The 115,343-nt window shown below is 46.6% G+C and carries 115 protein-coding genes and 4 tRNA genes (1 of these 119 only partly in view); 27 read left to right on the top strand and 92 right to left on the bottom strand.

Annotation, left to right across the window (positions count from 1 at the left end; all coding sequences use genetic code 11):
* Positions 1-1,071: 1,071 nt before the first annotated feature.
* Together ACJJJB_RS11360 and ACJJJB_RS11365 are read right to left on the bottom strand one after the other, a co-directional pair.
* A complete protein-coding gene (locus ACJJJB_RS11360; RefSeq protein WP_444946494.1) occupies positions 1,072-1,290 on the bottom strand; it encodes a GDCCVxC domain-containing (seleno)protein in 219 nt (72 codons plus the stop codon).
* 141 nt (positions 1,291-1,431) lie between these two features.
* Positions 1,432-2,331, bottom strand: a complete 900-nt coding sequence (locus ACJJJB_RS11365; RefSeq protein ID WP_020413285.1) for an NmrA family NAD(P)-binding protein — start codon at positions 2,329-2,331, stop codon at positions 1,432-1,434.
* A gap of 467 nt (positions 2,332-2,798) precedes the next feature.
* Between ACJJJB_RS11365 and ACJJJB_RS11370 the strand changes: the two genes are divergently transcribed.
* Positions 2,799-3,311 carry a hypothetical protein gene (locus ACJJJB_RS11370; protein ID WP_445364929.1) on the top strand — a complete coding sequence of 171 codons (513 nt, stop codon included), beginning with the start codon at positions 2,799-2,801 and terminating at the stop codon, positions 3,309-3,311.
* A 350-nt stretch (positions 3,312-3,661) separates the two neighbouring features.
* On the top strand, positions 3,662-5,239 hold the full coding sequence (locus ACJJJB_RS11375) for a phytoene desaturase family protein (RefSeq protein WP_020413287.1): 1,578 nt from the start codon (positions 3,662-3,664) through the stop codon (positions 5,237-5,239).
* A gap of 322 nt (positions 5,240-5,561) precedes the next feature.
* Here the strand turns inward: ACJJJB_RS11375 and ACJJJB_RS11380 are convergent, their stop codons facing one another.
* On the bottom strand, positions 5,562-12,107 hold the full coding sequence (locus ACJJJB_RS11380; RefSeq protein ID WP_445364930.1) for a BamB-related PQQ repeat family beta-propellar protein: 6,546 nt from the start codon (positions 12,105-12,107) through the stop codon (positions 5,562-5,564).
* Between the two features lie 276 nt (positions 12,108-12,383).
* Between ACJJJB_RS11380 and ACJJJB_RS11385 the strand changes: the two genes are divergently transcribed.
* Complete coding sequence (locus ACJJJB_RS11385) at positions 12,384-12,578, top strand: hypothetical protein (protein WP_445364931.1); 195 nt, start codon at positions 12,384-12,386, stop codon at positions 12,576-12,578.
* Positions 12,579-12,806: 228 nt separating this feature from the next.
* Positions 12,807-13,244, top strand: a complete 438-nt coding sequence (locus ACJJJB_RS11390) for a phytoene desaturase family protein (protein WP_445364932.1) — start codon at positions 12,807-12,809, stop codon at positions 13,242-13,244.
* 322 nt (positions 13,245-13,566) lie between these two features.
* Here the strand turns inward: ACJJJB_RS11390 and ACJJJB_RS11395 are convergent, their stop codons facing one another.
* Positions 13,567-15,393 carry a DUF885 domain-containing protein gene (locus ACJJJB_RS11395; RefSeq protein ID WP_445364933.1) on the bottom strand — a complete coding sequence of 609 codons (1,827 nt, stop codon included), beginning with the start codon at positions 15,391-15,393 and terminating at the stop codon, positions 13,567-13,569.
* A 1,448-nt stretch (positions 15,394-16,841) separates the two neighbouring features.
* On the opposite strand from ACJJJB_RS11395, the gene ACJJJB_RS11400 reads away from it, so the two are divergent.
* Together ACJJJB_RS11400 and ACJJJB_RS11405 are read left to right on the top strand one after the other, a co-directional pair.
* Positions 16,842-17,819 (top strand): trypsin-like serine peptidase, encoded by a 978-nt coding sequence (locus ACJJJB_RS11400; RefSeq protein WP_444946490.1) that lies wholly within the window; start codon positions 16,842-16,844, stop codon positions 17,817-17,819.
* Between the two features lie 107 nt (positions 17,820-17,926).
* Complete coding sequence (locus tag ACJJJB_RS11405; protein WP_445364934.1) at positions 17,927-18,145, top strand: hypothetical protein; 219 nt, start codon at positions 17,927-17,929, stop codon at positions 18,143-18,145.
* A gap of 439 nt (positions 18,146-18,584) precedes the next feature.
* Here ACJJJB_RS11405 and ACJJJB_RS11410 read toward each other — a convergent pair whose 3' ends face one another.
* The 10 genes from ACJJJB_RS11410 to ACJJJB_RS11455 all read right to left on the bottom strand — a co-directional run bounded on the left by ACJJJB_RS11410 (position 18,585) and on the right by ACJJJB_RS11455 (position 26,107).
* On the bottom strand, positions 18,585-18,818 hold the full coding sequence (locus ACJJJB_RS11410) for a hypothetical protein (protein ID WP_282953037.1): 234 nt from the start codon (positions 18,816-18,818) through the stop codon (positions 18,585-18,587).
* 589 nt (positions 18,819-19,407) lie between these two features.
* Positions 19,408-19,902, bottom strand: a complete 495-nt coding sequence (locus tag ACJJJB_RS11415) for a hypothetical protein (RefSeq protein WP_445364935.1) — start codon at positions 19,900-19,902, stop codon at positions 19,408-19,410.
* 22 nt (positions 19,903-19,924) lie between these two features.
* Positions 19,925-20,179, bottom strand: a complete 255-nt coding sequence (locus ACJJJB_RS11420) for a hypothetical protein (protein ID WP_445364936.1) — start codon at positions 20,177-20,179, stop codon at positions 19,925-19,927.
* 262 nt (positions 20,180-20,441) lie between these two features.
* Positions 20,442-21,239 (bottom strand): nucleotidyltransferase domain-containing protein, encoded by a 798-nt coding sequence (locus ACJJJB_RS11425; RefSeq protein WP_445364937.1) that lies wholly within the window; start codon positions 21,237-21,239, stop codon positions 20,442-20,444.
* An 815-nt stretch (positions 21,240-22,054) separates the two neighbouring features.
* The gene (locus tag ACJJJB_RS11430) at positions 22,055-22,540 is read right to left on the bottom strand and encodes a hypothetical protein (RefSeq protein ID WP_445364938.1); all 486 of its coding nucleotides are present in this window, start codon (positions 22,538-22,540) and stop codon (positions 22,055-22,057) included.
* A gap of 287 nt (positions 22,541-22,827) precedes the next feature.
* Positions 22,828-23,553, bottom strand: a complete 726-nt coding sequence (locus ACJJJB_RS11435; protein ID WP_353376648.1) for an SIMPL domain-containing protein — start codon at positions 23,551-23,553, stop codon at positions 22,828-22,830.
* A gap of 83 nt (positions 23,554-23,636) precedes the next feature.
* A complete protein-coding gene (locus tag ACJJJB_RS11440) occupies positions 23,637-24,641 on the bottom strand; it encodes a hypothetical protein (protein WP_353376647.1) in 1,005 nt (334 codons plus the stop codon).
* Between the two features lie 154 nt (positions 24,642-24,795).
* Complete coding sequence (locus tag ACJJJB_RS11445) at positions 24,796-25,149, bottom strand: hypothetical protein (RefSeq protein WP_353376646.1); 354 nt, start codon at positions 25,147-25,149, stop codon at positions 24,796-24,798.
* A gap of 89 nt (positions 25,150-25,238) precedes the next feature.
* Positions 25,239-25,673: a hypothetical protein gene (locus ACJJJB_RS11450; protein WP_282953028.1), complete on the bottom strand. Its 435-nt coding sequence runs from the start codon at positions 25,671-25,673 to the stop codon at positions 25,239-25,241.
* Positions 25,670-26,107, bottom strand: a complete 438-nt coding sequence (locus ACJJJB_RS11455) for a hypothetical protein (protein WP_282953027.1) — start codon at positions 26,105-26,107, stop codon at positions 25,670-25,672. The genes ACJJJB_RS11450 and ACJJJB_RS11455 overlap by 4 nt, the downstream gene beginning before the upstream one ends.
* A 1,160-nt stretch (positions 26,108-27,267) precedes the next feature.
* Between ACJJJB_RS11455 and ACJJJB_RS11460 the strand changes: the two genes are divergently transcribed.
* Complete coding sequence (locus tag ACJJJB_RS11460) at positions 27,268-27,483, top strand: hypothetical protein (protein ID WP_445364939.1); 216 nt, start codon at positions 27,268-27,270, stop codon at positions 27,481-27,483.
* 1,162 nt (positions 27,484-28,645) lie between these two features.
* Here the strand turns inward: ACJJJB_RS11460 and ACJJJB_RS11465 are convergent.
* The 3 genes from ACJJJB_RS11465 to ACJJJB_RS11475 form a co-directional block, all read right to left on the bottom strand.
* The gene (locus tag ACJJJB_RS11465; protein ID WP_445364940.1) at positions 28,646-29,173 is read right to left on the bottom strand and encodes a CbrC family protein; all 528 of its coding nucleotides are present in this window, start codon (positions 29,171-29,173) and stop codon (positions 28,646-28,648) included.
* An 82-nt stretch (positions 29,174-29,255) separates the two neighbouring features.
* Entirely contained in the window at positions 29,256-29,837 is a 582-nt protein-coding gene (locus tag ACJJJB_RS11470) for a hypothetical protein (protein ID WP_353376643.1), read from the bottom strand.
* A gap of 1,372 nt (positions 29,838-31,209) precedes the next feature.
* Positions 31,210-31,782 (bottom strand): LexA family protein, encoded by a 573-nt coding sequence (locus ACJJJB_RS11475; protein WP_445364941.1) that lies wholly within the window; start codon positions 31,780-31,782, stop codon positions 31,210-31,212.
* Positions 31,783-32,901: 1,119 nt separating this feature from the next.
* On the opposite strand from ACJJJB_RS11475, the gene ACJJJB_RS11480 reads away from it, so the two are divergent.
* The 3 genes from ACJJJB_RS11480 to ACJJJB_RS11490 all read left to right on the top strand — a co-directional run bounded on the left by ACJJJB_RS11480 (position 32,902) and on the right by ACJJJB_RS11490 (position 36,620).
* A complete protein-coding gene (locus ACJJJB_RS11480; protein WP_282953020.1) occupies positions 32,902-34,125 on the top strand; it encodes a polymorphic toxin type 44 domain-containing protein in 1,224 nt (407 codons plus the stop codon).
* Between the two features lie 55 nt (positions 34,126-34,180).
* Positions 34,181-34,699 (top strand): hypothetical protein, encoded by a 519-nt coding sequence (locus tag ACJJJB_RS11485; RefSeq protein WP_353376639.1) that lies wholly within the window; start codon positions 34,181-34,183, stop codon positions 34,697-34,699.
* A 1,093-nt stretch (positions 34,700-35,792) separates the two neighbouring features.
* Positions 35,793-36,620: a hypothetical protein gene (locus ACJJJB_RS11490; protein ID WP_445364942.1), complete on the top strand. Its 828-nt coding sequence runs from the start codon at positions 35,793-35,795 to the stop codon at positions 36,618-36,620.
* Positions 36,621-36,747: 127 nt separating this feature from the next.
* On the opposite strand, the gene ACJJJB_RS11495 is transcribed toward ACJJJB_RS11490, so the two are convergent.
* The 19 genes from ACJJJB_RS11495 to ACJJJB_RS11585 all read right to left on the bottom strand — a co-directional run bounded on the left by ACJJJB_RS11495 (position 36,748) and on the right by ACJJJB_RS11585 (position 47,461).
* Positions 36,748-37,104, bottom strand: coding sequence for a GmrSD restriction endonuclease domain-containing protein (locus tag ACJJJB_RS11495; protein ID WP_445364943.1), 357 nt, complete (start codon positions 37,102-37,104; stop codon positions 36,748-36,750).
* 180 nt (positions 37,105-37,284) lie between these two features.
* Positions 37,285-37,608, bottom strand: a complete 324-nt coding sequence (locus ACJJJB_RS11500; RefSeq protein WP_020413309.1) for a hypothetical protein — start codon at positions 37,606-37,608, stop codon at positions 37,285-37,287.
* Between the two features lie 269 nt (positions 37,609-37,877).
* Positions 37,878-38,531 (bottom strand): IS3 family transposase, encoded by a 654-nt coding sequence (locus ACJJJB_RS11505; RefSeq protein ID WP_445366284.1) that lies wholly within the window; start codon positions 38,529-38,531, stop codon positions 37,878-37,880.
* A complete protein-coding gene (locus ACJJJB_RS11510; protein WP_445364944.1) occupies positions 38,486-38,794 on the bottom strand; it encodes a transposase in 309 nt (102 codons plus the stop codon). Before ACJJJB_RS11510 ends, ACJJJB_RS11505 begins: the two co-directional genes overlap by 46 nt.
* A gap of 206 nt (positions 38,795-39,000) precedes the next feature.
* Positions 39,001-39,480, bottom strand: a complete 480-nt coding sequence (locus ACJJJB_RS11515) for a hypothetical protein (protein ID WP_445364945.1) — start codon at positions 39,478-39,480, stop codon at positions 39,001-39,003.
* 883 nt (positions 39,481-40,363) lie between these two features.
* Positions 40,364-40,663 carry a hypothetical protein gene (locus tag ACJJJB_RS11520; RefSeq protein WP_445364946.1) on the bottom strand — a complete coding sequence of 100 codons (300 nt, stop codon included), beginning with the start codon at positions 40,661-40,663 and terminating at the stop codon, positions 40,364-40,366.
* A 78-nt stretch (positions 40,664-40,741) separates the two neighbouring features.
* Complete coding sequence (locus tag ACJJJB_RS11525) at positions 40,742-41,026, bottom strand: hypothetical protein (protein WP_445364947.1); 285 nt, start codon at positions 41,024-41,026, stop codon at positions 40,742-40,744.
* A 136-nt stretch (positions 41,027-41,162) separates the two neighbouring features.
* Positions 41,163-41,411 carry a hypothetical protein gene (locus tag ACJJJB_RS11530; protein ID WP_445364948.1) on the bottom strand — a complete coding sequence of 83 codons (249 nt, stop codon included), beginning with the start codon at positions 41,409-41,411 and terminating at the stop codon, positions 41,163-41,165.
* A gap of 133 nt (positions 41,412-41,544) precedes the next feature.
* Entirely contained in the window at positions 41,545-41,922 is a 378-nt protein-coding gene (locus ACJJJB_RS11535) for a hypothetical protein (protein ID WP_445364949.1), read from the bottom strand.
* 67 nt (positions 41,923-41,989) lie between these two features.
* Entirely contained in the window at positions 41,990-42,307 is a 318-nt protein-coding gene (locus ACJJJB_RS11540) for a hypothetical protein (RefSeq protein ID WP_445364950.1), read from the bottom strand.
* Complete coding sequence (locus ACJJJB_RS11545) at positions 42,300-43,163, bottom strand: hypothetical protein (protein ID WP_444946469.1); 864 nt, start codon at positions 43,161-43,163, stop codon at positions 42,300-42,302. The genes ACJJJB_RS11540 and ACJJJB_RS11545 overlap by 8 nt, the downstream gene beginning before the upstream one ends.
* 22 nt (positions 43,164-43,185) lie before the next feature.
* Positions 43,186-43,590, bottom strand: a complete 405-nt coding sequence (locus ACJJJB_RS11550) for a hypothetical protein (protein ID WP_445364951.1) — start codon at positions 43,588-43,590, stop codon at positions 43,186-43,188.
* 86 nt (positions 43,591-43,676) lie between these two features.
* A complete protein-coding gene (locus tag ACJJJB_RS11555; RefSeq protein WP_282953005.1) occupies positions 43,677-44,042 on the bottom strand; it encodes a hypothetical protein in 366 nt (121 codons plus the stop codon).
* Positions 44,043-44,199: 157 nt separating this feature from the next.
* The gene (locus ACJJJB_RS11560; protein ID WP_282953004.1) at positions 44,200-44,487 is read right to left on the bottom strand and encodes a hypothetical protein; all 288 of its coding nucleotides are present in this window, start codon (positions 44,485-44,487) and stop codon (positions 44,200-44,202) included.
* Between the two features lie 75 nt (positions 44,488-44,562).
* Positions 44,563-45,306 carry a lysozyme inhibitor LprI family protein gene (locus tag ACJJJB_RS11565; RefSeq protein ID WP_445364952.1) on the bottom strand — a complete coding sequence of 248 codons (744 nt, stop codon included), beginning with the start codon at positions 45,304-45,306 and terminating at the stop codon, positions 44,563-44,565.
* A 90-nt stretch (positions 45,307-45,396) separates the two neighbouring features.
* A complete protein-coding gene (locus ACJJJB_RS11570) occupies positions 45,397-45,906 on the bottom strand; it encodes a hypothetical protein (RefSeq protein WP_444946466.1) in 510 nt (169 codons plus the stop codon).
* Positions 45,907-46,057: 151 nt separating this feature from the next.
* The gene (locus ACJJJB_RS11575; RefSeq protein ID WP_282953001.1) at positions 46,058-46,351 is read right to left on the bottom strand and encodes a hypothetical protein; all 294 of its coding nucleotides are present in this window, start codon (positions 46,349-46,351) and stop codon (positions 46,058-46,060) included.
* Positions 46,352-46,666: 315 nt separating this feature from the next.
* On the bottom strand, positions 46,667-47,050 hold the full coding sequence (locus ACJJJB_RS11580; RefSeq protein ID WP_444946465.1) for a hypothetical protein: 384 nt from the start codon (positions 47,048-47,050) through the stop codon (positions 46,667-46,669).
* A 78-nt stretch (positions 47,051-47,128) separates the two neighbouring features.
* Entirely contained in the window at positions 47,129-47,461 is a 333-nt protein-coding gene (locus ACJJJB_RS11585) for a hypothetical protein (protein WP_444946464.1), read from the bottom strand.
* A 1,174-nt stretch (positions 47,462-48,635) separates the two neighbouring features.
* Between ACJJJB_RS11585 and ACJJJB_RS11590 the strand changes: the two genes are divergently transcribed.
* Positions 48,636-48,908, top strand: coding sequence for a site-specific integrase (locus ACJJJB_RS11590; protein ID WP_444946463.1), 273 nt, complete (start codon positions 48,636-48,638; stop codon positions 48,906-48,908).
* A 644-nt stretch (positions 48,909-49,552) separates the two neighbouring features.
* Here the strand turns inward: ACJJJB_RS11590 and ACJJJB_RS11595 are convergent.
* From ACJJJB_RS11595 to ACJJJB_RS11725, 27 genes are all read right to left on the bottom strand, one after another.
* On the bottom strand, positions 49,553-50,584 hold the full coding sequence (locus tag ACJJJB_RS11595; RefSeq protein WP_282952996.1) for a hypothetical protein: 1,032 nt from the start codon (positions 50,582-50,584) through the stop codon (positions 49,553-49,555).
* Positions 50,585-51,522: 938 nt separating this feature from the next.
* Positions 51,523-52,503: a right-handed parallel beta-helix repeat-containing protein gene (locus tag ACJJJB_RS11600; RefSeq protein ID WP_444901259.1), complete on the bottom strand. Its 981-nt coding sequence runs from the start codon at positions 52,501-52,503 to the stop codon at positions 51,523-51,525.
* A gap of 373 nt (positions 52,504-52,876) precedes the next feature.
* Positions 52,877-53,794 (bottom strand): hypothetical protein, encoded by a 918-nt coding sequence (locus ACJJJB_RS11605; protein ID WP_445364953.1) that lies wholly within the window; start codon positions 53,792-53,794, stop codon positions 52,877-52,879.
* A 202-nt stretch (positions 53,795-53,996) separates the two neighbouring features.
* Entirely contained in the window at positions 53,997-54,209 is a 213-nt protein-coding gene (locus ACJJJB_RS11610) for a hypothetical protein (RefSeq protein ID WP_445364954.1), read from the bottom strand.
* Between the two features lie 165 nt (positions 54,210-54,374).
* Positions 54,375-54,443, bottom strand: coding sequence for a DUF2971 domain-containing protein (locus ACJJJB_RS11615; protein ID WP_445366285.1), 69 nt, complete (start codon positions 54,441-54,443; stop codon positions 54,375-54,377).
* Positions 54,444-54,614: 171 nt separating this feature from the next.
* Entirely contained in the window at positions 54,615-54,998 is a 384-nt protein-coding gene (locus ACJJJB_RS11620) for a hypothetical protein (protein ID WP_445364955.1), read from the bottom strand.
* Positions 54,999-55,013: 15 nt separating this feature from the next.
* The gene (locus ACJJJB_RS11625; protein WP_445364956.1) at positions 55,014-60,101 is read right to left on the bottom strand and encodes a hypothetical protein; all 5,088 of its coding nucleotides are present in this window, start codon (positions 60,099-60,101) and stop codon (positions 55,014-55,016) included.
* A gap of 2 nt (positions 60,102-60,103) precedes the next feature.
* Complete coding sequence (locus ACJJJB_RS11630) at positions 60,104-60,484, bottom strand: hypothetical protein (RefSeq protein WP_444946450.1); 381 nt, start codon at positions 60,482-60,484, stop codon at positions 60,104-60,106.
* A 14-nt stretch (positions 60,485-60,498) separates the two neighbouring features.
* Positions 60,499-63,114, bottom strand: a complete 2,616-nt coding sequence (locus ACJJJB_RS11635; RefSeq protein WP_445364957.1) for a tape measure protein — start codon at positions 63,112-63,114, stop codon at positions 60,499-60,501.
* On the bottom strand, positions 63,104-63,412 hold the full coding sequence (locus ACJJJB_RS11640) for a phage tail assembly chaperone (protein WP_445366286.1): 309 nt from the start codon (positions 63,410-63,412) through the stop codon (positions 63,104-63,106). Before ACJJJB_RS11640 ends, ACJJJB_RS11635 begins: the two co-directional genes overlap by 11 nt.
* A complete protein-coding gene (locus ACJJJB_RS11645) occupies positions 63,310-63,792 on the bottom strand; it encodes a phage tail assembly chaperone (RefSeq protein WP_445364958.1) in 483 nt (160 codons plus the stop codon). Before ACJJJB_RS11645 ends, ACJJJB_RS11640 begins: the two co-directional genes overlap by 103 nt.
* The gene (locus ACJJJB_RS11650) at positions 63,792-64,703 is read right to left on the bottom strand and encodes a phage tail tube protein (protein ID WP_445364959.1); all 912 of its coding nucleotides are present in this window, start codon (positions 64,701-64,703) and stop codon (positions 63,792-63,794) included. Before ACJJJB_RS11650 ends, ACJJJB_RS11645 begins: the two co-directional genes overlap by 1 nt.
* 10 nt (positions 64,704-64,713) lie before the next feature.
* Positions 64,714-65,118, bottom strand: a complete 405-nt coding sequence (locus ACJJJB_RS11655) for a phage tail terminator-like protein (RefSeq protein ID WP_444901246.1) — start codon at positions 65,116-65,118, stop codon at positions 64,714-64,716.
* A 3-nt stretch (positions 65,119-65,121) separates the two neighbouring features.
* Positions 65,122-65,502, bottom strand: a complete 381-nt coding sequence (locus ACJJJB_RS11660; protein WP_445364960.1) for a hypothetical protein — start codon at positions 65,500-65,502, stop codon at positions 65,122-65,124.
* Positions 65,499-65,879: a hypothetical protein gene (locus ACJJJB_RS11665; protein WP_445364961.1), complete on the bottom strand. Its 381-nt coding sequence runs from the start codon at positions 65,877-65,879 to the stop codon at positions 65,499-65,501. Before ACJJJB_RS11665 ends, ACJJJB_RS11660 begins: the two co-directional genes overlap by 4 nt.
* Before the next feature lie 3 nt (positions 65,880-65,882).
* Positions 65,883-66,401: a DnaT-like ssDNA-binding protein gene (locus ACJJJB_RS11670; protein ID WP_445364962.1), complete on the bottom strand. Its 519-nt coding sequence runs from the start codon at positions 66,399-66,401 to the stop codon at positions 65,883-65,885.
* Positions 66,402-66,404: 3 nt separating this feature from the next.
* Complete coding sequence (locus tag ACJJJB_RS11675; RefSeq protein ID WP_445364963.1) at positions 66,405-66,686, bottom strand: hypothetical protein; 282 nt, start codon at positions 66,684-66,686, stop codon at positions 66,405-66,407.
* Between the two features lie 40 nt (positions 66,687-66,726).
* The gene (locus ACJJJB_RS11680) at positions 66,727-67,737 is read right to left on the bottom strand and encodes a major capsid protein (protein WP_444946444.1); all 1,011 of its coding nucleotides are present in this window, start codon (positions 67,735-67,737) and stop codon (positions 66,727-66,729) included.
* Between the two features lie 24 nt (positions 67,738-67,761).
* A complete protein-coding gene (locus ACJJJB_RS11685; protein WP_444946443.1) occupies positions 67,762-68,475 on the bottom strand; it encodes a hypothetical protein in 714 nt (237 codons plus the stop codon).
* A 105-nt stretch (positions 68,476-68,580) separates the two neighbouring features.
* Positions 68,581-69,645, bottom strand: coding sequence for a minor capsid protein (locus ACJJJB_RS11690; protein WP_445364964.1), 1,065 nt, complete (start codon positions 69,643-69,645; stop codon positions 68,581-68,583).
* Entirely contained in the window at positions 69,638-71,059 is a 1,422-nt protein-coding gene (locus ACJJJB_RS11695) for a DUF4055 domain-containing protein (protein WP_445364965.1), read from the bottom strand. Before ACJJJB_RS11695 ends, ACJJJB_RS11690 begins: the two co-directional genes overlap by 8 nt.
* A complete protein-coding gene (locus ACJJJB_RS11700) occupies positions 71,059-72,360 on the bottom strand; it encodes a terminase large subunit domain-containing protein (RefSeq protein ID WP_444946440.1) in 1,302 nt (433 codons plus the stop codon). Before ACJJJB_RS11700 ends, ACJJJB_RS11695 begins: the two co-directional genes overlap by 1 nt.
* Positions 72,344-72,802, bottom strand: a complete 459-nt coding sequence (locus ACJJJB_RS11705) for a hypothetical protein (RefSeq protein ID WP_444946439.1) — start codon at positions 72,800-72,802, stop codon at positions 72,344-72,346. The genes ACJJJB_RS11700 and ACJJJB_RS11705 overlap by 17 nt, the downstream gene beginning before the upstream one ends.
* Positions 72,802-73,065 (bottom strand): hypothetical protein, encoded by a 264-nt coding sequence (locus ACJJJB_RS11710; RefSeq protein WP_444946438.1) that lies wholly within the window; start codon positions 73,063-73,065, stop codon positions 72,802-72,804. Before ACJJJB_RS11710 ends, ACJJJB_RS11705 begins: the two co-directional genes overlap by 1 nt.
* Positions 73,062-73,520: a 3TM-type holin gene (locus ACJJJB_RS11715; protein ID WP_444901236.1), complete on the bottom strand. Its 459-nt coding sequence runs from the start codon at positions 73,518-73,520 to the stop codon at positions 73,062-73,064. Before ACJJJB_RS11715 ends, ACJJJB_RS11710 begins: the two co-directional genes overlap by 4 nt.
* Positions 73,520-73,897, bottom strand: coding sequence for a D-Ala-D-Ala carboxypeptidase family metallohydrolase (locus tag ACJJJB_RS11720; RefSeq protein WP_444901235.1), 378 nt, complete (start codon positions 73,895-73,897; stop codon positions 73,520-73,522). The genes ACJJJB_RS11715 and ACJJJB_RS11720 overlap by 1 nt, the downstream gene beginning before the upstream one ends.
* 170 nt (positions 73,898-74,067) lie before the next feature.
* On the bottom strand, positions 74,068-74,277 hold the full coding sequence (locus ACJJJB_RS11725; RefSeq protein ID WP_444901234.1) for a hypothetical protein: 210 nt from the start codon (positions 74,275-74,277) through the stop codon (positions 74,068-74,070).
* A gap of 1,257 nt (positions 74,278-75,534) precedes the next feature.
* Between ACJJJB_RS11725 and ACJJJB_RS11730 the strand changes: the two genes are divergently transcribed.
* From ACJJJB_RS11730 to ACJJJB_RS11745, 4 genes are all read left to right on the top strand, one after another.
* Positions 75,535-76,572 carry a heme-binding protein gene (locus ACJJJB_RS11730; RefSeq protein ID WP_445364966.1) on the top strand — a complete coding sequence of 346 codons (1,038 nt, stop codon included), beginning with the start codon at positions 75,535-75,537 and terminating at the stop codon, positions 76,570-76,572.
* Between the two features lie 426 nt (positions 76,573-76,998).
* Positions 76,999-77,970 carry a TolB family protein gene (locus ACJJJB_RS11735; protein ID WP_444946436.1) on the top strand — a complete coding sequence of 324 codons (972 nt, stop codon included), beginning with the start codon at positions 76,999-77,001 and terminating at the stop codon, positions 77,968-77,970.
* 401 nt (positions 77,971-78,371) lie between these two features.
* Complete coding sequence (locus tag ACJJJB_RS11740; protein ID WP_444946435.1) at positions 78,372-80,087, top strand: hypothetical protein; 1,716 nt, start codon at positions 78,372-78,374, stop codon at positions 80,085-80,087.
* 1,035 nt (positions 80,088-81,122) lie between these two features.
* Positions 81,123-81,602 carry an ion channel gene (locus ACJJJB_RS11745; RefSeq protein ID WP_444946434.1) on the top strand — a complete coding sequence of 160 codons (480 nt, stop codon included), beginning with the start codon at positions 81,123-81,125 and terminating at the stop codon, positions 81,600-81,602.
* Here the strand turns inward: ACJJJB_RS11745 and ACJJJB_RS11750 are convergent.
* From ACJJJB_RS11750 to ACJJJB_RS11780, 7 genes are all read right to left on the bottom strand, one after another.
* The gene (locus ACJJJB_RS11750; protein WP_444946433.1) at positions 81,595-82,260 is read right to left on the bottom strand and encodes a hypothetical protein; all 666 of its coding nucleotides are present in this window, start codon (positions 82,258-82,260) and stop codon (positions 81,595-81,597) included. The two genes, ACJJJB_RS11745 and ACJJJB_RS11750, sit on opposite strands and share 8 nt — an antisense overlap.
* Before the next feature lie 215 nt (positions 82,261-82,475).
* Entirely contained in the window at positions 82,476-82,763 is a 288-nt protein-coding gene (locus ACJJJB_RS11755) for a nuclease domain-containing protein (RefSeq protein ID WP_444946432.1), read from the bottom strand.
* Positions 82,760-83,230, bottom strand: a complete 471-nt coding sequence (locus ACJJJB_RS11760; protein WP_444946431.1) for a recombination protein NinB — start codon at positions 83,228-83,230, stop codon at positions 82,760-82,762. Before ACJJJB_RS11760 ends, ACJJJB_RS11755 begins: the two co-directional genes overlap by 4 nt.
* Positions 83,231-83,247: 17 nt before the next feature.
* Positions 83,248-83,493 (bottom strand): hypothetical protein, encoded by a 246-nt coding sequence (locus ACJJJB_RS11765; RefSeq protein ID WP_444946430.1) that lies wholly within the window; start codon positions 83,491-83,493, stop codon positions 83,248-83,250.
* A 27-nt stretch (positions 83,494-83,520) separates the two neighbouring features.
* Positions 83,521-84,234, bottom strand: coding sequence for a helix-turn-helix domain-containing protein (locus tag ACJJJB_RS11770; protein ID WP_444941227.1), 714 nt, complete (start codon positions 84,232-84,234; stop codon positions 83,521-83,523).
* Positions 84,235-84,236: 2 nt separating this feature from the next.
* The gene (locus ACJJJB_RS11775) at positions 84,237-84,446 is read right to left on the bottom strand and encodes a hypothetical protein (protein ID WP_444946429.1); all 210 of its coding nucleotides are present in this window, start codon (positions 84,444-84,446) and stop codon (positions 84,237-84,239) included.
* 370 nt (positions 84,447-84,816) lie between these two features.
* Entirely contained in the window at positions 84,817-85,017 is a 201-nt protein-coding gene (locus tag ACJJJB_RS11780; protein ID WP_444901221.1) for a hypothetical protein, read from the bottom strand.
* Between the two features lie 157 nt (positions 85,018-85,174).
* Here ACJJJB_RS11780 and ACJJJB_RS11785 point away from each other — a divergent pair, with 157 nt between their 5' ends.
* The 9 genes from ACJJJB_RS11785 (at position 85,175) to ACJJJB_RS11825 (ending at position 90,296) form a co-directional block, all read left to right on the top strand.
* Complete coding sequence (locus ACJJJB_RS11785) at positions 85,175-85,612, top strand: hypothetical protein (RefSeq protein WP_444946428.1); 438 nt, start codon at positions 85,175-85,177, stop codon at positions 85,610-85,612.
* 309 nt (positions 85,613-85,921) lie between these two features.
* Complete coding sequence (locus tag ACJJJB_RS11790; RefSeq protein ID WP_444901219.1) at positions 85,922-86,242, top strand: helix-turn-helix transcriptional regulator; 321 nt, start codon at positions 85,922-85,924, stop codon at positions 86,240-86,242.
* A 70-nt stretch (positions 86,243-86,312) separates the two neighbouring features.
* Positions 86,313-86,708 (top strand): hypothetical protein, encoded by a 396-nt coding sequence (locus tag ACJJJB_RS11795; protein WP_444901218.1) that lies wholly within the window; start codon positions 86,313-86,315, stop codon positions 86,706-86,708.
* A 33-nt stretch (positions 86,709-86,741) separates the two neighbouring features.
* Entirely contained in the window at positions 86,742-87,482 is a 741-nt protein-coding gene (locus ACJJJB_RS11800; RefSeq protein WP_445364967.1) for a hypothetical protein, read from the top strand.
* Positions 87,482-87,982 carry a siphovirus Gp157 family protein gene (locus ACJJJB_RS11805; protein WP_282952953.1) on the top strand — a complete coding sequence of 167 codons (501 nt, stop codon included), beginning with the start codon at positions 87,482-87,484 and terminating at the stop codon, positions 87,980-87,982. The genes ACJJJB_RS11800 and ACJJJB_RS11805 overlap by 1 nt, the downstream gene beginning before the upstream one ends.
* A 51-nt stretch (positions 87,983-88,033) precedes the next feature.
* Positions 88,034-88,483 (top strand): single-stranded DNA-binding protein, encoded by a 450-nt coding sequence (gene ssb, locus ACJJJB_RS11810; protein WP_445364968.1) that lies wholly within the window; start codon positions 88,034-88,036, stop codon positions 88,481-88,483.
* 44 nt (positions 88,484-88,527) lie between these two features.
* A complete protein-coding gene (locus tag ACJJJB_RS11815; protein ID WP_445364969.1) occupies positions 88,528-88,788 on the top strand; it encodes a hypothetical protein in 261 nt (86 codons plus the stop codon).
* 21 nt (positions 88,789-88,809) lie between these two features.
* Complete coding sequence (locus tag ACJJJB_RS11820) at positions 88,810-89,064, top strand: hypothetical protein (protein WP_445364970.1); 255 nt, start codon at positions 88,810-88,812, stop codon at positions 89,062-89,064.
* Positions 89,065-89,078: 14 nt separating this feature from the next.
* A complete protein-coding gene (locus ACJJJB_RS11825; RefSeq protein WP_445364971.1) occupies positions 89,079-90,296 on the top strand; it encodes a site-specific integrase in 1,218 nt (405 codons plus the stop codon).
* A gap of 99 nt (positions 90,297-90,395) precedes the next feature.
* On the opposite strand, the gene ACJJJB_RS11830 is transcribed toward ACJJJB_RS11825, so the two are convergent.
* The 11 genes from ACJJJB_RS11830 to uvrB form a co-directional block, all read right to left on the bottom strand.
* Positions 90,396-90,472, bottom strand: a tRNA-Pro gene (locus ACJJJB_RS11830).
* 112 nt (positions 90,473-90,584) lie between these two features.
* Complete coding sequence (locus ACJJJB_RS11835; RefSeq protein WP_020413346.1) at positions 90,585-90,953, bottom strand: MerR family transcriptional regulator; 369 nt, start codon at positions 90,951-90,953, stop codon at positions 90,585-90,587.
* On the bottom strand, positions 90,934-91,239 hold the full coding sequence (gene ihfA / locus ACJJJB_RS11840) for an integration host factor subunit alpha (RefSeq protein ID WP_020413347.1): 306 nt from the start codon (positions 91,237-91,239) through the stop codon (positions 90,934-90,936). The genes ACJJJB_RS11835 and ihfA overlap by 20 nt, the downstream gene beginning before the upstream one ends.
* 128 nt (positions 91,240-91,367) lie before the next feature.
* A complete protein-coding gene (pheT, locus tag ACJJJB_RS11845; protein WP_445364972.1) occupies positions 91,368-93,743 on the bottom strand; it encodes a phenylalanine--tRNA ligase subunit beta in 2,376 nt (791 codons plus the stop codon).
* A 129-nt stretch (positions 93,744-93,872) separates the two neighbouring features.
* Positions 93,873-94,886 (bottom strand): phenylalanine--tRNA ligase subunit alpha, encoded by a 1,014-nt coding sequence (gene pheS, locus ACJJJB_RS11850; RefSeq protein WP_445364973.1) that lies wholly within the window; start codon positions 94,884-94,886, stop codon positions 93,873-93,875.
* Between the two features lie 193 nt (positions 94,887-95,079).
* Positions 95,080-95,439 (bottom strand): 50S ribosomal protein L20, encoded by a 360-nt coding sequence (gene rplT / locus ACJJJB_RS11855; protein WP_020413350.1) that lies wholly within the window; start codon positions 95,437-95,439, stop codon positions 95,080-95,082.
* A 36-nt stretch (positions 95,440-95,475) separates the two neighbouring features.
* Positions 95,476-95,670 (bottom strand): 50S ribosomal protein L35, encoded by a 195-nt coding sequence (gene rpmI / locus ACJJJB_RS11860; RefSeq protein ID WP_020413351.1) that lies wholly within the window; start codon positions 95,668-95,670, stop codon positions 95,476-95,478.
* Positions 95,671-95,817: 147 nt separating this feature from the next.
* Positions 95,818-96,363: a translation initiation factor IF-3 gene (gene infC / locus ACJJJB_RS11865; RefSeq protein WP_083922723.1), complete on the bottom strand. Its 546-nt coding sequence runs from the start codon at positions 96,361-96,363 to the stop codon at positions 95,818-95,820.
* 21 nt (positions 96,364-96,384) lie between these two features.
* A complete protein-coding gene (gene thrS, locus ACJJJB_RS11870) occupies positions 96,385-98,313 on the bottom strand; it encodes a threonine--tRNA ligase (protein WP_020413353.1) in 1,929 nt (642 codons plus the stop codon).
* Between the two features lie 107 nt (positions 98,314-98,420).
* A tRNA-Val gene (locus tag ACJJJB_RS11875) sits at positions 98,421-98,497 on the bottom strand.
* A 161-nt stretch (positions 98,498-98,658) separates the two neighbouring features.
* Complete coding sequence (gene uvrB, locus ACJJJB_RS11880; protein ID WP_353376622.1) at positions 98,659-100,665, bottom strand: excinuclease ABC subunit UvrB; 2,007 nt, start codon at positions 100,663-100,665, stop codon at positions 98,659-98,661.
* Positions 100,666-100,906: 241 nt separating this feature from the next.
* On the opposite strand from uvrB, the gene ACJJJB_RS11885 reads away from it, so the two are divergent.
* Together ACJJJB_RS11885 and ACJJJB_RS11890 are read left to right on the top strand one after the other, a co-directional pair.
* Positions 100,907-100,982: transfer RNA gene (locus ACJJJB_RS11885), tRNA-Asn, on the top strand.
* Positions 100,983-101,028: 46 nt separating this feature from the next.
* Positions 101,029-101,104 (top strand) — tRNA-Asn (locus tag ACJJJB_RS11890).
* A 790-nt stretch (positions 101,105-101,894) separates the two neighbouring features.
* On the opposite strand, the gene ACJJJB_RS11895 is transcribed toward ACJJJB_RS11890, so the two are convergent.
* The 11 genes from ACJJJB_RS11895 to gyrA form a co-directional block, all read right to left on the bottom strand.
* Entirely contained in the window at positions 101,895-102,203 is a 309-nt protein-coding gene (locus ACJJJB_RS11895; protein ID WP_020413355.1) for a ComEA family DNA-binding protein, read from the bottom strand.
* Between the two features lie 143 nt (positions 102,204-102,346).
* A complete protein-coding gene (pyrF, locus tag ACJJJB_RS11900) occupies positions 102,347-103,057 on the bottom strand; it encodes an orotidine-5'-phosphate decarboxylase (RefSeq protein ID WP_445364974.1) in 711 nt (236 codons plus the stop codon).
* 60 nt (positions 103,058-103,117) lie between these two features.
* Positions 103,118-104,308 carry a lipopolysaccharide assembly protein LapB gene (gene lapB / locus ACJJJB_RS11905; RefSeq protein ID WP_020413357.1) on the bottom strand — a complete coding sequence of 397 codons (1,191 nt, stop codon included), beginning with the start codon at positions 104,306-104,308 and terminating at the stop codon, positions 103,118-103,120.
* Between the two features lies 1 nt (position 104,309).
* Positions 104,310-104,618, bottom strand: coding sequence for a lipopolysaccharide assembly protein LapA domain-containing protein (locus ACJJJB_RS11910; protein WP_245556689.1), 309 nt, complete (start codon positions 104,616-104,618; stop codon positions 104,310-104,312).
* Between the two features lie 107 nt (positions 104,619-104,725).
* Positions 104,726-105,034 (bottom strand): integration host factor subunit beta, encoded by a 309-nt coding sequence (gene ihfB, locus ACJJJB_RS11915; protein WP_020413359.1) that lies wholly within the window; start codon positions 105,032-105,034, stop codon positions 104,726-104,728.
* A 141-nt stretch (positions 105,035-105,175) separates the two neighbouring features.
* Positions 105,176-106,855, bottom strand: a complete 1,680-nt coding sequence (rpsA, locus tag ACJJJB_RS11920) for a 30S ribosomal protein S1 (RefSeq protein WP_020413360.1) — start codon at positions 106,853-106,855, stop codon at positions 105,176-105,178.
* A 168-nt stretch (positions 106,856-107,023) separates the two neighbouring features.
* Entirely contained in the window at positions 107,024-107,713 is a 690-nt protein-coding gene (cmk, locus tag ACJJJB_RS11925) for a (d)CMP kinase (protein WP_282952942.1), read from the bottom strand.
* 62 nt (positions 107,714-107,775) lie between these two features.
* Positions 107,776-110,007, bottom strand: coding sequence for a bifunctional prephenate dehydrogenase/3-phosphoshikimate 1-carboxyvinyltransferase (locus ACJJJB_RS11930; protein WP_445364975.1), 2,232 nt, complete (start codon positions 110,005-110,007; stop codon positions 107,776-107,778).
* The gene (gene pheA, locus ACJJJB_RS11935; protein WP_020413363.1) at positions 110,007-111,110 is read right to left on the bottom strand and encodes a prephenate dehydratase; all 1,104 of its coding nucleotides are present in this window, start codon (positions 111,108-111,110) and stop codon (positions 110,007-110,009) included. The genes ACJJJB_RS11930 and pheA overlap by 1 nt, the downstream gene beginning before the upstream one ends.
* A gap of 53 nt (positions 111,111-111,163) precedes the next feature.
* Complete coding sequence (gene serC / locus ACJJJB_RS11940; protein ID WP_445364976.1) at positions 111,164-112,243, bottom strand: 3-phosphoserine/phosphohydroxythreonine transaminase; 1,080 nt, start codon at positions 112,241-112,243, stop codon at positions 111,164-111,166.
* 167 nt (positions 112,244-112,410) lie between these two features.
* Positions 112,411-114,972 (bottom strand): DNA gyrase subunit A, encoded by a 2,562-nt coding sequence (gene gyrA, locus ACJJJB_RS11945; protein ID WP_020413365.1) that lies wholly within the window; start codon positions 114,970-114,972, stop codon positions 112,411-112,413.
* Positions 114,973-115,160: 188 nt separating this feature from the next.
* On the opposite strand from gyrA, the gene ACJJJB_RS11950 reads away from it, so the two are divergent.
* Positions 115,161-115,343, top strand: partial view of a TRZ/ATZ family hydrolase gene (locus ACJJJB_RS11950; protein ID WP_445364977.1) — the 5' end (the start) only. It continues 1,143 nt past the right edge of the window; the window shows 183 of its 1,326 coding nt (coding positions 1-183); the start codon lies at positions 115,161-115,163; the stop codon falls past the right edge of the window.

Consider the following 115,343-nt stretch of genomic DNA (forward strand, 5'->3'; position numbering starts at 1 on the left):
ATACGTTCACGGTATTCAGAGTGCCCCACAATTACCAGCTCACTTTTTTGGTTTATTTAATAAGAAGCCACCCATCTGAAGTATCAGTCACCACGCTAGAAGAGTAAAAAGAAATACCTCTGAAATTTCATATACAAAACACCGCATCTAGTGGTGCTCAAAGAGCTCTTTAATATTTATAACTAATGAAGGATAAGCTTTTAGATGAAACATACATCTAAAAGTCACAAAGCAATATTACTTCTCCAATCGAACACCACTACAATGAGTTTGAACCAATCAGGTGGCACAATGAAAACTTGGCGATCAACAATTATATTTTTCCTACTAATCTTTGTTTTCGGCATCACCGCCTATATTTACAATCATCATTTTACTGAAAAGATAAAATTCAACAGAACCCCCCGTTACAGAAGAAATAATTATCAGTGAGGGTCGCCTAAAGAAAAAGGAAACTATCAATATCCTAATCCTGGATGAAGGAGGAGTTGGTGGTGAAGAAATCACCAACCTGCCTTCGAACAGTCCCTACCAATTAGTAATCGCAGCTTCTAGTGCTGAAATTTTTTCCCCAGTTGACTTTATGATCATAAATAGAGATTTTAGCCACTGATACTTTGCTGATGCAGGAGTATCGGCCAATGATCCCACCGCATAATATTACTGGATATCATCGAAGAATTTCCGGATAAAAATTATTATGTGCTGATTTTGGCGCAGGCTCTGCTCCTCTCAGCAGAGTAAACACTAGTTATGAAGAGGTAAAAAATTGGGGGCAGCTACGCTGGTTTCATGACATTATCACGGATGTGCAAAGATCGATGGATAACCAGCAACTATACACACTAAAGATTGCCAAACTATTATCTGCCCTGGAAAGGTTGAGTACGATTATTTGAACGTTAAGGTTATTAACCCAACAGTTGGTATCTTTGATTATGAGTCTATGGATTCTCTAAAAATCCATGCCGAGAGATTACCTGAAGCAAACAAAACTCAAATAGACCAAGCTGTCAAACAGCTTAAGCAAAGATCTGAGTAGCTAAACCTTTCCACTCCATCTCTTATCCTCTAAGAGGAGCAACAAGATTCACTGCCTTTTTGAATCGGAGGGCATGGAACTGACCCATAGGAGCAAAATACACAGCAGTCACCTTGCTTGGGGCTTAATAATTTCCCACACTGCCCGCACTCATAGAACCATTGACAAGCATTAACTGGCATACTTTCTACCTGTTTATACCCACACTCAGGGCAGGTAATCGTAGAAGTTAGAATTTGTTCTCTCATTACCAGTTCTTAGCCTCTCACATGTCTACAGTCGAAATAACAGTTGTCTTGAACTCTTGATAATCACAAAGCTATTTCAGATAACTGCTACCAAGAACCAGTAACTCTATAAAACTATCTGTCAGGAATCACTATCTACCCTTATGAAATTGCGGCAACCTTTAAGGCCTCTGCATTTCGTCGAATAAAATCATTCCATGTAGCAGGCAACCTACCAACAGCTGCCTTGAATGCGGCCTCATCAAAAGTCCGATCTGCATTAGGTATTGCGCCAGCTGCATTTAAACGGAACTGATCCCTAATACAGGCCATATAGACAGGATCAGCGCCAGCAGCTACAGCCTCCTCATAAAAGATCTGGGGGTCAAGTGGGCTTAACGCTATTGACTGCCCTACCAAGTCACTCATCATCTCGGCAACCTCAGCCATACTCGCAGCATCATAACCGAGACGCCAGACTTGACCGCTAAATCTATCAGGGCTTTTAAGGGCTGCAGCCGCGATTGCCGCTACGTCACGAGCATCAACCCAACTCCAGCGAGCATCACCGATTAGGTTGGTTAAACTGCCATTTTGCAGCCACCCAAAACTAATCAGGTTTTGCATAAAGCCCTCGGGACGTAGATGGGTATACCTAAACCCTTGCTGCTCAATATAAGCTTCTATCATCTGGTGCCACCCCCAATGGGAAACCTCGGCGGTATCAGCACCAGAAGCGCCGATATGGACAATATGATCAACTTTTGAGCGCCTTGCAGCATCAATAACACGTTTCGAGTGCTTCAACATATCTACGGTGTAACCGGTCATCAAGAGAATTCCGTCGACACCAACTACTGACTTCTCGACTGTAGTCATATCATCAAGATCAAGCTGAATTGGCTCCGCGCCAATATCAAGCATCGACTGCGCCTGATCATCCCGCCGGATAGCAGCAACTGTTTGGATATCCGGGTACTTGACTAAAGAATAAACGACTTCCGCACCTACTTTCCCAGTAGCACCAATAACGAGGAGGCGCCTCTTCTTTTGATTACTCATTAAAGTACTTTCCCCTACTTTTGTTACTTTTCGTTAGACTACCCACTTTTGTCATCTGATATCGCTAGGCTAAATCATGAAATAAGAAAACCTGAGTAGACTAATTAAAGCGTATTGTAATATAGGGAGATATCTATCTGCGCCAGAGAAGTGGGGTAACATCCTGTCCTGCAAATCACTTGACCTATGGACTTATCTTTCAGCTAATATAATCTAGTAGCTATTACCAACCTACATAAAATTGATAATCTGGCGCCTTTAACACTCGCTCCAATAAGCTTCTATCCTTCCTAAATACGCTTCCTATCTTAAACGGCCTTCTCAAAGTTTAGCGAATGAATCTAAGATTTCCCCAGATTAGTAGAACTTAATTGTTAGCCGTCAATCTAATATAATAATTTTGTACATGCACTAATTCTCTTACTCAATCTACAAAAATGCTTCTTAAATTAAGATAGAGGGGGCCGATGAAAATACTGATTTTATTATCAGCACTCTGTATCTACTTCATAAGTAACAAAGCCTCTAGCGAAATACTGAACAATAAAATAAAAGATTCTAACTTTAACTCACTGAAATCTGTTACTGAGCGCGCAATCGCCAACTCTGCTTTTTTCAGCGAAGATATACTTCAATTAATAAATAGATCCAATTTTGATTTTAAGGAGTCAAGTGAATCTGCACAAGTCCACCTATACATTGATAACACTTCGGCATCTATTATCACTAAGAAATCTCAAAGTAATTCAGATTTTTTGGATATTACGATCAGAGCAGCTAACGCTGATTATCACATTAAGCTTAACAACCAAAAACCCGAGTACATTATTTCCGGGCATGGATCAAAAATTGATATTGAAGGGAAATTATTGCTTTGTATTATTGTCGGAAAAATGGATGGAAGAAATCTGAAAATTTATACAAATCTGCATCATATAAGATTGCGAACTGGTTCTCTGAAATGCCTACTGGCATGGTAATTTATACTATTGATTCGATAAAAAAAGACAATAAAAAGTAAGAAATGCTGGTATGTCAATAGCAAGGTTGCCTGGCCCTTACCTCAAGACTATTTATATTCACTGAGTTTAGTAGGATTTCTTCCCGAAAATTCTACAATCTTGGCCAAAATATTTGCGAGCACTGGTCTTTTGGGGCCCACTCAAAAGAACTTAGAGCATATGTGCCGCTACCTTACTATCAATTCATTAAAGCAATGAGCCACTTAACAGTCGATTAACTTTGCGATACCAACCAAGTTTGGGGCTCTTTATTTTTGAGCGTTTTTTGACGACAATCAATAAACCCTTTAACGACTCAGAGAATAATAATGAAGGATTTTTTGATTGTTGGCGGTGGCCATAACGGCCTTGTCTGCGCCTGCTATTTAGCCAAAGCGGGAAAAAAAGTAACAATTCTTGAGCGCCGGACTATTGTTGGCGGAGCTGCAGTTACTGAAGAGTTCCACCCAGGATTCAGAAACTCGGTAGCGAGCTACACCGTGAGCCTGCTCAACCCGAAAATCATCGAAGACCTTCACTTGCGTGAGCATGGCCTGGACATCAAGTTACGGCCACAGTCAAACTTTTTCCCACTTACAGATAGTGAGAGTCTCTCCTTCCATAATAATCTGGCAGATACACAGACAGAGGTCGCCCGCTTCTCAGAAAGGGATGCAGCCACTCTACCCGACTTTTATGCCATGCTGGAAACCGTAGCGGATATTTTACGTGAAGAATTGCTACGCTCTCCCCCCAACGTGGGTGGCGGGTTTGTAGATTTGATTCGCGCTGGTAGCTTTGGCATGAGAGCGAAAAAGCTCAGTATGGCAGCTCGCCGGGATGCACTCGACCTGTTTACCAAGAGCGCTACCAGCGTGCTGGATGCCTGGTTTGAAAATGACCATGTCAAAGCAGCATTTGCCTTCGATTCTATTGTCGGTAACTATGCCGCTCCCAGTACTCCCGGCTCCGCTTACGTGTTACTGCACCATGTGTTTGGCGAGGTTAATGGTGAGAAAGGCGCTTGGGGTCATGCCATGGGCGGCATGGGTGCTATCACACAAGCCATGCGTAAAGAGGCTGAGCGCCTGGGGGTCACTATTCGCACAGACGCCGAAGTTAAAGAAGTCCTGGTTGATGGTGGTCGCGCTAGCGGGGTGCAGCTAAGCAATGGAGAGACCGTAACCGCCGGCAAAGTAATTGCCAATGTTGGCCCTAAACTACTCTACTCCCAGATGATTGACGAACAACACCTAGAGCCGGAGTTTCGTCGCCGTGTGCGCGGCTTCAAGGTAGGGTCCGGAACCTTCCGTATGAATGTGGCGCTGTCTGAACTACCAGATTTCACTTGCAGGCCCGGAACTCACTTACAGCCACACCATCAATCTGGAATAGTCATTGGCCCTACAATGAACTACTTGGAACAGGCCTATGTGGATGCGACACAACATGGCTGGTCGAAGCAGCCCATTGTAGAGATATTGATCCCCTCTACCATCGACCCCTCCTTAGCCCCTGAGGGCCAACATGTCGCCAGCCTATTCTGCCAGCAATTTGCTCCAGAACTGTCGGACGGCAATAGCTGGGACGACTACCGCGAGCAAGCGGCACAAACCATTGTCGATACCGTCACTAACTATGCTCCCAATTTCCGTGACTCCATCATCGCCCGGCAAATTCACTCACCTCTGGATTTAGAGCGCAAGTTTGGCTTGATGGGAGGCGATATCTTCCATGGTGCCTTGGGGCTGGACCAGCTTTGGAGCAACCGCCCCTTTATGGGCTTTGCAGATTACCGTACGCCGATTCAAGGTTTATATCTCTGTGGCTCCGGTACGCACCCGGGAGGTGGGGTTACTGGAGTACCTGGGCATAATGCTGCACTGGAGATTCTGAAAGATAGATAAGACTCGCTCGAACTGACCCTATGACCCCAGTACGGCCGTTATTCATAGAGTGTTCAGGCCAAGGTTTACCACTCAAGAAATCAGCTGGTATATACGTTATTTGAATAAGTCCCTGCACTTGCTGACAAGTGCAGGGACCATAATGGGAGAGCGCTGACAGCCTGTATGATCTATGTAGATCTTAATCCTATCTGGACCACTACACAGCAGCCTTATAAGACTTAGGTTGCGTCAAGCTAACAAATACTGTTGGTATGGTGAGTTACCCCACCATACCAACAGTCGTCCCAGTAAACAAAACCCAGTCAAATTAAAAGTTCAGTTACTGTAGCGAAATAGCAGTCAACTCAGAGCCAGCGATATACAGGGTTCCGTCGTCACCAAGACTTAAGTGCCCGGAAGATTCAAAACTCCAATCCAGCTCCTGAGTACCTATATTAATGGCATAAGTATGCGATGAATCTCCAACAAAAATATGCGTTCGGGTTACCACAATATTTGAAGTTAACAACGTTGGCGCCTCCCAGGCCCACACTTCGCTCCCATCTTCTTCATCAATAGCTTTCAAAATGCCAGACTGCAAGGCGTAAATAATTCCACCACTAGAAGCTGGCTGCCCTGAAAATCCAGCAGAAGTTTTCTCCCACAAAATGTTGCGTTTATTGAGATCAAATACAACTAAAGAGCCCGATTGAATTGCCACAACATTATTATACCTAGTCAAAACTGTGGCCAAATTTACATCGTATCCTATCCAGTCAAAATTAGGATATTCAATGTTATAGGCCAATTCACCAGAATCACGGTGAAAAACTTGTAGATCAGTAATAAATGCATATACATACTCTTCATCTACAGCTGGCGTAAATTCTTCATACTGCGCTGTAGATGCGAACCAAGACTCCGACCCATCACTCAGATCAAATGAGTAAAGTCCTCCGTAATACCCCCCCGCAGTATAAATCCCTCCATCATATACAGTTGGAGACATATAAGTTGACCACTGATTTTCATATTTAGTAGCAAACAATAGTGAGCCATCATCTATGTCAAGCCCTCGTATAAAGGAATCCCCATGACCACCAGTTTGAAAAATGACTTTTCCACTGTCATAAGCTGGGGGATTTATAGAAGATATACCGTCATAAGCACGCTCCCACACCAAATTGCCGTTGCTTGCATCCAGAGCAACAATTCTCTGCTCTGCATAATAGGATTCATTAGATGCGAAGACATTACCATCAGCCACCACTACCGGGTGTAACTTTGTCATATTAGGTAATGTCACGGACCAATGGTGAGAGAAATTATCTACATCTAGCTGTAGCGGTGTATAACCAGTATGCGTTGCTCCGCCTTGATATGTCGCCCATACCACAGGTAAGGGGTAACTATTGCTATCAATAGGTGAGGTGTCTGAGAAGAACTCTTCAACATTTGTAAAAGAATCAAAATCTTCATCATTTGCTGCATCGTCAGCATCGATGGGGTCTAGCGCATAAAGCACTTCCCATCCATCCCTCATGTGGTCGCCATCAGTATCAGCAATAATTGGAGATGTACCATAGGTATTCGACTCTTCAAAATCCGAAAGGAAATCACCATCTGTGTCTATATCTATTGGGGAAGACCCCAAGGCATATTCTTGCAGATTGGTCAGGCCATCAGCATCAATATCACCAGCGCTATCATCTGCCAACAAATCCAAACCATACTCGAACTCGTACATATCTCCCATACCATCACTATCCGAGTCTTCAAGTAATGGGTTTGAGCCGAGTTCCTTCACCTCTGTAAAATCAGTAAGCCCATCGTTGTCACTATCTTGCGCCAATAAACTTGTACCTAATTCCACCTCCGCTCCATCAGACAAACCATCAGCATCTGTATCCGTAACAAAAGGATTAGAACCATAAATCAACAGTTCATCGCCATCGTTAACGCCGTCATTATCAGTATCAGGGTTGTCCGCATGAGTACCAAAGGAGTACTCCAGCAACGCAGATAAGCCATCCCCATCCAAATCGGAGCCCGCATCAGCAACATTCTTCGGATCTAATCCAAAGCCATACTCCCACCAATCAGGAAGTCCATCACTGTCAGAGTCGAAATCTGGCGTCAGATCTACAAATTTACCCCGCGCATCTAGCTTGGAAAAACTACTTAAGTCTGCCGTGACACGATATAGTCCGTCCCATGCTGTAGCAGCGACTAACTCCCCATTACTACGGAGATTTAGATCATTAAAGCTCTGGCCAACGAATAATGTTTTTTGCAAAACCCCACCAGCCGTAAACTGATGTATCTCACCATTCCAGGTAGCTGAAAAAATATTACCAGCCTCATCTACCGCAATTGCCCGGGAAGTTTCAATAGATATGTTGGAGAGCAGAATTCCTGACTCCGGACTGAATTGAGAAACCTGACTGCCACTTAATGCGTAGAGATAGCCATCTGCGCCAACTGTCAGATCTATAAATGAGTCTGCATCTACATAGTTCACAGAACCATTTGCTAAGTCAAACTTCACATACCCTTGACTAGGACTGCCACTAGTTGACTGGTTGGTAACGAAAACTTGTTCACCAACAGCATCTATGCCGCCATAACTCAAATTATTAATAATACTCCAACCAGGCGCTGGATAATGCTCCCAAAGATTTGACTCTAGTGAATACACACTTAAATAAGGCTCAAATGTCCCATTGAAAATCGCTACTCTTCCATCATCCAAAATCACCGCATCTCGTGCATATGTGAAATCACTTCCACTCGGATTAGGGATGTCGAAACTTTTTATTTCACGACCATCGACATCAAGTAAGTAAAGCTTATTTTCAAAAATAGAAATTCCAGAGGCTCCCACTTCAAAAATTGTAGGAAGAGAAACCCCCTTCAGTTCATCAATCAAAATGCCACAATCGTTAGCTGAGGATTCAATCCTCACATCTAATGTATGATAACCCTCAGCAATGGGAACAGATATCTTTTCCCATGATGTTTGGGAGACAGACACACCTAATAATTTCTCACCATTTAGCTCAATAACCAATTCAGCATCATAGATGGAATAGCAGGTAGATCGTGCTTGTAGAGAAAACTCTACAGGGGAAAAGTAATTGGTTGTAGAAATACCCCAACTACCTTCGGTAAATAAGCTAACAACCCCATCACTAGCTGATTGAGTGACAAATTGTGGGCTACCTTGTGAGACCCAGCCCCCCGGCAATTCTTGATTTTCAAAAGAAAAATAGAATTCATCGATTGGAGAGGGTAAAGATAACTCCTCAGTTGGGTCAGAGCCCAAAAGGTACTCGATTAGATTAGAAAACGTATCATTATCCAAATCACTATCGGCATCGGAAGCATCCAACGGATTCAGTCCAAATAGTACTTCCCAGCCATCCGGCATACCATCTTCATCTGTATCACTGTTAGATGGATTGGTAAAGTAAGTGATAACCTCGTCAAAGTCTGACAACCCATCCTGATCCGTATCTGCCATCAAAGGCGAACTGCCGGCTAAGAACTCCTCAAGATTATTTAGGCCATCAGCATCCGAATCCTTCAAGGCATCTAGTTTGTCAGTGTCATCCAAACCATGGGCCAACTCCCACCACATTGGCAAGCCATCGTTATCGGCATCAGATTCATACCGATAATTTACTATATTCAGCTCATTGCCAATTGATTGATGAATTAGTATTACACCAGTTTCATCAGCAATAAGGTCTATATAGGTATCGATATCGAGATATTGTTTAAATAGAATTTCTCTAAGATCATGACTGAAAATTGCTAAAAGATATTCCCTATCTACCTTAACCAGGCCAACAGCAACACTCTCGCTCCAGGTGAAATCCAGTAGCTGTATCTCCGCACCCACATCCTCAGATAAAGAGCTCAAATCAAGTGCGCTAACGAGGGGGTTAGCGGGGTACCCCTGGATAACATTCCCCTCTCCAGTCACAAACAATTTACCATCCGGTGATTGCGACAGCCATGCACCTAAAGACTCTCCGAAGTAATAATATTGATACCCGGAAAACTCCTTTCTATCATCATCAATATTAAAGCTATTTAAATCTCCATAAGAAGAATAATGATAAAACCGGCCGGTTTCCTCCACGTAAAACAGCTCCAGTGAGCTGCTTACCCAATTGTAACTATCCCTAATCACAAAGCTTTTATTAAGCAAGTGATAATTCAAATAAGCGCTACCTGAACCACCTCCAGCAACTGCCACATAGAAATCACCAGCACTTATTAATGCTTCCAGATTACCCTCAAACGAGGCCACTTCCTGGTTTTTTATAGGTAAAGTTTCACTAAACTCAAGAAGTTTACCATTCTCAAAACCAACCAATATCGAAGATGAATTGTCGACATTAATAGACAGCGCCTTACCGTTGCTCTCAAAGTGCCCCAAATGTAAAGGATTTAAATATTTACCAGCTACCGTATCCCACTTCCAGATTGAGCTGGAATTGTCATCCAGTAAATAAAGCACGTCTCCTCTTCGAGCAACATCATCTACATTTTTGACCTGCACTTGCCCTTGAATATCACAAATACCATTTATGCCATGCTCTGCAAGGTAGCAGGCTGAATCCAGAGGAAATAAATCGAGGCTTAAACTAGATTCTCCCACAGACGGATCATACCCATCATTCCATGAGTCGGGCGCACCATCGAGGTCAGAATCTACTGATGCAGCCCTATCGTTTGGAAATGCATCCTCTCTATTCGGAACTCCATCGCCATCTATATCATCCAACAGCTCAACGAGCTGATACTTTCGGCCATGATTTTCAGTATAAGTAATGATTAAGGCCACTTCATCTAACTGCACTAAGCCCTCAGGAAGCCCTGTATAGGTAGCAGAAAAAAACGCCTCAAAATCATTATTGTAAGCAACTAAAGAGCTTCTATTATTAGTAACAGACGCTGATAGGGTTACAATCACACTACTATCGGAAAATCCATAATCAAAACTAGTTACTGGAGAACCAATAAAACTCAAGTCACTGGCTTCGTAATAATCACCACTACCAAGCAGTACTCCATTACCACCGTTCACAATCAGAATGGGGCCTCTGATAGTGTAATCACTATGGTAGGGAGATTCCCCTTGGACACCTATAGCGCCGCTCGACTGAGAGATTTCCTCAAAATGTATATCATTAGGGGATGTGCCATCTCTAAAATGATAAATCCGGCTATTTACGTCGTTCCAAGCGTAATAATGAGAATACCTATTCCAATCCTTGCTATCTAATAAATCTCCATCCTTAGACAAGACATGGTGTGAGTACCAAGCTCCCTGATTATCTTGAAGCAATAAATAATTACCCGCCTCAGCCAGTCCAGTTGCACCAACAGGCATTTGAATGAGGTCAACTATCTTTTCAGGTGTATCAATTGAAAAATATCGGATCCAGCCGTCACTATAAGCAAGATATACTCTCTTGTGCTCATCATGGTAACGTACAACCTGGGGACTTTGATCATCAACTACTAGATCAAGTTTTCCAGTGAAGTTTTGGGTCTCTGAACTCCACTGGTAAAAATTGTAAACCCCATTTTCAGAGAAGCTGAGATATATAACACCATTCGCATCAGAAAATACTTCATCCAAAGCTAGTGTATCGGTCAGAGTAGCGAAACAGGTCTCCCCATCACCTTCATTTATCCGGGAGCACAACGCATCAAGATCGTAATGGTCAGCATTATCACCAACTCCGTCACCATCCAGATCTGATGACTCTGTTTCATCCCAAGGGAATGCGTCGTTCTCGTTTTCTACGCCATCATTGTCGATATCATTGTCGATATCATTGGGGGTACCATCCCCATCTAAGTCGGCTCCGATAGCTTTGATAATGGAGTATTTTGGTTTATCCCCCCAGGCTGAGATCTCTCTTGAACTGTCATATAGGCGTGTTTCATGAATAAGGAGCTTAACTAAGCCACCAACTTTGAGAGGAGTCTCAGCGTCTGAAGACTCGGGGTCAAAGGTGTTGGGCACAGGTAGCTCACCAACGTTCAGCCTGGACAAAAAGTCGTAATTATCTTGTATTGCCTGCATGGTATTTGTATCAAGACCTTCGGCAAGGCCATCTAACGCCCCATCTGTTAGATCTGAAACTAACAACTCCAGTACTGTTGAAGTGCTTATATCTGTCTCGTTTTTAAGAGCCCACACAAGAGACGCGGTAGCTTCAGAAGCGGTACGGTAGCTCAAAATATCATCAAGATCGGCCTCATTCCCAAAAGCCACTGGTGGCGTATGAAAAAGGTCTACCTTATCTAGCAGGTCAAAGCCTAACTGACTTTTAACAATCAGAGATTGAGATATCAAAGCATCGGTCAATCCCTGCTTATCTTGGATATTTCCACGCCGGATCAGATCAACTACGATGGTTGTTAGCGGTGTTGCGAAGATATCTTTAGATTTCTCGAGAGCTTCAGATTCAACAATTGTCGACAGGCTAGGAAGGATTGGGGCCATTCCAGTCGTTAGGTCTACCGTGGCATCACCAGCCAAAAATTCAATTAGATAGTAACCATTACCCGGTAGATCTAAGCCTCCCTCAGTGAATTTACCTAACTCTGTGGTTTCACCTCTCGCTACAATATCCCCCTTTAAGTCCGCCGCCTCAAAAGAAACTTCATGAATCCTATAATTGGCAAAACTTAGGGGTCCCTTTACGGCTGCCCCTGAAAGTGAATACGTCACGGGTGGGGGGGCTGGTGGCTCAGGTTCAGGTGAAGAGTCACTGCCTCCTCGCCCTCCGCAACCTAATAAGACCGCAGTGAGACCTGCCAGTACAAGCTTTAAATTAAATGCCGTTGTTCGCGATCCCATATTACAATCCTTTTCAATCACTCAGCCTGCACACTTGGTGCGATAGTACTTGAGCTGTATAAATCGAGGCCTTTTAGCCACTGTGCGATTCTTTACAATAAGCGGGCGCGAATCATATACGGCTATTAAATGAACTGCAAAACCAAACCTGGAATACAATACCTTACATCACTATATCTCCCGCTGTGTGCGAAGGGCATTCCTCTCGGTAGGAAGGCCAAATCCGGGAGGAACTGTGAGCACCAGCGTCAGCGAGTTGAAGATAGAATGCAAAAAATGGCCGAGATCTTTACTCTCGATATCGCAGTCCCAATTACCACTCGATCCAGAAACGTATTCACGCTGCAATCTCAACCGAGCAACCCACCTCTGGTGGGCGAGGAGCGCCGGGATGCCCAAAGGCTTACCTTTTCAGTTGAGCCGCTATTTAAAGCCAGTAGACTGGAGGGGCTGGCAACTGTAACCGAATAAACCAAAGATGCATGGGTTAAAGATTGCCAGCGCTTTCTTTTCCCACCGCTAAACTCAGCAAATTCATCAAGGACTACTATCTTGCTTGTGTGGCTCTTTGCCTAAATTCCTATCAACTGACCGATGAGCGGCTATCGTGAGTTGCATACCGCCTGTTTCTGCGCAGAACCTCTGACAACCAATTAATTGGTGTAAGCATTTGACTCCCACCTCAGTACTCTCCAATTGGTGGGTATCCAACATCGTTGCAGCTCTGATTATGAGTTATTGCACCATGTATTTGGTAAGGTCAATGGTGAGAAAGGCGCTTGGGGTCATGCCATGGGTGACATGGGTGATATAGGTGCTATCGCCCAGGCCATGTGTAAAGAGGCTGAGTATCTCGGAGTCACCATTCGCGTAAAAGCTGAAGTTAAGAAGGTGTTGATTGATGGTGGTCGCCCTACCGGAGTGCGGCTAAGTAGTCGGGAAACCATTACAGCCATTATAGTAGTTACCAATGTTGACTCTAAACTGCTCTATTCCCAGATGATTCGCGAACAACATCAGGAGACTGAATTTCGCCGCCGTGTGCGCAGTTTCAGGGTAGGCTCCGGGACCTTCCATATGAATGTGACTCTGTATGAACTACCAGACTTCACTTGCAAGCACGGAACTCACCTATAGCCACACCATCAACCTAGAATAGTCATTGATCCTACAATGAACTACTTGGAACAGGCCTGTGTAGACGCGATAAAACACGGCTGATCGAAGCAGCCCAAGCCACCCGGGAAGTGGGGTTACTGGAGTGCCTGGTCATAACACTGCAATGGAAATATTAAGAGATAAATAAGAGTGGCCTGCGAATGCGGGCCATTCATAGCATGAGATTTAGTTTCAGTAAATGAGTTAAGCTCAACTTCGAATTCAAACGTTTCAAAGAGTCTTGTTTAGCTCCATTACAACTAATGCATAATAATGGGTATTCACTGAAACGCCCCCTCTATTAACTCTTCAAGCCCTTTTTATTAACTATCCATTGATCAATTAATTGCTCCAATACCATCAGCGGTACAGCGCCGTTGGTTAATACAACATCGTGGAATTCACGGATATCAAACTTATTTCCTAGTTCTTGACGTGCACGTTCACGTAATTCCAGTATTTTCAACATGCCAGTTTTATAAGCCACAGCTTGCCCTGGCATTACGAAGTAGCGCTCAACCTCAGTTATGACCTCAGTTCTCGCCATACCGGTCTTTTCCACCATGTACTCAATTGCCTCTTTCCGACCCCAACGCTTGTGATGTATGCCGGTATCCACCACTAAACGTACAGCCCGAAGCATCTCATCTTGCAATCGTCCAAGATCATCATAAGGATCATCTTGAAAACCCATCTCTTTTGCTAGTTGCTCAGTATAGAGAGCCCAGCCATCTGAATAAGCAGTATTTGATACTGCCTTAAGAAAAGTTGGCAGCTCCTCTAGATCCTGCGCAATCCCTTCCTGGAAATGATGCCCTGGAACTGCCTCATGGTAAGCTAAAGTTCGCATGCTGAATTTCTTGGTTTCATGAACATCGCGCAGGTTCACATAAAATACTCCTCCGCGTGAGCCATCAATTGCTGGGGGCATATAGTATGCTTTAGGTGCACCCTGCTCTTTGAACTCTGCTATTCGTCGAACCTCTACTCTCGCTGTCGGTTTTAAATTGAAATAGTCATCAATACCTTCATTAATTTCATTAATTATCAATTGGTAATCTCTGATAATCTGCTCGCGTCCTTTATCAGAATTTTCATAAATAAACCGAGGGTCATTATTGATTGCTGAAAAACGATAATTGATACTACCTCTATCAAGACCAATAGAAGCAAAGATCGTATTCATTTCCTCCTCTATGCGTGTTACCTCCTTCAAGCCAGTATCATGCAGCTCATCAGGAGTCAGATTTGTAGTGGTATGAACACGTGCTTGATAGGCATAAAACTCATCACCTTCCGGAAGAGCCCAAACTCCATGGCTCCCTGTAACTTTAAGCTGCAATTCTCGATAATAGGCGATCAAGCTTACGTAAGCGGGGTAGACCTCGGTTTCTATTAGTATCTTTCCCCTATCAAGGATACGTATACGCTCATGGTCTGGTAGAGTTTCAAGCACACTCAGGCGCTCTTCCAGAGAGGTATAGAGTATGTTTTCTTGAGCTGGAACATCAATAAATCCTTGCATTTCCTTCAACACACGATCAATCACAAAGCGCGGAGGCAGGATCTTTTTTTGTTCCCGAATTCTTAATCCATCTAATACCTGAGAGAATTTTCTATCCACTTCACTTAAACGAGAAAGATAATAATCAGCCTCTTTGATACTATTAATCTGATGCAACTCAACAAGAAACTCCGGCAGCTTATTTTGAACACCAAACATCTGATTGAGGGGATAGTTATGATGTTTCCAACGATCTCCCTCTACCATGCTTTCCAGATAGTACTCAAAAATATCATAGGAAATTGCCTGTCGATCATCGAGACTAGATCGATCATACTTCCTTAAAGTAGATAGCTCATCCTTAACTATCTGAAGCTTATGTTGCACCATCTTTTCAGAAATATCATCAAGATGGGCATTGTGGCCATCAAATCCAAATTGTTCAAGAATCCGGAAAGTTGACAGCGTTTCCGGGCTGGTACCTTGAATTTTGATGAATGCTCTTTCAAAATACACATTTATAGCCCAAGGCTTAAAATAAATCGCATTGACCGCAAAGGCTGAAACTCCAACCACCCCAATCAATAGAGCCCCACCAAACCATTTGGCTGTTATTTTTATCATTATCGACCCCTCCTACTTTAGACCGCCATTGTCACCATGCTAATAAGTGAAGTACAACCATTTGAACCAAGCAAAGCGTCGAACAAACTGAATTAGGCGATAAAATGCACATTGCAGACGCATCAAGTCAGGGGCGCCACTCCTTAAGGAAAATCAAAATTCCTAATTTTTGTGTAAATTACCATTGCACTAAGTTGCTATCTATTTACGGGGACAAGAAAGGAAAAACATAAGTTCGTATGAGAGATATGGGCATATACTCACTATTAAAATAAAAATATGACTAGTAAGGATTCAATGGAAGGTACCCAACGATCCCTTAAATTCTAAATAAATGATCATTAACAAAGGTAGAAATTACTTAATTGCAGATCCGGCCATAAGTTACTTGGAGCAGGCCTATATGGATACGATGCAACATGGTTGCTCAAAGTAGCCCATTGTAGAATCGTTAACCCCCTCCATCATTGCCCCCTCCCACGGCAGAACGCCAATATGTCGCCAGCCTATTCAGCTAGTAATTCCTTCCAGAACTGCCTGGCGGCAAGAGTTGGAACAACTTCAATGAAGATATCACACTCCTAAATCGTGACTTTGAAAGTCTCTCCAAACAGATAACAGATTCGACAGATCTAAATATAGCAGAGTAAGCGCAAAATATATGATCTACGAGATTGTCAATATATTCTTAGCTCTACCCAACCACCCACCGAAACAAACAATCAACTAAGCAAGCAAAATCTACCCACTAAACTTCTCAAATTTCCAGCACACCTATCCTGGATTTTCCACTTACCCCTTTATGACACTCAAAAAAATTTAGGTGTCATGTTGCTATTTTCACTAAAGGAAATATGCCATCCAGCACACTGTTGCATAAAACTCTCACCTAAATTGCAGAGTCCCAATCTTTGGGCGTCCAGAATCATTGCACTCCAGTACCTGCTTTATCCTTCTAAGATAATAAAAATATATATATAAATATAACGACTAAGGTGTGATTTCTGCTCATAGGACAAGCTAAACAGATGACATCAGATTTCAGACAAGCCGATTAATTTAGCATTTCTAAATTATCAAGTGTGACTTTCATAGATTTTATATGGAATTACTGATGATAATTTTTTTCATATTTGTAAAAGTACAACAAGTAATGGTTTCTTAAAAGTCTGACTGAAAGAATATCTTTAATCATTTGTTTAGTATTTCAACAAATATCAGCAGCAGCAGGCTTTTTTAATTCTTCATATAAAGAATGTTAATTATTTCTTGAAATACTTAGGGCGTTCTTTGGTATGAAAACTGGCGTTGGTTAGCTTCTAATTTACAATCATCGAGTTGTAAATATGCACGAAAGTACTATATTATGCGCCCGCACAAGAATTAAGTGTGAAAATAAAAAATGGTCGTACCGCTACTAAACATCTATTAATTTAGAGGGATTAGATATGAATAGAACTCATATTTTTCTTTCACTAGCAGTACTCTCAGGGGCATCATATGCAGATCCCCTTTACAATTTTGTTGAGATAGACCAAGCCGCAAGTTTCATCAGCGGGCATAATGTTGCCAAGCAGCCGGTAGTAGACGAGACTGCTGTAAAGAAAGAATATACGTTAATAGAGCGCACCTCTTCTTTAAGCGCCATTGCGGTTACTCCAGACGGTAAGCAATATGTAGCAGACGTAGATGAGAAATCGCTTTCATTGCTGGAGCAAGCTATAGCGATTTTTGAGTCTCAAGGCTTGGATGCAAGTGTTTTTTCCTCTAAAGGGCAATTGCCCACTATGGTCGAAGGTCAGGAACGACTGCTACCCACAGTTGTAATAGGCACTGACGACAGAGTTCAAATCACTAATACTGTGCAAAATCCCCACTGGTATAATGGCCGCATTGATGTGGGATGTACCGGTACATTGATTACAGCAAAACATGTCTTAACGGCAGGCCACTGTGTTTCTGATGGTTCCGGCAACTGGTTCAGTTCTCTTGATTTCACGGTGGCCCAATCTGGTAGTTATAAACCCTGGGGCAGTGAAACCTGGACCAATGCTGTGACTACCACCGCATGGCATAATAATGGAGACACTAACTATGACTATGCGATTATTGTATTAGCGGAACCACCTCACAATGGATATTCAGGATGGGGGGTCTATTCGAGTGGAACCCATAGCGTTACTGGATACCCAGGAGATAAGCCATTTGCTACTATGTGGACTGACTCAGGTAGTACATCCTCAAGTACCTATAGAGTATGTTATACATTAGATACAGCTGGTGGCCAAAGTGGCAGTGGGATTAAAGATACTAATAACACCGTTCGCGGAATCCACACCACTGGATCGCCCTCACAGAACTGCGGAACTCGCTTAACCAGCACAGTGTATACTACCTTGCAGGATTGGATTGCCACTTATCCATAAAGTGAAAATACCACACTCAAGTTCGGAAAAAGGCGCCCTTGGGCGCCTTTGTTAATAATATGAGAATACTTATTCCTTTGATCTTTTTTCTAGGTGCATGCGGGATAATGGCCGATGATGAGCCCGAATGGCATCGTGTGATGGTGAGAGGCAGTCTAAAGACACCTGATCCCGTTTTACGCGAAGTACAGCGCCTGGAACAACTAGGACAAGTAAAAGATGTCGTTATTCTTGAGTCCTACCCACTACAGATATGGTTTAGTTCCGACTTGGAGACAGTTGAAAAGCTGAAATCTCTGTCAGAAAAATACAGCTCGGTACGCTGAGCGTATGCGATTGCTAGATCTATTTCTCTGCCAGTACATCAAGTAATAATAAACCTCTATCAACCGAACCAGTCATACCGATGCTCCACTTATATGCTCAATCTATGATCAATCAGAGGGAGGCATCTCAGGCCTGATCTAATACCTACTTCTTAGCTATTAATAATTCCAGTAAAGAAAAAATACGTGAGCTTAAAGTAATTTATTTAACCTATAGGTGTCCGGGATCAGCTTTTAAACATTGGGTTTACTGAATTTCTTGCAATTAACTTATAAAGCCCACAGTAGGTGGAGCAAAACACCCGCACAGGCCCGCGGGACCGAAGCAACTTGCCTGTGATAGTTATGTTCATTTGCTTGAACCTTCAAGTCTGAGTAAATCTTTTTCTACAGATCTTACCGATCGCTAATTCTTTTTCTGGAACCGCTTATTATGTGTTTATTCATCATACTCAATAAAATCCCATGGGATTTCTTTTTTGAATATTTCAATACATTCTTGCATTAGCTCAAGAGTTACTGACTCTTTGAATACTGTGACAGTGCGGGTTTTCTCCGTATCATCTCGAAATATCTCTATGACAAGTTCGTCGTCTCTATAAATCTCGACACCAATGCCATCTCTTGGATTTACATCGCTAGCTACTACAATTCTATCTTTTGGTTGAGACATCAATACTCCATTGTCAATAGTGCCCGGCTCACCAAGCAAATTTTTGATGGCGACTTTTGTGCGGGTTTTGCACAAAAGGTAACAGTGGCCGGAAGTCAAATTACAGGCACCTGTTATGTTTTAATTTTACAATTTCCATGAATCCTTTTAGCTCAACCTCTGCGGGGCCTTGCTCTTTAATACCCTGCATAATTAAGCAGGTTTCATCATCAAGCCAGCTACAGCATTTAGCTTGATCACTGCTTAAATTTACCGAATGAAAACTCATTAAAATAAGCTTGCTTGGAACCTCATGAAAATCGAGTTTGCTACACTCATATAATTCCGCAATTCTGGACGCAACACTATCAAAAGCTTCACTTTCGCATTTAAAATCAAGCTAGGATAAAACCCTATATTGCTTATCCTCATCGTTGGCTAACAAAAGATCCATTATCATTTCATCGGGCTCGTCACATCGAAGATTTTTTTCATCAGCCCACTGCGAAATCTCTCCTGAAAAACATAACGCCCGACTAAGCAGCGAGCTTCGCAGCAGTAAGCCCGGCAGGCGCTGCCTGCATATTTGAGCCGCTTGTTATGTGAATCACTAGCCTGGGAACTGGAAATCATTGGACACTTTCTTAATTACATATTTGTTCCCAGAACTATAGCTCTCATACTCTAACATCTCGTTATCCAGTTTAATGATTCGATAAGCATCATAATTAAACGGATCAGCGGGGTTAGACGGAGAAAGATGATTGTCTTCAACCCAACCACGAAATATTGTAAAATAAACTGGGCCTGACACACCCCACTGGCCGGCTTCGGTTTGTTCCTTGATTTTTCCGTCTTTGTCATAAGTACGAAAAGTAATCTTGTAGGTTCCTTGCGGAAATCTCTCAACTATCTCTTGTCTCTTACCACCATCCTTAGTCGGTTGACTTCCGTACCATTTTCCAAGCATGAGGTTCCAAGTTTCTTCTTGCGAAAATGTAAGTGACGGCTTTGCTGATGTTATCGCCACAGAAGATGTATTTGTAGTGGCACATCCTGTAACGATGAGCCCAGCAAAGACTATGAAGATGCTGACTATTTTCATGATTTTCCTTTCACATAACGCTCTAATTTGCGGCGGTTGCCGCATCGCGGTAACCGTCCGGCAACATTAGCTTGTTAGGTGCTGCTACCTTTAGCGGGTGCACCTGATTATTGATTAAGAAACCTTCTAGTTCACTTAACTCAGCAGGTAACTTGGCGCCCTCATGGGAACCACAGCTGATGAATCGGAACCCAGCAGCGAATAGAATTTGTACCTTACGCCACAGCCTCTTATCAACTGCCTTTGGTGCCTTAAAGCTACGTCCCATCTCATACATACATTCGCCACAACCTGGGCAAGGGTGACATCGAGTCGCCTTTTTACCAGAGTACTCAACAGGTCTTTTATAACTTTTTCGGCAATTAAAGCATACATGAGCAACCAAGTATTCGGGACCACGATGGAATGGAACCGGCTCAGGCGAATTAATAACACGAGTTCCCGTAGCCTTACGTAATTTCATTCTTCGGTGCTTTTCTAGATTTACGCTCATAATTCCTCTGGGTACCTAACGCAGAGCTAATTTTCGTCGATAGGCGTCACATTGAGCCCCTTGTTAGCTTATTACCTAAAATACAATGAAAAAGCTCATTTAGCTGGGCCATTTCAATGCTTCTATCAGCTTTTGGGAGTTTTATATCTTCCAAACGAGTGAGTTGCTCCTCAATGTACTGATTCAATACGGGAATAGCCGGAGACAGCATTTTTTCCTCGCTCACCCTTTTGCGTTCTAAAAGAGCATGAATTGTATCAAGCAACTCATTGTTTGTTACTAACGATAATACTTTTTCAAACTCTATTGGAGCGGCTGTACCATATTCTTCAAGCCACTGTATAGAGAATAATGGACGCAAGACATAGAAATACTTTTTAAGCGGCACCATTTCCTCACGTAAATACCCTCTATAATTGGTTTTTGCCATACTTCTGTAGTGATATATACCCTTTTCAGTAGAATATATTTCAGGCAGCAGCTCTAATGACTTATCACGAAAACAACCATCATCAATGTAAGATATTGAAGATTGGATCCACTCGACAAATGCAGGATTTGATTTCCAGAATAGTTTCAAAGCCTTCCTTACATCCCACCCGTTTAAATCGATATCATCAACTATTGGGTATTCAATCACATCCCGCTTATCTTCCAAATCTACCGATAGATACCATTCAGGTTTATTTACATAGATAAAACGGACATCATAATCGCTATTAGGTGAAGCAAACCCCCATGCTCTACTTCCTGATTCGATTGCCATAAGAATCGTTACACCAAATTTTTCTTCAGTCTTCTCTAGGCGACTTAATATATCTTCTCTAATACTGATGTCTATCATAATTTCATCTTGAAGCTAACAGTTAATTCAAAAGAAGCTTCTTTGTATCACCCTGTTTTATATTTATATACCCTAGCTCCTTCGAGAAGGAAAAAAACTAAGAAATTCAATCAATTATCTATACCTGGTACAAATGCACCAAAATAGATATAAAGTAGCGTCTTTATATCTCATTATTTTCGCTGCTTTGTATCTATTTGAGAATCCTAAAAGTATCAATAAGTTACTGAGTTTCACCTAAAAATAGGAGCAGCTGCTGCTAATCTTTGTTATAGAATGCACAACTGTATATTTTTCACTCAATATCAGTCTATCTAAATAGCCAAAAACCGAAGATTTGAGGTTTATGGCTAACCATCCACTTGAGCCCTCTAAACTGCTCCATCACCCACCTGGCGCTTGCACACGGTGTGCTCAATATCACCTGCTTAGCCTCCACATAAGCTTTATGCCTAAACCTCACTATCTTGTAAACACAAGTCGATACACTGCACCTTTACTCGCCTCTCTTCCTCGAACTCATTAATCTCCTGATTTTTTACCATCCGGCGCCAACAGGTCCTTCACTACTACCATCTTTATAAGTGGCAGTAACGAATCCAGAGATTCTCGCTACACAGGTTCGAAAGACGAGGTGCGGACTTGCACTTTGTAGGGTAGCCAAGCCGTTTGAGACACTATCCAAGGCCGAATAAGCTACGGGGGTAGAAAAAGCAATGCGCAGATCCGATCAAAGATAGGACTTCCATTGGTGGTGGCTGTAGTAGTCGCTAGCTCGGCAAACAAAACCTAGGAAGTAATGATGGGAATATTCCTTACTTCATCTGTCTCGCAGACACAACACTCAGAGCTTTTTTAGCTTTCTCAATATTATCTACACTTGGTTTCAGCAAAAATGGTGCAGTACACGGAGCTTGCAAGACTTCTTCAAGTTTTGATAACTTGAATGGATATTGGGTTTCAATGATACCCTGACCACCCACCTTTGCAGATGCCACTAAATAGCGATCCTCATCCAATTGACCGGGCAATCCAAAGGTAGAATTAGTCCAGAAAAGATCCACGATAGAGCTATCGCGCTTTCCAAATAACTCCTCTTCTACTGAAAAAGTTATTAGAGCATGCCTTGGCATTCCGGTGTATCTATTCTTGTCCACAACGATATAATTTTCTACCTTACCAATAAAAACATAGTTAGCAGAAATTATATTCTCAAAAATAAAATCTTCAATTTTAATACAAGCGCTGGCTGCAGAGCTTTTCAAAAATAGCAACAATAAAATTAATCTAACTCGAAACACAATATTTACCATAAAATCATAAAGCTCAATACCTAGGCTAGGTACCTCATAGATCTAATATATCACCACTTACCTACTCATGGTAAGTAGCTTGTAGAGTTGGAATGAATTTCATTTTCTTATTGGTCAAAAACTTTCGAACCAGCTAGATTTTCACCGATTGTGTGAAGGTCCCCCCTACCATAAGTACCATTTTCTAAGTTGACGTAAAGAAACAAGGAGAGAGACTTCTCGTATTCATCACTCAAGTTAGCAATACCTAGGCCTACAGCAGCTTGGCACGACGCCTACTTCAATTCATATATAGCGGTTATTCGTTGGCCTACTTTGATAAATTCAGGAACTGCCATTACTAAATCCATACCGTAGGAATCAGCTTCCATGGCTAAAGCATACGCTTGAGGGCTGTACTCCAATGAAAAAGTTGCATATGCCTGCCCAAAATTCTCTTCGGTAGTAATTCCATAGACACTCTTGACCGTTCTAGACTGGGCCTTAGCAAGGGCATCGGCTTTTTTCCGAGTTTTGAAGCTCAGATCAACAATCATTTTTTCTTTGTACTCATCTTCACGGGTAGTTTCAAAGAATGCATCTATATTTTGAACACCGTCTAACCGGATTAGCTGATTCATTATGCTAGGGTACTTCGTAAGATCAGTAATACGCAAATTGAATCCTTGCTGAACCTCATAACCCAAGATATCTAAGTTGTATGCTCCATCTTTTCTTGCTCGCTTAGTGGTCTTGTCGATTTGTGTTGATTCGATATTTGAAATAGGAATTTCGTTACTCTTTAAGATTTCTAACATTTGAGCAGAAAACTTGGTTAGTTGATCCATCGCCTTATCTGACGATTTATCATATGCTGAAAGACTGAAGCGCACTTTTACCAAGTCAGGTTTAACTTCTTGCTCCAATTTTTCAGTGACAATCACAAACGGAAACTCGGGTACTGGATTGGCAAAAACTGAAAAAGAAACAATTAAAGATAGTGCCAACAAAACATATTTCATGCGCGATTCCTTTGGAGTTTTAATGCTCGCATTTGTGTCTAGTTTGTAGCGCAGCGGAAAACTAATCCGACAACATGGGCTTGTTAAGAGGCGCTGCCACGCTCAGCTTCGTCTAATTTCTTTAAAGCAAACTCACCCCTTTCTGATACAGAGTGTGAGTTATCTGAAGCAAAACGCTCAGCGAATACTCGTGCTTTCATACCTAAATTGCCTAACTCCCGTATCAATATCTCTGCTGAAAGGCGCCTAACGATGGACGAGCGATCTTCAGATGATCGTTTTAATAAGTCTAGTAGCGGAATTTCAATTTCTAGCATTCGCTCACCTACGATAGGTTTTAGCTTGCCTTCACAGTACCTTATATCAGTCCACACCCATTTTCGGCCTTCGATCCATGCTACTCGCCCTTCAAATAAGCTGCGGTATGCCTTAGCTCGAACCGTAGGCTGAATTGCAGACTGAGCTATTTCTTCAATTTTCTCATCAAGTATCGGTGTGCGGCCAAGTTGAGAAAAGAGTGAAAGCATAGGTCCAGAAGCCGATGAAATTAACTTAGACCGAAAAGACTTTGCTATTTCCTCTTCGCAGATAATTTTCAGAAGAACCTCTTTATCTATTTCTTCTATCCTGCCCCACGAGTTCCAATTAGAAAGCGTGACACATAGTGCATCAACTACAAATTTTGGATCAGTCGATCTAGCTACCCCAAGAAGCGTTTCCCTTGCGGCTTTACGGACTTGAGGCACCCAATCATTGAGTCTACGAACCGCCAGAGAGAAAAAGAAAGTATTCGGCGCAGCCCCAGAAAGGGCTCGCAGTGCTTTTTCACGTTTGTAACCATCCCAGCTAATAAGATCGAGCCAAGTTACTAACTCCTTGGGTTTTGACCATACCCCACACTTCGGGGGAACAGACTCCCTTATAGCCGAGGAAAATTCTGAACGAATAGAACGTTCCCAGTGATCAAAACTCGAAAGAGGCAGCTGAGACGTCACTTCAATTAGTTCAGACATATCAGCCATGAATTTACTATCCGAGTTTATCGAGCTAGCAAACGTTCTCACTGCTGAATTAATTTTATCTTCCATAATCTGTGATTATTGCACCTACTATTCTTGCCTCTTAACACCGCAATCAGTAGCAACTTGCTTTGTATGCTTTTTGCACAAAAATAGGAGCACAGCGACCGTACAAGAAGTGCACCAAGTAAGACGTCGGCTGTATTGCTTTGTTAACTGGGGCTCAGCCAATACTTTTGAGACTGGCGCCGCACCAAAAGCAATTTGGGCGCGACTTACGTATTTTATGGCCACAATCAAGGCAGTTCTTCCCAGATATGGGGTCAAATTTTCCATCTAGTTTCCCATCACGTAAGTCAATTTCAGCCATTTTTTCTTTAAGCTGACTCTCAGAGAACCCTGTAGAACGCTCAAGCTCCTCAAATAGTGCATGGCATAGCAAAGATAAACGATCTACTTTTTCTTCCAGCTCGCGGACTGATGAAAGCGCCGCTTTAGCATCATGCTTTGCATCACTACTCAGTTTTTGATTATCCGAGATCTGACTCTGCTGAAAAGCATCCCAAAACCATGACATGGTTAATTATTTCCTCTGACTGTTAACGCTTTAAGCAACGGACCAAAAACACAGTTTTGTGTCCGCTGCCTTAATTTGTTAAGTGATTGTTAGCTACTTTGTTTGGATATAAGCTTATAAGATGGCTTATCTGTTTCTATGGCATATCCAAAAAGAATATTTGAAGAAATAACAGGGGTTACCTTAATAATGCCAATTTTATTGGCTACTAATTCACGCTTTATCAATTCATAGCTGGTATTAATTTCCTGCATATTTGGACTCATCGAACTTGTTCCAAACATAACTATAACCGTACCATCACTTGTTCCAGCCACCTTCATTTTCATGCCAGATATAGAGATCTTTTTAGTAGGTCCTGATAAGCCAGAACAATCTTGCGACAGTTTATGAGGGCTACTACAAGTCATACCAACTGCCGAAATGGAATCATTATTCAGTGAGTCTGGGACCAAAACAGGCGGGCTTGAAACACAGGCAGTTAGTAATACCGCAGAAAATAGTAGCAGTGTATTTTTAATCATCTTCCTTCCTTATTGTTTAAAGTAAATAGTGCAGAAATAGCTTCATCAACTACTTGTGAAGGTTTTTTCCTGACTAAGGACGTTCTATGTGAATATGCTGAGGCTAGCAGCAGGCTGGACTCTTTCTCATAAAAACGGATATCCACATTTAGTAAATACCACGTCACATCCCACTGCCATTGCCCCCCATAAACAATTTTCACATCATAGTCTTTAGAAGTATCTGACGATTCAGCAAAAACCTTCAACCCTTTCTTCTTTAGTTGAAGTGAAATAATTTCATCTAGCCCCCTCTCATCAGTCGTATTCTTCTCAACCTTGTAAACTAAATTACGATCAATAGATTCTCCTGGGACAATATAGCCACCCATAGTACTTGAACAACCCGCTATGGATAAGAATAAAGCGGCAACAATAAATATTTTGTACTTCACTAAAACGCCTGAATCTGATGGATATGTATTTTCACTTAACGCCGCCATATAAAAGGCGAGCAACTTGTTGCGAGTCCAGCACGCGAAGTGTGCGATTTTTAATGGCCTTGTTAGAGCTCATTTCCCTTGTTCCTTTTGTTTGAGAAAACTGACTTTAGTGCAGCCAGACCAAACAATATCAATGCTGGAGCAATTCCAAAAGTTAAAACACCTCCAGAGTATTCAGGTAGCTTCTCGACGAAAGTATTGTATAGAACCCATACAGCTATCGAAATTCCTATTAAGAAAGATGTTAAACCAAATATTGCTTGAGGGAAAAATAGCAATACTGAAATGTATTCCTGAATTTTCGTTTTCCGTTCTAAAGCTCTAAGTTCAGCTGCGTAATCGAAGCAAAACAGAATTGAGCAAATCAAAGAGACAAGAAATAGCAATCCGAACCAACCTGTAATCCTCATTAGAAATAAAGAACTTGGGATAAGAAGGAAAGATATTAGAAGCTTTGATCCACTAGATGTCATACGCGCAGCCCTAACAGTTAATTCAAAAGAAGTTTCTTTATATTACCCTACTCCATATTTCCAAGCCCTTCTCTCTTCGAGCATAAGAAAAATCTCGAGGAATCAGTAAGTTACCTGTACTTGGCGCAAATGAACCAAAATAGATATAAAGCAGTGTCTTTATATCTCATCATTTTCGCTGCTTTATATCTATTTGGGAACCCTTTAAATATCAATGAGTTACTAATTTTTACCCATAGATATGAGAGGCTGCTGCTGATCTTTGCTGCAAAATGCATAGCTGTTCATTTTTCACTCAATATCGACAGTTCTTGCATGCTCAATACCGATCATCTGCGGGTTGGGCTAGTCATCTACTTGAGCCCTCCAAACAGCCCCTCACCTGGCAGCCTCTTGGGCACGATATACCCCACATCGCTAGGCATAGCTCCCACCCAAAGCTGTATGCACCCATTTCACTGCCTTGTACACACAAGTCGATACACAGCACTTTCACTCGCCTCTCTTCCCCGAAGTTATTAACCTCCTGATTTTTTGTTATATGGTGCCAACAGGTTTTTACCCATAAATAGCCGCAACAAATCAGAGGGGATTCTGGTTACACAGGTTCAAAAAAGCGTGAAGGGTTGAAGGCTAGAGGTGCAGACTGGCACTTTGCAGGGTAGCCAAGCTGCTTTAGGCTCCGCCCAGGAAAGAATGGGCTGCGAGGAGCAGAAAAACCAAAATTCAGATTCCGTCAAAAGTGGAACTTCCGTTGCTGGCAGCTGGATTGGTCGCTTACTCGGCTCACATGAGCTAGAGGGCATTGATGGATTCCTCCATCATCAGAAGGCTAGGTATCTTGGCAAAGCATAGGCTCTGTCTTCAGTGCGATTCTAAAAGCCGCTTTAAGTAGCTGGTGAACTCGGTAGTATTAAAACGGCAGATCTGTATATAGCAAAACAGGCAGTGAGTTCACGTCATGTGGGACTGAGAAAGCTCGCTTACCCTCTCCTTCAGTCGGCTAAGAGGGTTTGCTTGTTAAAAACCTCCAAGACACCAGCATGGCCACTTCGAATTCGCTACCTAATTACCTTTGGCACCCAAGAGGCATACGAATCAGAGCGGGTATATCGCCCCACGAACAGAGGTGCGATGATTCTGCTTGGAATCCCGTTTTTAATTATTGGGTGCCTGGAGTTATTCCACCCTTTTAGTATATTCAAGCCTTTGCTTTCCGTTCCCTTTTGATCCGCACATAGATTTCTTCACTGTGGATGGAGAATGAGTCTATCGCCCGTCAAGCTAATACTGGAGACAACTGTACAGACCACTTTTGGGTATGCCGCTTTAAATCCCACGCTTTACTGGATGAAAGAGTCCTCGCCATCTATATAGCCCGTGTAGACCTCAATCCGATCTGTGTCAATATCGCGAAGTCACCTGAACAACCTGATTACACTTAGATTCAACGGCGCACTCGTACAGTAGTCTATGATGAGCAGCCCAGAGATCTATTTTCGTTTGTTAGTGGTGAGCGTTTGAATATGTCAGAAGGGATACCCTTTCAGCTGGAAGACTTTTTTGGAGATTGTGGAATAGAGTGACCGGTATTTAGATCCCAGAAATCGAGGTTGTATTGCCAAAAGCACACCACCTATCCTAGAGCGGCTTGGTATCTCACCCAGGCACTAGCTATATCTCAACCGGGGATTTTGAAAGCTGCTTTAAAGCCCCGGTGGGATCAGTGGGGCAGTGCAACAAGCTTGTCGTCAGCTCAATAAATATTGGGTAGACAGCGTGGGCGACTGCCGGCACTTCCTCTCTGCTACCCCCCCTGCCAATCTAGCCCTGCCCCAAACACTTAACGTCACGATTGCCAATTTTATATCCAAAAACAAAGCTTTCCAAAGCATGAACACTAATCCCCAGTAATTCACGTCACTTACTTCTAAATCAAAATAAAGAGTCTCCAGAACTGATGCTTGTTGTGTAACTGATACCTCTCTCCAATCTTTCGGTGTCCTTAATCTTCTTATTAATCACAATCGGTATAAAACCTATTCTTACCACAGCCTCGGCACATGAATTTATATACTGCAAAACGCCCACCTTTTACATAAGACTGTAAAACACTTGGCCACATATCTGTACTTATATACTCGGAGCTTAGAAATTCATTTAAATCTTCACCGGAGAGTTCTTCTAAATCAGATTTCTCGGCATTTCCATGAAACTCACAAGCATCGTTGCAATGAGATAACCAGCGTTCTTGCTGCCAAGAGATAAAGCTAGGCGTTCTTTCACACACTTCTTTTACAATATCCATCGCAATCGCATCTGATAGCAACGAATGTGAACTTGAGAACTGCCCATCAAATTTAGCTGCCGCAGAACCATCAAAAATACACCACGGGCAGATTGTCTCCACTTCGTCTATAGCGTAAATTGTGGATGTTGCTCTATATCCTCTGTACTTCTCGCAACATTCACACTCTTCATTAGTTTTCTCAATAGCACCCGTACCAATTGGATCAGGGTAGTATTTAAATACTGGTAATCTCATGAGTTCTCCGATGGAAAGCTAATGCCTTTAGCATGTATGGCTGCACAGCAGACGTCGCCTGCCAAAATCGTTAGAACAACGGTTAGCTCACAACTGGAATATAGATAGTTCTAGTACAGCTAATATTGGCTACTTTTAAAATGGCGGGTTCACTGTATTCCAGGTGCTTAGAGAAAGAGGGATATTCCTGCTCTAAGTATTTTTTAGCATCATCGAAATCATTCGTTACCTTGAAACTTTTTGATCCGTTACTTCCAACAAATTCTAGACTTCCAACATAAACGACTTTCCCAGCCGGAGCCTCAAATGTCATAGTCTCTTTCCCTCCACAGGGCATATAAAGCTGTCCCCCAATACCTTCAGGTAACACACCACCAACTCCATAATTTATACCGTCACTTCTTGGGCTTAGTTTAGCTACGATATACCCACCCTCAGGAAACGTGTTCAATGTAACTGCTACGTTATTCATTTCCCATCCATAATCTAATTCTTCCCCTTTATAAATATGAACCCTGAAATCAGGTTTTATACCCAATATAATCACTGAATCTTCACCAAGATCGGAGTAAGAAGAATCTTTACTCATGTTTGAGAAAGAAATACAGCCACTTAACGCAGTAATAAATAAAGTAACAACTATTAACCTAAGCAAATACTTCAATTTCTTGTCCTTTTAGCCTTGTGATTTCTAACAGTTTATTAAAGAGCCAGAAACTTACTATTTATTTGGCCACTTTCTATAAAAACATCCCTTCAAGCTCCAAAAAATCCCTTATTTAAAGTAGGATTTAAATTTTTATCTAAATAGTAACCCCAAAAAGTGAGCTACCGGATCAAGTTGCCAGGTAAAGCTTCGCACTCTTTGACGTATTTTACACGAAATCAAATCAATAAGTTAGAGAGGATCTTTTTGTGAGTGTCAGCCATGGCTCTACAATTCAGGCCCCCGCACCTGCGATACGCCGACCCCACCAATGTAACAATCGCCAGTATTATCCAATTGGTATATCGATAGCTGCAATCGAACTATGCACTGCCAGATGATTTTCTACCTCGAAAATCTAGCTCACTACTAAATTAACGGCACTTACCCCCTAGCCTACATCTGTCTAAAGTGTCTTCGTTGTTACAAAACCACTGCACACTTAGTCCTATCAATACAAGTGACAAAGCTCCCAAACTAGTTCTGTGCCATCCTAAAATTCGGCAGAAATTGACTATTTGTGAGTTTTAGCTAACCCATAATGCAGCCGGGAAATTGACTTACAAGAGCTTACAATTGCGATAGAGCCATCTCTACTAACCACTATGAGACGCCTTTTACTTAATGAGTACATTACTGAAGTTGGTATTTGCAAGTGGATAGAAAACCTACCAATCAGCAGAGTGAAAAGCGCACTGTTTATTTACGGTTTACCTAATCATAACATTCAGGGTTACGATAAATAATAAATCAAGCTACGGAGCTATCACTTAAAACTAACCGTTGTCCGCTTGCAGTTTCGTATCAACCCAAAAAGAGACAGTCGAGAGCAAAGCAAGATGACCAATGGTGCCGACTAGCTTTCAAATCAGCTTAAGGAGGTGAGCGATGACGTAGGTGTTCATCAGGACTTGCCCAGTAATGCCAAGCTAACCTTTCATGACCTAGCCTCTCACCCACTCAAGAAAACCAGCCATAACTCAGAGGAAATAGCGAAACATGCGCCCAAACAGATGCAGAGATTACTGAGAAGCTCTTTCTCGGAGGCATTAGCATCGATCCGAAATCACTAATGTGGAAGTGATTGAGAGTTTTTATACGCTTGGGAATTGGTTTTTTTACGCTCATTTGGGAAAACTGGCTGAAAGCCGCATGAGATATAGAGAAAGATGGTCGGAGCGGCCAGATTAGAACCGACGATCACCACACCCCGAAAAGAACTAGTAAAAAACTTAACCCATTGATTTTAAACGATTTTATAGTTGAAATGGCCGCCTACGCAAACAGCGTCGAAAATAGTGAGGGGACTGTATAGACATACAGCATCAAACTAAGTAGTACCATGATACCTAATTGACGCCTTTACAACACCCACAACTATCAGTTCCTGGCCCTCCCAGATGGGAATTGGTGGGTATTTCTCATTTGCAGACAGCAAGCGTCCCCTCCCTCTATCCAAAATTTTGCAAGCTAGATGCCCATCAAGCACCACTACCTCAACATCACCATTCACAGGTATCAGTGAGCGGTCAAAGATACCCACACCCAGCCTAGAGTCACCGTTAGCCCTCGACATGAAAGTGGCAGCCGGCTTGGTTATTAAATGTTCATCAAAGCTAAGGGCTGTCTCTTTGTGGTCATTAGCAGGAGAGGGGAAGCCACAGCTGACGCCGCTGCTATATAAAGGGATAATTTCATAGTAGTTTAACTTCAATAGTTCTCTGAGCTGAGCCTGCCTCTCATTAAGACTGTTCAGCTCATCTACTAGTGCATTGGTTGCCGCATTCAGGTTGTTCACCTGAACCTTAAGCATGTCCCTTAACTTCGGGTCGGCAGTGTCTGCGGTCATATCAATAGTGTCCAAGCAAGCGCGTATCTCGGCTTCAACCTCTATGAATGTCATGGTCCAACTCCTTCTTTCTGTCGACACAGAGGCAATCTACCAAAATACTGTATACATACACAGAATCGATATCAAAAAGAAGTTGGCGCCCACATAGGTGTGCTTAGGGAGTCAGAATATACAGAAGACGGCGGGAGCCGGTGTAGAACACTGGCAGAGATTGAGCGACTACTGCCAGAGAAGATACTGGGAGGCGTAGCTCACACGTCCTACAATCTAGAATCAACTTTTTAAAATTGATAAAATCAGCCTTCTCGTGTTTAACGGCTTTGATTCAAATGAAACCACTCCTTCCAATTTCTAGCATCATTCTATTGTTCATATCCTCTGCTTCCATAGCTGACCAATGGTCAAGCGAAGAGGGACTGAAAGTTACTAGCGTGAGCTCAACATCTGTAAAGCTGAGTTCAACTATTTCAATTGAAGGAACCTGTGTAAATCATAATATTGCTTACCTTGATCGAAGCCAGGATTATCATGGCGCAGTGATGTCCGTACTACTTGCAGCTATGATGGCTGATAGGAGTGTTAACCTGCTTTGTGCTGATAACTGCGCGAGCACCAACCGTTGCAGAGTAGTTGATGCTGAAGTCATCAAATAACAATCACCTAGCTATTTACTTTGCGGGCAGTAAGGTATAACGATGGCTTATTGCTGTGACAAGGCCAAAATTTGGGCTGACTCTTCCTGTGAGAACTTCAGCCCATACTTCTCCACTATTGCCCTCAACTTCCCACCCTACTAACAGCCCCAACTTCCCCCGGGGAAAAATGGTTACTATCTATCATTTTCTAACATCAACCTTTCGACCCTTATCTTCCACCCAAGACTTTTAGATCAGTAAGCTGCTAAAAACCACCATACACATGGCACCACTAGAAATAACAGTTCCCTATGGTTGTTAAGCAACCAGCAAGAAGACTCTCGCTAGCTCTAACCGTTAAATAATATCCACACAGTATGCGGGGCTCTCAAAGAGCGTATCAATATGCACTCCTAACAACCATGCATATGAAAATGGTCACTTTTGACAGTTGTGCACCAAAAGTCACCCTGGTAATCTTCGATTGTCAATATTTATTGGCCAATAACGATAACTTTAAATAGGTAATTGATTGATGTATTTGTCAAGATTTATTTCTGGCTTACTATTGATTGGGGGGTTAGCTGGTAGTAAAGCTTTCGCCTCTGACAGTATGGACTGTGTGGTTATTGAAAAAAATGACCTAGTCCAGGTTGAACTAAATAAATCCAATTCTTATCAGAACTGCTTTTCTCTAGATAAAATCCCTTCTTCAACACCAGTTGACATAGTCTCCTTTGCTTTTGATGATACTAAGAATAAATTATCTGTATATGAGGTAGGGTCTTCCAATACCAAGCAACTAGTCGTAAATTCAATCTCAGGTACTGATACTGTTAACGCAATTTCGTTAAATACACATAATAAATCTCTCATTGTCGAAATTGCTCCAACCATAAAATTAACTTCTAACAAAGATGTTGACATTACATACCTTATGGTAAATGGAAGAGCCCAGGTTATTGTAAAGATTTACGACGTTAAATCACAAACCAGCTCAGGAGGCAGCTCAGGAGGTGGAACCACAATTCCTCCTATTGATCCGGGTGGCTGTGACAGCGTCATGTGTAGAGAACCCGTATTTTTCATGGCAACCTCAAGCTCTGCTCAAGCATGCACTGCAAGTCAGAAGGCCCCAAATCCGCCATCAAATTTTGATATCAATAAGCACTTGAAGCAATTCAAGAGAGCAGGCATCGCAGCAAGCAAACTCCCTGGAGGGAAAGTCACGTTAAGTGCGGCGGTTATGGCTAGCATGTTTGCACCTAATCGAACCTATGACCTTAAAAACAACCCGAATTACAATGCAGACCAAGAGTTTGGGAATTGGTTTTATGGAGCTGCCGCTCATCAAATGGGCTTTACTGAACAGGAAGCACTTACCGCTGGAGCAGTAGTACAACAGTGGCAAAACTATAATAACTCAAACCACCCCGACGCTAATGATATTGGAAAATTAGTGGGAAATATTGCTCATGCGCTCGCAACCGGAGAAGGGGACAACCATGATGATGCGGCACCAATTAAGGGCGGGCATAGTTATAGTAAAGATATATATGAGAATGATGCTAACGCCGATAGCAACTCTGACTCTTGCAGTCCGAACAAAACTGTAAACTCACCTACTACAGCTGCTCCAGGCTATGGTATTGGTGGTCTAGGGTATGGTGGAGGTTGGAGCGGAGGCGGTATGTATTTCGGATCTGGTGGCTGCTGGGGTAGCTGTAGTAGAACTGTAATCATTGTAGAATCGCTTTAAACTACTTTGAGGCCTGTCAATCCAAGGTAGGCCTCACTTATAAGTGAATATCACTATGATAAAAATTGTCTTGACCGCAATTATTTACTTCACATTCCTTATGATTTTCCCCTTTACTGGGTATGATTTTTTCTGGAAATACTCTCCATCCCTGCTTAATATATTTCTATTCTTTGTAATAATTTTTTCAATCTACTTTACGATACTGAAACAGTGGAAAGTCTCATTTAGAGAAAAGGTTAAATATAGCGTATTATTTTTGGCAATATCTACGATTTATTATTTTTCAGTAGAAAAAAAATCATCATACGAAATAAACCCAAGCACTTATTATACTTTTGATAGATTTGATGGAGGGGCCTTTACTTCTTCCACTCTATCTAATCTTATCAGACTAGACAGAGTAGCATTAATTCTCGCAAAAAAAACTGTGATAAAAACATACGAGAATGTTAAAAAAGAAAAGATTAAGTCTGTAGAGGGGGGGCACTTAATAATAGAATTAGAGGACTACTCTGGAAAGATTGAATCTGATCAAATTGAAGTTAACAATCTAAAAGGTAATGTTCAATGAACGGCGTCAACCTCCTCAAATGAAGGAGGAGGTCTCATAAATCTTACGGCCTAGCAAGTACTCAAGACTGAAGACAATTATTACAATGTGTGCAAGGCCATACAAAAGCAGTTGACCCTACTCTTCCAGGAGAGTCAATATCTGAGTTGACTCTTTCGGCGAGAGCTTCAGCCCATATTTCTCCACTATCGCCATAAACCGCTACACGTAGATTGCCTGGACCGGTTCATACGGTGGCATCCACTCATCAGGGCTTTTGTCCCCCTTGCTCTGGTTCCGGCCGTCATCGACCAACCATAGATCCCAAAATCTTCTGCAAACATCTTTTTAGCTCTGTCTAGCAAGCTAAACCACTGGACTGGTCAGCTCAGGAAAATGCGAGGGTGTGTTCAACGGATCAGACTGAAGAACTAGCCAATGTAGGTGTCTAGGCGCACCCCTTTGTTGGCCATGAAGCTCTTAATGCTGATGAAGGTAAATAGGGCTAAGTTAAACCGCCTGCATCCAAAGAGCTGAAGCAAAGATTAGGAAAATAAATTTAACTTATGCTGAAAATTAGCTAAAAATTCTGTGCAATAGATACATCTTTTTATCTTAAGAATACATAAAGCAACAAAAACACATCCTAAATACTTTAAGTCAAAACTGGCAAAGGTATTTATTATCCCTTTTTTGACTATCCATTAAGAGTAATAGAGTTTTATGGCTCAACTGCACCAAAAATAGAGCGCCTCTTAATTGATAGACATTTGAAACACTGGTAGCATCAGCTGCCAAAGAATCTTAAGAAGAAGTGTACCGAAATAATTTATAAGGTAAATACAACATCAACGAATACGCATAATGTTATAACTACAAAGTGTAGCCCCCATGCAAATCAAAATAGCTGACATAATTCTGCGCACATCGACACTTATAGGCTTAACTACCTAGGAGTAATACATCTGGAGCCCACACACTGTGAACCTCAGGTAAAATATTGTCGAAATGCTTAGAAGTGGTTGAATTTTTGATGCGAAGGCTCATTTTTATGTAATCCAGGCTGCCTCTGGAACAGAACCATTCAACCAGTAGTTTATTAAGGATATTTAACGTGATCGCTAGACTTTTGACTTTCTTAGCTCTTATTTTTTCTGGCAGCATTAGTGCACAAATAATAATAATGCCCCCAGAACTTTATGAACCAAACGTATATTGGTGCAACAACTGTGAAAGCTATCAAAATAAAGCTAATGAGGTAGCACTCGACAACTGGCGTAAGAAATACTACATAATTGACACTAACAATGACGTTATTAAAGCATACATAGGTGTGAACTCAAGCGGATCGAGCATGGAGCCAGACGCTGCAATAGGGCAACCATCTAGTGTAGATAGCGAATTTGAGAATCTTTTTGACAACTTAATGATTGCCTATATAGATTTATCTACAACAGACCCAATACAAATTCCAGCTGAAATTGGAAATAGCGCCTGGGACATGTCAGGAAAAAGTAAGACTAGAAATGATATCGCAGATTATTTATCTGAAAACATTGGCCTAAGAAATAAAATAGGTAACTATGCTACAGCTGCAACGGAAATTGCAGGAATAATCGAAGCAGAGATCACAGTAACAATCGTTTTTGTGGACGGATCATCTGCAAAATTCAAAATTTCTGAAATTAATAACAACCAAATAGAGTTTGAGTATATAGAAGGCAGCGCCAAAGACGCCAACAACAACTCTGTACCAACGACAGTTAAAGGATTCGCTGGAACTTTTGTACTTGAAACTCCTGAGCAAATAAATGAATTCCTGCAAGGATACAATAATTGGGGAGGAAATATGCCAGGCCTGGAAGGGTGCAAGAAAGCTGACGTCACTTGCGAAGTAATAGGTGACGAGGTCAGGTGTGTTGCAAAAAGCGTAAGCTGTTAATACCACCACCCATTGGTAATGGTGCTCTCGAGTAACATTCCTAACCAAACCGCCATATTAAACGATCCTGTTTTGACATAGCTCTAAGAACCAAGGCTGACTACGATCTCTTAGAGCTATGGCTACCCTACTCTTCCAGAAGTGCCAATATCTGAGTTGACTCTTCCGGCGAGAACTTCAGTCCATATTTCTCCACTATCGCCATAAACCGCTGCACAAAGATTACCTGGACCGGTTCATAAGGTAGCATCCACTCATAGGGACCCTTATCGCTCTTGGTTTGGTTCCGGTCGTCATCGACTAGCCATAGATTCTCAGGGTCTTCTGCAAATTGACGCTTCAGCTTAACGGTCCAATTGGCACCATCATGCTCATGTGCCCAAGACAACGGCACGATGTGCTCAACATCTAAGTCGGACGCCAGACTAAAGAATTGACCTGTATAAGGGTCCAACCACAGGCCTGTATCTACAGCGCTTAGCATTGGTGAAGGTTACAGGTGCCAAGGAGAACTGAACTAGGAGCTCATGGTGTGTGCTCTGACAATTACCGTCAGAGTCAGACCAGCGTGGCAGCCAGATAAAACGGTAGAATCAGGTGCATGACGACCCCTCATTGTTGCTTTAAGGGATCGCAGGAGGTAGATTAGGAGAACAAACACAGGTTATTGCACATTAGACAAGCGCACGGCATTTATTTTTGGGCGACCACTTAAGCAGCCACTAATACTCAAGCCTACTTGTTTACCGGCCATAAAAGCTGCAAGTAAAGTTGACAGTTTAGCCTCGCTTCCTGAATCGTTTAAGAGATCAATACGGTATGAACTGCTACTACCACAGTTCTCAGGGTCTATAGCCGGCGTGCTCATCCGTACATCAACAAAGGGAGTCCAGGGAGCAATGTACGTGATCTCAGACACTGGCACTTCGGCACTAAGCGCATTGTTTGAAATAGAAAAAAAAGCACAAAGAAAATATATTTTTTTCATATTCTAATCTAAATAATAAGGCATCTAAAAAAGTGCCATGTTATCTACCTTGCATGCTAAATCCATTAAATCAAATAGTTTATATCTCTGATTAAAGCCAAGCACATGGCAGAATCATAATCACTCTTTTGCTGGTCGATATTTTGACCGCTGTCGACCAATTTGAGAACCCCTATAATAGAATTTTAGTGGCAGATTAGAGGGATTGCTTAAGATGCCTGTCACTATTTGTCAAAATTTATACTTATCTTAGATTCCGCTGATGAAGCCTAAGCAGCAACCACTCTATATTGCACACCCCTGTCAGAGTGAACTATTAATCCAGGCTTTATTTGTCGTCGCTCTAGAGCCATTTTCAATGCTCGACGTGTCAATTCATCGGTCATCTGGGAGTCGAATACCCAACCTACAATACGTCGAGAGTACAGATCCATAACTACCGCGAGGTACAACCACCGCTCCAGAACCCAGATATACGTAATGTCACTTGTCCAGCGGCAATTTGGTCGATCCACATCAAAGCAACGCTTAAGTAAGTTGGCGGAGACATTAATGCTCCCCTCTACGGGCTGACTATATCGAAAGCCTTTGCCGTTTCTCGCTTTAATATGCTCCTGATGCATAAGCTTAGCGACGTAGTTCCGTGAACATGGCTCACCTAACTCTCGAAGCTCGCAAGCGATTCTAGGCGCTCCATAACGACCTTTAAACGCAGTAAACGTCTCTCGGATTTTCTCGATTGTTCGTATCTTTCTAATCGTGCGAGGAGGTGGCAACCGCCCTCGCCATCGATAATAACCCGATCTTGAGACTTCTAAACACCGACACATCAAGCTAACCGGGAATGACCCTACATGCTCTTGTATCAGTGCGTACTTTACTCTTGGTGGTTCGCAAAGTACGCAGCTGCCTTTTTTAGAAATTCAACCTCCTGACGTGCTTCATGCAGTTCCTTCTTGAGCTTGCGAACTTCAGTGCTTTCCTGCTTGGAATAGTTGACGCCGTCTAAACTATTGAACTGCTTATCAGACAGTCGATTAAATTGACGACGCCAGTTGTAGATCTGCTGTGCGCTGACGCCTAGCTCTCGAGCCACAGAAGCCGTTGTTGCTCCAGGCTTTTCTGCTCTCTTAACTGCTTCTCTACGGAACTCCTCCGTATACGCCCGAGTTCTTTTCTTACCCATGATACACCTCCATGTTAGGCCTAAACCTAACTATACAGGGTGTCTACCAAACGTGGGCAAGTCTTACGTATAACGCCCACAGCAGGGGCGGCCAACTTTGTGCGCTTTTTTGCGCGATAATGGGAGCGAAGCGACCAGCGCAATAAGCGAGCAAAGTAGAACGTCTCGCAGAGGCCCAAAAGGCCGTAGGATACTGCCTGTGATTGTTAGTATTGTACCACTGCGATATCCATTGTAATCACCCATCCATCAGCACCTAGGTTTTTGCAAACAAGACCAGATAGATTACAGTTTTTCAGATCGGAAATAAGGTACTTTCTAATAGGCGAACCTTTGCTCCGCACCACAATGTACTCTTCAAATTCTAAGCGATTAGATTGTATCTGGCAGAATCTATCTCCGCCATACAATAAGCACTCTCTTGTATTTCCGTATTCTCTGCCCCAGTTTTGATCAATATTCACAACAACTTTTCCGTTTGACTTGCGGACTTGAGCAATTTCTGGCAACTCATTGCCATCTTTATCTGCAAATGAAACGTTAATTTCTTCCTCGTGTAGATTTGACTGAAGTATGTCGATCTGAAGTTTTCCGTAAGCAATCACAAAACCATCTTCTGTGGTTGTTTCTGTAACAACCACGCAACCTGAAAGAAATAATGTCAATAAAATTACGATATTCTTCATTATTCTCGAACACTAACACCGTGCTAAGCGGCTGATTTTTGTTGATTTTAATTTGTGCTATTCAAGCACAAATTTGAAGTAATGAAAATGAGTTCGCCTTGAGCGCCTTGTTATGTGTATTTAGTAATGGTTATCTGGGTGGTTTCTTGCTACTTAAGATTTGTTTCCACTTTCTTAAACCCTGCTCACCTACAATAAGAAGGCTAAAGACTGTTACTACGATAATCCATTTGGGCATAGAGAATGCTATGACTGCGCTGCTTACAATTAAGGTCGGTATGATAATGAAAATAATCCAATAAAGGGGTATGATGTGCTTTTCATTCATTGTGCGAGTATTTTAGTTTAGAAAAGGGCGGAGTTTTTTGCACACAACGCCCGCAACTGCGGAAATCGGGCGATTTTAGACGCGAAGCGCCGTCCCGGTTGTCCGACAGCCTGTGTTTGTTAACTGTGGTGCACGTCACTACACACGCCTTTCTTTATTAGGAACACAGTGCCCCAATAAATCAACAAATAGCACGTTGCAACTAAAAACCTACCTAATTTTGTTGGTAGAAGCCCTATATCTTCTTGGAACCCGAACAGTTCGTCTGGCGCTATGAGTCCAGGAGAGAGATATAGCATCTCAACCAGCTGACCAATATTACTTATTGCCTCAGAATCGCTTCGCCCCATCATTAGAAGGGCAAACGGTAAGGCAATAATAACTACGGACACCCAAATATGTTTATTCATAGCGTACAGTTAACGCCGCCGGCAGGGGCAGCTTACTTTGTGCGCGTTTTGCGCAAAAATGTGAGCGCAGCGACCTGCGCAAAACGTGCACAAAGTAAGCTGCCCCGCGAAGGGCCGCAGGCCCGGAGCAAACTGCTCGGCCTTGTTATTGGGCTCGGAATTGCAGCGCCCACCTTACTAGCTTTGTGCCGACTCCGCTCACTACTACAACAATACCAAATTGGCCGAGCGACTGGAGTACAAGTTTTGGCCAAAAATCGATTTCTTCCGTAAAAATGGGATGCCATATATAAATTAGCGATATATTTCCCGGAAGCAAGAGAGCTTTGTAAGCCGGCATACCTCCTCCATACACGTTCCAATTTATAAAAAATGCTACTAGGCCGACAAGCAGTCCAACCAGTCCTGAAATAGAAGCGACAACCATAGTGCTGAATTTATTCATGTTGCCCAATAACTCCTGCAGTTGCGGACGACTTGTAGCGACGAAGGAGCGAAAAGGCGTTCCGACAACCTGCGCTTGTTATGTTTTAGTGGCACTGACAAGCTCCTCAAATCGATTCCCGAATTGCTCACCGTATCTTTCATCGACCTTTTTGATACTTTCGATTGCCTTATTTATATCGAAATCTTCAGGGCGACCTTCAATTATTGCCAAGGCTTCATTATGTAATGCGTAAGCTAAATGCGCAGATACAGCCTCACAAAGCATTTCTTTATCAGTGCTACCAAGATGATCACTAAGCAGTAAGCGCATCTCATAAACAGCCTGAGCAAGAATCTTTATTTGGGCATCCTTCTTATCCATGTTTCACTCGTTCAGAAAACATAACGCCAATGTAAACGGCAAGCGACGCAGGAGCGAATCCAGCGGAATGCCGAAGGCATGTAGCGGTGTTTAACATTTTTGTTAAATGTTTTTGTCATGCACTTTAAAGTTAGCATTAGCAACCGCCACCATCTCCACCTCCACAACCCCCATCACCACCAAAAAATCCACCACCGCCATCTCCACTGTGACCACCACGACCACTATCCGAACCTAAAAGAAAAACAAATTTGATTAGCAGTAGAATTAGAAATACGCCTACTAAAATTGGCAAGATCGTACTTTGAAATACACTTTCTGATTGAAGGTCGGTGTAGTGCCATGAAGCAACTAAACCTAAAATAAATACTATCCATGAAAACATCGTTTTAATCCTGAATGACATTTAACATTGAGCTAACCGGCAGCCAGTGCGAAGCACGCTTTTGGCTGTCCGACGGAGGTCGCATGCGGCCGGAGTGTAGTTAAGCTTTTTGTTAGGCATGCTCTCTACTCAGCTACTGAACACGAGTAACGCTCCCTTTATTTGAAAACAATAAATGCTTTGCACGCTTCGTGGTAATACCCCAATCGTCGATTTCCCACCGCCTATCGCCTGCCTCGGTTAGAAATAGAATGGTACTCCAAGACTCAGAATTACTCCAAGTCTCTGCCTTAACTAGGGCGCCGCTTATGGAGTAGTCACTAAAGCTATCTCCGTCTCGCTCACTTAGCAAAATGGTGCCGTCATTGATGAGAGATTCTATGATGTTGGTTACATCAATAGAACCGTGGTCCCACTTCTCAAACTCCCATTTTAGCTCTATCAGCGATGACTCCTCTGATGCATTTAGAGCGACAAGGAAGTAAGCATCTTGCTCGGTGATTATTTTCATATGATGCCTAACACCCCACACAGGGGCAGATAAATAAGCACAGCGTTTTGGTTGTCGCTGCGGCTTATTATGTTTCATCGATGGGCTCAACTAACCATCGACCTTTATCTAAATATGCCACATAGCCGGGCTTTAGATCTTTAAATCCAGCTATCCATGGAAATTTCGTAAACAAGCACCCCATACACACGATCATTCCGTCACTTGCATCTTCGGTGGTATTGCACATGAACTGCCAATCACCATCCTTCCAGTGGTGAACCTCAACAATGGGCTGCTCTCCGCTCATGACCAACTTGGTGGTAACTGCCCCTACATTGTCATCAAAATCGAATGGCCAGTCTTCTGGGCTGAAGGAATGTTTATGTGCTTCTACTTTATTCATGACAAAACATAACGCCTAGATCAGGTGCGCCGTGGGCGTCACCTGGATTTTTGTTAGGTGAACATTGCTCCGTTGTTGCAAGCCCAAGATCTATATAAGCGATTATGTAACCGTATTCCTTCTTTGTTAGCTCACCAATAGTATATTTTTCCTTTACCAGTTTATGTGACCACTGACGACCACATGGTGCATTGGGAATCGTTGTATTAATTTCAAGCAAGTAGGTTTCGTTTATTTTATAGCCTTTTTTGACAGCTGCTTTAGCACACAAACTTAAAGAATACTCAACTGCATACTTATCAATAGTAGGATTACCAATAAACTCTATATCACATGCAAGTTTTCGATCTCCTTGTGAGTCAAAGTAATACAATTTACCAGTACTCGTGCATCCTGCCAGAAATAAGGCAATGACAATGAAAACTATTTTCAAATTTTTCAATGATATTCCTTGTTCACCTAACGCCCCGCACAGGGGCAGACAAATAAGCGCAGTGTTTTGGCTGTCCCTGCGACCAACGGGAGCGCCTGCTGCGGTTTGTAAACTACTTTGTATAAGAGCATATGAAATTAGAACTGTTGCAGCCAAGGCTCCCAGTAGGATGGGGATTAGGAAAACCCAAGCTATAGGCCGCCACCCGTCACTCCATATAATAGAACCCTCAAAATGGTTTATAGGTCCATAAGTTAAAACAATAAACAGTCCTAAATTCGTCCACACCCACAGCATTAACAGTAATGCCGTCGAGACAGGAGACCAACCTATAAAAGGAAGAAAAAAGGACACAACTAATAACCACCTGAATGGATAAAGCTTAAGTGCAACCTTTGTATAAAAATCAGTAAATAGTCTCATAGTGCATACAACAGTTAACGCTTCAAACGGGGGCGCGCGGTAGCGCGTCCCGGCCCGAAGGGCCCTTGCTGCTTTGTCTTGTTAAGTGTTTACCCCAGCCCAGACCTACTACATATGATGAAAGCAACGCAAAACCGATGCTAAAAAACGCTAATGACTCAGCGTAGTCTTGATTGGCGTAAGCCATGAAGAGCGATAAAATCACTAGCGGCAGGCTTAAAATAATAGCACACGCTAATACGGCATAGATTGCTTGAACTCCATTTGCTTTTCCGTACCACAAGCCAACACAAATACCTGCAATTAGCCCAGACAAACAAATTGCATCTTGACCGGAATATGTTCCTGCCAATTTATAGAACCCAATAGTTCCTACCCCTATAAAAAGAAGCATCAATCCTAAAATTTTGAAAATGTGCTTGATCATGTTTTTACACTTAACGCCCGGCGTACAAGCAAAGCAGGTAGTGCTTTGTCCAACCACACGAAGTGTGGCGATTGTGCCGCCACTTGTTAAGTGTTGATGTACTGCCTGTACTCTTCATGGACATCATTGTCTATTTCCACACCTCTGTTACCGCCATACAGACGGTCATTTTTATCTTTACGGGGCCCGGATATCCAATAGTGGTCACCAGACTCGACCTCGAAGTAATTTGCTTTAAAGCCACTACCTTTAAGGCTTTGAAATTTCATTCCTCGATAGTAAAGCGTTTTTCCTGACTTTGATAAGTAAACACGACCAATACGAGCCTCACCTTCTAGGCCGCCCGACTTATCTTCGATATACATTATTTTAGAGCGAGATAGCTTGAATTCTGAAGGAAGTTTCTCTCCCTCAAATTCTCGCTCTTCTTGCTTTCCTTGATGTCTACTCATGGATTTTACACATAACGCCGCCGACAGGGGCAGCTTACCTTATGCGTCTTTTGCGCGAAAATGGGTGCAAAGCGACCCACGCGAAAGGCGCATAAGGTAAGCTGCCCCGCGGAGGGCCGGAGGCCCAGAGCAAATTGCCCGACCTTGTTATGGAGCCCTACCACGAGACTTGATCCATGGCATTCCTGTACGAAGAAAGAGTTTTATAAGTAGCCACTTTAAGAGGTAGCTTTTGCCTCAATACCTGGTATAGAAATACTGGCACTAGCCAAAATACAAAGGTTATTCCCTGCACCACCAATCCGACAATTACTATTTCATTCTCGAAACCTTCGACTAGAAAGAAGAATAACACCAGTAAATTGATGCAACCCACTGCCCATAGAGCTCGGCGGGCATCCTTCACCAATACATCATCTACTACTTCTTTTTGTTTATTGCTCATAGTTGAAAAGCTTCATAACGCCCGCGTCATTTGCCGCAGCGAAGCGGAGGTCAAATGCACGCACTTGTTACGTTTTTATTCAGAACTAGCATAGATTTTTTCTAGTTCGACCACTCTCATTTCACTTAATCGGCGTTTACAGAATGCCATATGTAATCGGTAACCACTGAAGTTTTCAAGTCCGTCCATTTCATTTATAAGTGCACAGTGTGAATCCCTATATGAGCGCCACACAGCTGAGGTTGATTTAAAGCGTTCTATTAATTCGTTTCCATCGGCAGCTTTACTTAGTTTCTCAATAATCTCTGCGTCTAGAGCATCAATTCTTCTTTCAGCTATCATATTATGAGCCCAACCACATTGTGCCGCCCCCCATTTACCACCAGCATCGTCGCATGGATCGTAAATATTCAACTTAATGCACTTTATTAGAATCTCCTGATCTTTAGTTGCCCTACATGACTGCCGATCAATCGAAAACGATTCTAAGTCACTCCCGCTCCATAAAAGTTCTCTGAGCTCTGCTGTGCGTTGCTTGTATGCCGAGATGCAACTCTTTTCATCTTTACATGCATCATTCCGCTTTTTAATCCAGCTAATCTGCTCTTTCTTAATCTCCAACGACTTTTGCCCTGCAAATGTCGACATGACAGACTTATAGACAGCTGATAGATTTTCATCATAAGATCCAAGTCGCCTATTAGAACAGATCAATAATTCAGAACTGGTAGAAGCCTTCTCACAATCAAAGCTTGTGGCAAAAATATCAGGTGAGCTAACAATCAAAAAAGCAATTAATGTAAAGAAACTAATTTTCATTAAATATCCTTATCGCACGTAACGTCTCAAACACCGGCATGATGAAGTTGGCGGCTTTTTTGGAACAAAAAAGGGGACAGCTTTGACTTGTTAACCATTGCCCTCATACCTTAGCCAAGTGCTACCAAGAACAATGGAATCGAACTTGATACCTTTTTCTGTAACTTCCATTTCATAAGGCGGATCTACAGCTGTGGCTGATATTTTCTTGCCCGATAATGAAAAAAGGAAGCATTCTAACTCACCAGTTTCAAGCACATACTCTTTATGCCTACTTAAACCCCAAAAGAGGCACATATTCTCAATACCTATGAGTTTGCTGTCTCTTGTAGATACCCGGGCACTAATGGAGCCACAACCTAAGAACAAAACACCTGTTTCAGGCACGTACAACACTTCCTGAGATACACCCGATGAGCACGACTCCCAGAAAACATAAATAGTCAGATAATCATTGAAGGTAATGGTAGATAAAGTGTTATTTTCAGAGTTACTTGACTCAATAAATATATCTTTATCTCGGCACCAACTGGGATCGGAGCACTCTTCATGCTCTATCTTGATTTCTGCGTCATTTATTGTGATTTTGCTCGATATCATTTTTTATGGTTAACGCCCGGCTTAGGGGCGGACTTGGAGTTCTTTGTGATGTGCTAGCCTAGCGATAAGCACATAAGCAAACAACGGAAAGGCCGACCCAGCCATGCGTCTTTTTACATGGCGACTACAGCCGTTTGTTAAGCGATGCCACCTAAACACCAAAATAGCTACTTACAGCTGCTGTTAATAACAGCAAGCCAAAGAATACAAACATATTTTTAGCAGCCTTACACCTATAAATCTTACCTTTTTCATTCAACCCTCTTGGTACCCACAGAGAGTTAAAAAAGTTAAACCTTACAAATGAACTCTGATTAGTTACATCCTTATTTCTATTTACAGATGCTTTAAACATAAAATAAATACCTTTAAAAAAGCACAACCCACCAATTACTATCGTAACGGCTAGCAAAATGGTTGAAATGACGGCTCCAGCTAATTCCATAGTTTACCGCTTAACAGTTTATTAATGAGCCAATGGCTAACTATCCATTTGGCCACTATTTCTGGGAGGGAGCTTCCAAGCTCCACAGAAAAGCCTATACATACAGCAGGTTATAAATTTTTGTCTAAATAGTAACCAGAGATAGTGAGCCATTGGCTCAAGTCGCCTGGCTCGCCCCCCGCTCTTGAACACATTTTACCCATAATTAAATCAATAAGTTAGGGGGGAATTTCTGAAGATGTAAGCCATGGCTCTATAATTTGAGCTTTCGCACCGGCGGCACGCCCTCTCCACTACTGAAAACCACAGCTAGTATCACCCGCTCGGAATCGCTATAGCCACAATCGAGTTATGCACAGCCAGACGGTTAGCCACTTCGACAATGCAGCTCGCTACCAAATCAGCGGCATGGTCGGCGACGATTACCGGCTGGCCCGCATCGGTCTGCAGAGTCTTGATGGTTACATAAACGCTGGACATCAGATCACCAGCGCCATCAGTCTGTACATTATTCTGATCATCAATGACGGCAATGGTGCATTTAAGCACTGCAGCCGCTTGAGCATCGCTATTGGTGGGCTCTGTGATCTGGGTTACCGTTGCACGCACAATAGTGCCCGCACTGTGGCCGTCATCGATGGTGTAGGCGAACTGCCAGGCCACCAAGCCTGGCACTGTTATCGGGGAAAAGCTGTGCATTATCTATCCCTTTGCTTAATCAGATTTATGTACGCCGTTGTGAGTGATTATGCGGTGTAATGGATTTTCGCCAGCAGCTTAGCTCTTGCCACCTACAGAGACCTTGTACACAGTACGCAGGCCGGCACATTCGACCCGCTCGACGGTTTCCCACGTCAAAGGCTCATCTTCATGCAGTACACCCAGCTCAACCCCCTGACAGTTTTGAGCCTCGTACACTTGGCCAGTACGATCAGTAACGGGGGTTTCACGGCTGCAAATTACCTGGGCACCGCTTTCTGTGGTGAGCAATACACGGGGTATTTCTGGCTCTGTATTTACTGCGCCAATAATGGAGCTTCGGTGGGTGTCCTCGTCGCCTGTATCCCAGCAGTCGATCAGGGCTCCGCTTTCACAGTTGTCCGCTAGCAAACCTTCGCGCAGCCAGCTTCCTGCGGCAACGCACCAGGGGTCTCTGGGTACCGTGGTGCCGCCGCCGTTGCTCGGGGTTTTAATGGTTCCTACATTTCGGCGCCAGGTGTTACCGGCCAGCTGGTAAATGTTGGTGGTTGCGTAATAGGTAACAGCGCCGCCCTGAGTATCCGGATCATCGCACTACACGTAGTACGACAAAGACAAGCTCGGCGAACTCCTCGCTATAAATAAAAAAGACCAGTGTGAAGCCGGAAATCTTAGCTCCAGGTTTACTGACGAATGCGCAAAGCAAGTTGCAAAAGAATTGCGTGAGGAGCTGGAGCCTTTAGCAACTGAATATGGATATGTCCGGGCGGCTTGATGTTTAAGCCTCCCTCTTTAATCACGGGAGTGAGCAAAATGTCTGAGAATCTAAGTATCTGGCAGCGAGTAAAGAAAACTGACGCTCGCTTTGTAAAAGAATCAACGTTATAAGGCCGCAAAACCGCCAGTATCAACTATATAACCATGGTTGAGAAAGCCACCGAAATATCGGGATCAACCGGAATTGGTTGGGGTTATGAAATTGTGGAGAGCGAGACGACCGGAGCGCACCAATAATTGTGGAAGGTCAGGAAATTGGCCACAACCTCACCCATACAATCAGGCTCCGCCTCTGGTACATGATCGATGGAGTGGGCGGTCATGTTGAAAACTACGGCCATATACCTCGCATCTATTGGTCATATAAAATAAGTATTTTTTCGAAGATAAAGAGGCTGCCAAAAAAGTCTCTTTCTGACGCCCTCAAAAAATGCTTCTCGTTCCTCGGATTCTCTACAGACATTCATAGCGGTGCGAATACCATCAGGAGCGTCAATTAGAAAGCCAAATCGCTAATGATTTATCACTGCTTACAACTATGCGCCGTGGTGATGTGTGCAGCTTGCGGCTGGATAAGCATGTAACCGATGCTGGTATTGATAAAGGGGTTGAGAAGTCAATTAATCAACGCGGCGAGGAGAGGGCTACATATTTGCGCTGGTCTTATAATCACCACCCTGGTTTACGCCAGATAATAAACCAAGCCCGACAGCTTTCCCTTCAAAACTACCGGTGCCCTTTTGCGGTTTCATATCAACCAAAGAAAAGACAGCCGCGGGCGAAGCAAGATGAACATTAGTGCAGGTTAATGCCAGCAAGGCTATCAAACCAATTTAAAGAGGCGCGAGACACCGCAGAGGTTCGCCAGGACTTACCCAATAGCGCCAGGCCAACCTTTCACGAGTTGCGCGCCCTAGCCTCTCACCTGCTCAAGAAATCCGGTCACAGCCCGGAAGAGATTGCAGAAATATGCGCCCATACAGATGCGGAAATTACTGAGAAGTTTTATCTCGGTGGACATGAGCGGGAATACAAAGAAGTGGGTATCAGCATCGACCCAAAACTACCGCTGCGGAAGTGATTGAGAGTTTTTTACGGGGTTTTTGTACGCTCAATCGGGAAAACTGGCTGAAAGCCGCATGAGATATAGAGAAAGATGGTCGGAGCGGCCGGATTTGAACCGACGACCACCACACCCCCAGAAGCACTGGTACAAAAACCTAACCCATTGGTTTTAAAAGATTTTATAGTTGGAATAGCCGCCTATGCAAGCAGCGTCGAAAATAGTGACGAAACTGTACAGGCATACACTACTTTGCTAAGCGGTACGGTGATACCGGATTGACGCCTTAACCACCCCCTCAACTAGCAATTCTTGGCCCTCCCAGACCGGTATTGGCTTGTAATTGCCATTGGCCGACAATAGCCGGCCTCGCTTCAAGTCCAAGATTTTGCATGCCAGCTGCCCATCAAGTACCTCTACCACAACGTTTCTTACTACTCGTGCCAAAGATCAGTCAGCAGCACGAAAATTGCTATCGAAGATACCCCTACTTAGAGTTACCATTGCTGCGAGTATAGAGGACGGACTGCCTGTTAAATACTCATCATGGCTATCATCCATCTAACATCAGTCATCTACTGGGGGCGTGTAATTTACTCAGAGATAATTGTGGCCAATACAAGAGGCTGCTTAAAATACTCTTCAATATTTACTGCCACTTACTACTGCATCGTAGAGCCCATATTTCCATTGCCAATTTGCACGACAATAGCTGTTTGACCAATTCCTGTCTGTGTAGTTGAGTAACTATTATTACTACCTATTTGAGAAGTTATCGCTGTACTCAAAGTAGCTCCCGTTTGAGAGATACCTACAGTATTCATGGAACCAAATTGATTGCTAACAGCGGCGCTAGCAGTAGTCTCAATTTGAAACAAATCTGTATTATTCCCCGTACCGACTTGAATGACCGAGGCACTACTTGTGGTTGTTTGACCTTGAACAAGGGTGGCATTATTCCCTAGACCTATTTGATCAATTAGGGCACTGCTCGCTGTTACTTCACTCTGAGCAAGAAAGTTTGTATTCTGTGAGCCTGCTTGGTTGATAAAAGCAATACTAGCAATAGTATCCCCCTGAGCTAGGAAGGCTGTATTCATTGCCCCTCCTTGATTTATTAAAGCACTACTTGCAATAGTTGCACCTTGACTAGTAGTAGCATCGTTCATAGAGCCCAGCTGATTAATCCAGGCACTAGTCGCCATTGTTTCACTTTGCCCAGAAATAGCCATATTCATAGTACCAACTTGGTTAATCAAAGCACTACTGACTATGGTTGTACCTTGGCCAATATCAGCATTATTCATAGTACCTATTTGATTAATGATAGCAGCGCCTAAAGTAGTATCTACTTGCTCAGCGTATGTTATATTTCCTTGTCCTAGCTGACTAATTGAAATAAGACTAAGTGCAGTATTATCCTCTTGTATAGATTCTGAACTATTTAACTCCCCAACTTGTATATGGTTTACTGTACTATTGTTGGTGCCTGTGGTTTGAGATATATCCGAACCATTAGAAACACCAATCTGTGTTTGGGTAATGAGATTGTTATGAGTAGTTGGATCTACTTGATTTGAGTTAGCTATATTATCGGACCCAACTTGAATTAATATCGCTGTATTGTTTCCCGCAAAGGCATCTAGACCAATTACAGCAGACACGGCAGTAGCTAGAGAGATTAACTTCTTCATTAGTAACCCTTATACAATAGTTGTACACATATATACATCTTGTGGTCATCGTTGAGCACGGCAGTCATTTTCGTACGATTTTATACTACGTATCGAAATGATTGATTTAGTAGCCAGCGAACTAATACTGTATTCATCAAACAGTAAAATCATATATTGCTATGGATACTATCAGCGCATAGAAAGAGTCTGGAAAGAGCAAAACCAACCCTTACTTCAATTTATAAGGTTGGATAAATCTATCTCTGAGTTAATCAAGTAATTCTGACACCTAAAATCGTACTCAAACAAAACCAACGGGATAAGTCTTGCAGAGAACTAGGCTAGGAACCATAGGATAAAAATCTTAATTTACTAGGAAATAAGTTCATAAAAATAGTGGTTAGGTAAGTATATTGATGGAGGCCACATGAAAGCATAATTACAGCTAGAAGCGATATACTGCCACCAGCTTCCCTCGAGATAAAGGCGCTCTCACCATAAACTTCTGCACTTAGATGGCCTGAACGGGCTTATAGGGTGGCATCCACTCATCAGGGCCCTTGTCCCCCTTACTTTGATTGCGGCCATCGTCGACAAGCCACAGATTCCCAGGGTCTTCAGCAATATGCTCGACATATAAGTCAGAAGCCAGGCTGAACAATTGGCCGGTGTAAGTGTCCAGCCATAGGCCAGTATCGACCCTGCAGCGCTTAGCATTGGTGAAAGCAACCGGAGTCAGGGAAAACCGAACTAGCAGCTCATGACGGGTGCTTTGCCAGAGTCAGACCAACGTGACAGTCACTCATGGCGGTCATAGTCTTTACTGATGTTAGCCTCTATATCAAAACTGCCAGACAAAACAATAGATAAGATGATAGGTAAAATCAGACGCATGACAACTCCTCATTGTTTTGAGGAGTCGTACATGAGGAAGCTAGAAGGAGGCCCCAGATATACTAGGGCAAAAAGCGAAGACAAGCCGGAGTGGAAGAATCCGCAGTATTATTACCCCAATCGTTAATCAAATTATCGCAAAAGCTGTCAGCGAAAGGGTCTTCTAAATCAATGGGATTACCCAGAGCAACATTTTTCCTTATAGTGTTATTGGAGCTTTCAGGAAGTTGATCACTCACTAATATTCCAACAGTGCCATTATTGTTTGACGTATTCCCTCTGACAACATTATTGGAGCCTTCAATTTCAATACCTGCTGCCATATTGTGACTTGAAGTATTTTGAAAAACAAAAGCTCCACTGGTATCGACCTCAATACCATGTAAATCATTCTCCAGCAAGGTATTGTAGGTGATAGTCCCGTTTAAACCTTCAAAATCAATACCGGCCGAGGCACTACCTACAACCTCATTTAAGGTGACTGTTACGGAGTTACCTTCGACTATTATTCCCTCACCTCCAGAGTCAATCACTGTATTTTGAATGATAAAATTGTTATCGCCATTTGAATCAATTCCATCATCCCCATCCACCTTATTTCCAAGGATCGTATTTCCCTGGATAAGGTTAAAATTACTGTCAACTTGTATAGCATCGTCAACCAAATAATCGAGAATTTCAACATAAAGGATAGAGTGAAATCCTAATCCCCCTACCAGAATACCCCCTGGGCAGTTAGAAATAGTTCCACCAGTTACTGAGTGAGAACTACCCTTAATAAATATCCCGAATTTTTCATTGGTGACACTGCCAGTACATGTAATCCCACCATCACCAATCATCCTTAAATTTCCGCCTGGACCAGCAATAGTGAGAGCATAAGGATTCGCATCAGACAGCTCACATTGAAGGTTTTCCGTAAGGATGGCGGGTGTTTTGATCACATCATAACAGCTTACAGCCAAGGACTGAGAGGATATTCCTATTGATAGTGTGCCAAGTGCGATGGGCCATAAACTAAAGGCAGGCACTTTTAAAATCATTTTTTAACTCCTTTTGACTAAGTCAATATTAATATCGATTACAGATTAGAAGTTAAATACCATTTCCGCTAATTAAACACCCAAATAGCCCTCGCCATGAAGGTGGCGGCCGGCTTGGTTATCAAATGTTCATCGTGGTAGCCACTCATGGCGGTCGTAGTCGCTACTACTGTTAGCCTCAACCTCAAGGCAGCCAGATAAAACGGCAGAAAAGACGATCGGTAGAATCAGGCGCATAACACCCTCTCTCTATTATTTTGAAGGATCGTACAGAAAGCCAACTATTGGGACAAATACAACCTGTCACAGCGATAACGCTGGCGTCATGAGTGGAGGCGCGACAGTGCCGAATCCTGTGCACACCGTTGTTAAGCTATATTTCACTCAGTTCAATATTTTTTACCACAATCGAGTACGCATTCTGCCAAACGTAATTAGTTGAGCGCTCCAAAAGGGGTTTATCATTAGTAGCTAGCTGAGTTCGCATATCAGCTATGTTAACAACTATTTTAAATAGTTTTTTTATCTCTGGTTTTATACTCGGCTCGAAATATAGAACACTTATCACACCAAGCAAGTCGTTCCGGATTGACAGATTTATTCCATCCAGATTATCTTCCTTTAGATTAGGAAGGTAAAATTTTCCAAACTCAGAGGACATTCCGAGAACCGGAGTTAGTTTCCACTGCTTGTCGACACCCGACATTATCATCAAATGATATCTGAATTTTTTCGCCAAAGTACAAAGCTCATAGAGATGCAGAACCCATCTATAGTTTTTGCCATTTAGGTTTTCTCTTATTTGACCATAAAGTGTTACAACCTTAATAATGCGCTGCTTGATGTCATCATCTATACTCAATGTGCCATTTATTAAAACATAAATTCTATTAAAGCTAATGAGCGGGCTGGCTAGACTAAACACGGGCAAATAAATAATATCGTCAAATTTGGCACCATCTGAAAGTTCATATGTAGGAATTTTGCACTCAGAACTTACAAATTTTATGAAGTCTTCACTCAGTGCGTGCCTTACTGCAATCAGATTTGTTTGAGCCGTTTTTTCTACGGTAAGAAGTGCAATTTTTCCAGCCAGTAATATCAAAAAAGTTCCGACTGTAGTCAATGGGAATTTGAATATTTCAAGAAATCTATTAAATCCCTCGTAACTCAGATCGCAAATCAGATTCCCATTGGTAATGATGATAACAAAAGACGCTATCGCGATGATTGCTACTAGAACTAGCGAAGCATTATACAGGGTCTTTATTTGTAGCTCCCCGAATCTCATGAAACGCTCCATGTGATTAAGACTTAACGCTCCAAGCTACGGTGCGAAGTGTCTGACAGACTTGGGTTGTTATGTAACTGTCTTATATAAACTTCAAAGTTCTTTGACATATTCACCAATTACCACTCCCTGAAGAAAGGCGTTAATTTCTTGGACTCAGCTTCTTTGCTGCTTTATTTATTGGTGCACGGCCAGCACCTTTTCACCCCAAATACAAATATACGCATGGTATATTCATCTCTTGGGTGAAAGCACCAATAATATTCATGAAACCATGTTTACACTTGGCTCCAACAACCACACCGGCCAACAAATCAAAAAATGGTAATTCAATCGACCCATCTTCATCACCGGCAACAACGAAACGATATTTATTTTCTGTTGACCAATTAATATGCTTATAGACAAAGTACATATCATAGAAATCTTCAATTTTTTGGCGAAGTGATTGCTGAAATTTTCCCCTGCATATACTGAGGTCATTGACAGACGCTCCTTTCTCTTTAGCAGGAAGTCTCTTTCCATAACGAACAGGGCCATGAAGTAGCTTATCACCCGGACTTAACTCTCGCTTAAATCCTTATGCTAAAATATCTTTGTCATAAATTAAGCATACTCCTTGATGGTTGTCCCCATAAATTGCCCACATGCGAGGCTTCTAATGCCGACTAGAACAATAATTTAGTGGATTGAATTCAGGGGATCCCCATTCGCTCTGATCATCACTTGATAAACAAACTACCTTAGCCTTGTTTTTACCTAGAATCCATTTGAACAATAAGGAATCCCCAAGGATAAAATTCTGTCAAGGTGACCTTAATCACCCACTAGGAATCACCATCGCCGCAATTGAGCTGTGCACAGCCAGGCGGTTGGCCACTTCAACAATACAACTCGCTACTAAATCAGCAGCGTGATCAGCGACGTTTACCGGCTGGCCTGCATCGGTCTGCAGAGTTTTGGTGGTTACATAAACGCTGGACATCAGATCACCGGCAGCATCAGTCTGTACGTTGTTGTGTTCATCAATAACTGCAATGGTGCATTTCAGTACGGCAGCGGCTTGGGCGTCGTTATTGGTAGGTTCAGTAGCCTGGGTTACCGTTGCACGTACAATAGTGCCGGCGCTGTGGCCGTCATCGATGGTGTAGGCGAACTGCCAGGCTTCCAGGCTCGGTACGGTTTTCGGGGAAAAGCTGGGCATTGAGGGTTCCTTTGCTTAATCAGATTTATGTACGCCGTTATGGGTGATGATGCGGTGCTGGGGATCGATACCGGCGGCATAACTCTTACCACCTACAGATATTTTGTACACGGTACGCAGGCCGGCACATTCGACCCGCTCGACACGCTCCCAGGTGAGCGGCTCCTCTTCATGCAGTACACCCAGCTCAACGCCCTGACAGTGCTGCGCCTCGTATACTTGGCCTGCACTGTCGGTGACGGGGGTTTCACGGCTGCAAATTACCTGGGCACCGCTTTCTGTGGTGAGCAATACGCAGGGTATTTCTGGTTCTGCATCTACCCCGCCAATAATGGGGCTTAAGTGGGTATCGCTGTCGCCAGTATCCCAGCAATCGATCAGGTCGCCGCTTTCACAGTTATCCGCTAGCAAACCCTCGCGCAGCCAACTGCCTGCGGCAACGCACCAGGGGTCTCTAGGGACTGTGGTTCCACCTCCATTGCTCGGGGTTGTAATGGTGCCTATACCTCGGCGCCAGGTGCTGGCAGCCAGCTGGTAAATGTTTGTGGTCGCGTAATAGGTAACAGCGCCGCCCTGAGTGCCTGGATCATCACAGTACACATAATATTTAGTGCTGAAGGACAAACCAGTGATACTGCCACTGTTGTAATTAATAGTGCCGAAACCAAACTGCACTGAGTGCGCGGCAATCGTGATTTTTGCGGTACTGCCATCATCAGAGGCGGACAGTGCGGAACTGGTTGGCAGACTAGCGATACCGGATTGAATCATCGGCAGATTTCGCTGGTCCTGCACCTCAATCACGTCAACTTTTACATAGTCGAGAATGACGCGCCCTTTTTTATTGGGGTAGTTGACGTAAAAGAGAGGAGAAAATGATCGCACATTGGCATGTAACTTAGCGGGGTTGCCGATATGATTAGCTCCAAGGGTTCCACTGTAAACCGCGTTAGCTGTCGAATTCCCTTTAAAGTAAGCAACATAGGTTTGCCAGCTACTCAGCGGTGGCGTATAACCGGCTGTAAGAATGTAATGCTGGCTACTGTAACTATTAGTTCCAACTCCGCTACACAAGGCCCCGCTACTGTCATAACCAACTAGGCCGCAGTGCATGGTCCGGTCTGTATCTCCTTCGCTGTATACCAGCATGCGCGCCTCGATGCGGTACAACTTATCCGGATCGAATGGCACACGCTCCTTTGAGTGGAAGTAGACCATCCCATCAGAACTACTATTCCCCAGAAGTGCAGCACTGCTGCCGATTTTCAGGGGCGAAGATCCGCCAGCGCTTGTATAGTCCTGCACAGCACCAGAACCAAAAGCTTTAGTCCACGCATCCAGCCAGCTCAAATCAGAAAAATCCTCTAAAAAGGTATTCCGCATGGAGCGGATCTGCGCGCGCTCCTGTGCGGTAGCGCCAACGGTCGCACCGTCCTCTGGTTTATTGGCCCCGTAGATTTCTTCCCAGTCTGCACGGGCTCCGGCAATTTGATCGATCTTAATCAAGACCTTTTGTCGTGTGCTGTATACCGCCTGCCATTTGGCTTTCCAGGTGTTTCGATCGATGCTGGTGACTGTTGAGGTGTTACTCAAACCTGCACCGCTAAGATAACTGGAGAGTGCTGTTATTGCGCCGCTGTAGTTGGTTTTCTCAGCGGTAATGCCGTAGCTATTGGCCTGCCCTTCGATATCGCCCTGCTCTGCCAGGATCTGGTTGTATTCGCGCACCGCGGTTAATTTCTCGGTGGGGTGCAGTTTGCCATCTGCGGCAATATTGCTGAGGTCTAAAAGAGCAGCGGCGGCATCGGTTTTGGCTTCAGCAGCAGCATTGGCGGCGGCCTCGGCTTTGGCATCCGCTGCAGACACGCCTAGTAATGCCTCGGGGTCACCACTACCGCCGAGGGTAACCACAAGGCCATCGTATGTGCCGCCATCTGCAGCGTTAGACCAGATAGAGATTTCATTGGCACCGGCCTGCAGAGTGACTGGGAAGGAGTACCATTGAGTTGCGTCATTCGACCCACTCATTACCCCAACCTGTACACCATTCAAACCAACGCGTGGACCGCCCTCGGCATCGTATGCCAACACATGGATAAAGCCGTTCCCAGCAGTGGCATTAAACGAATACTTAGTACCCCCGGCATAGTTGGTATTCGTGGGCCAAAGTAACCCGGTAGGCCGGCCATCCCACTGAAACTGCAGTGTGGCCCCGACCATGCCAGCCTCTCGTGCTTGTTGGGCGATAGCGTTAAGTAAAACCTGGCGTGCGCTGTAGGCCGCTTCCCAGTTGGCATTCCAAATGGTGCGGCTGATAGAAGTGCTTTCTGAGGTGTTGTTCCAGGTTGGAGACAGACCATTCAAGTAGCTGGTGAGTGCTGCCAGGTTGCCGGAGTAGTTTCCTTTTTCTATTACCAGTCCGGCACCGTCAGCCTGCGCTTCAATACCCGCTTGCTCTGCCTGAAGCTGGGCATACTCACGAATCACGATGAGCTTTTCGTTTTGATGTAAAACACCATCGGCGGCGATGTTATCCAGGTCTGCCAACGCGGCATCAGCATCCGCCTGAGCGGCTTCGGCCTTGTCGATTGCCTGTTGTACTTCAGGATCCAGCGCGGGGTCTTCGTAATCGGTATAGGGTATGCGTGACTTGGGCACAAACATCAGGCGCGCGGCATTGGTGCCTAAACAGGTGCCCCCGTGCCCCGCATTACCGGGGCTATCCGGGCTTTCCCCATAACAGGCGATTATTTTGCTGTTACTGAGTATTGGCATGGGGTTCTGGATACCGTCTATCAACAGCACTATGCCCCCGGGCGCACCACCGCCGCCACTGCCTCCAGGCACCTGAATTACATTGCTATCACCAGTAGTACCGGGGCTGCCATCTTCGCCAGAGTTTTCTATTTTGCCGCCGACGCCAATGGCGATACCCCGCGCGATTACAACAATACCAGCACCACCCTTGCCACCTAAGCCACCGCGTCCGCTGGGTTCATAACTGCCATCAAAGGAATAGAAAGACGAGTGGCCACCGCGAGCTCCACCAGAACCCGCTAGATCATCGGGGAGGCCTTGTAGATCTCCGCCGTTATTCTCGATATTGAGGGACGGCATTACCTCATTGCGGCCTTTGACAGTTTTTCCCCAAGCCCCTCTGGCCGTTCCTCGGTTGACAATCTCTTGGGCATTTTTTAACTGGCCAGCACCGCCGTAACAGGAGCCGAGAAAGCCCACGCCATTATTGGTGGGGATTCCTTGTAAAGTGCCGTCAATTTGCAATACACCGCGCACCCGCAGCTCAATATTGCCACTCACAGAAAGGGTGCGTGCTGCAGGTATCGTAAGATCACCCGGGTAATAATAAATTGTGCGGCTATCGCCATTTCCAGCCAAAGTACCATCAGCAGTTAAAAAGCCGCTGGCATCGATACTCAGGCCACTGGCCGTCATAGCCCCACCTTCAGCGCTGTACCAGGCATCCGGCAATTCTGCGCTGGTGCTATCGGCCTGATCGGCAATCATGCCTGCAGGCTGGTAGCTGCCGAATAGATCTACGGATACTGCACCGCTCACCTGATCGATACTGATGCGCTGTACTTCCATAGCGCGGTTCAGAGTGCCGTTGTCTACGTTCTGGGAGTGGTCACGCAACTGCGGCAGGCTCACCCGTACAATATCCCCTACTTCCAGGTCGTTGTTACTAGGCAATAAACCCAAGCGCAGGCTTAATGGTGGGCCAGCAAACCGATCCCGCAGGGCATCGAAGGTGTTTTTAATCGTGGTATAGGTGTGACGGGAATTGTGCAGACCCCGAAACTTTAAACTGTGTTGTTTTGCTTCGCCATGCACGGCAACAGAATCCGCATCGATCAAATTATTAGAGCGCAAGAATTTGCCGTCGAATCCGGGCTGCTCAAACCAGCTCCACTGCACCGAGAAAACATTGCGCACCCCGGCCAGGTTGTATTTCAATTCACCCAGTCTTTTCACATCATCAGGGCCGATGGTGGCCACAGTGCCGGATTCAGCCAGTACCCCAGCCATACGGCGAAAGCCCAGTTGGCCGGCGGCATTAACCGGCATAAAAGCGCCGAGTAACAAATTAATTTCGGTCTCTATAAATTTTTTACCATCGGTTTTTTCCAGACCATCAAAGCGCAGGATCTTGCCCTTGCTGTGGTCGCCCGGCTTGTACCAATCTGCACCGATATTCTCGAACTCATCCAGCACCACAAAGGCAGGATCTATGCCCAGGTGCCAATTACTGGGTAGTACGTTATTAGTGCCGAGAATCTGCCCGGTCAGCAATGCATAGGCCAGTTGGGGGCCAGGGCCCTCCAGATAGATAAACTCCTCAACCTCAACGCCGCTTTCATCGTCGCTGTCTTCGGGCAACGCATGGTCTCGGGCAAAGGTGCCGAACAGGCCACGTGTGCAGTTGGTAAAGCTACTGCTGGTTTTACCGGTTGCGCGCACAATCTCGAAACCGTCCTGATATTTAATTTTCAGGTAATACACCGATTGGCCAGGGGCATCACCATAGGCCAGAGTATGCGGATTGGCTTCAAAGCTGCTGGTATCGAATACCTGTAGGGTGGTATCTGCTTTGCCAAAATTAGCAGCCAGGCGCGTGGTATTGGGTACAAAAATATCGCGGCGCATCTCACGCTGAATATCCCGGCAGCGCACGCGGTAGATGCCCTCAGCGTAGGAAATGGATTCCTCGGCAATCTGGGTTTGTTCCAGGCGAAAATCCGCCCAGTCGAGTCCGGCAAAACCCTGATACAGACGTACCGTGCGGCCCTTAATGCCTTTACCCTGCTCCAGCTCATCGCGCAGTACATAAGACAGCTGGCCACCGATATCCACGACTTCAAATGAAATAGCTCCAATTTCTGCGCGACCCTGTTCAGGAACTAACTTTTGACTGGTTGCACTGCATTTATTTAGCGCACCATGAATGGCATTGGCTGGAAGGCCGGGAATATTGTTATGGCTGGTGATATACAATGGCAGGTCATAGCCGATCTCAATGACCAGGCGCAACTCACGCTGTGCAGCTTGATTATGTAGATCGAAGATCTCAGAATTGTTGCGCACTCCTACACCTCAATAGCTGTAAACGTCACATAGAACTCAAACGCACCCTGCCGCATCTCACGGAAACCGTTACGCTTTAATCGGCATACAGCGGTCTCTCTGCCTCCTGGAATATCTGAAGTATCCAGTTCAAATGCTTCACCATTGGCACAGCTCGCCTCAAACTCTCTCCATAACTGCAACTGGTTTTCGAAGAATGGTGAAACTGATATTTGCCATTCAATATCTCGCCGATACAGAACACTTTCGGTATTTCCGGATAGGGCTGTGTGCTCTTTACCAGTAGATTTCGGAGTGCGATTGCATCTTGTCGCAGTAAAAGAGAGAGACCCGCTAGAACCGTCTACCAACTCTCGTGTCGGGGTGTAACTAATACTTGGCATATGTGGTCCTTGAATTAACCGGCCAGCTCCTGGGCCTGACGAGAATCTGCATTTATGATTACGACATCTTGTTCATTAATCAGCTCTTTGAATTTCTCTACTAAACTCTCGGCGTTATCGCTATTTACATCGCCATCAATATTGAAAATGACCTGAGTTCCAGTTTGTTGCTCAGTGCTGGTTGAGATCTGATCATTTGAGGCCAGCGGTGCAGTGGGTGAGGTCAAGCTGCTGGATGCTGTTGCTCCTGAGCTTGTAGAGCTGCCACCACCTCCGCTAATAGCTGTGGCAGCGATAGCGGCAGCTGACAAATACCCCTTAGCCTTAACAGCGGCAGCCAAGCCAGCTCCAGCGACAGGTCCAAGCCCTAACGGTGGCGGGGCCAGTGCGGCCACAGCAGCAGCTTCCGCATTAATAACTGCTTGTGCGGCTGCCAATCCACGCTGCATTAAAAAAACAGTACGGTTATTGCTGTCTACATACGAAAGGATTTCCTGCAATGTCCCCGTGATGATACCCACTCGCTTCCTTGAGCTTTTCTGCTCGAGCTTTTCACGGTCTTTAGCGTGTTTGGATTCCAGAAAAGTTAGGTTGCGCTGATACTCACCTTCGAGCGCCAAACTGGCTTGGCGAGATTCTTCTTCGGTTGCCCGGGTAGCTTCTAGATGCTCAGCCAATAGTTCTCGTTTGGAGATGTAACCCTGATCGAGGATTTCCATTTCCTCATCGTGCCGAACTTGAAGAAGTTCATTTTCTGTGAGCCATGATTCCCTTAGACCTTGAAGGCGAGCATCAATTTCCTCATCAAGCTTTTCCTTGCTACGCTGCAAAAGCTCTTCACGCTTCTCTGGATCATGCACATTTTCTTCAATGATTCGATTGCGGCGTCGGTAGCTTTCAGCAATGGCCTCTTCCTCTGTCATTAGGCTCTGGCGCAGGTTATTTACCGTATCCAGTCGCTTTTGGACCGTGCGTTCGAATTGCTCCTGGAGTGCTCGCTCTAGGGCTGGAAGGTCATCTTTTACGCTGGTAGAACTTAGGCTTTGTGGGGCATTTATTGGAGAGAGGGATAAGGGCTCTCCACCATCGGTGAGCGATTTCGGTTTGCCGATTTCAGCTATCCTTCGATCGATTTCATTTAGGTTGTTGGCCGCCCTTTCTATCTCCTCATTTAACTCCTTTACTTTTTCAGCATTTCTGCCTGGGAGCTGATAGCTAAAGCGCGCATTAGGATCAAATCCACCATCCCTCATGGTGTCACGCTCTTTAATTAACCTATCCAACTCAGCCTGAAGCTCATCCCTTCTGTCTTGTATTTTCTGCTCTCTATTTATCCGCTGGGCTTCTGTGAGCTCATACCAACTTTGAGTCAGCTCATCAATTTTCCCTTTAAGGCTTTCAGCTTTCTCTTCGGCAGTTGGCTGTGTCGCATTCCAGGCAATCAATGCGGTGGTAGCCAAAGCAATAACACCCACTGGTCCACCAAGAAAAGCAAGAGCAGTACGCAACCCTGTGGTAGCAACAGTCGCAGCACGAGTTGCTATCGTAGTACGACCAATAGCTTGGCCAAGCGCATTGGTTTGAATAGTGGTTTTGTATGTGGCGGCATTGAGCAGACCCATCTGCACAATCTGCTTGCTAATTGCACCAGCAAACTTCCCAGCCAGGATTGCAGCAACAGCACTAAGTGCGAACTCCATACTGGCCGCAACATCGCGTACAGCCTCTGCATCAGTAGAGAAATCGATAAGTACCTTTGCAAGGCCGGAGATTGAACCGGCAACCGATTCAGATGCACCAGACACACCGTCAAGCTGGCCAATAGCAGAGGTAATACCCGAAGTAAACTGCTCGAGACTCTGACCTATGGAAGTGTTGAGTTTGGATGCTTCCGCATCGATATCTGTGGCAGCTGCCTGGAAGGCCTCCACCAGAGTCCTCGCGCTCAGTTCCCCATCCCCAGCCATATCTCGCAACTTACCAGCAGCAGAGCCTGCAGCATCACTGGTGAGGTTAAGGTGGTCTATCAGGGCTTTCTGCAGGCGTGGAGCATTCTCCATTACAGAGTTGAACTCATCTCCGCGGAGAACGCCGGAGGCAAGGCCCTGGGCCAACTGCCGCAACGCTCCAGCACTTTCTTGAGCAGAGGCACCAGATACCAGCATCGCCTGGCTAATGGTCTTGGTAACCGCCAGGATATCTTCCTGACCGTCAAACAGTTCACCAGCAGACTGTGCCAGGCGTTGATATAAAACAGCAGTAGAATCCAAGGAGCCACGAGTTTCAAAAGCTATCTCAACCAGGCTTTGCTGAACATCTGCCAGCTCTTGGGTAGTGTCAGTTACCAACCTCAGTCGGTTTGTAAGATTGGTCCAAGTATCTGTGTATCTCGCTATTTCACGGATAGACAGACCTGCAGCGACTGAAGCTAGAGCCCCAGCCAGGAGGTTGCTACTCGTGGCCATACTCTGGATACGGCCACTTGCTTCACCACTACTGCGCCCAAGGCTCTCAACAGTCCTTTCAGCCTTTGCACCAGAGCGCTCCATCGCATCCAGCTTCCGGCGGGCAGAATCCGGCCCTTCCGCTTCTACACGGATACCCAGGCGAGCAATTTGATCAATCGGCATTTTGTTGAGCCCAAAAATTAATATCGAGAGCACGAATTACAGAGACTTCCCACGCAGATATATCGCGCTGAGTGAGCTGGCTCCAGTTCTGAATCTCGGTGAAAGTGAGCGGTTCGGTTCCGCGGATCTCGCGGTAGTAGTGGAAGAGATAAATCAGGCCATCAGGGGGTTGTTCGGCCTTAAGTTCCGGCGGTGTTATACCTGTTGTTTTTTGGACCTGCTGGAGTTGCTGGCGGAGGCTTTCTTTACACCCTTTCGGGATTTTGTCGAGCCGGAACTGGCAGCAGGCCCAATTGATGAAGACTTGCTGCCGCTGGCGAAAAAAAGTGCACGGTTGCTGGCTGCGCGATCAATCTGGTCAACTAATTGTGGTGCCTCAACTAATAGCTCCTTAACAGCTTCCTGGTTGAAATCATCTTCAAGTGACCAGCCAATTACCAATGCAGCCGCTGCAGCAACTTTAGCCTCCCGCACAAGCTCAAACCGTTTCGTCTTATCTTCCTCTAGATTGGCCGTTGCCAGGTCTCGCTGCATCTCTGACTGAGCCATCTGGAATGCATCTGAATCAACACTTAAGATTTCCAGGTAATGCTCTGTGGCTGTTCCTTCAGGAGTGTAAAGTGGTAATTTAACCCCTTTATTACCTTTCTCCCGAGTATAAAAATCGCTGGCTTTCATTAGGCTGCTATCCTTTCGATGATTAAATTAGTCCCTTCAGTTTCGTCGTACACTGCCTGGAATGGCAGGGGCAAAATAATTGCCCCCTCCCCTGAAACATCAACTTGACCACCGGTATATTTAATTTTCGGGAGGGTGATTACGTAAGAGTTACCAGCAGCATCAACCAGACTAAACTCCAGGCTCGAAGAATCTTCATTGAGGAACTTCTCAAGGAGCGTTGAATTCTCGAAGTAGGCTGAAAGCTGCCCGGTGACATTTGAGCGCCCTGCCCCCGGCTGGACAGTAGTATCGCTACCGATCACATAGCGTGACTCGAGGCCATTTTCCAAAGTGAGGGTGACTTCAGTCACTATGGCTAGGTCAGTTGAACCCTCGTTGATAACACCCTTGAATGAATCAAAAACTTGTGTGGACGTTGCATCCCCGTAAGTCGACCCCGGTAAGGCTGCAGCTCCAAGGTTCATATCCTTCCCAATAATTCCAAAGCTGCCACTTACCCGGGCACCAGGGGCAACCGTAAGATTTAAGGTATTAACCTCACAGCCCTTATAGCGGTGATAAGGTTTATCAGGGATACCTCCAAACTCTCGCTCAATAGTAAAGCTGCGACGGGTTGCTCCAACAGTCAGCTTGTCATTGGTCCATGTGCCCATGCTCACTGCTTCGAGAAGGTCATCAAAGGATCCATAGGAAAGGTTTATATTGATATCGCCACCGACACTCTTATTCATGTGCCGATAGTCGGTTATCTGGCGGTCATCGCGCAGCTCCTCATCTGCTGACCCTTCTTTGGTCAGAGCGAGAGTGGTCCCCTTATTTCGGATTGCCTTAAATGAAGGTGAGGCTGGAGTAACGCCATAGGTGGACTCTGCCGCATAGGCCATTGAGTGTTGGCTGCCATCTGCCATTAGTGTGCTCCTAACGTAGAGTTGTAGCGGTCCAGGACGCGCTTATATCAAGTTGATACCAGCCATCTACGACCCTGCCGGGAGAGATGGTTGAAGATTGAATAGTTACGATTTGGCCGGAGTACTCCGGAAAGGAACCGGCTTTGAAGTGCATGAGAATTTGATCCGCTTTTGCTAGGGCATCCCCTCGCCCTTTTCCTACCGGATAGAAAATGCTGATCTGAAATATGCCTACCCGCTCATCCCTGCCTATCTCGCCAACAGTGTCCTGATAACTATCTGCAGGCAGGTTGTACACGGCCGCATAAGGTGTACCCACATCCGGCTCAAACCCGTCATTTTCATAACCAGTAGGCAAGCCGAACCCGCCCGATACATAGTGCTGCACCAGGGCCGAATAGATTTTGCTGTACATGGATTATCTGATTATTCGTCGGATGATCGATTTAATGCGTAAGACATTGCGGCGAACCATACCCGCTGGGGCCTGCTTTGAATGGCCATATTCCAGAGGCTGGATATACGGCAAGTTGTTGATTAGGTAATTCACTTTGTCCAGGCCGCTAACATTCTGAATTACCTCTGCCTGGGCCTCAGCACCTGACCTATCCAACCGCAAGCTTGAGCTCTGAGCAGGCGTGCCGACAGTCGTCTGCCAATTGCCGCGAGCCCGACCTGTATCAACCGGTGTATCGCGAATAACAGAGTTAAACAGCTCGATATTCGTTGCCCGATATAAGCGATCAGCTTCCGCCAAGGCATCATCGTTAAATTTCTTCAGGCTGGCTGAAAATTTCATTTGCGCACCTGGCAGAAGTAAACCAATGGAGTTCCTGCAGGATTGGCTTCTTTAATGTTAACCACCTGCCACTTAACCCCGTTAATCTCAGCTTCAGTGGTAAGGGTTGGAGCCCACTTCAAGCCAGCTGCAGCGATGATGAGTTTTTTGTCACCTTGCTGAATGCTCTGGCCCTCTGCATACATCAAGCCGGATTCTTTGAGGTTGTAGTCCTGCAGAATCACTTGGACAGGTTGATTTATGGGGGTATCGCCTGAGCTCTGCCCGGTTACCGGATCAGATGCACCCGGAATAACGTCATGAAGGATTTGCTCAGAACCAAAAAGCGCAATAAGCCGCAGAGCCGTATCGGCCATACGGTTGTAGAAGTCGCTCATGGATTACGCTCGAACTAGGAAGAGTCCGTTGTTTTTCAAGAGTGGAGCAAGCAGCGCATCGGCTTTGGCAAATGCAGGGGTGAACTGTTGTTGAATGGGTGCTGCATAAGTGACATCAATAGCACCCTCAACACGCTCTTTGGTTATCGGCCCAGTATCAGTTGGTAACCGGTTAGGCTGAAGATCGTTTTCTCGCGCCTCAATGGCCAGGGCCAACTGTGCATACACCAGCTCCCTAGGAATCTCATTGCTTGGAAAAAGTGCATCTGGATAGGAAATTCCCCAAGCATCAGAGCGGGGCCACTGCAGAGGCTGGCCCTGCACAGAGATATGCCCCTTGTACCGATCGCGCTTGCTTTCGAGAAAGTCCATGGCCCTGATAAGAAGTGGCTCGCACTGCTCATCCAATAGCGCAGACAGGTCTACCCCACGCGCACCCGCATAGTCGCGCAAGTCTTGCACGCTGGCATAGCTGTTGGCATTCGGATTAGTACCGCTGCCGTCTTCTATCGTCAGGGCCATGGATTAGTCGCCTGTAAGCTCAGATTTGGCAGACTCAAATGCCTTCAAGCCGCCGGATGTAAGAGTCCCGTCTTCGCGCACTTGATTTCGTGCCGGTGCGAATTGGATGCCTTCCAACTCAACAACAAAACCCTCTTCATCATCCTGTATAACTTTAACAGGGACTTTGGGCGGTTCGACAGATACCGGGAAATCAGAGGCGGCTATTGTCACTTCTTTTGCTTTAGCAGCAATGCCGCGATCTATTCGCTTGGCACTGGTCAGAAGCTCTTTAATACTGGGCATGGATATCTCCAGGAAAGACCGGGGCGAACCCCGGCACGGATTAGCCGTTGGTGATTAGGAAAGCCAGGGGCACATTTTTACGATCAACAACCCGGTCCCAGTTGCTCGGCATGGCGAGTTCTGCCCAAGTAGGACTCACTCCAGAAACGGAAGCCTCCAACCATTTAAAGCCAAGCGGGTGTATCAGCCAGCTCTTGCGCTCCCATAGAGTTTCCACACCGCCGCCATTGCCCTCACTGGCCGCACGCTCAAGCTCTACCGGAGTTTTTGCTTGGCCTTCGCCATAGCCGAGAGCACCTGCACCGAACAAGACAGAAGTGTATTTAAATCCGCTAGTACCACCTGGTATCACCGGCATACCGTCATCCAGAATGACGCGACGACCAAGAAAGGTAGGAATTGTTAGGTCACCTTTAGAGTCAGGGACAAATTCCACATCATCGTTATCCACCATGCGCTTGTAGACCATCGAGTGGACACCAATAGCAGACATGGACTCAAATCGGTCACCGAGGGTAAATGCCGCACCGGTAAAGGCCGTACGGCTAAACACATTGCTTGCGCCGGCATTGTTACCATCTTCAATGGCAATATCCTCGACCATATCCGCATCGTCATTGGCGATGTTATCTGCCAGGATGCCATTGAGGACTGGAATTACTCGGCGCTGCCACTGACGCATCCAATAAGTGCCGAATCGATTGCGAACACGCTGCATTGGATCGGAACCAGCAATTTCTCCGGACAGATCCGCAGAGCTATACCCCTGGTTGATATAAGCCATACGTGCGACTTGTTTGCCCGCAACAACTTTTTGCGGCGAAGCTTTCTGGGCCGGATTGTCAGTGCTGTAATTGGGCTCGACAGAAGCGTCCAGATCTCTCCAGAAAGGAACATTCAGCGTATCACCGCCAGAGTTCGCTTTCTGGTCCAGCATTGCATTGCGGACAGCAACACCTGACTGGAAAAATACTGTTTTTTCAGGTCCATTTTCTGCCTGATAATCGGAATAGACTTCCGGGATAACTACATCGGATAGTTGGGTTAACATAATTTTTAACCTTTAGGTTGGCGATTAACCTGCATCGCGTGCCCGGCGATATTCCTCCGGGTTACGTTGATACAGCTCCACACGTTCTTTTTCGGATAATTCCGAAAACTTCTTGGAGGCACCGCCTCCCCCGCCACCGGCAGCACCGCCGCCTGAGGCTTTACTTCCAACAATCAACGGCGCAAATACCGGATTGCTGGAAAATTCTTGTTGTAGTTCTGCAACCGTCATAGCACTCGGCTTACCGGAATCATCCAGCACAACGGTTGTCGGTTTACCGTCACGAACCTCCATCGACAAACGGCGTTCAAGGTGAGGAATAAGAGCCTGTGCACTACCTTGAACTGCAATATCTGAAGCAATCGAACCTGCAACCCCGGATACCATTTGCTCACTCAGCCAGCCATCACGCTCGCTAACCGCCTGGTCCATATCGGCCTTGAGTCGGTCATACTTGGCCTGCCAGCTCTTCTCCAGAGCCTCAATATCGCCGCTCTCACGATGCTTGCCGTTCTTCAAATCATCCAGGCTGTTTTGCAGTTCGCCCATGCTGGTTTCCAGGTCACTGACCTTTTTTTCAGCAGCTTTGCGATGGCGTTCCGCTTCTTCGTGCTTGGCTCGATAACGGTCCTCTTCATCACCCTCAATTTTCAGAACAAAACCGTCACCACTTTTTTCATAGAGGCCGCGATACTGCTCTTCAACCTCACTGAGGTCGCTGATACGCTTCTTTAACATTTGAGCACTGCTCCTTTTCTCGGGGCACAGCCCCTAGTTGTTTACCGAATAAACGGCAGATACAAAAAAGGCCCGCCGAAGCGAGCCCAGTTATTAATTTGGTATTTAGAGGCCTGCCCGCTCGAATGCGATTGGCTCTTTCAGTTTCATTTCTGCCAGAGTGAGAGGTTTAAAGTTACGCCCCAGGTTTAACGCTGCAAAGCGCTCTGCAGTGAGCCCTCCTTCGATGAGAAGTTTTGCTCGGGTGGGGCCAATAGCATCCTGTATAAAACTAAGGGGCTGCTTCTTGAGCCACTGGTAATAAGTCAAGCTAGCATCGACATATCCGCCCTTACTGGCCCGTGTGGCACCCTCGCTTAATGCCCGGTACCTTTCCTTCAATACCGCAATAACTGTACTGCGGCAGCGTATGTGAACTGGTGGACGCGGTCCTTTGTCGAGGGGGAACACTTCGTTATCCAAACTGCGGCATTGTGACGATGTACGGCTATCCAGGGTGGATACCCAGCGCATGCCTTCCAGCAAATCGGCATTGTTCTGCAGCGTCTCCATCCGCGCAGTGGTGGCTGTATGGGCAATCGCTGTTCGGACTACTGCATCGGCATTGCGTTGGGTTATTGCCAGAATTCCATCGCGGTACTTGTTGGCTTTGGATCCCCGGACATTACGAATAATTTGGAGAGTTGTTTGCCCCTCGAAGAAACCCTGCCGTATAGCCCCGGTAACCCGCTTTCTCTCGCTGCTAGTCCAGTCCTTGATAAATGGCTCTATTAGCTGACCACCATCGGGACCACGTACAGAGAGCGGCGTGGAGAGCACCGCGGCACGGACCTGAGCAGGTGCAGGGATTACAGTCTCTATCCCGGCAATTAATGCGGTCTGTAAATTGCGAACCTCAAATTCCGATTCATATTCGGCCAGGTCCAGCAGGTGACCCGCAAGCTGGTCGTAATACTTGCTGAATATTTCGGATAGATCACTATCAACAGCGGTAAGCAACCGCTCCAACCTTGCCCGGGAGAACTCGGTTAAATCGTGGCTTGATAGGCGTTGTTTTATGGAGCGGTCTATCTGCTGCAGGAATGCCGCAAACTGATTTACTTCACCAGACTTTAATCGCTCCAGGTAGACAGCATGGCGAGTGCTTGAAGTGGCAAGGGCTTCACTCATCATTTAACCCCGGTCCAGGCTCCTCTCCTTCCAGCTCTTCGCGAATTACCTCGTCAGTCTTTTCAGCATTAATAACGCCATGCTTCCGCAGGTTCGCCCAGAGGTCAGAACTCGGTAAGCGACCGGACTGCCAGGCCTGCACCAAAGCTGTGAGCATCTGCGCATCAAGGTTGGATTCAGCAAAGTCCTGATTGAGTTTGTACTCGGTATCAGCCTGTACATTCTGGAACTGGGCCACCCATTGAATAGCCTGGGTGTAAGCCTCACTGACGTTCTCGGCGACCAGAGACAAAACAGAGTGCTCTGATTCGTTTTCTGCCTGGGCTTCAGTGGCGGTCTTTACTGCTGAACCGCGCTCAATCAAGCGAGCACCCAAGGCGACCATTTGCTTTTCTTTCTGGTCCATTGCTTCTTTGACCAGGGTATTAGGTTCAACTTGAGCAAATCCAAAGGCACCGCCATCGGGAAGCAAAATTGGAGAGCGGGAGCCAATATAAATGCCCTGCTTCTCCATATGGTCACGCCAGTTCTCAGTCAATCCAGAAATCCAAGGCTGGGCCTGACCGACGAAAAATGCTGAATCCTCATAGTCCGCTGAGTTGCGGTAATGAGCTTTGTTGAGGTTTGCCAGGTCTAACAATGGAGACCGATCGATACCCGAATCATTGTTCTCGGCGCCGACAAAGGTAAACGGGATAATGTCCCAGGCCTTCCCTACTCCATCTAACGGTGTGTACGTATCGTGAATAATCCAGGTGCCAGTGTTTCCACTGCGCCATATCTCCACTGTGTAACGACCATCAATCAGCTTGAGTGCGCGGTACTGAGTTTTCTCTTCTATGCCAAAACCATCTGAGGTGGTTTCTTCATAGCTCTCATGGATAACAACCAGCCCCAGCCGATGCACACCACCAACCTTGATGGTCCGCCAATTAATAACCTGATTCGCGGGATAGCTCACTATCGATGCACGCACTAGCCCGGTTTGCTGTTCGGCCTTGGAGGTTTGCCCTTGAGTTTTTGGGTAATCCACCAGCAGACCGCGTCGGCCAGACTTAAGCACCGCAGCAACTACAGACTGAGACTGCTGGTAGATGCTTACCCCATTGCCATTAGCATCTGAAGTCAGGTATTCCAGACCTGCCGGGATATCTACCGTAGGCGCTCGGCGAAATACGGCACCAACCAGGCCCTGCAACGTGCGGCCAGTTGCGTTATAGAAAACTGCCCTGTCTGTGTACTGCTGATAGCGAGCTCTATTTGCTTCACTCTGGTCTTTTGGGTTCGGCATAGGCAAATAGGTGGTGCCCTTAGCCTTAATAACCCGCTCACCCGCACAGATATCATCAACCAGAGTCCAGTCTGGCAGCGCCTTGGCGAAGTCGTCGCGCTGATAGGTAACGTCATTTGCCATTAGTAGGCCATTCCCATGTTGATTGTTAGTGCTGGTTTGATGAGCGGGTAATCGTGGTGGATGAAGTAGCCACCAGCGTCTGGAGCGTGGTCGAGGTCGCCGCTTTTATCTGGTTCGCCATTCTCCGCCCAAGGTTGTTGCTCTAAGCAGTCCGAATAGCCCGGGCACTTATCGGTGTTCACTAAATAGCGGCGCTCACCCTTGGCATTGCAGAACATCGCGTTCATTGCGTTGACCCGGTCTTTCACCGGGGGATTGGCTTTCGGAGCGTGTACCGAAAACCCAGCATTTCTTAGCAAGGCTAAATCCGTGGTGCTGGCGTTCACAGACTTGCGAGAATCACCAGAGGCATCCGGATAAATACGAACCTCGCAGGTTTTCCGATAGTCCCCATCTTTGTATTCCCAATACCGCTCTTTAATTCTCCGAATCATGTCGGGAGTGTCATAACCCCCAAGGATTTCATCGACGGCCCGCGGCTTACTCTCTCTCTTAACGTGAGTGACTGCCGCCATCTTGCCGACATTAAAGTCCATGCCGATGAATAAAGGCTCACCGGGTTTCACCGAGTCATTGCAGTGATTGAGCTTGCGGTCGAACTGGTGATAGACCGTTCCGGTCAGCAGGTTTACAAACTGACCATTGAGATATGCCCGGATAATCTCAGGCGTATAGGCCTCAAGCATTGAATCGATATAGTCATCAGGCAGGTTCGACTCATTGTCGAAGGTCGAGGCCTGAATTAACCCGTATCGCTCACGAAGCTTTGGTTTATCCCGAAGTGCCTTTACGAACTGGCGGTAGACAAACTTAAACCCTTCCGGGGTGGTCGTTACATCGATGCCATTTTTGACACCGTGGACCTTGTAGCGCATGCGCGCCATGATTTTCCGCCAAGCCTGCTCTGCTTTCTTCTCAGCAAGCAGGTCCAGCTCATCGACCAGAGCATGGCCGATTTTAAATCCGACAATATTGGCCGGGTCATCTATCGAGCGGCAGATAACAGAGCCGCGGTAGCGACTACCGCTGTATACCTCAACTTCGTGGTCACCTCGCTTGACCTTAACCCGCAGCCCCATAGTCTCAGCAACTTCGCCGATTGTGGGGTAGTAAATATCCCTAATTAGTGGATAGGTTGGAGCAAAGTAGCCCTGATTAATCTTGGGATGCTCGTAGAAGTGGGCCAGCTGTCCTGAACAGCCAACCCAGGTTTTCCCAGACCCAAACCCCGCGACATAGGCCCTGTACTTGTGCGGTAAATTAAGAAACCGACTTTGCGGAACATTAAGTGCCGCTCTCACTTCCCTCCCGCGTTCTTGCATCCTTGACCTCGAATACGACTTTTGTCGGTGGTATGTCGGCACCGCCACCGGCTGGGTCAGGGTTTCGTTGCCATTTTTCTCTTTGCCGGTTATGAAGCCAGGCTAAACAGGCAGTTGTGTCTGGTGGGTAGTGTTCGGTGTACTCCTGAACGATAGGGTTGCCGTTGTGCTGCATGATCTTTACGGCTTCATGGCTGTAGCCGCATGCCCTTCGGAAGAGACTCTCGACCACGTTGGCATCAGCCAAAGTTTTGCCCTTTTTTATGGACTCAAAAAATTCGGGATGCTTATTCTTCCAATTGTTGATTGTTTGCTCTGTTACCTCGAAGAATTCGCCTAACTCTTTGTCAGTCAGACCCAGCTTGCAGAGCTTTTCGGCCTGCTCAGCAAACTCCTGCCTATAGCTGGTCAGCCTTGCCACTATTCCCCCCGCTCTATCAACCGCTCCAGCTTGCTATCAATACGCTGGAGCCGGGTTCTGATTTCGTCTTTGAATTCAGCTATGTGTTTTTGCTCCAGGGCGCGCATAGCTGATTCGTGCTGAATTGCTTGAGTGTTGGCGGTTATCCCTTTCTCAACATCAGAACCCCATATAAATAAGCCAGCCACCAATAAGATAATGCTGGCTATCTGGGTAATGGATACGCTTTTACTCAGGTGCCAGTGCTCTGTTTGTTGAGTCATCGAATCTTGTCCGTTTGGGTACCGCATGTTTTATCGTATGAACGCATGGCACCTATCCCGAGCATGGCCGTTATCATTGAGAACAGCGCGCCAGTTTCTAGCACGGGGGGCGGGGTCACCTCGGTAGGTATCGAGCCTTTAGCGCTGCAGATAGCCCAAACCCAACAGAGCAATGGATACAGAACAAACTGATAGGCCAGAGCCATACCCCCTACCCAACCAATCCAGGGGCGCCAACCGGCAACAAAGATGCTTTTGTGTTGGGCTTCGGCTTTATTGACCTCCAGCTGGCCGAGAAGCAATTGAACCTGAGCATTTAGCTCTGCCAAGTTACACTTCTGCTTAAGTTCCTCGAGCTTACGCACTTCCTCAGCACGTTTAACCGGGTCAGGCCATATACGCTCAATAGCCATTTTGCCGGTTTCAAAAATTGCTGTTAGTGGGTCAAAAGCCATTAGTAGCTCCAGACTGTAGGGCGGGTACGCTCGCCAGGTATTGATTCAAGGTCATCCAGATGCAGGAATCGCTTACCGATTGGGCCTTTCTGCTTTACGCCTATACCGGTAAACCCTTCCTCTTGGGCGATTTGGATTAACCGATAGGCGCGTCCTACAGCTACCTGAACATCAACAGCTTGCCCGGTGGCGTGGGTCATGGTGGCATTTAACCGGGCGTTATGTGCTGGGCAGCGGTAACCGGAATTGATAGCCATTGGCTTGGCAAAGCGCTTCCTAACTCTTATCAGACGCTTTAGCGTTTCATCTTTGAAATGGTTTTTGCCACAGCAACGACAGGCCAACTCCGACTCTGTGAAGTAGTCGTTTTGGAACATGAGAGTCTCAAATTTTAGGCATAAAAAAACCGGCTGGGGGGCCGGTTTAAGAAAGGATGAACGGTCGCTGCATGGAAACCAGAGCAACTATGGATGTATTAATCAAAATTACAAATACTGATTGAGATCAATTCGCTGTAAGACAACCAATTTTTAACATAAAGAACAATCTAGTCTAAAAAAGGTTGGAAAGCTGAAACTTCCGATAGAGGTATAATAATAACAGTTTTAGTCTCAGTGAGCTCCAGAATGGTATCGCTCACGCTTGAAAACTTTCCTCTATGACGCTCACCATTTTTAGTAGTTACTTCTACTTCTGTCCCGGGAGGAGTCGCAGTTACTATTGCATTTGCTAGATCTTTCAGAATGCCCTCTTCCATTTTATCACCTCAATTCAAGTAGTGAAGAAGCCCAATGCCAACCAGGGGCAAAAAGCAACTTAAAAAATAGAAATGGCTGCTCAAAGCATAAGCATGTTAGTTTATAAAAACCGCAAATGGCCAGACAGCCCTAGAAAAGGCTAATACATTTTTCCTGATCTCACAAAAACAATATTGAAATAAGAAACAAAAATAGAAAAAGATCAGAACACCCCTGAAATATCATCTGAAATAGTACGAAGACTAATTGATCAATAGCCGTCAAAAGATATTGGTCTTAGTGTAACCTCTATTTGGGCTTGAAAAATGACCAGTATCAGTCTTCATTCTCAATAATAATTGAGGAGCTAACACTCGGAACAAAATCGCATAATAAGTACCCCATCTAATCTCCTAGAAATGAAGTGATAAGTATCGTTTCTACCCTTGCTAAGACTCATCTTTGATCGTGTACTCCGTATCAATACTAGACTTGACATAGAGTTTAAATGCTAACCACCGACTTCTTAACCATTTTGGCCACCACTATAATTCCCACCGGCCAGGCCATTTAGCTGAACTGAAAGACTCTATACCCTCCCAAGGGTACGACTCTCGCATAAACCTTTGTCAAACTATTTCTGTACTACGGTATAAAAAACGGTCACGGATACATAGCTACTAAGTGTGGACTCCAGATTGCATGCGTATCATTTGAAGGTGAGCAAAAGGGCTTTGATTTCCATTACCTGGCATAGAAAAGCCCGTATTAAACAGGCTTCAGAGTAATCAACTAAAGATCTACACACTTACCCCAGTATGGGATTTTTATACAATTCTGACACAGAGAAAGTCAAGGGTTTTCAATTCATTGATTTACCAAGCTTACTACTATCCGATTCAATATGGAGCAAATCGAAAAAAAGTATAATTGGCACGAAAATAGACGTAGCAACCTCTCAAAAAGCATTTCAGAAAACTCATCTTCGAGATATAAAATATCAATCAACTAGAAACCTATAGCCAACTGGCAAGCTAAACCTTTTAACCCAACACTAACTAATTTAAATTTACGCCCCAGTTTATTCCTAAAAAAACAAACCAAAACCATACAATCTAAACATTTTCCTTTTAGACCTCAATGATATATTGATGTCGCATCTAATCATGGCCTTGTTTGAAGTCAAATTTTATTATACTCCAGCTTTTTGCCTTTACCGTAACTGGTAATTACATTGCCACTTAAAGCCGCCACAAAGAGAGTAAGGAGAATAAAAAATGATAATAAAGCAGGATGCGTTAAAGCGTATCTTATCACGCCATCGTAAAATTATTAAAGAACCAGATCCCAGCAATGAAGATCTTGGGCCACTGAAAGAATTTCCGGGAATATGGGAAAATACAGGTGATTTTAAAAACCATGGATGGAATATAATTGCATTGCCATTCTTGGTCTTGGATAAATGTGGCGAAATAGAAAGTACTTATCGACTTCTTGTTAATCAATATAATGAAAAGTTGACATTTAATGCGCTAGACGGCCCGGTACCTAATAGAGGAGTAATTCAACAAACAAAAGAAAACTTAGATCAATTTTTGTTTGCCCTGGAATATGAACAAACAATTACTCAAGTAGCATCTGAAGATTTTCCAAACAGTGGATGCGCGGGTGATCCCGGAGTTGTCATTCATGATGAGCCTGGGCTATGGCTCCACATATTCAATCACACCACCAATAATATTAACATTGCACGTCTTGCAAGCATACCGCACGGCAATTCTGTGCTGGCACTTGGTAGCTACGAAGAATTTAATTGCGCCCCAGTTATTCCTTTTACAGACAGCTTGCCAGTGGGCCACACTAGGGATGTTTGTAAAGGATATTTAGCTCCTTATCGTCACTTTAGTGAGTTCGACATTGATAAAGAATGTATATGCGAATCGAAACCTGCACCTGACCCAAATCAAGGAAAGTTTAGAGGTAAGCTAGATGTATTAGACCCAGCAGCTTTGTTACGTGAAGGCACTCCTCCAAATGTGGTAAAAACCACCAAAATTGAGGTTACTACTCGTATTGAGGATGCTGGTATCGTCAATATTCCGTTCATCGTAAAACACGCGAATGCTACGGAAATGACCTCTACGTTCTGGGTAATGGAGACAGACGACAAAGATGATAAGGGCCGCCCCATTTATGTAATGCAATATATGCAAGTAATTATGCTTGAGTTCTTCCCTCGTCTTGATGGTGAACCCGGTTTGATTAGATGGCCCCATATAAGCTTCAATACAATGCAACGACGTCCATTTGATTGAAAGCTTAAAGGGAAACAAAAAATATGCTTTGCACTAATACTTATCATTTATAGTCAGCATGAGTCTCAAGTACACAAGTTAACGCACTTCAACTAAATTACTGTCGTAGAGGCTCTCACATCTTTATTCTTACCTATATTTTAATCTACATTTTTCCTTTACAACTGACATTTGAGATATGGTTTCTCCATTCAAAGTAAACCACCATCGAATATTTAGTAACCTGGCACAAAAAAAGCCCGCATTAAGCAGGCTTTAGGGTGTTTGGCTTGGAATCTGCGTATTTATCCCAGCATGGGGTTTTTATACAGTTCTGACACAGAGAAAGTCAAGGGTTACTAACTTATTATGCTAAATTTGCAAAGTTCCAAATTACTCTACCATTACACGCATTTCGGCCATTAGCCTAAGCAGGGAATGAATCCTATGTCTAGCTACCCCACTCTAAATGTAATTGCGCCCGACACTTTATTAAACCTATATCGACCAAGCATCGGACCTGATGGAAGTACAGCAATATTTGAAGGATGGGAACAATTCAAAAATGATAAATCTGCAATACTATATTGCATAAATGACCTTAACCAAAATGAGCCAACTCCCTTCCTTAAAACCAACGATCCAGCCCCACAGACACGTAATGACTGGTGCTGGGCTTCAGGTGAAATTGTTTACTGTCAAGGTGAATACTTGAATACGACCAGGTGCGATGGCCTGGAGTCAACAAGATTAAACAACACCAAGAATCTTATTTATGGATCATGGTCTCAAGATGGGTCAACACTGGCTGCAATGAATCAAAATCAAAATTTGAAGCCCCACCCACATACTTGCCTCTACAGTTACAACTCACGGGAAATATCTGTTAGCAATATTAATGGCAAAGACATTGATAACAATAATATGTACGGTGGAATGCCCTCAATAGACCCCACGAACTCCAATACTGTTGCATTTGCCGGGCAGCCGGCAATTGAAACATGGCATCCTAACGAAGATGGCAAGAAAGAAGTTTGCTATAACCAAAATTACAACTATATCTTCTTGAGCATGAGAAAAGTTGATGGAACTTACTTCTCTACGTCATTGGAGCCTGTGGAGCAACTCCAAAATTTTGAACCCAGCTTCCAAGGCCGAGCCCCATCCTGGTCACCCAATGGAAATCGGGTCGCTTTTGAGTCAAATCGTAATTCTTCAACTGGAGACAGCTACCAAATATTTATTTATAACGATTCCGACCCAGCTGGGGCTCCAGTTGCCGTAACCGATCCGAGATTCGATTGCCAACATGCAAAGTGGTTTCCCTGCGGCACAAAACTAATCCTTTCTGTGAAGTCCGAGGGTAAAAATCCTATCTGGCGTATCGCCTGGATTGATATTTCGTCGTATGTTAACTAAGAATAATATTAATCATCACTATTCGTCTGCATGGACAACAAGCTAGTCCAGTTTGAATTCATTATATTGAGTTCACCTGTATCAGTGCTTACTTATATTTAAAGAGTGCGGGAGCTGAGAACCTGCAGCCATTTTCAACCCTCGAATTTTGGACACAAAAAGCCCACGTTGAGCGGGCCTTGGGGTGTCTCGCTAGGGATCTGCATATCTATCCCAGCATGGGGTTTTTATACAGTTCTGACACAGAGAAAGTCAAGGGTTTCCACCCCTCCTATATGGCATGGCGCTGCATTAATTTTTGTTAATTATTAAACTGCCAGTTTAATTTTATAGCTTGACATAATTAACTAAAACAGAACTAATCCCAATAATACCGCTTACTCAAAAAATGGAGAGGACCAATGAAGGCCTACTCGATAATTTTAACGTCAATACTTAATTTAATTTTTTTAAGTAGCACCATCGCCAATGAAAATACAAACAATGTACTGGAGAGTTCTGATTACAATTCTCTAAAATCCATCTCTGATCGCTCAATAGTCAACTCAGACATTTCCCAATCCGACATTGCTCAGCTCGCAAATAGATCAAAGTTTCAAGTTGAAAAATCTAGCGAATATATAAGGGCAGATTTATCCGTTGACGGTATGTCAGCATTAATTATTACGGAAAAATCCAAAAGTAATCCAAACTTCCTAACCATAACTATCCGGGCTGCTAACGCTAACTACAATATCGAACTAGACCCCAAAAACACTAAGTATATAATTTCAGGATATGGCTCAAAACTAGGAGTCGAAGGAAAAATACTTCTTTTCGCCATGATTACGAAAATGACAGAAAAAAAATGGAGCGAATCCGAAAACCCTTACAAATCTATGTCATACAGGATAGTCAACTGGATCGCTGGAATGCCAGCAGGCATGGTAACCCATACTATTGACTCAACAGATAAACCCAAAAAAGGTGAACCTGACTCCAATAACAGATCAATTATTTTGCCAAGAGCACAAAATAACTCATCAACTGAAAGTCATAAAATTCGAGGAATGCTTGGGGACTGCTCTGACCCTTTACTTCCGTGCAATCCTCCCCCAGTACCCGAATGCATTAACATTGGAGATGAGGACGGGATCCTTTATATGACTTGCACTTATCAACTCAAACAAAGTTCTCATGATGCATGTGATTTACATAACTTTCAAAGCTTTACTTCCCATCTTGGCTGCAATATAGAAAAGAATTGCCCCGGTCGATGCGGAGAAAAGTGCGGATCAGATAATTCAGGGAAAGGAACATATTCACAAGACTGTGCTGACCATGATTATTGCTGCTCACAACATGGCGGATGCACATGGGCAACTGGCTCTATTTGTTCTGATGAGTATTGGGAGGCAGATGACGACTATCTATGGGGCAATCAAAATTGTAATGGATGCTCGGCCGTACCGCCCCCGCCTCCGCCTCCCTGTTGTCTTGCAATATCGTCAACTCAAACAATAGTTTGGGGGGGCGGAGCGGACTCAAAGTTTATCGAACTAGACTACGATCTTAGGCGTTTCGAGAAAAGAGATGATAGATCTATATTTTTAGATGAGTGGGCCATTATTAATAGTAACAAAGCTGGCTTTCAGGTAGCGAGTTCCTCCTCACAGGAATTTTCAAATTTTGTGAAATCAAACCAGGAGAACTTTCGAGGAATTAAAGTTAAATCAGGCAAAATTCTTATTATTGAGACCGCAGAGGGCGTTCACAATCAGAATGAAATCCCACATTACAAAATTCCAGAAATAAAAATAGACCTTGGTGACAACATTGATTATGGCAAACATAACTTTTGGTTCCGCGCAGAAGTAAATCAATCAGGAAAAATTGACATATTTCAAATAATTGATGATGGTCAATTTGAAAGCAACAATAAGATAAATTCAATAATCAAAAGCGAGATCGAAAAGTACACACACAAAAATAATGAGCATCGGATGATTTTATATACAAGTGTATCTCTAAAAGATTACACCATGGAAATATCTGAACCAATGATCTCAACTCCACAATGCTGTGCCGCAAACTCTGAAGCAAGTAGCAGCTCAGAGTTGCTACCAAACTGCCCATAACGAGTCTAAAATAAATACATTTTGATTTAATAATTGTTTCACGATTGACACTTAAAGCCGCCTGAAAAAAAGGCGGCTTCCCAACTAAACTTTTAGCATTGAGCCCAAAACCCACCAGCCTACAGCCACCACCGAGCATATAAGCTATTACCAGAGTCTATGAGAGTTAAAATTGATTGATTTAAAAAGGTTTGTCATGGATCTGCATATCTATCCCAGCATGGGGGTTTTATACAGTTCTGACATAAAGAAAGTCAAGAGTTGTACCCACTCTTATTTACCTTCAATATAACTGTATCACCCACAAAGACGAAAATTATATTTTTGAATGAAAACAGCAATTAAAATATATTAAGCAATTGGAAAACGGCAAATCACACCATGAAAACTGATTCAAATATTGTTGAAACACACCCTTTAACCACTCCATAAACACCCTAATAACAGAGGGGCTTCCTTTGTAAATGTTAATGAAGACCTGGAAAATTGTATTAATGCAACCCCTATCAGATCCAATATAAAAAAACGTCATATCTGCCAACCAGGACAACGGCAACAAGTAACCGGACTACACAATGAATCTGCTCACCAGCCACTATAATTCACTCCGACCCAGAAAACGAACTAAGAGAAGGTTTAATCAAGCTCATTTGGCCAATTTTCAAGGATCAGCTTACACATTTAAATTTCAAGTGAAAAATATATTAAACATCTCATGAAAAACTCTTTAAAGCTCCTAACAAAATCCATTTACAACAAACTATCCAGCCTAGCTAGAAACATAAAAGAGAGGTTTGTTGAGGGTATAAAGCGCTGTTATTATCAAAATATCCTCGTGCTTATAAAAATCTGGAAAGATGAATACCCTGAAGGTGACCCAAAGATACATAGCTTTCTTGAGAAGCTTTTATTCCCCTCTATCCTTTTAGCTCGATGCTTATCGGCCTCTAATTTGGTTGCACTCTTAAAGCCAAAGGGTTCACCAGCATATTTCTTATCGATTTATACCTTATTGGGTGGCTCATGGTGTTACTAATGACCCTGTCGCTTGCCCAAATTTTTCCTTATACGTCTACTCTCTTAGCTACTTACCGTATTGCAGATATTATTTCCTATCAGATGTGCATTCTTTTGGTCGATAGTCAACAGAAAACATGGAAATTAGCCTCAATCCGCAGAAGTTTTCTTAGCGCAATGATTAACATCATTGAAATTATAATAGCTTTTGCCATTATATATTTAGTAACAGGCAGCATCGTAAGTAATGATTGCTACGATAAAGTAGTTTCCAGCCCGGTTAACGCCGCATACTTTAGCTTCGTAACTTTTACAACACTAGGATATGGTGATTTCATTCCAAAAAATGAACATGCAAGATTAATTGTCATCACACAAATAACATGCCAAGTTCTATTCTTGTTGGCGGTAGTTCCAGCTCTAGTGTCAAATATCGTATCTCAGTTCAGTAATAGAGAATACAAAAACCCAAATTCACAAGATAAGAATACTAATTAACCTCTAAAAAGATGTTAGACATCCTTTCTCGGTGCTCACTGAGAGCTTGACTTATTTGTAGTAGCGCACGCTCAGGAAGAAAATCTAATAACCTTCCCAAGCGAGCATATAATTTACGCCAATACTGGTCCCACTCATATTTATCACATCGCAGCAACTGTCTGGTTTGACGAAGATTGGCTCGCTTTCCAGTTACATCTCGAAGTGCAAAAGAATGAATACAAAAGAAAGCCAACTGACCAACTTTCAACGGGTCATGAGGCTCACCCCAGCTATAAAATCGCTTCATCATATAATTCAGAAGATAGGCCCGCTCCCGATACCGATTCCCCGGCGGTGCATAAGCAGCCATTCCCCAACAATATGCAAGCTCATCAGTTTCTCTCAATTTGGCTATAGCATGCTGCACCAAACCCTTTTCATAGGCATCCATTACTCGACCGCTACTACCCTTCCCCACTCTAGTTTCAGTTGCATAAACAGTCTGACCTGCCAATCGAGCGGTGACTTTTCCATTCTCATCCCGAATCTCATCAATGTAATGCTTCGGTCCCCGACTCCGCACCGTCTGCCCAGCCAACATTGCCGCATAATCAGATTGCTGAGTGGCTGTATCGAACGCATCATGCCAAGCCTGTCGAGCTGAGTGAAAATTCATTGCTTCACCTTGAAGATTTTTCGGAATATCTTTGATGTGGGTTCTCTATCTCGATACCTCACCTTCCCTGTGTCTTGCCAGCGTAGGTAATCACTACAAGCAAGCTCTTCAACGGCACACTTTCGCCTTTGCTTGCATCCATCGCATGGTGACGGCTCAAACAGGGCGCTCTGCTGGTTGCGAGTTAGTTCGGTATTTCCCCAGCTAGGCATTGGTTACTCCTTTATCAATCCCTTTTCCCGCATCTTGCTTTGGGTTTCGTATAGCGCTCTTAGCTTGCTACGCTCCACCTCAGCCTTTGAGATGTCCGTCTTGCTCCGCCCATCAATAACGTCATGGCAACTGCTACAGCCGTATACACCCCACCAATCAGGAGACTTGCGGGCTAGACCTGCATTGCTGGGCAGGTGGCAAAGCACTACGGTTTCAGGGTTGCTGTTGCAGTGAGGAAACAACCTTAAGGTGCATTCCTCACCGCGCGCTGATTTGCGCAACTTTGTCACCGCAGCTCCTCCATAAGAGTTTTGAAGTAGCCGCTAACGGGGTCAGGAATGGTGATATTCCAGTACTGGTAAACAAACCCGCGCACTTGCTCGACATACTCAGAGAACCGAGCCCGATTCATGGTGGCAGTGCTCTCAAACTCATAGAAGGTCCGCCCCTTGATTTGGTACTCCCGTATTACTCGAAACTTCTTACCGAAAACCCACTTGTGGAGAACATCCCGGGTGTATGGAATTTCTGTCCCGTCATCGCAGGAGATAACAATTCCCGCATCCTCAAGCTGCTGAGCAATGTTTTTATAGATCCACCCATTGAGGAATCTATTTTGCAAGTCGGTTCTCTTTGGTTTGAATTGCTGAACTTGAACAGCCATCGGCTTTTCTTTGTTCGGCTGAATGTTTGCCAGCTCACCAAACATGTGCGCCTTCTGCTCTTCTGTGCGAACGACCCAATATTGCCCTTGCATAGCTAGATACCTAAGCCTTACGCGACTTCTTGCATGCTCTCAAAATAATCCCGAAGCCGTTGCCGAGCCTCGGGCAAGCAGTCCTTGTGAAAGCTACCCAGGTAGTTGATATCGCCCCACTCGATGCGCTGCTGGGTGCGGATGGTGTTTGCAAACATCACATCTACTTGGTCATCTCGCTTAGTGCGGAATACTGCTAGCGGGCTACAAGGCTCAGTGGTTGAGATTCGCTGAAGGGCTTCTGGAATGGTGGCTACGGTCATGGGTATCACTCCTTGATGGTTCTAGGTTTACCAGTTGGTATCAGTGAGTATTTCGGTCACAGATCGGTCTCGGGTCCGCCCCTGCTGCATGGATTGAGCGTGCGGCTGCTGTCCTTGGTTCTCGTGATTTAGCAGCCACTGGAATTGGAATCCTCGCCAACCTCGCTCACAGCAAATGGCAAGACAGTGGTCAACGCTGTAGCCGTGTTGGCTGGCTAGGTGAAACTGCTTAGCAATCTGGTTGACAGCGGTTTGAGTGAGCGGCGCCTTGCGAACTTTTTTCCAGTCCTCCAGAACTTCCTTCCCAGGCTCAGTTGGCCAAGATGAAAAATCTAATCCCCTATTAATATTTTTAGGTTCTTTTAGATTCTTTTTAGATTCGTGGTCCGTTTTTGGTACTGGTCCAGTCCCGTTTTTGGTACTGGTTTTGTCCGTTTTTGGGCCTGGTCCGTTTTTGGGACTAGTACCGTTTTTGGTACTGGTGATTTGGCCAAAATTCAAAGTGAATTGATTGCTGGAGCCGCTCGATTTGAGGCGAATAATCAGGCTAGATTCTTCCAACTGTTCCATTGCAGAAATTACGGTTTTACGGTTGAGACCTGTAGCTTGAGCAATGTACGCAATAGATGGATTACACTGTCCATTTGCTTCATTGTGGCAATTGGCAAGAGATAGCAGCACTAACTTGTGCGTAGACTTCACGCCCTGCTGCCATGCCCAAAAGGTGGCCTCAGCGCTCACAGTTAACCCCCCTTTACTTCAATAAAGTTAGAGGGAGCCTCTGAGACTCTCTGAGGCTCACAAAGTGAATCGACAATATCGCTACATAAGCCAGCCATCTGCTGGCGTCGCTTTTCGTCTGTTTGTAATTCACTGTAATTTTTCGGGGGTTGGGCAGGAATTGTTATACGCGGCTCATTTAGAGTTAGCGCATTAGGAGTTTTATTAGACATAAATTGCCCCTTTATTTTGCTCTTGAAAGTTGCACCGCTTTTGTTTTTTATCGGTACTTCTACGGCTGAGAAATCTAAATCTATTTAGAACGCGCGGACTTTGGAGAGGACCGCCATACCCGTTAGGGCTTCTTTTAAGTCTGTGGGAGTCTGAGCTGTATAAACTGGAAGGCAGGCTTCAATCATGATTCTCAGTAACTGTTCATGGCCTATGCCCAATTCCATAGCTCTGGACTTAAGCTGGTCGAAGTCAGACTGCTTAATCCTTAAATTGCATTTCCTTAAACTCGTCTCCATTGCTGTTACCTGAATCATCCTTGGTTTGAAAAGTTGCTTTTAGCTCTTCGGTTGTTAGTGAAGCCAATCAGTCCTACTGCCAGAGGTCTGGCCGCGCCTCGGGGCGACTCACCTGCCCGCCACTTGCGGATACAAACCTTTTGGCAAGACTTGGTCCCAGACGACGGTGCCCGCCTCGAACTAGGTTCAGGTAGCCAAGTGTCGTGCCTATCTTCTCTGCGAAGCTTGCACGTTCTCTTTGGCTCATTGGTGTCAGGAATTCGATTGGTGTCATGCTTAAAATGTATCTTATTGATACATTTTAAGCAATCTTTGATAAACTAGACTTGTGGTAAAGTGCGCCACAATGAATCATTCTGGCCAATTGATTGGGCTTCCTGGGTTTATCAAAATGATGTGAGCAAATAAAAATGGTCTACAGGCGCGCACGAATGGAAGTTAGCAATATCAGGCTTGAGAATACCCGACAGCTCTCCAAAGAGTTCAATAGTCTCAAGGAATTCGCTGTGGCATTAGATATGCAGCCCTCCCAGCTTTCCCAGCTAATCGGCCCCAATCCCCGCCGCAGTATTGGCTCTACAGTCGCTAGGCGAATCGAATCTACCTGTGGTCGTGAAAAAGGTTGGCTTGATGTAATACATAGAGAGACTGGGGATGCCGTAACTACAAACAAAGGCATTAACCTCGATTTACTTGTCGATTGCATCACAGCTGTAGAGGAGAAGGTAACTGAACTAGGCATTAAGAGTATGCCGGTAGAGGCTAGAGCCAGAGCAATCACCACTGTTTACGCTTATACAGAGCAATCCCAGTCCACAGAGGTTATGGACCCGACTTTTGCGATTCGCATGGTTTATCGAGGGGAGTAGAGAACTCCCAATCCAAGCAGAACTCCTCCTGAGCCACCTTGGTGCAACTACGAAATTTGATGCAATCGCCACACTGATATCCGGCCCACCTTAACCCCTCCTTGATTGCATCAATCACAATTAAACTATCGCCCCTCTTCTGCTCTCGCAGCTCCCTGAATAGACGACTCACGTTGCCTCCCGTCCATAGGTCCCCGTGTGACCTGAAGAGATTAACACCCGAAATAAAATCGAAAAGGAGGCATAATCAATCATTTTGATAACTTATGCGTGATAAATCCCGCAAATCCGCTAAATATTGTATCCCGGATGACGCAAAACCTCACACCCGGCCAGGTGATTCACCGAGCCAGAAAGTCAAAGAAAATGAGCCAGGAAAGACTAGGCAAGCTCCTAGGACTGGAGCGCGGCGCTATCAGGGACCTTGAAAGAGGAAAGAAAAACTCACTTACATTTCAGCAGTTTTCCACGCTTTACCGTGAGTTCTCTATAACACCTAACGATATCCTCGGCATACATTCAGATGTGGACACCTCGGATGAGGAAGCTCTTTCATTGGCTATCGGGCGAGCAGCGCCAGAAATTTCAACGTTAATACTCAAGAAGTTACACGCCAGAAAGATAAAATAATTTATCTTTAATGTTGCATGACTTTATCATTGTGATACATTTATCTCAGACGCTACATGAGGACAAGGAAATGTACACAGCCAGCTCAACCACCCCCGCCGAAGACTCTCTCAGAAGTTATGAGCGTCAGCAAGACTCTCTGCCAGATGAAGGGGCAATTCAAAAAGCCAAGACAGAGAACCTAGCTGCCGATTTTTTCCTGCGCCGTATCCTCACAAAAGATGGCCGCCTATCTAGAGCCGAAGCCAACTGCCATAGCCGGTTTACCGAAATAGCGAACGACGAACTTGGAGAAGATGAGCTTGGAAAAATCTTCAAGCTCGCTGAAGAGGATGGTTGCGCTGCGGGAGTTGAGATTAAAAGGCTGGCCAAGCAATACGCAATACAAATGGCTAAAGGGTGTCGCGAAGATTTAGAAATTGCAGCTCGCAACACTGGATACCTCGACGAGCGGGAAGGCTTTTAAGCCCTCCCCTCTCTAATCAAAGGAGTGAGCAAAATGTCTGAGAATCTAAGCATCTGGCAGCGAGTAAAGAAAACTGACGCTCGCTTTGTAAAAGAGTCAACGCTAGAAGGCCGCAAAACTGCCAGCATCAACCATATAGCCATGGTTGAAAAAGCTACCGAAATATGGGGGCCAATTGGTATTGGCTGGGGTTATGAAATTGTCGAAGAGCGTGATGATAAAGGCGCGCCAATATTTGTAGAGGGTCAGGAAATTGGCCATAACCTCACCCACACAATCAGGCTGCGTCTCTGGTACATGATCGATGGAGTGCGCGGTCATGTAGAAAACTACGGCCATACACCTCGTATCTATTGGTCACATAAAAATAAGTATTTTGTCGAAGATAAAGAGGCAGCTAAAAAGTCCCTTTCTGACGCCCTCAAAAAATGCTTCTCCTTCCTCGGATTCTCCGCAGATATTTATAGCGGCGAATGGGATGACCCCGAATACCGCCAGGAGCGTCAGTTAGAAAGCCAAATCGACAAAGCAGAAGACAAAGACTCTGCGCGAGACAAGCAAACCAAAGAGCTTACCGAGTACGTCCAGAAACACCTGGAAACACTGAAAAGCTCTCGTCGTCTTCATGAGGCCGCCGGAATATTCAAAACCTCAATCAAACACCTTGAGCGGCAAGGAAATATGCCACACCTCACTGATGTCGCCAAAAAAGGAATTACCGCTCTCACCCAAACCTACGAAGCACAAAAGGAAAGCCTCAAAGGAGCTGCATAATGACCGCCTTAAAACTCTATGAAATCACCGACCAAGCCCGCGAGCTGAAGCAACTAGCCGAAGATAACGACATGACGCCGGCAGACATTGCCGACACTCTGGAAGGTATCGAACTTGAATTCAATGAGAAGGCTATCCAGATAGGAAATCTCCTCATGAACTTCACCCCCTTCGAAAAGGGGCTTGATGATGAAATTAAGCGGTTACAAGCCAAGAAAAAAGCTCTGCAAAACCGCCGCAATTCAATCACCGAATATCTCAGCTTCAATATGCAGGAATGCGGAATCAAGAAAATTGAATGCCCGGTGTTCACGATCTCTCTCAAGAAGGCCGCACCTAAGGCTGAAATTGAGAATGAAGATGCCCTACCCGGTGAATTCGTCACCGTGAAAAACACATTCACACCCGACAAGAAAGCCATATTGGCCGCCCTGAAAAAAGGCCAGGAAATTCCAGGGGCACGGTTGGCCGAAGCCAGACCTGCCTTACAAATACGTTAGCGCGTGGGTCTTGCGCCGCTAGTACAGGGCGCTTTTTTGAAGGAGCCAATCATGGCTAGAGGAATCAACAAAGTAATTCTTATCGGCAACCTGGGTAGTGACCCAGAAACTATGTATGCGCCCAGCGGTGGAGCTGTAACCAAAGTTAGTCTAGCTACTAGCGAAAGCTGGAAGGATAAGCAGACCGGCCAGCAGCAGGAGCGCACCGAGTGGCACCGCGTGGTGTTCTTTAATCGTCTTGCAGAAATAGCCGGGGAATACCTGCGTAAAGGTTCAAAAGTTTATATCGAAGGCTCACTTCGCACGCGAAAGTGGCAGGACAAGAACACAGGCCAGGACCGCTACACCACCGAGATTGTCGCGGCAGAAATGCAAATGCTGGACGGACAGCAGGACAGCCCACAGCAAGGCCAAGGGCACCGGCAGAATCAGTGCGCACACAACGCTATGGGCGGAGCAAGTGACTTCAGCCAGCGGCATGGTGAGCCACCACGATTCTAACCACCAACCTGGGCCGCTAGTGAAGGGCCCCTAACGGGGGTCACATGGAGATTTCAAAACTGCCTCTTAATATACAGGCGAGTAAAGTTATCAAAGAGGTAAATAATTTTATTTTTACATTTGAGCAACTTAAAAGTCGCAAGCCAATACAAGTAGCAATCCGTAAGGATAAATTTCTTCAAGTTGAGCGCGCGGTAATTGCACAGCTGCGCAGGCAGACAGAAAACAAAGCTGCAGCAAAGGATATTAAGGCGCCAGAAGAAATAAAAATAAATGGTGTTTTGATTTACCCATATGCGGCGTAAAAGAAATCGAAGGGATTTGATATGCAACAGCGCACTACCCACAGTAATAATCAACTCATGTACTGGAAGGATTGGGTGCGGGAAAGTTTCGCCGGCACTCAGCCTGCACGTGAAACCGTTATTAAGTGGGTTTCTGCTGGAGAGGTATCCGGCCGCTGGTTAGGTGATAGATTATATATTTACCGAAATGGGTTTCATGACCCTTACACAATACGCACGGAAGAGCGTACGGCAGTAGAAGCTGAACCAATCTCACCGCTACTAGCGCGCAGATAACACGGAAGAAAATAATGGCTAGACCAAGGAAACCTAGGTATGTGGACGGTCTGGAGTTGCCAGAAAACCTCTATACCGACCCCAAAAAGCGGGCAAACTATTGGCGCTATATTCGCCCTGATGGTTCCAGCCTCACATTCCACGGCACCACCGCCGAAGCGATTCGTCAGGCAAAGCAGGCCAACCGGCAGCGCGACCTCTATGAGCGTCAGCCAGCAACAACGGATACCGTTTGGACTGCGCGAGCAGGAAGCCTGCTGGACCGCTACAGCGACTGGGTTGCCTGGATGGAACTAAACCACCCCAAACAGGCCACAGTTGCACGCTGGAGCCAAAAGCGCCGCTATGTTGAGCGTATGTGCGAACAGCTTAAAAACCCTATGCCGCATGAGCTAACGCTGACAATGGTTCGCGACTGGTGGGAATCGCAAGATTATCATCCCCAACGAAATAGCCGTGCTGCCCTGCGCAGCTTTATTAATTATTTAATGCTGGAGGGCTCGGTTCCAAAACTTACATTTAATCCATTTAACACCAGTGACGAAGCCCCTAAATTAATTCCAAGGCAACGACCGGAAAAAGTACGTCAACGGCTTACCCTGCAAGATTTCTGGCGCATACACGACGCAGCTGGCGAGCTGGGTTATACAGGTCTGCAAATTGCTATGGATTTATCACTGCTTACAACTATGCGCCGCGGTGATGTGTGCAGCTTACGGCTGGACAAGCATGTAACCGATGCAGGGATTGATAAAGGGGTAGAGAAATCAATTAATCAACGCGGCGAAGAAAGAGCTACATATCTGCGCTGGTCTTACAATCATCACCCTGGATTACGCCAAGTAATTAACCAAGCCCGACAGCTCTCCCTGCAAAATTATCGATGCCCTTTTGCGGTTTCATATCAACCAAAGAAAAGACAACCCCGAGCAAAGCAAGATGAGCATTGGTGTAGATTGATGCCAGCAAGGCTATCAAACCAATTTAAAGATGCACGAGACGCCGCAGAGGTTCGCCAGGACTTACCCAGCAGCGCCAGGCCGACATTTCACGAGGTGCGCGCCCTAGCCTCTCACCTGCTTAAGAAATCCGGTCACAGCCCGGAAGAGATTGCCGAAATATGCGCCCATACGGATGCAGAAATTACTGAGAAGTTTTATCTCGGAGGGCATGAGCGGGAATACAAAGAAGTGGGTATCAGCATCGACCCGAAATTACTGATGCGGAAGTGATTGAGAGTTTTTGTACGGGGTTTTTGTACGCTTGAGAATTGGTTTTTGTACGCTCAATCGGGAAAAGTGGCTGAAAGCCGCATGAGATATAAAGAAAGATGGTCGGAGCGGCCGGATTTGAACCGACGACCACCACACCCCCAGTGTGGTGCGCTACCAGGCTGCGCTACGCTCCGATTTTGAAAAATCGCTCACTTCGCTAAGTGATTGATTTTTAAAGACATCGTGTTCCGATGTGGCGTGAATCATACCGGACTAGCAGTGGATTGCAAGCCCGGATTAGTGATTTTAGAAATTATTTTCCCCTTCCAGCAGGGCCACCACATCTTTGAGTTCTGCAATCACTTCTGGCAGTACCTGCTGTAGTTGTACCACCTCTGCCCGCTCGCTGCCGGTCTCTATCTGCAGGCGGGCCCCTCCAATGGTATAGCCCTCTTCGTACAGGAGCGCACGAATCTGGCGGATCATGATGACATCCTGATGTTGGTAATAACGGCGATTACCACGGCGCTTTACAGGCTTCAGCTGAGGGAATTCCTGTTCCCAGTAACGCAGGACATGGGGTTTAACGGCGCATAATTCACTCACCTCTCCAATGGTGAAATAGCGCTTTCCAGGAATTGCAGGTAGCTGAGCGTTATTGCTCGGTTCCAGCATATTCTTCTACTCGTGCCTTGAGTTTTTGCCCTGGTTTGAAGGTAACTACCCTGCGGGCTGAGATGGGAATTTCTTCGCCGGTTTTCGGGTTACGGCCTGGCCGCTGGCTTTTGTCGCGCAGGTCGAAATTGCCAAAGCCCGAGAGCTTGACCTGCTCGTTATTTTCCAGCGCATTGCGGATTTCCTCGAAGAAGTACTCGACGATCTCTTTCGCTTCGCGCTTGTTAAAGCCCAGCTCTTCGTACAGTTTCTCGGCGAGCCCGGCCTTGGTCAGTGCCTCTGTCATTGGATCCTACCAATTGATTCAGAGGCGTCGACTCCAGATCGGAAGCGGCCCAAACCGCGGCGGCTTCAACCCGGTAGCAGACGCTCTCGGGGTGCAATTCAGCCTGCACCCGAGAGCATCATGCCCTGCTAGCGCAGACTAGCGTTATATTTTTCTTCTAGTTTACCGACCACCGCATCTATAGCGGCATTGATTTCGTCGTCATTAAGGGTGCGCGACGAATGCTGAAAGGTCAACCCCAAAGCGACACTTTTTCTATTTAAATCAATGCCTTTGCCCTGGTAGACATCAAATATTTTGAGGTCGGTCAAGGTTTCGCCGGCTACTTCGACGGCGGTTTCCACCAAGCTGGCGGCAGGAACATCGGCATCGATCAATAAAGCCAGGTCGCGGCGCACTTCCGGGAACTTGGATAGCGGGCGGAATGCAGGCACTTTGCCCTCTCCTATCGCTTCCAGGCTCAACTCAAATACGAAGGCGGGCTTGGACAGATCCAGCTTCTTCTGCAGCTGAGGGTGCAGAGCGCCAATAACCCCTACTTCGCGGTCGCCACGCATGATCTTGGCGGTTTGGCCTGGGTGCAGTGCGGGGTGCTGGCCGGCAACAAAGCGGAACTCATTGGCGGCGCCAGTACGTGCCAGCAGGGCTTCCACATCAGCTTTCACATCGTAGAAGTCCACACTGTCTTTACTGCCCGTCCAGTTCTCTGCGTAACGGTTGCCATAAGCCAGGCCCGCGATCATCTGCTCCTGGTGCAGCTCGGCACCAGGTACAAAACGCAGGCCGGTTTCAAACAGGCGCACACGATTCTGCTGGCGGTTGAGGTTATATTGCAGTGCTTTACAGAGGCCTGGCAGCAAGGTGGTACGCATAACCGCCAGTTCGGCACTGATCGGGTTTTGCAGGGCCACCGGGTCGGCTTCCGGATCAAACAGGGCGGCGTTGTCGCTATCGATAAAGCTGAAGGTGATCGCTTCGTAGTAGCCGCGGCTCAGCAGGGTTTGCTCGAGGTTGTCCTGGGCAACCATGCTCTCTGGGCGCGGGGCAATTTCCAGTTCAGCGGTAAAGCTTTCGCTGGGGATACGGTTGTAGCCGTACACACGCGCCAGCTCTTCCAGCAGGTCTGCTTCTATGGCGATATCGAAACGGAAGCTGGGTGCGAGGAAGGTCCAGCCTTCATCATTCTGATCGATCTTTTCCAGTCCCAGACGGGTGAGGATATCGACGATTTCGTCATCGGCCAGCTGAATACCCAGGCCCTGCTCTACCCGCGCGCGGCGCAGGGTGATATGACGCTCGGCGGGCATGGTTTCAGTCAGCTCGCGCAGATGTACTGGGCCGGGCTCGCCGCCGACGATATCCAGCAGCAGCTGGGTAGCGCGCTCAACCGCTTTCTCTTGCAGGTGGTAGTCCACGCCGCGCTCAAAGCGGTGGGAGGAATCCGTGTGCAGGCCGTAGGAGCGGGCCTTGCCGGCAATCGCCAGCGGATTGAAGAAGGCGCTCTCCAGGAAGATGTGCTGGGTACCTTCGGTAACAGAGGAATCCAGGCCGCCCATAATACCGGCCATGGCCAAAGGCTTTTCTTCGTCGGCAATAACCAGGGTGCCTTCCTGCAGTTTTACTTCCTGGCCATCCAGCAGGGTCAGTTCTTCACCGTGCTCAGCCATAAGCACTTTGATACCGCCGGAGAGCTTTTCCAAGTCAAAGGCGTGCATGGGTTGGCCGAGTTCCAGCAGGACGTAGTTGGTGACATCCACTACCGGGTCGATGCTGCGCAGGCCGCTGCGGCGCAGGCGCTCCTGCATCCACAGGGGCGTCTGGGCTTTGATATCAATATTGCGAATTATCCGGCCTACATAGCGTGGGCAGGCAGATTCCGCCAGCAGGGATACCGGCAGGCTTTCTTCAATCTGCTGGGGTACCGGGGCAATTTCAGGGCCCTGAACGGCGCAGCGGTTCAGCACGCCCACTTCGCGGGCAATACCGGCAACACCGAGACAGTCGGAACGGTTCGGGGTGAGATCCACTTCGATGGTCTCGTCGTCCAGCTGCAGGTATTCACGCAGGTCGGTGCCGGTGGGGGCGTCTTCCGGCAGCTCCCAGATACCGTCGTTGTCTTCGCCCAGTTCCAGTTCAGTCTGTGCGCAGAGCATGCCAAAGCTCTCTACACCGCGCAGCTTGGCTTTCTTGATTTTAAAATCGCCCGGCAGCTTGGCGCCTACCAGGGCAAAAGGAATTTTGATACCCACACGCGCGTTGGGAGCACCGCACACCACTTGCATTTCACCTTCAGGGTGACCGGCTACTTTACACACGCGCAGTTTATCTGCATCGGGGTGTTGTTCACAGGCGATAATCTCACCCACCACCACTCCGGAAAAATCACCCGCTACTTTTTCTATGCCATCCACTTCCAGGCCGGCCATGGTGATTTGATCGGCCAGTTCCTGAGTGGTGAGTTCCGGGTTTACCCATTCCCGCAACCAGGAGTTGCTGATTTTCATAGTTGATCTCTTTCTGTATTCCGTCAGCGCAGCTCTGTGCGCATTTTGCCTGGGGCCTTTTCGCCGCTCAGGCCTCCACAATTCGATTGCTGCTGCGAACAGCCTGAGCCATTCGCGCTCTCACTTGGCTTAGAACTGTTTCAAGAAGCGCAGATCGTTATCGAAGAACAAGCGCAGGTCGTTAACGCCGTAGCGCAGCATGGCGAGGCGCTCGATACCAATACCGAAGGCAAAGCCGGAGTATTTTTCACTGTCGATATCACAGGCGGCAAAGACGTTCGGGTGCACCATGCCGCAGCCGAGAATTTCCAGCCAGCCAGTGCCGGAACACACACGGCAACCTTCACCACCACAGGCGGTACATTGGATATCCGCTTCTGCAGAAGGCTCGGTGAACGGGAAGTAAGACGGACGGAAACGCACCGGTACTTCCGCTTCGAAGAAGGCGCGCAGGAACTGGTCGATGGTGCCTTTCAAGTGGGCGAAGCTGATGTTCTCGCCGATTACCAGGCCTTCCACCTGGTGGAACATGGGCGAGTGGGTGACATCGGAATCACAGCGGTATACGCGGCCCGGGCAGATAATACGCAGCGGCGGAGACTTTTTCTCCATGGTGCGGATCTGCACTGAGGAGGTGTGGGTTCTCAGTACGGTGGTGGGGTCCACATAAAAAGTGTCGTGCATCGCGCGCGCTGGGTGGTGCGCGGGAATATTCAGTGCTTCGAAGTTGTAGTAGTCCTGTTCGACCTCCGGGCCGTTCTCAACAGAAAATCCGATACCGGCAAAGAATTCTTCTACGCGCTTTAAGGTGCGGGTAATCGGGTGAGCATTGCCCTGCTCTTCACCGCGCCCCGGCAGGGTGACATCTATGGTCTCTTCCGCCAGCTTGGCATTGATGGCCTCTTGTTCCAGCCTATTGCGCCGCGCGTTAACTTTTTCCTGAACCTGCTGCTTGGCTTCGTTGATCTTGGCACCCGCCGCCGGGCGCTCCTCAGCAGACAGCTTACCCAGGCCTTTCAGCAGTGCCGTCAGCTGGCCCTTTTTGCCCAGGTAATCAACACGCACCTGATCCAGTGCGGCGAGGCCGTCGGCCTTCTCCACCAGCTCCATTGCCTGCTCGGTGAGGGACTGCAAATCTTGCATCGAACTGTTCCCGTTTGAATCCAACTTCGATTAATTTTTTCTGCTTTGTTCGGCCGGTGCTCTCTGCACCGGAGGGGTCTACCCCAGGTACCGCCACCGGTAAAAAATAGCGGAAACCCCATAAAAAAATAGGGAAGGGCCGCTACAGCCCTTCCCTATTTTAAGTATTCAGTTTTACAACTGAAGTGACAGCTTACGCTGCCAGGGCTGCCTTAGCTTTTTCAACTACGGCAGCAAAAGCGGCTTTATCGTAAACAGCCAGATCAGCCAGTACACGGCGATCCAGTGCGATGTCCGCTTTCTTCAGACCTGCGATCAGGCGGCTGTAGCTCAGGCCTTCTGCACGGGACTGGGCGTTAATACGGGTAATCCACAGAGCGCGGAAGTTACGCTTCTTAACGCGACGGTCACGGTATGCATACTGACCAGCTTTAATAACTGCCTGCTTGGCAACGCGGAATACGCGAGAACGCGCACCGTAGTAACCTTTAGCCTGCTTCAGAATCTTCTTGTGACGACGACGCGCCTCTACACCACGTTTAACACGGGCCATACTTCTATCCTCTTAAACCTTTGCGATTTGGACCAATTACTTGGCGCGCAACATACGATCGACCAGACCGGCATCAGACTTGTTCATAGTCTGGGTGCCACGCAGCTGACGCTTACGCTTGGTGGTCATCTTGGTGAGGATGTGGCTCTTGTTAGCGTGCTTGTGCTTGTAGCCCGCAGCCGTCTTCTTGAAGCGCTTGGCAGCGCCACTATGAGTCTTTGCTTTCGGCATTTTGTACTCCAAAGTGAATAATCGCCTGTAAAACAGGCACCTTTAGTAACTGCCGATAACCGAAGTTACCGGCACTGCGAGAGTGGGGAGGCAGCCGTCGCCCAACCACTTCTCAAAAGGAGACCCCGGGAATGACTTCCCCAAACCTCACTTTTTCTTTTTGCTAGGAGCAAGAACCATCAGCATCTGGCGACCTTCCATTTTGGGTCGCTGCTCTACAATGGCCAGCTCTTCCAGGTCCTTCTCGATGCGCTGCATCATTTCCATACCCAGCTCCTGGTGGGCCATTTCACGGCCACGGAAGCGCAGGGATACTTTGGCTTTGTCACCCGCTTCCAGGAAGCGGACGAGATTGCGCAGCTTGATCTGGTAGTCACCGATATCGGTGCCCGGGCGGAATTTCATTTCCTTGATCTGTTGCTGCTTCTGTTTCTTCTTGGCGGCATTCTTGGCTTTCTTGGCCTCGAATACGTGCTTGCCATAGTCCATGATCTTACAGACTATCGGCGTGGAGTCCGGGGCAATTTCAACGAGATCCAGGCTGGCCTGTTGCGCAGCCTCGAGCGCCTCCTCCAGGGAGACAATGCCCACCTGCTCGCCATCAGCACCTATCAGGCGGAGTTCTGACGCTTCAATCTGATCATTTATGCGGGCCTTTTTGGACCGTCCCTTAGTGTCTCGTTTAATAGCTATGGTCTCCCAGTTGCCAAGTTGTTATGCATTATCTTCTGTCAAACGGCCGCGACGACTAACGTCCTGCTCAAGGATCTCAAGGAATGACTCATACGTCATGGTTCCCAGATCTTCACCGCTACGGGTGCGAACAGCCACAGTCTGACTTTCCACTTCCTTATCGCCGATCACCAGCAGATAAGGAACACGCTGAAGCGTGTGCTCGCGGATTTTAAAGCCGATCTTCTCGTTTCTCAAGTCAGCTGTGGCGCGGTATTGCTGCTCACTCAGGCGGGCTTGCAAATCGCGACAATAATCAGCCTGGCGATCGGTGATATTCATGATCGCCACCTGCTGCGGTGCCAGCCAGGTGGGGAATGCACCTTCGTAGTGTTCAATCAGAATTCCGATAAAGCGCTCGAAGGAACCCAGGGCTGCGCGGTGCAACATTACCGGCGACTGGCGCGAGCCATCTTCAGCAACATATTGTGCATCCAGACGCCCCGGCATAGAGAAGTCCACCTGAATGGTGCCGCACTGCCATACACGGCCGAGACAGTCTTTCAGGGAGAATTCAATCTTGGGTCCGTAGAAGGCGCCTTCACCCGGCAGCTCTTCCCAGGGCAGGCCCGCGGCATCCAGCGCATCGGCCAGGGCTTTCTCTGCCTTATCCCAGCTTTCATCGGAACCTACACGCTTCTCCGGGCGAGTGGAGAGACGGTAAATAACATCATTAAAGCCGAAGTCTTTGTACACGGAGTGCAGCAGATCCATAAAGTCAGAAACCTCTGACTGGATCTGATCTTCACTACAGAAGATATGGCCATCATCCTGTACAAAACCGCGCACGCGCATCAGGCCATGCAGGGAGCCGGAAGGCTCGCTGCGGTGACAGGAACCAAACTCCGCCAGGCGCAGCGGCAGGTCGCGATAGCTGCGCAAGCCCTGATTGAACACCTGTACATGACAGGGGCAGTTCATCGGTTTGATGGCGAACTGACGCTCCTCACTGGTGAGGGTGAACATGTCATCGGCAAATTTGTCCGCATGACCGGACTTGCGCCACAGGCTGAAATCCACCAGCTGCGGGGTTTTGATTTCTTTGTAGCCGAATTCGCGCTGGCGACGACGCATGTATTGCTCGATAGTGCTGTAAATAGTCCAGCCGTTCGGATGCCAGAACACCATGCCGGGTGCCTCTTCCTGGATATGGAAGAGGTCATATTTCTTGGCCAGCTTGCGGTGGTCGCGCTTCTCTGCCTCTTCAATACGACGCAGGTAAGCCTTCAATTCTTTTTTGTTGGCCCAGGCGGTGCCGTAAACACGGGTCAACATTTCATTGTTGGAGTCACCGCGCCAGTAGGCACCGGCCACTTTGGTTAATTTGAAGGCTTTCAGCCTTCCAGTGGAGGGCACGTGTGGTCCGCGACACAGATCTTCGAAATCACCCTGGCGATATAAAGAGATATCTTCATCGCTGGGAATGCTGTCGATAATCTCAGCCTTGTACTCTTCGCCCATATCGCGGAAATATTTCACCGCTTCTTTACGGGGCATCAAGCGGCGGGTAACCGGAATATTTTCCTTGACCAGCACTTCCATTCGCTCTTCGATCTTCTCGAGATCCTCTGGCGTAAACTGACGCTCGTAGGCGAAGTCGTAGTAGAACCCATCTTCAATAACCGGGCCAATAGTGACCTGGGCAGTGGGGTACAACTGCTTTACTGCCTGTGCCAGCAGGTGTGCGGCGGAGTGACGGATCACTTCCAGGCCTTCCGGCTGACGATCTGTGATGATAGCCAGATTTACATCGCGATCGATGATGTAGCTGGTATCAACTTCTTTGCCGTCAACTACACCGGCAAGTGCAGCTTTGGCCAAACCTGGACCGATATCTGCAGCAACATCGTGTACGGAAACCGGGGCGGAAAATTCTCGACGGGAACCGTCGGGGAGAGTAACAACGAGCATTGTATGTCCTTTCTCTCAGTGGCGATCCCTACCAAAGACCGCATGAAACTATCCATGAAATCGTTCATGGAACTATTGATCCGGATGGGCCAGCCATCCTTTATAGATGGTAGACCCGAGCGGATTTGAACCGCTGACCTCTGCCATGTCAAGGCAGCGCTCTAACCAACTGAGCTACGGGTCTAAAACTCTGCAGCGGGGGAACCCAGTGCTGCGAAGAGCGCGAACTTTAGCACCGCTTTTCAGTGTTTTCAACAACTTACTGAACTTTTGTGTGATTAAAATTAAGGCCGTGAACCCTGCAAATCGGGCTGAGCCGATTGCAGAATACAGCCCGGCATTCACCTATTCCGCCTCCTTCAGACGGGAGATCTCATCGCGCAATTTGGCTGCGGATTCAAACTCCAGGTTCTTGGCGTGCTCGTACATCTGCTCTTCAAGCTCACTGATTCGCGCCCAGCGCTGCTTGTCAGACAACGGCTTGGCATCAACTTTATAAGCACCCTTCCCTTCGGCCACCTTACGCTTGCTTTTCGGTACGCCGGGCGCCACAGCTCCTTCAAGAATGTCCGCCACACTTTTGCGAATCCCTTTGGGGGTAATGCCATGCTCTTGGTTAAAGGCGAGCTGCTTCTCACGGCGGCGGCGGGTCTCCTCAAGAGCCCGCTCCATAGAGCCTGTCACCTTATCCGCATATAGAATAGCCCGCCCCTCAAGGTTACGCGCCGCGCGGCCAATAGTCTGGATCAACGAGCGATCTGAACGCAGAAAGCCTTCCTTATCTGCATCAAAGATGGCTACCAGCGCTACTTCAGGCATATCCAGACCTTCTCGCAGAAGGTTAATACCCACCAATACATCAAATTCACCGATACGAAGATCCCGAATAATCTCTACCCGCTCTACGGTATCAATATCAGAATGCAGGTAGCGTACACGCACCCCATTCTCAGCCAGATACTCAGTCAAATCCTCGGCCATTCGCTTGGTCAGCACGGTAATAAGGACTCGCTGGTCTGCATCTGCGCAGCGGTGAATCTCTGACAGGGCATCATCCACCTGGGTTTGGGCCGGGCGAATCTCCACCTCTGGGTCAACAAGCCCGGTTGGCCGCACTACCTGCTCGACCACCTGCCCTGCGTGATCACCCTCGTAGGGCCCCGGTGTCGCCGAGACAAATACCGTCTGCGGAGCCAGGTGCTCCCACTCTTCAAACTTCAGGGGGCGGTTATCCAGGGCGGAGGGGAGGCGGAAACCGTATTCCACCAGGGTCTCTTTACGCGAGCGATCCCCCCGGTACATGCCGCCAATCTGCGGGACGGTTACATGGCTTTCATCAATAAACAGCAGGGAATCATGGGGCAAATAATCAAACAATGTGGGTGGCGGCTGGCCGGCATCACGCCCGGACAGGTAGCGGGAATAGTTCTCTACGCCATTGCAGTAACCCAGCTCCTGCATCATCTCCAGGTCATACCGGGTGCGCTGATCCAGCCGCTGGGCTTCCAGTAATTTATTGTTACCGCGCAACTGATCAAGGCGCACCCGCAGCTCTTCCTTGATGTGATCAATAGCACTGACGATGGTTTCCCGAGGGGTTACATAGTGAGACTTCGGGAAGATAGTGACCCGGGGAACCTTCTTGAGCTGTTCACCAGTAAGGGGGTCAAACAGGGTAATATCTTCAATCTCCTCATCAAACAAGGAGAGGCGCACCGCTTCCATATCGGAATCTGCCGGGTAGATATCGATGATATCGCCGCGTACACGGTAGGTCGCACGGCGGAAGTCGGCATCGTTACGAGTGTATTGCAGCTCCGCCAGTCGGCGCAGAATTGTACGTTGATCGACCAGGTCACCACGATCCAGGTGCAGTACCATCTTGAGGTACTTATCCGGGTCTCCCAAACCATAAATAGCTGACACTGTAGCAACCACTACCACGTCTCGCCGCTCAATCAGGGCTTTGGTGGCGGAAAGGCGCATCTGCTCAATATGCTCGTTTACTGACGCATCCTTCTCTATAAACGTATCCGAGGATGGCACGTAAGCTTCGGGCTGATAGTAGTCATAGTAGGAGACGAAGTACTCTACAGCATTCTTGGGGAAGAACTCTTTGAACTCACCGTAAAGCTGGGCAGCCAGCGTCTTGTTGTGAGCCATCACTATCGCCGGACGCTGCAGGCGCTCAATAATGTTGGCCATAGTGAAAGTCTTGCCCGACCCAGTGACCCCCAGCAATGTCTGATGGCTAAGGCCATCATTAATCCCTTCTGCCAACTGCTCAATTGCCACCGGCTGATCGCCGGCCGGGCTGTAGCTACTCTCTACCTTGAACGGACGCGACTCCATACACTCACCCAACCATCAATCCAAAAAACAGAATGCGATTGTAGGCCCTCCTCAAAGACCCCACAAACCCGAAAGACCTGTCACACCTCACCTCTCCCGCTATTACCCGATATCTTTTTGCGTACAAATCGAACAAATAATTTCCTGACAAATCAATTAGTTAAATCGAAAAAAAGAGTTGACCTGCCCAAAAGTGCTCTATAATATACGCGCCATCTCGACGGCACAGCCGTTAAGAAATTCCGCCTTAGCTCAGTTGGTAGAGCAAATGACTGTTAATCATTGGGTCGCTGGTTCGAGCCCAGCAGGCGGAGCCAAATTTCTAAGCGCAGCTTAATTTGCGCTATACAAATTAGATTAAATTCCGCCTTAGCTCAGTTGGTAGAGCAAATGACTGTTAATCATTGGGTCGCTGGTTCGAGCCCAGCAGGCGGAGCCAAACAAAAACCCCACACGGTACAAAAACTGTGTGGGGTTTTTTATTTACTGTAAACTGAAAATCTTATCCTTCAATTAAAGCTCCAACTACCGCCAGGGCGATTCGCAGACCTGACCATCAGCAAGCCCTAGCCACCTCATGAAGTCGCTTAACCGGCGCCTTGCCCTCAAGCGGAGAATCCTGACGCCGGTGCGCCCAGGCCATATCCACCAAACTCTGCCTTGGCGAATAATCCCTGACTGCCTCACGCAAGATTCGGTGGATTTCTTTGCAATCATGCCGCAAACAGGCCTGACGCAACTCGCCAAGTAAAACCTGAAGGGCTTTTGGTACAAGGCAATCTTCGGCTCGGCAACGCACATGATCACCGGGTGATAAAAACCCAGAAAAAGATATCAAAGACTCACACCGAGAAGGATACTTTACTCTGGCGAGGGTTATGAACACGATGAAGTGCCCCACAACCCCTACGGACGACCCGCTATGTTAGAGGCATTGATACAACCACAAGCAATAGCGGATAACAATTACACACACAACAGGAAGCAGCCAACCCATCAATAGGCGCTGCTAACGCCTACCACCAATACAATTTACAATATTCTATCGATACGCCGTAGAAAGGACTAAGCAAACTACATGGTAGCGAAGCCCAAGGAAAGCATCAGGACACAACCCTTAAACCCGAAGTAAAAGGCCTGACCTGCTAGCGCACCCAAATTAAAACCGGGCCCAACTGGGCACCAGTTGAATGCCCGGCATTTGCTAATAATGGACAGCCTTCCAAATACTAAAGGCGAATCCTCTCCTTGTTTTTCTTAAGTGTCGTCGCGCCGATACCCTTTACATTCAACAACTGATCAATAGAAGTAAAGGGGCCATGTTTCTCACGATACTCTATGATTAACTGCGCCCGAGCTTCCCCTATGCCATCCAGCTTTTCAGCCAGCTCAACGACTGATGCACTGTTTATATTAACCTCTGATATCAATTGTTTTGCAGCTTCAACCTCTCCATCATCTGCAAAAACCATCACCGGCTGACAAAGTGCAAAAGTTAGTACAAATACAGCAGAAAGTAATACACGAAAGTTTGTCATGATTGACTCCAAGTGAAAGTGTTTTTTGTTTCACATTGGGACTACCAATACTTCCCCAAGCCGCACCATGATAACTACGCGCCGAGCTCAAACTTACTTAGTACTAATTACACCACATCACATACGACCAAAGTAATCAAAGCTTACTTACCTGAAACTTCAGTCAAAATACCCTGTAGTGCCTCTAGCGGATTTGCAGATGCGGTTATCGGGCGCCCAATAACGAGATAGTCAGAACCTTCCGCAATAGCTTCAGAAGGTGTCAATGTGCGGCGCTGATCTCCAGCATCACTCCCAGCCGGGCGAATACCGGGAGTCACCAAGGCAAACTCCGGCCCACAGGCCAGCTTAAGAGCGCTCGCTTCACGTGCAGAACACACAACCCCATCAAGACCGCAGGCTTTGGCCTTCTCTGCCAAACCCACTACGTGATCTTTTAGTGATTTTTCAACTCCCGCGGCTTTCAGCTCCTCTGGAGTGGTGCTTGTTAATACAGTTACCCCGATTAGTAGTGGCCTACTATCGCCAAACTCTTCAAGAGCTTCAGAGGCCGCTCTCATCATGCGCTCGCCACCGCTGGCATGTACATTGACCATCCAGACACCCAGGCGCGCTGCGGCCTTCACCGCAGAGGCCACAGTATTTGGAATATCGTGAAACTTTAAATCGAGAAAAACCTCAAAACCTCGCTCTACAAGAGCCCGAACCACACCGGGTCCAGCAATGGTAAAAAGCTCTTTACCTACTTTTACCCGGCAAAGGGCCGGATCAAGCTGGCCCGCCATAGCCAGGGCCGCTTCTTTATTGTCATAGTCGAGAGCGACAACGATTGGAGAGGAAACTTGAGAGCGCAAAGAAATACCTCATATAAATTTCATTGGTACATTGATTGAGCAAAAGACAAGCAGCCGGAACTACTCACCTTCGATACCCTTGACCGAACGGACAGAGTCCCAGTGCTTGCAACTGGGGCACAGCCAATGCAATTGATTGCCGGAAAAACCACAATTACTACATCGATAATGGGGGCGGTTTGCGATCAATTGATCAACCAGCGTTTTTAACAGGGAGAGATTTTCTCTCGCTCTACCTTGTGCCGTGCCAATATACAAATCAAGAAAACGCCCCAGCCCTCGCAAAGAAGGGCGCAAAGCCAATTGCTTACCCATAAACGCTGCCGCAGCGGCTTCGCTATCCTGCTCCTGGATTCGCTCAGCCAGTGCTATTAATACGCTATTCGAGGGGTGCTCCTTTAGGAGGGACTCCAGATACCGATCCAGGCCTCGGCCATCACCAAGCTCTCCATAACACGTCAGGAGAAGCTCCAGAATCTCCGGAATATAGTCAGGGCTCTGCTTGGGGATCCTCTGCAAGACCTTGATGGCATCACGCTGCTTGCCGAGTAGATACTCCAGGCGCGCCCAAAGCAAACAGGCCCGCACTGAACTGCGATCATACCCCAGGGCTGCATCTAAATGTTTACGCGCACTGAGGTAGTCCTTAGCAGCAATCGCCTCCTCTGCCAACTCACAGCAAAAATGTGCCTGCACTGGCGCCCAATCAGCAGATAAGCGCTTAAATCGGCGGCCATGCAACAAGTTGACGGCATGAATTGCTTTGGCCCACTCGCGCTCATCCCGATAGACTTCTACTAAGTGCTCAAGACTGGTTGTACGCAGCTCCTGGGAAGTTTCTACCAGTTCCTGCAGCAGGCGTTCAGCACGGTCGAGCCACCCCGCAGCAATATAATCACAAGCCAGTTCAAATTGAGCCTTATGCTGACTCTGCCTGGATAGACTGGGACGCGCCAACAAATTTTGGTGCACTCTTATTGCCTGATCGTACTCACCCCGCCTTCTCAAAAGATTCCCCAATGCCAAATGGGTATCAAAAGTGGCCGGGCTGACCTCAAGCGAGTCAATAAATTTATCAATACTATCGTCGTGGTGTTCGCTGAGCAGGTAATTCAGCCCCTGCGCATAGGAACGAGCCAGGGATTCTTCCTGCTCGCTGAAGTCCGGCTTCTTTTTGGAGCTGCCTCGCCCCAGCATCCAGCCTATGGCGATGGCTGCCAGCAGGAAAAAGAAATAGGCGAAATCGAGCAAATCAGTCTCCGGATACCTTGCGGTGAGCAGCCTGAAGCTCTCGCTCCATTTTCTTTAACTGTCTACTCAACCCCCTTACCCGGCGACGCTGCGTAAAGAGAGGTAGCAGGCTAGCCAAAACTCCCAGCAAAATCCCCAAAAGCAGCATTGCGATAAGCCAAACTCCCACACTGCCAGAAAATGGGGAGTACCCTGCGATAACCGGTGAAATAATTTGGGGATTTTCCACTGATATATAGATGCCGAGGGCGACACACAGAAGGGCCACAAAGCCAAGAAAAACGTGCATCAACCAACGCAAGAATGACAAGGGAACCTCCACGTTCCACTAGATAGCTTTATTAAGAAGCCACAGAGACTATTCAGGAAAATCACATGATGCAGAGCGAATCACAATCAGCCGCTGCCGAGGTGTAATCATACCCCGATCCCTGCCTCATCGTGCATACTCCGATTGACTCTGTCGCGCAGTTCCTTACCAGGCTTGAAGTGAGGAACATATTTGCCCGCCAAGTCCACGGCATCCCCGGTTTTAGGGTTCCGCCCTGTACGTGGTGCCCGGTAATGTAATGAAAAACTACCAAAACCTCGTATTTCTATCCGCTCACCCTGGGAGAGCGCGTCAGACATGGAGTCCAACATAACTTTGACTGCCAGCTCTACATCCTTTACCGGCAGCTGATCCAACCTCAACGCAATCCTTTCGATCAGTTCGGATTTGGTCATGTGCCCCGCAACCTTTCTAAGTCATTGATTATTTTGGAGTAGAGCAGCAATCATCTAATAGAAAGCCGGACTGGGCAACCCCAGTCCGGCTTTCGGGTCACTCCAAATGCTTCATCTGGAGCTCTAAACAATCAAAGATAATCAGTCTTTGTTGTTCATCTGCGCCTTGATCAGGTCACCGATAGTAGCGGGCTGAACCTGCTCAGACTGCTTCTTACTGTGATCCTTGATAGCTTGCTTCTCGTCATCCTGGTCTTTGGCTTTGATAGACAGGCTGATCACACGGTTCTTGCGATCCACACTGGTGATCTTAGCTTCTACCTCTTCACCTTCTTTCAGGACATTGCGCGCATCTTCAACCTTATCGCGGCTGATTTCAGAAGCGCGCAGAACGCCTTCTACTTCGTTCGCCAGGGTGATTACTGCCTGCTTAGCATCAACTTCCTTAACAGTACCTACAACGATGCTGCCGCGGTCGCTGGTAGAAACGTAGTCGGAGAACGGATCGGACTCCAGCTGCTTGATACCCAGGGAGATGCGCTCGCGCTCGGAGTCGATACCCAGGATAACAGTCTCGATTTCGTCGCCTTTCTTGAACTTGCGTACGGCTTCTTCGCCAGCTTCGTTCCAGGAGATGTCGGACAGGTGCACCAGACCGTCGATGCTGCCGTCGAGACCGATAAAGATACCGAAATCAGTGATGGACTTGATCTTACCGGAGATCTTGTCGCCCTTAGCGAATTTACGCGCAAAGGCATCCCACGGGTTTTCCTGGCACTGCTTGATACCCAGGGAGATACGACGACGCTCTTCGTCGATATCCAGAATCATCACCTCTACCTCGTCGCCCACCTGGACAACTTTGGACGGGTGGATGTTCTTGTTGGTCCAATCCATTTCGGAAACGTGTACCAGACCTTCCACACCTTCTTCCAGCTCGGCGAAGCAGCCGTAGTCGGTCAGGTTGGTTACAACCGCCTTCACGCGGCTGTTTTCTGGGTAACGCTGCTTGATGGATACCCAAGGATCTTCGCCCAGCTGCTTCAGGCCCAGGGATACACGGCTGCGCTCACGATCGAACTTCAATACTTTTACTTCGATCTCGTCGCCAACGTTCACGATCTCGCTCGGATGCTTGATGCGCTTCCAAGCCATATCGGTGATGTGCAGCAGGCCATCGATACCGCCCAGGTCCACGAAAGCACCATAATCGGTCAGGTTCTTCACGATACCCTTGATGCTCATGCCTTCCTGCAGGCTTTCCAGCAGTGCTTCACGCTCTTCGGAAGTCGCAGCTTCCATTACCGCGCGACGGGAAACAACAACGTTGTTACGCTTGGAGTCCAGCTTGATAACTTTGAACTCGAGCTCTTTACCTTCCAGGTGCGCGGTGTCGCGAACCGGACGAACATCAACCAGAGAGCCGGGCAGGAATGCGCGGATATTGGCAACGTCAACAGTAAAGCCACCCTTAACCTTGCCACTGATAACACCTTTAACCACTTCGTCAGCTGCGTGGGCTGCGTCGAGGATTTTCCAGGCTTCAGCGCGCTTGGCTTTTTCACGGGACAGACGGGTTTCACCGAAACCGTCTTCCACAGCTTCCAGGGCAACCTGTACTTCGTCGCCCACCTGCAGCTCAACTTCGCCCTTGTCATTGGCGAACTGTGCGGCAGGGATAACACCTTCAGACTTCAGGCCCGCGTGGACGGTTACCCAGTCTTTGTCTACGTCAATTACAACACCGGTTACAATAGCGCCCGGTGCCATTTCAACGCTTTTCAGGCTCTCTTCAAATAGTTCAGCAAAGCTCTCGCTCATTACATTACCTATAGTGCTGGGCCCAGCCGTTGGTAACTGTTGAGTTTAGTCAACCGCCAGCCGTGACCCCAACCGCGTTGCCAGCACGCGGGTCGGATTACAACAACGGCCGGGCAATTCTGGCTGATCCCGGCCGTTATCGTTAGTAAACTATGTGCTGCTCAAATTTCAGGACGAAATTCGATCCTGTATCAAATCGAGCACCTTTTGGAGAACCTCATCGATACCCACCCCTGTGCTATCAAGCTCTACCGCATCCTCAGCGGGAGCCAGGGGAGAGGCTTTTCTATTCATATCCTGTGCATCGCGGGCACGGATGTCCTCCAGCAGGTCGCGGAGGCTAACAGAAACACCCCTCTCCCGCAACTGCGCCTCGCGACGCCTGGCGCGCTCCTCGGCGCTGGCTGTCAGGAATACTTTGACTGGCGCGTCAGGAAACACCGTAGTCCCCATATCCCTGCCATCTGCAACCAGGCCGGGAGACAGACGAAAATCTCGCTGCCGCTGCAATAAAGCGGCCCTCACTCCAGGAATTGCAGCCACAGATGATGCGGCCATACTAACCCGCTCCATCCGAATATCATCAGTGACCTCGCGCCCATCAAGAACCACCCGCAGCTTACCTTCACTCACAGCAAAGTGAACATCCAAGGCCTTTGCCACCTGAGTGAGCGCCTCCTCATCAGCCAGGTCTACCCCCTTATCAAGAGCAGCCAGGGCCGCAGCCCTATACAGGGCGCCAGAATCAAGCAAGGTAAAGCCCAGGCGGTCCGCCAGCAGCTTGGCTATAGTGCCCTTCCCCGAGCCACTAGGGCCATCAATTGTGACTACCGGCGGCAGCCTGTTCGAATCACTCATATCTTCTAATAAAACTCTACTTCTGAAATAACTGCGCGAACTGCGAGGTTTCCAAATTCCCCCTAAGCCAACTGAAGCTTTAAGCCAGCCTCCGTCGCCAGTTCGGCAAAATTTGGAAATGAGGTAGCCACGTTGGCGCAATGAAGGATGCGGATTGTATCTTTTGCGCGCAATGATGCCACTGCAAAGGCCATGGCAATACGGTGGTCCCCCAGGCTATCAACTGTCCCACCAGAGAATACATTTTTCTCGCCAGTACCCTGAATCACAATACCGTCTGGGGTTGCCCTGGCCGACACCCCCAGCGCCGCCAACCCATTCGCCATTGCCTGAATGCGGTCGCTCTCTTTAACACGCAATTCCTCTGCCCCGGTCAGCACAGTCTCTCCCTCTGCACACGCAGCGGCAATAAACAGGGCCGGAAATTCATCAATAGCCAGCGGCACCAGGTCTTCTGGAATGCGAATGCCTTGCAGTGGGGCATAGCGAATCCGTATGTCCGCTACTGGCTCTCCACCCACCTCTCGTGCATTTTCGAGTTCAATATCAGCCCCCATAGCCCGCAAAATACTTATTACGCCGTCTCGCGTCGGGTTGATCCCCACATGCTCCAGCACAATATCTGAACCAGGAGAGATAGCCGCTGCCACCATAAAGAAAGCAGCGGAAGAGATATCTGCTGGCACATCAATACGGCAGGCCGCCAAAGCCCCTCCGCCACAAACACTTGCCTTAGCGCCGTTTCGCTCTACTACATACCCAAAACCTTGCAACATACGCTCGGTATGATCTCGGGTAGGCGCCGGTTCCACAGTAGAGGTTTCGCCATCAGCGTAGAGCCCAGCGAGGAGCACAGCGGATTTCACCTGGGCACTAGCCATCGGCAACGGGTAGTGGACCCCTGCCAGCTGGCTACCGCCTTTGATCAAAAGCGGTGGGCGCCCTTCCGGCCCGGTTTCAATATTTGCACCCATCTCCCGCAACGGATTGGCCACCCTATTCATGGGGCGCTTGGAGAGAGACTCATCGCCTGTAAGGGTCACATCAAAGTCCTGCCCGGCAAGCAGTCCCGCCAGCAGCCGCATGGAGGTACCTGAATTACCCAAGTACAAGGGCCCCGGAGGTGCCTTCAATCCGCGCATACCCACGCCGTGGATAATTACCCGACCATCGTGCGGCCCCTCTATCACCACTCCCATATCACGAAAAGCCTGTAAAGTCGCCAGCGCGTCCTCCCCTTCAAGGAAACCCTCCACCTGCGTCACCCCTTCTGCCAGGGAGCCCAGCATAATGGAACGGTGTGACATCGACTTATCTCCAGGTACCCGGAACTTGCCTGTGACCTTGGCAGCAGGCTGTGCAATAAAAGTAATTTCCTGTGCTTGCATAGAATCTGAATACGCTTGTTTCGCCAACATTTTTGTAAAGTGATCCCGGGCCGCTTTGGCTCGGGTGAAGACACCCATCAGCGCCGCACTATCGCCGGAGGCAATGGCACTACGTAAAGATGAGAGATTGAGACTGTAGAGATCGATTGCCTTTAAAATGGCATCCCGGTTAGCCAGCATAATATCTCGCCACATGACCGGGTCACTGGAGGCAATTCGAGTGAAGTCGCGAAAACCACCGGCTGCATAGCGAAAAATATTTTCATTTTCTGCATCGTGCGCAAGAGTGTCCACGAGACTAAAAGCGATGACATGAGGAAGGTGGCTGGTCGCCGCCAATACCTCATCATGCTCCTCCACTGGCATTTTAAGCACTTCAGCACCAGCCGCCTGCCAAGCCAGCTCCACCAGCTGCAAATGACTCGTATCGGTTTCCGGCAGCGGAGTAAGAATAACCCGATGATCGCGATAAAGATCATCCCTGGCCGCTGTCACGCCACTTTTCTCTGACCCGGCAATAGGGTGGCCCGGAACCAGGAAATCGGGCATTCGCCCCCATACCTTTTTTGCCGCAACTACCACACTACCCTTAACGCTGGCAGCATCTGTAGCGGTTACCCCATTTGGCAAGGCCCCTTTAAGTTGAGCAAACACCGACTCCACCGCAAGCGTGGGTACCGCGACAAAAACCAGGTCGCCAGGCTCAAGCTCGGGCAGCACTTCCTCGAGACGGGTACTGGCTCGGTCGACAATGCCCAACCTTCTAGCCTGCTCACAGGTTTCAGCGTTAGGAGCAACACCAATAACCTCCCGGCAGGCACCTGCTGCCTTTAGCGCCAGAGCAAAACTTCCACCAATAAGGCCAATCCCAATAACCAGCAGCCGGCCAATTTGCTCTTGCTCCATCAGAGTACACCGCGCGGATAGGAGCCCAGCACCTTTAAGTCGGAGGCACAAGCCCCAACCTCTCTCAAGGCTGCAGAGATTCCATCTGCATCCCGGTGGCCTTTAAAATCAATAAAGAACACATAAGTCCAGTTACCTGATTGAGACGGGCGGGTTTCCACACGGGTCAAGTCGATACTGTAGCGACGGAACGGTTCCAGAAGATCATGCAATGCACCCGGCTCGTTGCGCATGGATACCATCAGGGAGGTCTTATCATCCCCGCTGACTGGAACCTGCTGCGTACCAATAATCAGAAAGCGGGTGGAGTTGTCCGGGCGGTCCTCAATCTTTTCCGAAAGAACCTTCAGGCCGTACAAATCAGCCGCCATGTCACCGGCAATCGCCGCAGTATTCCACTCCCCCTTAACTCGTTTGGCCGCATCAGCATTGCTGGACACAGCCACCCGCTCCACATTGGGGTAATGGGCATCAAGCCATTTGCGGCACTGCGCCAGACTTTGCGCATGGGAATAAATACGGGTGATTGACTCAGGCCGTGTTACATCCGAGATCATCAAGTGATGGTGAATCCGCAACTCCACCTCTCCGCAAATACTCAGATTGGAATTCATGAAGTTGTCCAGAGTGTGGTTGATCACACCCTCGGTAGAATTCTCAACGGGCACCACGCCATAGCTCACCGCCCCCGCTTCCACCTCTCGAAACACTTCATCGATAGCGGCGAGCGGGCGGCTTTTGGCCGAGTTGCCAAAATGCTTCAATGCGGCCTGCTGGGTAAAAGTACCCTCTGGCCCCAGATAAGCCACCTTGACCGGCTCTTCTAACGCGAGGCAGGCTGACATAATTTCACGGAACAATCGCGCCATTTCCTCATTGGTCAAGGGCCCTGGATTGCGCTCCATAGCCTTGCGCAACACCTGCGCCTCCCTCTCGGGCCGATAATACAGCGCGTCTTCACCAGTTGCCTTTTTCACCTCTGCAACCTCCAGCGCACAGCGCGCCCGCTCACTAATAAGCTGGGCGATCTCGGCATCAATGCCATCTATACGGTTGCGCAACTCTAATAAGCGCTGGTCGCCACTAGTAGTTTCCTCTGTCATTCGCCTATCTACTTTTCCGTGAATTCATCAGTATTATTTACCCTTTCCGACACTTAACCCCGGCGAACCTCAAAGTCCGCCATAAATGCCACCAAAGCCTCCACCGCTTCCAGAGGAACAGCGTTATATAGAGAAGCGCGCATGCCACCGACCGAGCGATGCCCCTTCAAACTTAACAGTCCAGCAGCTTGGGATTCCTCCAGGAATAATTTATCAAGACTGGCGTCTGCCAATACGAAAGGCACATTCATACGCGAACGACTACCCACCTCTACCGGACTGGAGAAAAAGTCGCTGCTATCCAAGAAGTTGTAGAGCATTTTGGATTTTGCATCGGCCTGCTTTGCCATCTCCTCAACACCACCCTGAGCCTTCAGCCATTGGAAAACCAGGCCTGACAGATACCAGGCAAAAGTAGGCGGCGTGTTATCCATAGAGCCCGCATCAGCAGCCACCTTCCAGCTCAAACTGCGGGGGATATTTTCCATTGAACGATCGAGCAAATCATCACGAATCACGGCTACGGCAATACCTGAAGGACCAATATTTTTCTGTGCGCCGGCATAAATTACACCGAAGTTCTCCACCTCAATAGGTTGCGACAAAATAGTCGAGGACATATCAGCCACCAGCGGGCAATCCACCTCCGGCACATAATCAAACTCCACACCGCCAATCGTTTCATTCGGCGTATAGTGTAGATATGCGGCCCCTTCCGTTTGCTGCCAACTGTCTGCAGCTGGCACATAGCTGAAATTTCGATCCTCACTGGAAGCCACTACATTGACCTCACCGTAGCGACGAGCCTCTTTAATCGCCTTGGCCGCCCAGTGACCTGAATGAATAAAATCGGCCTTGGTAGACCCAGCGCCGAGAAGATTCCAGGGCACGGCACTGAACTGCCCAGTTGCACCACCCTGAAGAAACAATACTTTGTAGTTGCTCGGCACTCTGAGCAGATCGCGGAGGTCCTGTTCGGCCCGCTCAGCCACCTCAACAAACTCTGGAGAGCGGTGGCTGACCTCCATTACAGAGCAACCGAGCCCTTGCCAATCGAGCAACTCCCTTTGCGCCTGCTCCAGTACGGGCTGCGGTAAAGCGGCAGGGCCTGCACAGAAATTAAACTTCCTCATGAGCTGATTTCCACAATACAAAAAAGGTTTCAAATACAACTAGATGTGTCTACGCACAAATTGCCATTCAGGGGGATAGATATCGCGCCTTTAGCGTTTTTCGTGGGAGCCAAAGGCAAGAAAGGCCGCGATAAACGCAGCCTTTCTTAGTGGTCTGGAGCGGTGGGTCACTCTTCCCCACCGTTTTCTTCACCGTCATCTTCGGTCTCTTCAATGCGACCGAGACCAACCAGCTTCTCGCCAGTCTTCAGGCGAATCACTCGCACCCCCTGCGTGTTGCGCCCAAGTACAGACACTTCATCAACACGGGTACGCACCAGAGTGCCCTGGTCGGAGATCAACATCATCTCTTCACCCGGATGCACCTGACAGGCACCAACCAAGGCACCGTTGCGTTCACTTTCCGCGATCGCAATAACACCCTGGGTACCGCGCCCCTTGGTGGGGAATTCGCTGATAGCTGTGCGCTTACCGTAACCATTCTCAGTAGCCATCATCACAGAGCCACCCTCTTCAGGGATAACCATAGCGATAACCTGCTGACCTTCCTGCATACGAATACCGCGAACACCACGGGAAACACGACCCATAGAGCGCACATTGGACTCGGAGAAGCGCGCTGCCTTACCGGCGCTGGTAAACAGCGCTACATCGCGCTCACCATCGGTAATCGCAGTGGCTACCAGGCGATCGCCCTCTTCCAATTCAATTGCACGCAAACCAACACTGCGGGGGCGGGCAAACGCGGTGAGGGGGGTTTTCTTCACGGTGCCATTGGCGGTAGTGAAGAAGATAAAGTGATTTTCGTCGTACTCGGACACCGGCATCATGCTGCTGATACGTTCACCCTCTTCCAAGGGCAGCATATTAACCATTGGGCGACCACGGGAGGCTCGGCCAGCGGTGGGCACTTCGTAGACTTTCAGCCAGTACACCTTGCCCTTATTGGAGAAGCACAGAAGGGTGTCATGGGAGTTGGCGATCAATAGATGCTCGACGAAGTCCTCGTCTTTTACCTGGGTCGCGGATTTACCCATACCACCACGGCGCTGGGCCTGGTAATCGGTCAGAGGCTGGCTCTTGGCGTAACCACCGTGGGAGATAGTTACTACCTTGTCTTCCGGGGTAATCAGGTCTTCAACGGTCAGATCCTGGCGAGACGCAACGATATCGGTTCGACGCTCATCGTTAAAGTCCTTTGACAGCTGCTCTAACTCTTCGCGGATCACTTCCATCAGACGCTCGAAGCTACCGAGGATATGCAGATATTCAGCAATCTGCTCCAGTCGATCCTGGTATTCGGCCAGCAGCTTATCGTGCTCCATTCCCGTCAGGCGGTGCAGGCGCAATTCGAGAATTGCCTGAGCCTGGGCCGGGGACAAGTAGTAAGCGTCGTCGCGCAAACCAAATTCTTGCGGCAGATCATCTGGACGACAGGCATCAGCACCAGCTCGCTCCAGGAACTGCTGTACATTGCCTACAGGCCAGCCTTTAGCCAGCAACGCCTCGCGGGCATCTGCCGGCGTGGCGGAAGATTTGATCAGCTCGATTACTGGATCGATATTGGCGATGGCAATCGCCAGACCTTCCAGAATATGGCCGCGCTCGCGGGCTTTGCGCAACAGGTAGACCGTACGGCGGGTAACGACTTCCTGGCGGTGGCGAATAAAGTGCTCGAGCAGCTCTTTGAGGTTCAATACCTTGGGCTGGCCATCGACCAGGGCCACCATATTGATACCGAAGACGCTTTCCAGCTGGGTCTGGGAATAGAGGTTATTCAGAACCACATCACCCAGCTCTCCCCGCTTAAGCTCAATCACTACGCGCAAGCCGTCTTTGTCGGACTCGTCGCGCAGCTCAGAGATACCCTCGATCTTTTTCTCTTTCACCAGCTCAGCAATACGCTCGATCAAGCGCGCCTTATTCAGCTGGAAGGGGATCTCAGTAATGATGATGGTTTCGCGATTGGTCTTGTCATCGCGGATCACATCTGCTTTGGCACGCACATAAATGCGCCCACGGCCAGTGCGGTAGGCAAGGAGAATACCGGCGCGGCCATTGATGATGGCGCCCGTGGGGAAGTCGGGCCCGGGGATGTACTCCATCAGGTCGTCGACGGTCAACTCGGAATTGTCGATCAGAGCCAGGCATGCCTTGATCACCTCACCCAGGTTGTGGGGAGGAATATTGGTAGCCATTCCCACCGCAATACCGGAGGAGCCATTGACCAAAAGGTTCGGCACACGGGAAGGCAACACCTCCGGCATTTGCTCGGAACCATCGTAATTATCGACAAAGTTAACCGTTTCTTTATCGAGGTCGGACAGCAGCTCATGGGCCAACTTGTCCATACGGATCTCGGTGTATCGCATGGCAGCTGGGCTGTCACCATCGATAGAACCGAAGTTACCCTGGCCATCTACCAGGGTGTAACGCATGGAAAACGGCTGCGCCATACGCACAATAGTGTCGTAGACCGCAGTGTCTCCGTGCGGGTGATATTTACCGATTACATCACCAACGACACGCGCTGATTTTTTGTATGGTTTATTCCAGTCGTTTTTAAGCTCGCTCATCGCGTAGAGCACGCGGCGGTGTACCGGCTTGAGGCCATCGCGTACATCCGGCAGTGCGCGCCCGACAATCACGCTCATGGCATAGTCGAGATAAGACTGCTTGAGTTCTTCTTCGATATTAATCGGAGAGATTTCTTTGGCTAATTCGCCCATGGCTTACGGCGTTCCTTTTATAGCGCGGGCATGTGTACCGAGCCCGGATAAGCGGGCGATTCTAGCATAGTTTGACGCCGTTGGAGGGGGCATCTGAACAGCCACTCACGCCATTTAGATCCCTGGTTGCCGTAACAGTCCCCCGCCGCTAAAGTTGAATCCACTTTAACCGCCGCCTCTTAGCACTTATGTCACAGCCCGTCGATACATTGATCCACGCACGCTGGATTATTCCAGTGATTCCTGAACAAAAAGTGTACGAAGATTGCTCTCTCGCTATTGAGCAGGGCCGAATTACGGCACTCTTGCCCTCCTCAGAAGCCAAGATCCGTTTTAAGGCAAGCCAGGAAGTAGATCTCAACCAGCACGCC

The organism is Microbulbifer variabilis (assembly GCF_052468405.1).

Excerpts from the sequence above, each read along its gene's own strand:
- ACJJJB_RS11360 (WP_444946494.1), bottom strand. The coding sequence starts at position 1,290 with ATGAGAGAACAAATTCTAACTTCTACGATTACCTGCCCTGAGTGTGGG.
- ACJJJB_RS11365 (WP_020413285.1), bottom strand. The coding sequence starts at position 2,331 with ATGAGTAATCAAAAGAAGAGGCGCCTCCTCGTTATTGGTGCTACTGGG.
- ACJJJB_RS11370 (WP_445364929.1), top strand. The coding sequence starts at position 2,799 with ATGAAAATACTGATTTTATTATCAGCACTCTGTATCTACTTCATAAGT.
- ACJJJB_RS11375 (WP_020413287.1), top strand. The coding sequence starts at position 3,662 with ATGAAGGATTTTTTGATTGTTGGCGGTGGCCATAACGGCCTTGTCTGC.
- ACJJJB_RS11380 (WP_445364930.1), bottom strand. The coding sequence starts at position 12,107 with ATGGGATCGCGAACAACGGCATTTAATTTAAAGCTTGTACTGGCAGGT.
- ACJJJB_RS11385 (WP_445364931.1), top strand. The coding sequence starts at position 12,384 with ATGGCCGAGATCTTTACTCTCGATATCGCAGTCCCAATTACCACTCGA.
- ACJJJB_RS11395 (WP_445364933.1), bottom strand. The coding sequence starts at position 15,393 with ATGATAAAAATAACAGCCAAATGGTTTGGTGGGGCTCTATTGATTGGG.
- ACJJJB_RS11400 (WP_444946490.1), top strand. The coding sequence starts at position 16,842 with ATGAATAGAACTCATATTTTTCTTTCACTAGCAGTACTCTCAGGGGCA.
- ACJJJB_RS11405 (WP_445364934.1), top strand. The coding sequence starts at position 17,927 with ATGGCCGATGATGAGCCCGAATGGCATCGTGTGATGGTGAGAGGCAGT.
- ACJJJB_RS11410 (WP_282953037.1), bottom strand. The coding sequence starts at position 18,818 with ATGTCTCAACCAAAAGATAGAATTGTAGTAGCTAGCGATGTAAATCCA.
- ACJJJB_RS11415 (WP_445364935.1), bottom strand. The coding sequence starts at position 19,902 with ATGAAAATAGTCAGCATCTTCATAGTCTTTGCTGGGCTCATCGTTACA.
- ACJJJB_RS11420 (WP_445364936.1), bottom strand. The coding sequence starts at position 20,179 with ATGTATGAGATGGGACGTAGCTTTAAGGCACCAAAGGCAGTTGATAAG.
- ACJJJB_RS11425 (WP_445364937.1), bottom strand. The coding sequence starts at position 21,239 with ATGATAGACATCAGTATTAGAGAAGATATATTAAGTCGCCTAGAGAAG.
- ACJJJB_RS11435 (WP_353376648.1), bottom strand. The coding sequence starts at position 23,553 with ATGAAATATGTTTTGTTGGCACTATCTTTAATTGTTTCTTTTTCAGTT.
- ACJJJB_RS11440 (WP_353376647.1), bottom strand. The coding sequence starts at position 24,641 with ATGGAAGATAAAATTAATTCAGCAGTGAGAACGTTTGCTAGCTCGATA.
- ACJJJB_RS11445 (WP_353376646.1), bottom strand. The coding sequence starts at position 25,149 with ATGTCATGGTTTTGGGATGCTTTTCAGCAGAGTCAGATCTCGGATAAT.
- ACJJJB_RS11450 (WP_282953028.1), bottom strand. The coding sequence starts at position 25,673 with ATGATTAAAAATACACTGCTACTATTTTCTGCGGTATTACTAACTGCC.
- ACJJJB_RS11465 (WP_445364940.1), bottom strand. The coding sequence starts at position 29,173 with ATGAGATTACCAGTATTTAAATACTACCCTGATCCAATTGGTACGGGT.
- ACJJJB_RS11475 (WP_445364941.1), bottom strand. The coding sequence starts at position 31,782 with ATGACATTCATAGAGGTTGAAGCCGAGATACGCGCTTGCTTGGACACT.
- ACJJJB_RS11480 (WP_282953020.1), top strand. The coding sequence starts at position 32,902 with ATGTATTTGTCAAGATTTATTTCTGGCTTACTATTGATTGGGGGGTTA.
- ACJJJB_RS11485 (WP_353376639.1), top strand. The coding sequence starts at position 34,181 with ATGATAAAAATTGTCTTGACCGCAATTATTTACTTCACATTCCTTATG.
- ACJJJB_RS11495 (WP_445364943.1), bottom strand. The coding sequence starts at position 37,104 with ATGCTAAGCGCTGTAGATACAGGCCTGTGGTTGGACCCTTATACAGGT.
- ACJJJB_RS11500 (WP_020413309.1), bottom strand. The coding sequence starts at position 37,608 with ATGAAAAAAATATATTTTCTTTGTGCTTTTTTTTCTATTTCAAACAAT.
- ACJJJB_RS11510 (WP_445364944.1), bottom strand. The coding sequence starts at position 38,794 with ATGGGTAAGAAAAGAACTCGGGCGTATACGGAGGAGTTCCGTAGAGAA.
- ACJJJB_RS11515 (WP_445364945.1), bottom strand. The coding sequence starts at position 39,480 with ATGAAGAATATCGTAATTTTATTGACATTATTTCTTTCAGGTTGCGTG.
- ACJJJB_RS11520 (WP_445364946.1), bottom strand. The coding sequence starts at position 40,663 with ATGAATAAATTCAGCACTATGGTTGTCGCTTCTATTTCAGGACTGGTT.
- ACJJJB_RS11525 (WP_445364947.1), bottom strand. The coding sequence starts at position 41,026 with ATGGATAAGAAGGATGCCCAAATAAAGATTCTTGCTCAGGCTGTTTAT.
- ACJJJB_RS11530 (WP_445364948.1), bottom strand. The coding sequence starts at position 41,411 with ATGTTTTCATGGATAGTATTTATTTTAGGTTTAGTTGCTTCATGGCAC.
- ACJJJB_RS11535 (WP_445364949.1), bottom strand. The coding sequence starts at position 41,922 with ATGAAAATAATCACCGAGCAAGATGCTTACTTCCTTGTCGCTCTAAAT.
- ACJJJB_RS11540 (WP_445364950.1), bottom strand. The coding sequence starts at position 42,307 with ATGAATAAAGTAGAAGCACATAAACATTCCTTCAGCCCAGAAGACTGG.
- ACJJJB_RS11545 (WP_444946469.1), bottom strand. The coding sequence starts at position 43,163 with ATGAGACTATTTACTGATTTTTATACAAAGGTTGCACTTAAGCTTTAT.
- ACJJJB_RS11550 (WP_445364951.1), bottom strand. The coding sequence starts at position 43,590 with ATGATCAAGCACATTTTCAAAATTTTAGGATTGATGCTTCTTTTTATA.
- ACJJJB_RS11555 (WP_282953005.1), bottom strand. The coding sequence starts at position 44,042 with ATGAGTAGACATCAAGGAAAGCAAGAAGAGCGAGAATTTGAGGGAGAG.
- ACJJJB_RS11560 (WP_282953004.1), bottom strand. The coding sequence starts at position 44,487 with ATGAGCAATAAACAAAAAGAAGTAGTAGATGATGTATTGGTGAAGGAT.
- ACJJJB_RS11565 (WP_445364952.1), bottom strand. The coding sequence starts at position 45,306 with ATGAAAATTAGTTTCTTTACATTAATTGCTTTTTTGATTGTTAGCTCA.
- ACJJJB_RS11570 (WP_444946466.1), bottom strand. The coding sequence starts at position 45,906 with ATGATATCGAGCAAAATCACAATAAATGACGCAGAAATCAAGATAGAG.
- ACJJJB_RS11575 (WP_282953001.1), bottom strand. The coding sequence starts at position 46,351 with ATGGAATTAGCTGGAGCCGTCATTTCAACCATTTTGCTAGCCGTTACG.
- ACJJJB_RS11580 (WP_444946465.1), bottom strand. The coding sequence starts at position 47,050 with ATGCACAGCTTTTCCCCGATAACAGTGCCAGGCTTGGTGGCCTGGCAG.
- ACJJJB_RS11590 (WP_444946463.1), top strand. The coding sequence starts at position 48,636 with ATGCCAGCAAGGCTATCAAACCAATTTAAAGAGGCGCGAGACACCGCA.
- ACJJJB_RS11595 (WP_282952996.1), bottom strand. The coding sequence starts at position 50,584 with ATGAAGAAGTTAATCTCTCTAGCTACTGCCGTGTCTGCTGTAATTGGT.
- ACJJJB_RS11600 (WP_444901259.1), bottom strand. The coding sequence starts at position 52,503 with ATGATTTTAAAAGTGCCTGCCTTTAGTTTATGGCCCATCGCACTTGGC.
- ACJJJB_RS11605 (WP_445364953.1), bottom strand. The coding sequence starts at position 53,794 with ATGAGATTCGGGGAGCTACAAATAAAGACCCTGTATAATGCTTCGCTA.
- ACJJJB_RS11610 (WP_445364954.1), bottom strand. The coding sequence starts at position 54,209 with ATGTACTTTGTCTATAAGCATATTAATTGGTCAACAGAAAATAAATAT.
- ACJJJB_RS11620 (WP_445364955.1), bottom strand. The coding sequence starts at position 54,998 with ATGCCCAGCTTTTCCCCGAAAACCGTACCGAGCCTGGAAGCCTGGCAG.
- ACJJJB_RS11630 (WP_444946450.1), bottom strand. The coding sequence starts at position 60,484 with ATGCCAAGTATTAGTTACACCCCGACACGAGAGTTGGTAGACGGTTCT.
- ACJJJB_RS11635 (WP_445364957.1), bottom strand. The coding sequence starts at position 63,114 with ATGCCGATTGATCAAATTGCTCGCCTGGGTATCCGTGTAGAAGCGGAA.
- ACJJJB_RS11645 (WP_445364958.1), bottom strand. The coding sequence starts at position 63,792 with ATGAAAGCCAGCGATTTTTATACTCGGGAGAAAGGTAATAAAGGGGTT.
- ACJJJB_RS11650 (WP_445364959.1), bottom strand. The coding sequence starts at position 64,703 with ATGGCAGATGGCAGCCAACACTCAATGGCCTATGCGGCAGAGTCCACC.
- ACJJJB_RS11655 (WP_444901246.1), bottom strand. The coding sequence starts at position 65,118 with ATGTACAGCAAAATCTATTCGGCCCTGGTGCAGCACTATGTATCGGGC.
- ACJJJB_RS11660 (WP_445364960.1), bottom strand. The coding sequence starts at position 65,502 with ATGAAATTTTCAGCCAGCCTGAAGAAATTTAACGATGATGCCTTGGCG.
- ACJJJB_RS11665 (WP_445364961.1), bottom strand. The coding sequence starts at position 65,879 with ATGAGCGACTTCTACAACCGTATGGCCGATACGGCTCTGCGGCTTATT.
- ACJJJB_RS11670 (WP_445364962.1), bottom strand. The coding sequence starts at position 66,401 with ATGGCCCTGACGATAGAAGACGGCAGCGGTACTAATCCGAATGCCAAC.
- ACJJJB_RS11675 (WP_445364963.1), bottom strand. The coding sequence starts at position 66,686 with ATGCCCAGTATTAAAGAGCTTCTGACCAGTGCCAAGCGAATAGATCGC.
- ACJJJB_RS11680 (WP_444946444.1), bottom strand. The coding sequence starts at position 67,737 with ATGTTAACCCAACTATCCGATGTAGTTATCCCGGAAGTCTATTCCGAT.
- ACJJJB_RS11685 (WP_444946443.1), bottom strand. The coding sequence starts at position 68,475 with ATGTTAAAGAAGCGTATCAGCGACCTCAGTGAGGTTGAAGAGCAGTAT.
- ACJJJB_RS11690 (WP_445364964.1), bottom strand. The coding sequence starts at position 69,645 with ATGAGTGAAGCCCTTGCCACTTCAAGCACTCGCCATGCTGTCTACCTG.
- ACJJJB_RS11695 (WP_445364965.1), bottom strand. The coding sequence starts at position 71,059 with ATGGCAAATGACGTTACCTATCAGCGCGACGACTTCGCCAAGGCGCTG.
- ACJJJB_RS11710 (WP_444946438.1), bottom strand. The coding sequence starts at position 73,065 with ATGACTCAACAAACAGAGCACTGGCACCTGAGTAAAAGCGTATCCATT.
- ACJJJB_RS11715 (WP_444901236.1), bottom strand. The coding sequence starts at position 73,520 with ATGGCTTTTGACCCACTAACAGCAATTTTTGAAACCGGCAAAATGGCT.
- ACJJJB_RS11720 (WP_444901235.1), bottom strand. The coding sequence starts at position 73,897 with ATGTTCCAAAACGACTACTTCACAGAGTCGGAGTTGGCCTGTCGTTGC.
- ACJJJB_RS11725 (WP_444901234.1), bottom strand. The coding sequence starts at position 74,277 with ATGGAAGAGGGCATTCTGAAAGATCTAGCAAATGCAATAGTAACTGCG.
- ACJJJB_RS11730 (WP_445364966.1), top strand. The coding sequence starts at position 75,535 with ATGATAATAAAGCAGGATGCGTTAAAGCGTATCTTATCACGCCATCGT.
- ACJJJB_RS11735 (WP_444946436.1), top strand. The coding sequence starts at position 76,999 with ATGTCTAGCTACCCCACTCTAAATGTAATTGCGCCCGACACTTTATTA.
- ACJJJB_RS11740 (WP_444946435.1), top strand. The coding sequence starts at position 78,372 with ATGAAGGCCTACTCGATAATTTTAACGTCAATACTTAATTTAATTTTT.
- ACJJJB_RS11745 (WP_444946434.1), top strand. The coding sequence starts at position 81,123 with ATGACCCTGTCGCTTGCCCAAATTTTTCCTTATACGTCTACTCTCTTA.
- ACJJJB_RS11750 (WP_444946433.1), bottom strand. The coding sequence starts at position 82,260 with ATGAATTTTCACTCAGCTCGACAGGCTTGGCATGATGCGTTCGATACA.
- ACJJJB_RS11760 (WP_444946431.1), bottom strand. The coding sequence starts at position 83,230 with ATGCAAGGGCAATATTGGGTCGTTCGCACAGAAGAGCAGAAGGCGCAC.
- ACJJJB_RS11765 (WP_444946430.1), bottom strand. The coding sequence starts at position 83,493 with ATGACCGTAGCCACCATTCCAGAAGCCCTTCAGCGAATCTCAACCACT.
- ACJJJB_RS11775 (WP_444946429.1), bottom strand. The coding sequence starts at position 84,446 with ATGTCTAATAAAACTCCTAATGCGCTAACTCTAAATGAGCCGCGTATA.
- ACJJJB_RS11780 (WP_444901221.1), bottom strand. The coding sequence starts at position 85,017 with ATGACACCAATCGAATTCCTGACACCAATGAGCCAAAGAGAACGTGCA.
- ACJJJB_RS11785 (WP_444946428.1), top strand. The coding sequence starts at position 85,175 with ATGGAAGTTAGCAATATCAGGCTTGAGAATACCCGACAGCTCTCCAAA.
- ACJJJB_RS11790 (WP_444901219.1), top strand. The coding sequence starts at position 85,922 with ATGACGCAAAACCTCACACCCGGCCAGGTGATTCACCGAGCCAGAAAG.
- ACJJJB_RS11795 (WP_444901218.1), top strand. The coding sequence starts at position 86,313 with ATGTACACAGCCAGCTCAACCACCCCCGCCGAAGACTCTCTCAGAAGT.
- ACJJJB_RS11800 (WP_445364967.1), top strand. The coding sequence starts at position 86,742 with ATGTCTGAGAATCTAAGCATCTGGCAGCGAGTAAAGAAAACTGACGCT.
- ACJJJB_RS11805 (WP_282952953.1), top strand. The coding sequence starts at position 87,482 with ATGACCGCCTTAAAACTCTATGAAATCACCGACCAAGCCCGCGAGCTG.
- ssb (WP_445364968.1), top strand. The coding sequence starts at position 88,034 with ATGGCTAGAGGAATCAACAAAGTAATTCTTATCGGCAACCTGGGTAGT.
- ACJJJB_RS11815 (WP_445364969.1), top strand. The coding sequence starts at position 88,528 with ATGGAGATTTCAAAACTGCCTCTTAATATACAGGCGAGTAAAGTTATC.
- ACJJJB_RS11820 (WP_445364970.1), top strand. The coding sequence starts at position 88,810 with ATGCAACAGCGCACTACCCACAGTAATAATCAACTCATGTACTGGAAG.
- ACJJJB_RS11825 (WP_445364971.1), top strand. The coding sequence starts at position 89,079 with ATGGCTAGACCAAGGAAACCTAGGTATGTGGACGGTCTGGAGTTGCCA.
- ACJJJB_RS11835 (WP_020413346.1), bottom strand. The coding sequence starts at position 90,953 with ATGCTGGAACCGAGCAATAACGCTCAGCTACCTGCAATTCCTGGAAAG.
- ihfA (WP_020413347.1), bottom strand. The coding sequence starts at position 91,239 with ATGACAGAGGCACTGACCAAGGCCGGGCTCGCCGAGAAACTGTACGAA.
- pheT (WP_445364972.1), bottom strand. The coding sequence starts at position 93,743 with ATGAAAATCAGCAACTCCTGGTTGCGGGAATGGGTAAACCCGGAACTC.
- pheS (WP_445364973.1), bottom strand. The coding sequence starts at position 94,886 with ATGCAAGATTTGCAGTCCCTCACCGAGCAGGCAATGGAGCTGGTGGAG.
- rplT (WP_020413350.1), bottom strand. The coding sequence starts at position 95,439 with ATGGCCCGTGTTAAACGTGGTGTAGAGGCGCGTCGTCGTCACAAGAAG.
- rpmI (WP_020413351.1), bottom strand. The coding sequence starts at position 95,670 with ATGCCGAAAGCAAAGACTCATAGTGGCGCTGCCAAGCGCTTCAAGAAG.
- thrS (WP_020413353.1), bottom strand. The coding sequence starts at position 98,313 with ATGCTCGTTGTTACTCTCCCCGACGGTTCCCGTCGAGAATTTTCCGCC.
- uvrB (WP_353376622.1), bottom strand. The coding sequence starts at position 100,665 with ATGGAGTCGCGTCCGTTCAAGGTAGAGAGTAGCTACAGCCCGGCCGGC.
- ACJJJB_RS11895 (WP_020413355.1), bottom strand. The coding sequence starts at position 102,203 with ATGACAAACTTTCGTGTATTACTTTCTGCTGTATTTGTACTAACTTTT.
- ihfB (WP_020413359.1), bottom strand. The coding sequence starts at position 105,034 with ATGACCAAATCCGAACTGATCGAAAGGATTGCGTTGAGGTTGGATCAG.
- rpsA (WP_020413360.1), bottom strand. The coding sequence starts at position 106,855 with ATGAGCGAGAGCTTTGCTGAACTATTTGAAGAGAGCCTGAAAAGCGTT.
- cmk (WP_282952942.1), bottom strand. The coding sequence starts at position 107,713 with ATGAGTGATTCGAACAGGCTGCCGCCGGTAGTCACAATTGATGGCCCT.
- ACJJJB_RS11930 (WP_445364975.1), bottom strand. The coding sequence starts at position 110,007 with ATGGAGCAAGAGCAAATTGGCCGGCTGCTGGTTATTGGGATTGGCCTT.
- pheA (WP_020413363.1), bottom strand. The coding sequence starts at position 111,110 with ATGACAGAGGAAACTACTAGTGGCGACCAGCGCTTATTAGAGTTGCGC.
- serC (WP_445364976.1), bottom strand. The coding sequence starts at position 112,243 with ATGAGGAAGTTTAATTTCTGTGCAGGCCCTGCCGCTTTACCGCAGCCC.
- gyrA (WP_020413365.1), bottom strand. The coding sequence starts at position 114,972 with ATGGGCGAATTAGCCAAAGAAATCTCTCCGATTAATATCGAAGAAGAA.